The sequence below is a fragment of the Mucilaginibacter sp. P2_D11 genome (assembly GCF_056404435.1).
This window is the reverse complement of record NZ_JBFUEA010000002.1, coordinates 171,649-286,991: the sequence shown is the minus strand read 5'-3', so window position 1 is coordinate 286,991 and position 115,343 is coordinate 171,649. Positions and strand designations below refer to the sequence as shown.

100 protein-coding genes and 2 tRNA genes (2 of these 102 only partly in view) are annotated in these 115,343 nt (G+C 46.6%); 59 read left to right on the top strand and 43 right to left on the bottom strand.

Annotation, left to right across the window (positions count from 1 at the left end; all coding sequences use genetic code 11):
• Nucleotides 1-593 carry the 3' portion of a hypothetical protein gene (locus AC1DXC_RS04215; RefSeq protein ID WP_477457887.1) on the top strand. The gene continues 316 nt to the left of window position 1, outside the view, so only the last 593 of its 909 coding nucleotides appear in the window; its start codon lies beyond the left edge, outside the window; its stop codon occupies nt 591-593.
• A 77-nt stretch (nt 594-670) separates the two neighbouring features.
• Here AC1DXC_RS04215 and AC1DXC_RS04210 read toward each other — a convergent pair whose 3' ends face one another.
• Together AC1DXC_RS04210 and AC1DXC_RS04205 are read right to left on the bottom strand one after the other, a co-directional pair.
• Nucleotides 671-871 (bottom strand): hypothetical protein, encoded by a 201-nt coding sequence (locus tag AC1DXC_RS04210; RefSeq protein ID WP_477457886.1) that lies wholly within the window; start codon nt 869-871, stop codon nt 671-673.
• A gap of 89 nt (nt 872-960) precedes the next feature.
• Entirely contained in the window at nt 961-1,362 is a 402-nt protein-coding gene (locus AC1DXC_RS04205; protein ID WP_477457885.1) for a hypothetical protein, read from the bottom strand.
• A 120-nt stretch (nt 1,363-1,482) separates the two neighbouring features.
• Between AC1DXC_RS04205 and AC1DXC_RS04200 the strand changes: the two genes are divergently transcribed.
• Both AC1DXC_RS04200 and AC1DXC_RS04195 read left to right on the top strand, forming a co-directional pair.
• Nucleotides 1,483-1,923, top strand: coding sequence for a YybH family protein (locus AC1DXC_RS04200; RefSeq protein WP_477457884.1), 441 nt, complete (start codon nt 1,483-1,485; stop codon nt 1,921-1,923).
• A gap of 21 nt (nt 1,924-1,944) precedes the next feature.
• Nucleotides 1,945-2,331, top strand: coding sequence for a VOC family protein (locus AC1DXC_RS04195; protein ID WP_477457883.1), 387 nt, complete (start codon nt 1,945-1,947; stop codon nt 2,329-2,331).
• 108 nt (nt 2,332-2,439) lie between these two features.
• Here the strand turns inward: AC1DXC_RS04195 and AC1DXC_RS04190 are convergent, their stop codons facing one another.
• Nucleotides 2,440-3,051, bottom strand: coding sequence for a SixA phosphatase family protein (locus tag AC1DXC_RS04190; RefSeq protein ID WP_477457882.1), 612 nt, complete (start codon nt 3,049-3,051; stop codon nt 2,440-2,442).
• Between the two features lie 46 nt (nt 3,052-3,097).
• Between AC1DXC_RS04190 and AC1DXC_RS04185 the strand changes: the two genes are divergently transcribed.
• The 3 genes from AC1DXC_RS04185 (at nt 3,098) to AC1DXC_RS04175 (ending at nt 8,146) form a co-directional block, all read left to right on the top strand.
• Nucleotides 3,098-4,087 carry a YihY/virulence factor BrkB family protein gene (locus tag AC1DXC_RS04185; protein WP_477457881.1) on the top strand — a complete coding sequence of 330 codons (990 nt, stop codon included), beginning with the start codon at nt 3,098-3,100 and terminating at the stop codon, nt 4,085-4,087.
• A gap of 205 nt (nt 4,088-4,292) precedes the next feature.
• Nucleotides 4,293-5,453 carry a PDZ domain-containing protein gene (locus AC1DXC_RS04180; RefSeq protein ID WP_477457880.1) on the top strand — a complete coding sequence of 387 codons (1,161 nt, stop codon included), beginning with the start codon at nt 4,293-4,295 and terminating at the stop codon, nt 5,451-5,453.
• Between the two features lie 95 nt (nt 5,454-5,548).
• Entirely contained in the window at nt 5,549-8,146 is a 2,598-nt protein-coding gene (locus tag AC1DXC_RS04175; RefSeq protein ID WP_477457879.1) for a zinc-dependent metalloprotease, read from the top strand.
• A 92-nt stretch (nt 8,147-8,238) separates the two neighbouring features.
• On the opposite strand, the gene AC1DXC_RS04170 is transcribed toward AC1DXC_RS04175, so the two are convergent.
• The gene (locus tag AC1DXC_RS04170; protein WP_477457878.1) at nt 8,239-8,511 is read right to left on the bottom strand and encodes a hypothetical protein; all 273 of its coding nucleotides are present in this window, start codon (nt 8,509-8,511) and stop codon (nt 8,239-8,241) included.
• 204 nt (nt 8,512-8,715) lie between these two features.
• On the opposite strand from AC1DXC_RS04170, the gene AC1DXC_RS04165 reads away from it, so the two are divergent.
• Entirely contained in the window at nt 8,716-9,633 is a 918-nt protein-coding gene (locus tag AC1DXC_RS04165) for a hypothetical protein (protein ID WP_477457877.1), read from the top strand.
• A 213-nt stretch (nt 9,634-9,846) separates the two neighbouring features.
• Entirely contained in the window at nt 9,847-12,804 is a 2,958-nt protein-coding gene (locus AC1DXC_RS04160; protein WP_477457876.1) for an outer membrane beta-barrel protein, read from the top strand.
• 72 nt (nt 12,805-12,876) lie between these two features.
• Here the strand turns inward: AC1DXC_RS04160 and AC1DXC_RS04155 are convergent, their stop codons facing one another.
• Nucleotides 12,877-13,251: a response regulator gene (locus tag AC1DXC_RS04155; protein ID WP_477457875.1), complete on the bottom strand. Its 375-nt coding sequence runs from the start codon at nt 13,249-13,251 to the stop codon at nt 12,877-12,879.
• A gap of 644 nt (nt 13,252-13,895) precedes the next feature.
• Between AC1DXC_RS04155 and AC1DXC_RS04150 the strand changes: the two genes are divergently transcribed.
• Complete coding sequence (locus AC1DXC_RS04150) at nt 13,896-14,087, top strand: cold-shock protein (protein WP_477457874.1); 192 nt, start codon at nt 13,896-13,898, stop codon at nt 14,085-14,087.
• A gap of 183 nt (nt 14,088-14,270) precedes the next feature.
• Here the strand turns inward: AC1DXC_RS04150 and AC1DXC_RS04145 are convergent, their stop codons facing one another.
• Both AC1DXC_RS04145 and AC1DXC_RS04140 read right to left on the bottom strand, forming a co-directional pair.
• Nucleotides 14,271-14,624 carry a hypothetical protein gene (locus tag AC1DXC_RS04145; RefSeq protein WP_477457873.1) on the bottom strand — a complete coding sequence of 118 codons (354 nt, stop codon included), beginning with the start codon at nt 14,622-14,624 and terminating at the stop codon, nt 14,271-14,273.
• Between the two features lie 104 nt (nt 14,625-14,728).
• Entirely contained in the window at nt 14,729-16,270 is a 1,542-nt protein-coding gene (locus AC1DXC_RS04140; protein ID WP_477457872.1) for a YifB family Mg chelatase-like AAA ATPase, read from the bottom strand.
• Nucleotides 16,271-16,485: 215 nt separating this feature from the next.
• On the opposite strand from AC1DXC_RS04140, the gene AC1DXC_RS04135 reads away from it, so the two are divergent.
• Both AC1DXC_RS04135 and AC1DXC_RS04130 read left to right on the top strand, forming a co-directional pair.
• Entirely contained in the window at nt 16,486-17,262 is a 777-nt protein-coding gene (locus AC1DXC_RS04135; protein ID WP_477457871.1) for a LuxR C-terminal-related transcriptional regulator, read from the top strand.
• 286 nt (nt 17,263-17,548) lie between these two features.
• A complete protein-coding gene (locus AC1DXC_RS04130) occupies nt 17,549-18,307 on the top strand; it encodes a class I SAM-dependent methyltransferase (RefSeq protein ID WP_477457870.1) in 759 nt (252 codons plus the stop codon).
• A 139-nt stretch (nt 18,308-18,446) separates the two neighbouring features.
• Here AC1DXC_RS04130 and AC1DXC_RS04125 read toward each other — a convergent pair whose 3' ends face one another.
• On the bottom strand, nt 18,447-19,490 hold the full coding sequence (locus AC1DXC_RS04125) for an acyltransferase family protein (protein ID WP_477457869.1): 1,044 nt from the start codon (nt 19,488-19,490) through the stop codon (nt 18,447-18,449).
• Nucleotides 19,491-19,953: 463 nt separating this feature from the next.
• Between AC1DXC_RS04125 and AC1DXC_RS04120 the strand changes: the two genes are divergently transcribed.
• The gene (locus AC1DXC_RS04120) at nt 19,954-21,558 is read left to right on the top strand and encodes a Na+/H+ antiporter (RefSeq protein ID WP_477457868.1); all 1,605 of its coding nucleotides are present in this window, start codon (nt 19,954-19,956) and stop codon (nt 21,556-21,558) included.
• A gap of 14 nt (nt 21,559-21,572) precedes the next feature.
• Here the strand turns inward: AC1DXC_RS04120 and AC1DXC_RS04115 are convergent, their stop codons facing one another.
• Nucleotides 21,573-21,968 (bottom strand): ACT domain-containing protein, encoded by a 396-nt coding sequence (locus AC1DXC_RS04115; protein ID WP_477457867.1) that lies wholly within the window; start codon nt 21,966-21,968, stop codon nt 21,573-21,575.
• 1 nt (nt 21,969) lies between these two features.
• Entirely contained in the window at nt 21,970-23,709 is a 1,740-nt protein-coding gene (locus AC1DXC_RS04110; RefSeq protein ID WP_477457866.1) for a glycoside hydrolase family 13 protein, read from the bottom strand.
• A 213-nt stretch (nt 23,710-23,922) separates the two neighbouring features.
• On the opposite strand from AC1DXC_RS04110, the gene AC1DXC_RS04105 reads away from it, so the two are divergent.
• Both AC1DXC_RS04105 and AC1DXC_RS04100 read left to right on the top strand, forming a co-directional pair.
• Nucleotides 23,923-25,281, top strand: coding sequence for an MFS transporter (locus AC1DXC_RS04105; protein WP_477457865.1), 1,359 nt, complete (start codon nt 23,923-23,925; stop codon nt 25,279-25,281).
• Between the two features lie 27 nt (nt 25,282-25,308).
• Nucleotides 25,309-27,258, top strand: coding sequence for an amylosucrase (locus AC1DXC_RS04100; RefSeq protein ID WP_477457864.1), 1,950 nt, complete (start codon nt 25,309-25,311; stop codon nt 27,256-27,258).
• 135 nt (nt 27,259-27,393) lie between these two features.
• On the opposite strand, the gene AC1DXC_RS04095 is transcribed toward AC1DXC_RS04100, so the two are convergent.
• Together AC1DXC_RS04095 and AC1DXC_RS04090 are read right to left on the bottom strand one after the other, a co-directional pair.
• Nucleotides 27,394-29,508, bottom strand: coding sequence for a family 10 glycosylhydrolase (locus AC1DXC_RS04095; protein ID WP_477457863.1), 2,115 nt, complete (start codon nt 29,506-29,508; stop codon nt 27,394-27,396).
• 8 nt (nt 29,509-29,516) lie between these two features.
• Nucleotides 29,517-30,326 carry a tRNA pseudouridine synthase A gene (locus AC1DXC_RS04090; RefSeq protein WP_477457862.1) on the bottom strand — a complete coding sequence of 270 codons (810 nt, stop codon included), beginning with the start codon at nt 30,324-30,326 and terminating at the stop codon, nt 29,517-29,519.
• A 122-nt stretch (nt 30,327-30,448) separates the two neighbouring features.
• On the opposite strand from AC1DXC_RS04090, the gene AC1DXC_RS04085 reads away from it, so the two are divergent.
• Nucleotides 30,449-31,132 carry a GNAT family N-acetyltransferase gene (locus AC1DXC_RS04085; protein WP_477457861.1) on the top strand — a complete coding sequence of 228 codons (684 nt, stop codon included), beginning with the start codon at nt 30,449-30,451 and terminating at the stop codon, nt 31,130-31,132.
• 16 nt (nt 31,133-31,148) lie between these two features.
• On the opposite strand, the gene AC1DXC_RS04080 is transcribed toward AC1DXC_RS04085, so the two are convergent.
• Complete coding sequence (locus tag AC1DXC_RS04080; RefSeq protein ID WP_477457860.1) at nt 31,149-31,436, bottom strand: hypothetical protein; 288 nt, start codon at nt 31,434-31,436, stop codon at nt 31,149-31,151.
• A 79-nt stretch (nt 31,437-31,515) separates the two neighbouring features.
• Nucleotides 31,516-32,289: an exodeoxyribonuclease III gene (gene xth / locus AC1DXC_RS04075; protein ID WP_477457859.1), complete on the bottom strand. Its 774-nt coding sequence runs from the start codon at nt 32,287-32,289 to the stop codon at nt 31,516-31,518.
• Nucleotides 32,290-32,432: 143 nt separating this feature from the next.
• On the opposite strand from xth, the gene AC1DXC_RS04070 reads away from it, so the two are divergent.
• The gene (locus AC1DXC_RS04070) at nt 32,433-34,370 is read left to right on the top strand and encodes a tetratricopeptide repeat-containing sensor histidine kinase (RefSeq protein ID WP_477457858.1); all 1,938 of its coding nucleotides are present in this window, start codon (nt 32,433-32,435) and stop codon (nt 34,368-34,370) included.
• A gap of 72 nt (nt 34,371-34,442) precedes the next feature.
• Here AC1DXC_RS04070 and AC1DXC_RS04065 read toward each other — a convergent pair whose 3' ends face one another.
• On the bottom strand, nt 34,443-34,589 hold the full coding sequence (locus AC1DXC_RS04065) for a hypothetical protein (RefSeq protein ID WP_477457857.1): 147 nt from the start codon (nt 34,587-34,589) through the stop codon (nt 34,443-34,445).
• Nucleotides 34,590-34,839: 250 nt separating this feature from the next.
• Here AC1DXC_RS04065 and AC1DXC_RS04060 point away from each other — a divergent pair, with 250 nt between their 5' ends.
• Entirely contained in the window at nt 34,840-35,568 is a 729-nt protein-coding gene (locus AC1DXC_RS04060) for a hypothetical protein (RefSeq protein ID WP_477457856.1), read from the top strand.
• Nucleotides 35,569-35,623: 55 nt separating this feature from the next.
• Here AC1DXC_RS04060 and AC1DXC_RS04055 read toward each other — a convergent pair whose 3' ends face one another.
• The gene (locus tag AC1DXC_RS04055) at nt 35,624-36,331 is read right to left on the bottom strand and encodes a 2OG-Fe(II) oxygenase (protein ID WP_477457855.1); all 708 of its coding nucleotides are present in this window, start codon (nt 36,329-36,331) and stop codon (nt 35,624-35,626) included.
• Here AC1DXC_RS04055 and AC1DXC_RS04050 point away from each other — a divergent pair.
• The 5 genes from AC1DXC_RS04050 to AC1DXC_RS04030 all read left to right on the top strand — a co-directional run bounded on the left by AC1DXC_RS04050 (nt 36,323) and on the right by AC1DXC_RS04030 (nt 42,939).
• Complete coding sequence (locus tag AC1DXC_RS04050) at nt 36,323-38,281, top strand: beta-galactosidase trimerization domain-containing protein (RefSeq protein WP_477457854.1); 1,959 nt, start codon at nt 36,323-36,325, stop codon at nt 38,279-38,281. The genes AC1DXC_RS04055 and AC1DXC_RS04050 overlap by 9 nt on opposite strands.
• 30 nt (nt 38,282-38,311) lie before the next feature.
• Entirely contained in the window at nt 38,312-39,586 is a 1,275-nt protein-coding gene (locus tag AC1DXC_RS04045) for a DUF3472 domain-containing protein (protein WP_477457853.1), read from the top strand.
• Nucleotides 39,587-39,805: 219 nt separating this feature from the next.
• Nucleotides 39,806-40,186: a hypothetical protein gene (locus AC1DXC_RS04040; protein WP_477457852.1), complete on the top strand. Its 381-nt coding sequence runs from the start codon at nt 39,806-39,808 to the stop codon at nt 40,184-40,186.
• 198 nt (nt 40,187-40,384) lie between these two features.
• Nucleotides 40,385-40,747 (top strand): BlaI/MecI/CopY family transcriptional regulator, encoded by a 363-nt coding sequence (locus AC1DXC_RS04035; protein WP_477457851.1) that lies wholly within the window; start codon nt 40,385-40,387, stop codon nt 40,745-40,747.
• A complete protein-coding gene (locus tag AC1DXC_RS04030; RefSeq protein WP_477457850.1) occupies nt 40,744-42,939 on the top strand; it encodes a M56 family metallopeptidase in 2,196 nt (731 codons plus the stop codon). The genes AC1DXC_RS04035 and AC1DXC_RS04030 overlap by 4 nt, the downstream gene beginning before the upstream one ends.
• Nucleotides 42,940-43,012: 73 nt before the next feature.
• On the opposite strand, the gene AC1DXC_RS04025 is transcribed toward AC1DXC_RS04030, so the two are convergent.
• The 3 genes from AC1DXC_RS04025 to AC1DXC_RS04015 all read right to left on the bottom strand — a co-directional run bounded on the left by AC1DXC_RS04025 (nt 43,013) and on the right by AC1DXC_RS04015 (nt 45,237).
• Nucleotides 43,013-43,378: a response regulator gene (locus AC1DXC_RS04025; RefSeq protein ID WP_477457849.1), complete on the bottom strand. Its 366-nt coding sequence runs from the start codon at nt 43,376-43,378 to the stop codon at nt 43,013-43,015.
• 152 nt (nt 43,379-43,530) lie between these two features.
• The gene (locus AC1DXC_RS04020) at nt 43,531-44,472 is read right to left on the bottom strand and encodes a hypothetical protein (RefSeq protein ID WP_477457848.1); all 942 of its coding nucleotides are present in this window, start codon (nt 44,470-44,472) and stop codon (nt 43,531-43,533) included.
• A 78-nt stretch (nt 44,473-44,550) separates the two neighbouring features.
• A complete protein-coding gene (locus tag AC1DXC_RS04015; protein WP_477457847.1) occupies nt 44,551-45,237 on the bottom strand; it encodes a hypothetical protein in 687 nt (228 codons plus the stop codon).
• 215 nt (nt 45,238-45,452) lie between these two features.
• Here AC1DXC_RS04015 and AC1DXC_RS04010 point away from each other — a divergent pair, with 215 nt between their 5' ends.
• Complete coding sequence (locus AC1DXC_RS04010) at nt 45,453-46,523, top strand: ligase-associated DNA damage response exonuclease (RefSeq protein ID WP_477457846.1); 1,071 nt, start codon at nt 45,453-45,455, stop codon at nt 46,521-46,523.
• Nucleotides 46,520-48,142 carry an ATP-dependent DNA ligase gene (locus AC1DXC_RS04005; RefSeq protein ID WP_477457845.1) on the top strand — a complete coding sequence of 541 codons (1,623 nt, stop codon included), beginning with the start codon at nt 46,520-46,522 and terminating at the stop codon, nt 48,140-48,142. Before AC1DXC_RS04010 ends, AC1DXC_RS04005 begins: the two co-directional genes overlap by 4 nt.
• Nucleotides 48,143-48,331: 189 nt before the next feature.
• On the opposite strand, the gene AC1DXC_RS04000 is transcribed toward AC1DXC_RS04005, so the two are convergent.
• Together AC1DXC_RS04000 and mqnB are read right to left on the bottom strand one after the other, a co-directional pair.
• Nucleotides 48,332-49,240 carry a menaquinone biosynthesis family protein gene (locus AC1DXC_RS04000; RefSeq protein ID WP_477457844.1) on the bottom strand — a complete coding sequence of 303 codons (909 nt, stop codon included), beginning with the start codon at nt 49,238-49,240 and terminating at the stop codon, nt 48,332-48,334.
• A gap of 46 nt (nt 49,241-49,286) precedes the next feature.
• Nucleotides 49,287-49,985, bottom strand: coding sequence for a futalosine hydrolase (mqnB, locus tag AC1DXC_RS03995; protein WP_477457843.1), 699 nt, complete (start codon nt 49,983-49,985; stop codon nt 49,287-49,289).
• Between the two features lie 80 nt (nt 49,986-50,065).
• On the opposite strand from mqnB, the gene AC1DXC_RS03990 reads away from it, so the two are divergent.
• From AC1DXC_RS03990 to AC1DXC_RS03975, 4 genes are all read left to right on the top strand, one after another.
• A complete protein-coding gene (locus tag AC1DXC_RS03990) occupies nt 50,066-50,482 on the top strand; it encodes a 6-pyruvoyl trahydropterin synthase family protein (protein ID WP_477458014.1) in 417 nt (138 codons plus the stop codon).
• A 9-nt stretch (nt 50,483-50,491) separates the two neighbouring features.
• Nucleotides 50,492-51,130 (top strand): GTP cyclohydrolase I FolE, encoded by a 639-nt coding sequence (gene folE, locus AC1DXC_RS03985; protein ID WP_477457842.1) that lies wholly within the window; start codon nt 50,492-50,494, stop codon nt 51,128-51,130.
• 94 nt (nt 51,131-51,224) lie between these two features.
• Nucleotides 51,225-52,103 (top strand): ACP S-malonyltransferase, encoded by an 879-nt coding sequence (gene fabD, locus AC1DXC_RS03980; RefSeq protein WP_477457841.1) that lies wholly within the window; start codon nt 51,225-51,227, stop codon nt 52,101-52,103.
• A gap of 68 nt (nt 52,104-52,171) precedes the next feature.
• The gene (locus AC1DXC_RS03975) at nt 52,172-55,918 is read left to right on the top strand and encodes a sensor histidine kinase (protein ID WP_477457840.1); all 3,747 of its coding nucleotides are present in this window, start codon (nt 52,172-52,174) and stop codon (nt 55,916-55,918) included.
• Between the two features lie 125 nt (nt 55,919-56,043).
• Here the strand turns inward: AC1DXC_RS03975 and AC1DXC_RS03970 are convergent, their stop codons facing one another.
• Nucleotides 56,044-58,278, bottom strand: a complete 2,235-nt coding sequence (locus AC1DXC_RS03970; RefSeq protein ID WP_477457839.1) for a tetratricopeptide repeat-containing sensor histidine kinase — start codon at nt 58,276-58,278, stop codon at nt 56,044-56,046.
• Between the two features lie 102 nt (nt 58,279-58,380).
• On the bottom strand, nt 58,381-59,874 hold the full coding sequence (locus tag AC1DXC_RS03965) for a M28 family metallopeptidase (RefSeq protein WP_477457838.1): 1,494 nt from the start codon (nt 59,872-59,874) through the stop codon (nt 58,381-58,383).
• Between the two features lie 203 nt (nt 59,875-60,077).
• Between AC1DXC_RS03965 and AC1DXC_RS03960 the strand changes: the two genes are divergently transcribed.
• The 3 genes from AC1DXC_RS03960 to AC1DXC_RS03950 all read left to right on the top strand — a co-directional run bounded on the left by AC1DXC_RS03960 (nt 60,078) and on the right by AC1DXC_RS03950 (nt 62,671).
• Nucleotides 60,078-60,938, top strand: a complete 861-nt coding sequence (locus AC1DXC_RS03960; protein WP_477457837.1) for an OmpA/MotB family protein — start codon at nt 60,078-60,080, stop codon at nt 60,936-60,938.
• Between the two features lie 137 nt (nt 60,939-61,075).
• Nucleotides 61,076-62,185, top strand: a complete 1,110-nt coding sequence (locus tag AC1DXC_RS03955) for an alpha/beta hydrolase (RefSeq protein ID WP_477457836.1) — start codon at nt 61,076-61,078, stop codon at nt 62,183-62,185.
• A gap of 30 nt (nt 62,186-62,215) precedes the next feature.
• Nucleotides 62,216-62,671 carry a hypothetical protein gene (locus tag AC1DXC_RS03950; protein ID WP_477457835.1) on the top strand — a complete coding sequence of 152 codons (456 nt, stop codon included), beginning with the start codon at nt 62,216-62,218 and terminating at the stop codon, nt 62,669-62,671.
• Between the two features lie 280 nt (nt 62,672-62,951).
• On the opposite strand, the gene AC1DXC_RS03945 is transcribed toward AC1DXC_RS03950, so the two are convergent.
• The 3 genes from AC1DXC_RS03945 to AC1DXC_RS03935 all read right to left on the bottom strand — a co-directional run bounded on the left by AC1DXC_RS03945 (nt 62,952) and on the right by AC1DXC_RS03935 (nt 68,710).
• A complete protein-coding gene (locus AC1DXC_RS03945; RefSeq protein ID WP_477457834.1) occupies nt 62,952-64,031 on the bottom strand; it encodes a phosphatidylinositol-specific phospholipase C1-like protein in 1,080 nt (359 codons plus the stop codon).
• Between the two features lie 66 nt (nt 64,032-64,097).
• On the bottom strand, nt 64,098-65,684 hold the full coding sequence (locus AC1DXC_RS03940; RefSeq protein WP_477457833.1) for a RagB/SusD family nutrient uptake outer membrane protein: 1,587 nt from the start codon (nt 65,682-65,684) through the stop codon (nt 64,098-64,100).
• 23 nt (nt 65,685-65,707) lie between these two features.
• The gene (locus AC1DXC_RS03935) at nt 65,708-68,710 is read right to left on the bottom strand and encodes a SusC/RagA family TonB-linked outer membrane protein (protein WP_477457832.1); all 3,003 of its coding nucleotides are present in this window, start codon (nt 68,708-68,710) and stop codon (nt 65,708-65,710) included.
• Nucleotides 68,711-69,004: 294 nt separating this feature from the next.
• On the opposite strand from AC1DXC_RS03935, the gene AC1DXC_RS03930 reads away from it, so the two are divergent.
• Nucleotides 69,005-70,234: a CehA/McbA family metallohydrolase gene (locus AC1DXC_RS03930; RefSeq protein WP_477457831.1), complete on the top strand. Its 1,230-nt coding sequence runs from the start codon at nt 69,005-69,007 to the stop codon at nt 70,232-70,234.
• Between the two features lie 642 nt (nt 70,235-70,876).
• Here AC1DXC_RS03930 and AC1DXC_RS03925 read toward each other — a convergent pair.
• Nucleotides 70,877-70,950, bottom strand: a tRNA-Pro gene (locus AC1DXC_RS03925).
• A 142-nt stretch (nt 70,951-71,092) separates the two neighbouring features.
• Between AC1DXC_RS03925 and AC1DXC_RS03920 the strand changes: the two genes are divergently transcribed.
• The 5 genes from AC1DXC_RS03920 to AC1DXC_RS03900 all read left to right on the top strand — a co-directional run bounded on the left by AC1DXC_RS03920 (nt 71,093) and on the right by AC1DXC_RS03900 (nt 76,323).
• Entirely contained in the window at nt 71,093-71,503 is a 411-nt protein-coding gene (locus tag AC1DXC_RS03920; protein ID WP_477457830.1) for a hypothetical protein, read from the top strand.
• A 90-nt stretch (nt 71,504-71,593) separates the two neighbouring features.
• A complete protein-coding gene (locus AC1DXC_RS03915; RefSeq protein ID WP_477457829.1) occupies nt 71,594-74,914 on the top strand; it encodes a DUF4175 family protein in 3,321 nt (1,106 codons plus the stop codon).
• 1 nt (nt 74,915) lies between these two features.
• Nucleotides 74,916-75,338 carry an ATP-binding protein gene (locus tag AC1DXC_RS03910; RefSeq protein ID WP_477457828.1) on the top strand — a complete coding sequence of 141 codons (423 nt, stop codon included), beginning with the start codon at nt 74,916-74,918 and terminating at the stop codon, nt 75,336-75,338.
• Complete coding sequence (gene ybeY / locus AC1DXC_RS03905; RefSeq protein WP_477457827.1) at nt 75,338-75,763, top strand: rRNA maturation RNase YbeY; 426 nt, start codon at nt 75,338-75,340, stop codon at nt 75,761-75,763. Before AC1DXC_RS03910 ends, ybeY begins: the two co-directional genes overlap by 1 nt.
• 44 nt (nt 75,764-75,807) lie before the next feature.
• Complete coding sequence (locus AC1DXC_RS03900) at nt 75,808-76,323, top strand: glutathione peroxidase (RefSeq protein WP_477457826.1); 516 nt, start codon at nt 75,808-75,810, stop codon at nt 76,321-76,323.
• A 111-nt stretch (nt 76,324-76,434) separates the two neighbouring features.
• Here the strand turns inward: AC1DXC_RS03900 and AC1DXC_RS03895 are convergent, their stop codons facing one another.
• Genes AC1DXC_RS03895 through AC1DXC_RS03885 form a run of 3 tightly spaced genes read right to left on the bottom strand, consistent with a single transcriptional unit; the run spans nt 76,435 to nt 78,768 of the window.
• On the bottom strand, nt 76,435-77,211 hold the full coding sequence (locus AC1DXC_RS03895; protein ID WP_477457825.1) for an MlaD family protein: 777 nt from the start codon (nt 77,209-77,211) through the stop codon (nt 76,435-76,437).
• On the bottom strand, nt 77,208-77,990 hold the full coding sequence (locus AC1DXC_RS03890; RefSeq protein WP_477457824.1) for an ABC transporter ATP-binding protein: 783 nt from the start codon (nt 77,988-77,990) through the stop codon (nt 77,208-77,210). The genes AC1DXC_RS03895 and AC1DXC_RS03890 overlap by 4 nt, the downstream gene beginning before the upstream one ends.
• A gap of 1 nt (nt 77,991) precedes the next feature.
• The gene (locus tag AC1DXC_RS03885) at nt 77,992-78,768 is read right to left on the bottom strand and encodes an MlaE family ABC transporter permease (RefSeq protein ID WP_477457823.1); all 777 of its coding nucleotides are present in this window, start codon (nt 78,766-78,768) and stop codon (nt 77,992-77,994) included.
• A 580-nt stretch (nt 78,769-79,348) separates the two neighbouring features.
• On the opposite strand from AC1DXC_RS03885, the gene AC1DXC_RS03880 reads away from it, so the two are divergent.
• From AC1DXC_RS03880 to AC1DXC_RS03860, 5 genes are all read left to right on the top strand, one after another.
• Nucleotides 79,349-80,002, top strand: coding sequence for an NAD(P)H-binding protein (locus AC1DXC_RS03880; protein ID WP_477457822.1), 654 nt, complete (start codon nt 79,349-79,351; stop codon nt 80,000-80,002).
• A complete protein-coding gene (locus AC1DXC_RS03875; RefSeq protein WP_477457821.1) occupies nt 80,002-81,867 on the top strand; it encodes an ABC-F family ATP-binding cassette domain-containing protein in 1,866 nt (621 codons plus the stop codon). The genes AC1DXC_RS03880 and AC1DXC_RS03875 overlap by 1 nt, the downstream gene beginning before the upstream one ends.
• Nucleotides 81,867-82,148: a CBU_0592 family membrane protein gene (locus tag AC1DXC_RS03870; protein WP_477457820.1), complete on the top strand. Its 282-nt coding sequence runs from the start codon at nt 81,867-81,869 to the stop codon at nt 82,146-82,148. Before AC1DXC_RS03875 ends, AC1DXC_RS03870 begins: the two co-directional genes overlap by 1 nt.
• Before the next feature lie 62 nt (nt 82,149-82,210).
• On the top strand, nt 82,211-84,073 hold the full coding sequence (mnmG, locus tag AC1DXC_RS03865) for a tRNA uridine-5-carboxymethylaminomethyl(34) synthesis enzyme MnmG (RefSeq protein WP_477457819.1): 1,863 nt from the start codon (nt 82,211-82,213) through the stop codon (nt 84,071-84,073).
• A 115-nt stretch (nt 84,074-84,188) separates the two neighbouring features.
• Nucleotides 84,189-85,835 (top strand): Ig-like domain-containing domain, encoded by a 1,647-nt coding sequence (locus AC1DXC_RS03860; RefSeq protein ID WP_477457818.1) that lies wholly within the window; start codon nt 84,189-84,191, stop codon nt 85,833-85,835.
• On the opposite strand, the gene AC1DXC_RS03855 is transcribed toward AC1DXC_RS03860, so the two are convergent.
• Nucleotides 85,825-86,337: a gamma carbonic anhydrase family protein gene (locus AC1DXC_RS03855; protein WP_477457817.1), complete on the bottom strand. Its 513-nt coding sequence runs from the start codon at nt 86,335-86,337 to the stop codon at nt 85,825-85,827. The two genes, AC1DXC_RS03860 and AC1DXC_RS03855, sit on opposite strands and share 11 nt — an antisense overlap.
• Before the next feature lie 71 nt (nt 86,338-86,408).
• Between AC1DXC_RS03855 and AC1DXC_RS03850 the strand changes: the two genes are divergently transcribed.
• Nucleotides 86,409-86,481, top strand: a tRNA-Gly gene (locus AC1DXC_RS03850).
• A 4-nt stretch (nt 86,482-86,485) separates the two neighbouring features.
• Here the strand turns inward: AC1DXC_RS03850 and AC1DXC_RS03845 are convergent.
• Together AC1DXC_RS03845 and nadB are read right to left on the bottom strand one after the other, a co-directional pair.
• Nucleotides 86,486-87,025: a hypothetical protein gene (locus tag AC1DXC_RS03845; protein WP_477457816.1), complete on the bottom strand. Its 540-nt coding sequence runs from the start codon at nt 87,023-87,025 to the stop codon at nt 86,486-86,488.
• Between the two features lies 1 nt (nt 87,026).
• A complete protein-coding gene (gene nadB / locus AC1DXC_RS03840) occupies nt 87,027-88,619 on the bottom strand; it encodes an L-aspartate oxidase (protein ID WP_477457815.1) in 1,593 nt (530 codons plus the stop codon).
• A 407-nt stretch (nt 88,620-89,026) separates the two neighbouring features.
• On the opposite strand from nadB, the gene nadA reads away from it, so the two are divergent.
• Nucleotides 89,027-90,019 carry a quinolinate synthase NadA gene (gene nadA / locus AC1DXC_RS03835; RefSeq protein ID WP_477457814.1) on the top strand — a complete coding sequence of 331 codons (993 nt, stop codon included), beginning with the start codon at nt 89,027-89,029 and terminating at the stop codon, nt 90,017-90,019.
• A 123-nt stretch (nt 90,020-90,142) separates the two neighbouring features.
• On the opposite strand, the gene AC1DXC_RS03830 is transcribed toward nadA, so the two are convergent.
• Nucleotides 90,143-91,582: a DNA/RNA non-specific endonuclease gene (locus AC1DXC_RS03830; RefSeq protein WP_477457813.1), complete on the bottom strand. Its 1,440-nt coding sequence runs from the start codon at nt 91,580-91,582 to the stop codon at nt 90,143-90,145.
• 234 nt (nt 91,583-91,816) lie between these two features.
• Between AC1DXC_RS03830 and thiL the strand changes: the two genes are divergently transcribed.
• Nucleotides 91,817-92,863 carry a thiamine-phosphate kinase gene (thiL, locus tag AC1DXC_RS03825; protein WP_477457812.1) on the top strand — a complete coding sequence of 349 codons (1,047 nt, stop codon included), beginning with the start codon at nt 91,817-91,819 and terminating at the stop codon, nt 92,861-92,863.
• Between the two features lie 156 nt (nt 92,864-93,019).
• Here thiL and AC1DXC_RS03820 read toward each other — a convergent pair whose 3' ends face one another.
• The 4 genes from AC1DXC_RS03820 to AC1DXC_RS03805 form a co-directional block, all read right to left on the bottom strand.
• The gene (locus tag AC1DXC_RS03820) at nt 93,020-93,322 is read right to left on the bottom strand and encodes a GIY-YIG nuclease family protein (protein ID WP_477457811.1); all 303 of its coding nucleotides are present in this window, start codon (nt 93,320-93,322) and stop codon (nt 93,020-93,022) included.
• A gap of 99 nt (nt 93,323-93,421) precedes the next feature.
• Nucleotides 93,422-94,789, bottom strand: coding sequence for a DNA recombination protein RmuC (locus AC1DXC_RS03815; RefSeq protein WP_477457810.1), 1,368 nt, complete (start codon nt 94,787-94,789; stop codon nt 93,422-93,424).
• Between the two features lie 72 nt (nt 94,790-94,861).
• The gene (locus AC1DXC_RS03810; RefSeq protein ID WP_477457809.1) at nt 94,862-96,052 is read right to left on the bottom strand and encodes a tetratricopeptide repeat protein; all 1,191 of its coding nucleotides are present in this window, start codon (nt 96,050-96,052) and stop codon (nt 94,862-94,864) included.
• A 60-nt stretch (nt 96,053-96,112) separates the two neighbouring features.
• Nucleotides 96,113-96,364, bottom strand: coding sequence for a hypothetical protein (locus AC1DXC_RS03805; protein ID WP_477457808.1), 252 nt, complete (start codon nt 96,362-96,364; stop codon nt 96,113-96,115).
• Between the two features lie 70 nt (nt 96,365-96,434).
• On the opposite strand from AC1DXC_RS03805, the gene AC1DXC_RS03800 reads away from it, so the two are divergent.
• Entirely contained in the window at nt 96,435-96,815 is a 381-nt protein-coding gene (locus AC1DXC_RS03800; protein ID WP_477457807.1) for a hypothetical protein, read from the top strand.
• Between the two features lie 56 nt (nt 96,816-96,871).
• Here AC1DXC_RS03800 and AC1DXC_RS03795 read toward each other — a convergent pair whose 3' ends face one another.
• The 4 genes from AC1DXC_RS03795 to AC1DXC_RS03780 all read right to left on the bottom strand — a co-directional run bounded on the left by AC1DXC_RS03795 (nt 96,872) and on the right by AC1DXC_RS03780 (nt 101,308).
• Nucleotides 96,872-98,158 carry a tetratricopeptide repeat protein gene (locus AC1DXC_RS03795; protein ID WP_477457806.1) on the bottom strand — a complete coding sequence of 429 codons (1,287 nt, stop codon included), beginning with the start codon at nt 98,156-98,158 and terminating at the stop codon, nt 96,872-96,874.
• Between the two features lie 73 nt (nt 98,159-98,231).
• Entirely contained in the window at nt 98,232-98,711 is a 480-nt protein-coding gene (locus tag AC1DXC_RS03790; RefSeq protein WP_477457805.1) for a gliding motility lipoprotein GldH, read from the bottom strand.
• Nucleotides 98,712-100,163 carry a regulatory iron-sulfur-containing complex subunit RicT gene (ricT, locus tag AC1DXC_RS03785; RefSeq protein WP_477457804.1) on the bottom strand — a complete coding sequence of 484 codons (1,452 nt, stop codon included), beginning with the start codon at nt 100,161-100,163 and terminating at the stop codon, nt 98,712-98,714. It abuts the gene before it with no gap.
• 2 nt (nt 100,164-100,165) lie between these two features.
• The gene (locus tag AC1DXC_RS03780) at nt 100,166-101,308 is read right to left on the bottom strand and encodes a DNA polymerase III subunit (protein ID WP_477457803.1); all 1,143 of its coding nucleotides are present in this window, start codon (nt 101,306-101,308) and stop codon (nt 100,166-100,168) included.
• Between the two features lie 153 nt (nt 101,309-101,461).
• Here AC1DXC_RS03780 and ruvX point away from each other — a divergent pair, with 153 nt between their 5' ends.
• From ruvX to AC1DXC_RS03735, 9 genes are all read left to right on the top strand, one after another.
• Nucleotides 101,462-101,872, top strand: a complete 411-nt coding sequence (gene ruvX, locus AC1DXC_RS03775) for a Holliday junction resolvase RuvX (RefSeq protein WP_477457802.1) — start codon at nt 101,462-101,464, stop codon at nt 101,870-101,872.
• 136 nt (nt 101,873-102,008) lie between these two features.
• On the top strand, nt 102,009-103,349 hold the full coding sequence (locus AC1DXC_RS03770; protein ID WP_477457801.1) for an alpha/beta fold hydrolase: 1,341 nt from the start codon (nt 102,009-102,011) through the stop codon (nt 103,347-103,349).
• A 70-nt stretch (nt 103,350-103,419) separates the two neighbouring features.
• The gene (locus AC1DXC_RS03765; protein WP_477457800.1) at nt 103,420-103,797 is read left to right on the top strand and encodes a GxxExxY protein; all 378 of its coding nucleotides are present in this window, start codon (nt 103,420-103,422) and stop codon (nt 103,795-103,797) included.
• Nucleotides 103,798-103,953: 156 nt separating this feature from the next.
• Nucleotides 103,954-104,592, top strand: a complete 639-nt coding sequence (locus AC1DXC_RS03760; RefSeq protein ID WP_477457799.1) for an O-methyltransferase — start codon at nt 103,954-103,956, stop codon at nt 104,590-104,592.
• A gap of 2 nt (nt 104,593-104,594) precedes the next feature.
• The gene (locus AC1DXC_RS03755; protein ID WP_477457798.1) at nt 104,595-105,152 is read left to right on the top strand and encodes a glucosaminidase domain-containing protein; all 558 of its coding nucleotides are present in this window, start codon (nt 104,595-104,597) and stop codon (nt 105,150-105,152) included.
• 44 nt (nt 105,153-105,196) lie between these two features.
• Nucleotides 105,197-106,027 carry a glucosaminidase domain-containing protein gene (locus AC1DXC_RS03750; protein WP_477457797.1) on the top strand — a complete coding sequence of 277 codons (831 nt, stop codon included), beginning with the start codon at nt 105,197-105,199 and terminating at the stop codon, nt 106,025-106,027.
• A 65-nt stretch (nt 106,028-106,092) separates the two neighbouring features.
• Nucleotides 106,093-106,845 (top strand): hypothetical protein, encoded by a 753-nt coding sequence (locus tag AC1DXC_RS03745; RefSeq protein WP_477457796.1) that lies wholly within the window; start codon nt 106,093-106,095, stop codon nt 106,843-106,845.
• Nucleotides 106,842-107,168 carry a hypothetical protein gene (locus tag AC1DXC_RS03740; RefSeq protein ID WP_477457795.1) on the top strand — a complete coding sequence of 109 codons (327 nt, stop codon included), beginning with the start codon at nt 106,842-106,844 and terminating at the stop codon, nt 107,166-107,168. Before AC1DXC_RS03745 ends, AC1DXC_RS03740 begins: the two co-directional genes overlap by 4 nt.
• Before the next feature lie 60 nt (nt 107,169-107,228).
• On the top strand, nt 107,229-108,245 hold the full coding sequence (locus tag AC1DXC_RS03735; protein WP_477457794.1) for a DUF3078 domain-containing protein: 1,017 nt from the start codon (nt 107,229-107,231) through the stop codon (nt 108,243-108,245).
• Between the two features lie 45 nt (nt 108,246-108,290).
• Here AC1DXC_RS03735 and AC1DXC_RS03730 read toward each other — a convergent pair whose 3' ends face one another.
• Nucleotides 108,291-110,753: a DUF5916 domain-containing protein gene (locus AC1DXC_RS03730; protein ID WP_477457793.1), complete on the bottom strand. Its 2,463-nt coding sequence runs from the start codon at nt 110,751-110,753 to the stop codon at nt 108,291-108,293.
• Nucleotides 110,754-110,982: 229 nt separating this feature from the next.
• Here AC1DXC_RS03730 and AC1DXC_RS03725 point away from each other — a divergent pair, with 229 nt between their 5' ends.
• From AC1DXC_RS03725 to ffh, 4 genes are all read left to right on the top strand, one after another.
• Nucleotides 110,983-112,155, top strand: a complete 1,173-nt coding sequence (locus AC1DXC_RS03725) for a helix-turn-helix domain-containing protein (RefSeq protein WP_477457792.1) — start codon at nt 110,983-110,985, stop codon at nt 112,153-112,155.
• Between the two features lie 80 nt (nt 112,156-112,235).
• A complete protein-coding gene (locus AC1DXC_RS03720; protein WP_477457791.1) occupies nt 112,236-113,012 on the top strand; it encodes a C10 family peptidase in 777 nt (258 codons plus the stop codon).
• Between the two features lie 64 nt (nt 113,013-113,076).
• Nucleotides 113,077-114,246 (top strand): hypothetical protein, encoded by a 1,170-nt coding sequence (locus AC1DXC_RS03715; RefSeq protein WP_477457790.1) that lies wholly within the window; start codon nt 113,077-113,079, stop codon nt 114,244-114,246.
• 71 nt (nt 114,247-114,317) lie between these two features.
• Nucleotides 114,318-115,343 carry the 5' portion of a signal recognition particle protein gene (gene ffh, locus AC1DXC_RS03710; protein ID WP_477457789.1) on the top strand. Its footprint extends 303 nt past the window's final position, so the window shows 1,026 of its 1,329 coding nt (coding positions 1-1,026); the start codon lies at nt 114,318-114,320; the stop codon falls past the right edge of the window.

Sequence of the window (115,343 nt, the reverse complement as noted above, 5' to 3'; positions counted from 1 at the left end):
AGCTTGGCCGTGCACAGGAAGACGTGAAACAACTGCGTTATTTTGTGGCCAAATATACCGCCGAAAACGAGGAGCTTAAGAAAGAAAACACCAACCTTACTGTAGAACGAGATACATTGAAGACCAACCTGGCGACAGTCAGCGGCAAGGCAGCCGACCTGGAAAAGAAAAACCAGGAGCTGGATTCGCGGGTGAAGGAAGCGTCGGCCCTGAAGATTGGCGCAGCCGAGGTAATTGCGTATAAGATAAAGAACAGCGGCAAAGAGGTTGAAGAGAAGAAAGCCAAAAACGTACAGAAGATAAAGATAAGCTTTACCATTGCCGGTAATACAGTAGCCGAAAAAGGCCTGCACGATATTTACGTACGTGTTATAGACCCTACCGGAAACCTCATTACCCCGGCAGATAGCGGCACATTTACCGCTGATGCGCAGGATTTGCAATACACCTACAAAACCGCCATCGATTTTAAGGACGATGGCAGCACTTACCCTATCGATTGGCTGTACTCGCCGTTCCAAAAGGGTACTTACACGGTAATTTTATATGCCGATGGATTCACCATGGGCAAAGCATCGTTCACGCTGAAATAGGCTGGCATGCTCCAAAATATTGAAGAGGCTGTATCAACATCATGATACAGCCTCTTTTTTTGGGGACAGTTTTTGCCCTAGTATAGCACATCTTTTTCGCTGGCTTGTTGGCCCGCGTCCTTTTTATCAACCATTTCTATCGATACTTCGGTATCGATAAAATCTTCCTGCCTTTTTGAAGGAATAGGTGCCGCACCCACAATTCCGATACCCGTTAACGCCAATACGAGGAACAGCGCGAGGCTTATAAGCCTCAACAATCTCTTAAAACTTTTCATGCCGAAAATAATGCCATGGCCGGGCCATGCCGTGTAACAATTAAACTATACTAAAGGGGTAATGAGGGCGGAATACGCCATGCGAAGTTTTAGCCGTTACAGGCCGAAAGCGATAGGTGCCTCACAGGATAGGCAAACGTGTGTTTAAGAGCGGAAAACAGTGTACTTAAAAGCGCGTATCTGGCGGCAAATGCATTAGCCAAGATATGTTGGGAAATGTTTTTTGGCTTCGCGATAACCGCGGCCTCCAGCGGGTTATTGTGGATGCAAAGCAACGCCCGTTTGTAATGGATGGCGGCTTTAACATTAGCCTGCACAGCCGCCGCCAGCCCCGAAGTTGCCATTGTGCAATTAACGGCCGGACGACTAACATAGCCCGATATACAAAAGAAGCTCACCAGCAAAGCGGCAACAAGCATAGCTGCTTTAAGCCTCGCCTTTAAATGATATACTATGCTGCTTTGGTAAAACACAGCGTAAATATAGCACATGGTTTTAACAATCGGCGTGTTTGCCGCATTTACCCCCTAAGGTTGGCACAATAACGCTTTATTTATCAATTAATTGGCCGCACTTTTGTTAGATAAGCCGCGAAACCAAACTTGTTAATTATGAGCGGCATAACAGATACCCTTACAGCCGATGCGGAGATAAGGGAATTGATAGACGATAAAATTATAGCGGTTTACAACCGCGACGAAAAGGCGCTGTTGGCCAAATACGCACCCGGCGTAATAACTTTCGATATTGGGGCGCCTTTGCAAAATGAAAGCGGGATAGAAGCGCGCCTGGAAAAATGGTTTTCCGGGTATATGGGTCACATCAATCAGGAAGTTGCCGATGTGGAAGTAGCAGCAAACGGCGATATAGCTTACAGCCATTGCCTTATGCGTACCTGGGGCACAAGCGTAGAGGGCCGCGAGCTTGATATGTGGTACCGCGTAACTTCCTGCTACAAAAAGCTGGATGGCGATTGGCGCATTACCCACGAGCATCTTTCCGAACCGATAGATATGGAAAATGGCAAAGCGCTGTTTACCCTAAAACCATAATAACCAATTAAATAAAACACCATGTTAAAAGACTCAAAGGCGTTCAGCGGATTTTCGGTAAACGATGTAGACGCGGCAAAGCATTTTTATGGCGAAGTGCTGGGCCTGCAGGTTGATAAGAACGATGAGATGGGCGGATTGCTTACCATACATATAGCGGGTTCCAGCAATATCATCGCCTACCCCAAACCCAACCATGTGCCGGCTACGTTCACCATCCTAAACTTCCCGGTTAAAGACATTACGGCTACGGTAAAAGAACTAAAAGCACGCGGCGTGGTATTTGAAAGTTACGACAGCGAATACCTCAAAACCGACGAGGACAACATTTCGCGCGGCAATGGCGGGCCAAGCATAGCCTGGTTTAAAGATCCCGCAGGTAATTTCCTTTCGGTGATAGAAGAATAATCCGCCTTCGGATAAATTAATGGGGTGCATTGTTCAGCCCTCTGGTTACCAGGTCAAAGCGCTGTTTGCCAGAGGCCGGTCTGCCTTATCCCGAACGCAGGGCCAAAATTAATAGTGTGACGCCGGGCTGATGAATTGCTGCGCCGGGCGGTTATCCTCCTTGTACTTCTGCGGCAGGTCTGATTTGTGGTGTAGCGTGCCGTAGTATGATATCTCCAGCTCGCGCTCGCCCGAATCATTGATAGTGAGTTTGAAAATCATATCGTAATCATCTTCATCCAGTGCATCAAAGGGCATTTCGCTGCCAAATGCATCCAGCAGGGGCATCAGGGTATTAGAGTGCCCGATTATAAGTACGTTACTGCCACTGAAGTTTTTAAGTATGGTTGCAGCAAATGCTTTAAGGCTATCGCCATAAACCCGGGGTGGCACATGGGCCTGTGTAGCCAACGGGGTGGCGGTTTCGGCGGTGCGTTTATATTTGGTAACGTATATGGCTTTTATTTTTTCGCGCTTCAGGAATTTGGTAAGCGATACCGCGCGTTTTTGCCCGTCTAAAGTAAGGCCTGGATTATCGGGGTTCAGCGCGGTAGCAGGCTCTTTTTCTGCATGGCGCACCAGCCATATGGTAGTTTTTTGCGCAAATGCATTATAATTGCTAAGTAAAAAGCAAACAAACAGTACTCTTAAGGCTTTAGTTCTTAGCGATGCGTTTTTCATAGCGTAGATATGAGTTATAAGTAAAGGTATTTACAAATATATTGATATGAGGTTTTTAGATAAAGAATATTTAAAACACATCTGGAAAGTGCTGGTAGCCACATTCAGCGCTTTCGGCAGCGATAACGGCTTAAAACTAAGTGCATCGCTCGCCTACTATACCGTATTTTCGTTGGCGCCGCTGCTTATCCTCATCATATCATTAGCGGGCCTGGTTTTTGGGCACGATGCCGCCACCAACAGGCTTTATCCCGAAATTAAGCACTACGTAGGCGCATCTGCCGCCCTGCAGATACAGGATACCCTTAAAAACCTGGAGTTGAGCGGCAAAACAGGCGTGGCGGTAATAATAGGCACTTTAACCCTGCTCATTGGCGCGAGCAGTATCTTTTTAGAGATACAAGATTCGCTGAATATGATATGGCGGGTAAAGGCTAAGCCCAAAAAAGGCTGGGTAAAAATGCTGCAAAACCGTTTCCTCTCGTTCTCGCTCATCGTAAGCCTTGGGTTTTTGCTGATGGCATCGCTGGTAATCAACTTTTTGATGGATGCATTGAAAACGCAGATTACCAAATTTTTGCCCAGCATTACCAAACTGCTCATAGGCGGCATAAATCTGGGCATTACGCTCGTCGTTATCTCCGTGCTGTTCGGCATCATCTTTAAATTTTTGCCCGATGTAAAGATAAAATGGAAAGATGTGCGCTCCGGGGCATTCTTCACCGCTATATTATTTATGTTGGGCCAGTATATCATCAGCCTCTACATACAATACACGGCGCAGGGTTCGGCATACGGCGCCGCAGGTTCGCTCATTGTAATATTGGTTTGGATATATTATACGGCCGCTATTTTATACATCGGTGCCGAGTTTACCCAGGTGTACGCAGAAGCTATAGGCAGCCATATAGAGCCTGCCGATTACGCCGTACATGTGCAGCAAACCGAAGTAGAACGCACCGTGAAGCAATTACCCGCCCAAAATCCCGAGATAAAGGGCAATCTTGTTACATCAGCCACAGAGAAAAAAACTTAAAGCTTCATTTGTAGCCAAAGCGGCACTCATTTATGCACGGGATTAAGCCATACTTAGCTATTTACTACAAGGGCATTGTACATTAAATAAATAATGCTGTACATTTAGCTTCCAATTATAGGGTTCCTTGTCAGTAGCTAAATACATATTACAAAAAAGAACATTCTGGCTCACTGCGTTCATCTGCTGCTGTTACGTCTCGTCTATGGCACAATCCTTTTCGGTAGATAGCGGCCGCAGGAACGTATCCATCCCCTTCAGGGTTATCCGCAATATGGTGGTCATCAAAATGCGCATCAACGATAAAGGGCCTTACAACTTTATTTTGGATACCGGCGTAGGGTTGATGATCATGACCGACCCGACGATGATAGATTCGATAAAACTCGACTACCGGCGAACCCTAAAGATAACCGGCCTTGGCACCGATGGCGATTACGAAGCCATCATTACACCGCCTTTAAAACTCGACATCCCGGGGCTTTACAGCACCGGCATATCGGCGGCTATCTTGAAAAAAGATTATTTCAACCTCTCCAGCTACGTGGGCCTGCCTATACGCGGCCTGCTTGGCTGGGATTTTTTTAACAACCTGGCCGTGAAGGTTAATTTTTCTGATAGCACCTTAACCGTTTGCCGGCCTGCTGATTTGAAGGGCGTTAAAAAAAGCCAGCGCATACCCATCACCATCGAAGAAAAAAAACCCTATTTGGAAACCATAGTGGTTATGCCCGACGGGCGCCGGGTAAAGAACAAACTGGTGATAGACCTTGGCGCCGGCCACCCCCTATCGTTGGAGAACCTGCAAAAAACCAAGGGCATCCCCCCCAAATTTATCAAAGCCAACCTGGGCGTTGCGATTAATGGCCCCATAGATGGCGTTATAAGCCGCATAAAAGAAATTGAGCTGGGCAAATACAAAATAAAGGACGTAATTACCTCCTTTCCAGACACTACTGCTGATAACCGCCAGTACGCCATACAGCGCGATGGTAATATGGGCATTGGCATCCTGAAAAAATTCAACATCGTATTCGATTACAGCAATGGCTTTCTGTACCTAAAGCCCAACGAAACCTACAGCATCCCCTTTGAGCACGATATGAGCGGGATAGAGTATTTTTCTACGGGCGATAATCTGGATCACCTAATCATCAGTAGGGTAGAGCCGGGCTCGCCGGCAGATGAGATAGGGCTGGAGAAAAACGACGAGATCGTATCCATCAACTTTAAGCCGGTATCAAAAATGGGTACCGAAGAGGTAGATAACCTGCTAAAATCTAAAACCGACCGTAGCATACTACTCGAAGTTTATCACGATAAACGCTACGACAGAGTAATACTCACCCTAAGGCGAAGGATATAAGCCCCTTTGTAACAAGCCCGTTGCCCTATTGGCAATATTGCATAATATTTCATATTTTGGGCTTCGCTTTTTACTACTTAATTATTAAAAAAATCATGAATAAACCTTTACGGGCAGGCACCTACCTGCGCGTGGCCATTGTTGCCCTCGCCCTTGCCGCAGGCTCTTGCGCTACCAAAAAAAACGCCGCATCTACGGTAACCCTTAAAACCACAACTACGCCCGGCGGCACCACCACCACTACGGCAACCGTGGCCCCGCCAAAGAAAGAAGGCATCAAAAAATTCAGCGACCTGGTAGGCAAGGCAAAAGCCGATACCGGCCTTTTTACTACTTACAAGGTAGACGGAAAATATTACTTCGAGGTGCCCGATAGCCTGCTTAGCCGCGAAATGCTGATTGTAACCCGTTTCGTAAAAACCCCAACAGGCTTAAAATCATTCGGCCAACAATATGGTGGCGAAGAAGTGAACGAACAGGTTTGGAAATGGGAACGCCACGATAAGCAAATCTTCGTGCGTGTGCCCAGTTACTCGGTAAGAGCCGATAGCACCAGCGATATGTACCAATCGGTAAAAAACTCTAACCTTGATGCTGTGCTGGCTTCATTCGATATCAAGGCATATAATAAAGACACTACAGGCGTGCTGATAGATGTAACCGACATGTACAACGGCGACCTTGCGGCCATAAGCCTGCCCGATAATATCAAAAAACTGTATAAAGTAAGTGCGCTTGATAACACCCGCTCTTATATCGATACCATCAAAAGCTTCCCTATAAACGTAGAGGTACGCACGCTGAAAACCTTTCGCGCGGCCGAATCGCCTACCGATAACACCAATGGTGCGCTCACTTTTGAGTTGAACACTTCTATGCTGTTGCTGCCTAAAGTACCAATGAAAGCCCGTTTGATGGATGCGCGCGTTGGTTATTTTGGCCAATCGCAAACAGATTACGGTACTGGTGCCCAAAGGTCTGAAGTTACTGCGTATATACACCGCTGGAGGCTGGAACCTAAAGACGAAGCCGCTTATGCCCGCGGCGTACTGGTAGAGCCCAAGAAACAGATTGTTTATTACATAGACCCTGCCACCCCAAAAAAATGGGTACCCTACCTTATTGCCGGAATTAACGATTGGAACAAAGCCTTTGAAGCAGCCGGCTTTAAGAACGCCATTGTTGGCAAAGTTGCCCCTACCTTTAAAGAAGACCCGGAGTTTAGCACCGAAGATGCACGTTACAGTGTGCTGCGCTACTTTGCCTCTGATGTGCAAAATGCTTATGGCCCGCATATCTCCGATCCGCGCAGTGGCGAGATATTGGAGAGCCACGTAGGCTGGTATCACAACGTAATGAGCCTACTGCGCAACTGGTTCCTGATACAAACCGCAGCAGTAAACCCTAATGTGCGCAACCCGCAATTTACCGATGAACAAATGGGCGAATTAATACGCTTCGTATCATCGCACGAAATTGGGCACACCCTCGGCCTGCCGCACAACTTCGGCAGCAGCTATGCTTACAAGGTAGATTCATTGCGCTCTAAAACCTTTACCGCTACGCACGGCACGGCACCATCTATTATGGATTATGCCCGCTTCAACTACATAGCGCAACCCGGCGACGGTGTAACCCACCTGTACCCACAAATTGGCGAATACGACCTTTGGGCCATTAAATGGGGCTACAGCTACTTCGGCGGCGGCAAAACACCAAAACAGGAGAAAGAACTGTTGGATGTGTGGACTACGAAAAACGCCGGAAACCCGCTTTACTATTACGGCCGCCAGGGCACTTCTATAGACCCGCGCCTGCAAAACGAAGACCTGGGCGATAACGCCATGAAAGCAAGTATGTACGGTATTGCCAACCTGAAAAGGATATTGCCTAACCTGGAGAAATGGACCTATCAAAAAGGCGAGGATTTTGACGATGTGCAAACCCTTTACAACGAGGTAATAGGCCAGTATAACCGTTACATAGGCCATGTAACCATGAACGTTGGCGGCATGAATGAAAACTTCAAAACTTATGACCAAACAGGCCCGGTTTATGGTTTCGTGAGCAAAAGCCTGCAACGCGATGCCGTTGCTTTCCTTAACCAGCAGGTATTTAAAACGCCTACATGGCTCATCAACAATGCCGAATTGAGCAAATTTGATAACGGTGTGGTGATTGGCCGCATAAAAGCAGTGCAGGTAAATGCACTGGGTAATTTGCTCAACCCGTCGCGCCTGGCCCGTATGTTCGATAACGAAACGAAGAGCGGCGCATTGGCTTACACGGTTAGCGATTTGCTTACCGACCTGCGTCCCGGCATATTCCCTGCGGCTAAGCCCGACCAGTTCCAGCGCAACCTGCAGCGCGGATATGTAGATAATCTGAAAATGTTCTTAAATGTGGATGCCAGCCAAACTTTCCCCGGCTTTACATCGGCACAATTGGCAAGCTATGGCATTACGCCAATAAACATTGCTCTTTCAGATATTCGCCCAATGGTTAGGGCCGAATTGGCTAAGATAAGTGCTAGCCTCCCTAAGGGCGGCGATGCCTTGACAACGGCACACTACGCCGATTTGCGCCTGCGCATAAAAGAAGCGTTGTATCCAACAAAACCGGTTATCAACGTGGTTGGCGGTACCGTGAGCCGTTTTACTAACGACAGCAGCGATACGCAAATAGAATATTAAGATTAGATACCCCGGCCCATTATGGCCCAACAGTTATAAGCCCCTGCTATTTTTAGCGGGGGCTTATGTTTTTTACGATGCGGGCAAATGGATTATTTAAGCTGGCTGATATTTTCGAAGAAAGCGGTTTGCAGGTCGAGCAGCGAACGCACGCTCATGCTTTCGCCATACATATCAAAGCAAAGGAACTTCGCTTTAGAAATATCGCCCTCTTTGGCTTTTTCGAAAAAGTTGAACGTTTCGAAAAAGTAATGATTGGTGGTTTCCTTGTTTTTAAAATTGGTTTGCGACGCATTTAGCCTGAAGCCAATAGCATCCATCCACGCATGTACCCTTGCGTGGAGCGACTTAGTGATGTTATCCATAGGTTAAAGATTTATAATCTTTAACGAAAACGCACGAACAAAGGTTTTATGTTATAGCGAAACTCTTTTTAACATACGTTAACAATTGATGTGCATATGGCGGCATTTGGCGCTGGTGTAACGACATAAGAAAAATTATTTCTTTCTACGTCTCTTGAAACTTATTAACATCCCGCCCGTACAAAGATTACCAGTGTAAACGATATGAGAACAAAATATACTCTTTTTGCCATTTCGGTAATTTGCTTAACCAGCTTTGGGGCTTGTAAAAAAACCATTACCCCCGGCCCCGCCGGGGCAGATGGACAAACCGGAGCCACAGGCGCAACGGGTGCCACAGGCGCAACAGGGGCATCGGGCCCGCAAGGCCCCCAGGGTGCCACAGGCGCAAATGGGACTAACGGCGCAACAGGAGCTACAGGGGCAACAGGCCCCGCCGGGGCAACAGGCGCAACAGGCCCCGCCGGCCCAACAGGGGCTACGGGTGCTACAGGCCCGGCAGGGGCAACAGGTGCTACGGGCCCAGCCGGGCCCGCCGGCCCTACCGGGGCAACAGGTGCCACCGGCGCAACCGGGCCCGCGGGGGCAACAGGCGCAACAGGGCAAACCGGAGCTACGGGCGCAACAGGTGCACAAGGCCCGGCCGGTCCGCAAGGAGCAACTGGCGCTACGGGTGCCACAGGTGCACAAGGCCCGGCCGGGGCTACAGGAGCAACGGGTGCTACTGGTGCAACAGGGGCCGCCGGTGCCGATGGCAGTGCCAACGTTAGCAGCGTGCTGCTTACTAATAAAAGCGTAGTGCTTACCGGCTTTACGCAATTCAGCATACCGCAGATTACGCAGGATATAGTAGATAAAGGCGTGGTGCTGATGTTCTTCAGGATAACCGGCAGCAACAGCGGCTTTTTTGCCATGCCCTATGCCGAAGCTGGCCAAACGCTGGCGCTTTCTTCATATGGCGTAGGCTACGTAAGCGTAAAATCAAACTTTACAGCAAGCGGGTTAGATTTCAGGGTTGTAATTATGGCGGGTAGTTCGCTTACTACGCTGGGTACCACACATCCGGGCTTAAATCTCAGGAACTACAGCCAGGTGGCTGCTGCCCTGCACTTGTCTAATTAATATACAGGCTGCTATACAATTTTATACATCTTATTATCTTAGGCTCCGCTTTAACGGGGCCTTTGTTTTTATGCGTGTAACAATCCTATTATTTACCCCCTTACCCGTGTAACAATACTATGATTATTAAATATTTAATATCAATTAAGTGAACATTTGCACAATATATGCGTGGTAAACGCAATACATCAATGCAGGCCTACTAAATACGTTATGAAATACATCTATATACTACTCACTATCCTAACCTTTACCGGGCTTAATGCCAATGCCCAGGGTGGTCGCCAGATAAGCGGCACCATCATCGACTCTACCAAGCTTACCCTGCCGGGCAGCAGCGTGAGGATATCATCGGAACTTGGCGATAGCCTTGCCAGCACTACCGATGTGAATGGTAAATTCCTGTTCAACGGCATAAAGGGCACAAAAATCACGCTTACTATTTCGTCTATCGGTTATCAGGGCATCATTAAACATTATACCCTACCGGCCGGCGATAAAGCCATCGTTTTCGACCCCATCATCCTGAAATCGGAAACCCGCCAATTAGGAGTAGTAACCATTGTGGGCGTTAACCCCGTGGTATTTAAGGAAGATACCGTACAATACAGCGTATCGGCTTATAAAGTGCGCGAAAATGCCCCCATTGAAGATGTGCTGAAGAAGATACCCGGTATAGACGTAGCCAAAGACGGTACCGTTACCGCACAAGGCAAGCAAGTGACCAAAGTACGTGTAAACGGCAAGGATTTCTTCGGCGGCGATGTGTTAAGCGCTACCAGGAATTTGCCTGCTGATGTGATAGACAATGTACAAATAGTAGATGATTACGGCGACCAGGCTAATCTTACCGGCGTAAAAACCGGCGAGCCAACCAAAGTGCTCAACTTCACCATCCGTAAGGATAAGAATTACGGCTACTTTGGCCAGGCTACCGCAGGTGATGGCTCTGATGCCTTACCGAAGAATCCCGGCGTTACTAACGATAACCGTTATTTAGGCTTGCTCAACTTTTTCAAATTCAAGGGTGATCAGCAGGTATCTGTATTAGGGAGCATCAACAATACCAACGTAAACACGTTCAGCTTTGGCTCGGCAACCGGCGGTGCGGCAGGCGGTGGCGGTTTTGGCGGCGGCGGTGGCGGCGGCCGTGGCAATGCCTTAAGGGGCGGCAACAGCTCTACCACAAATGCCAACGGTATTACCAACGCGCATTCTATCGGCCTTAACTTTAGGGATCAGTGGGGTAAAAACCTCTCTGTATATGGAAGCTACAGCTTTAACGACAATACGGTGTTTACTAACTCAACAAATATTCAAACTAACACGTCGGTCAATACGATAAACCGAAGCAATAGCCAGAGCACGGAGACTAACAACCCGGTTAACCATCGTTTCAACTTCAATCTGGAATGGAAACCAGACACTGTAAACTACTTAAAGCTAACGCCAACGTTCTCATATGCCGGCAACGACGTTACTAGTTTGGATATCGTAAACTCTAACCGTAATGGGCAGGTAACTCAATCATACACTTCTAACTCTATCAGCAACTCTTCATCACCAAATTACGGCATCACCGGTTTGTACAACCACAGGTTTAGCCACAAAGGCCGCAACCTTAGCATCGGGTTCAATGCATCTACCAATAAAAATAACCAGTACGATAATCCTATTTACGATTATGCCCCCGGTTCTTTACGCAACGCGCCCGAAAACCAGGTAATTTATACCGATAGCCGCACCAATAACTACGGCGCAAACCTATCGTACCAGGAGCCGCTAGGCAAGCACTCGTTTTTAGAGGGCAATTATGCTTATAATCATACCTACACCACCAGTGATAAAGAAACCGATACTTTATACACCGCCAATGCCTACCACAATTACCCGCTTTGGAGCAATAACTATAACTATACTTTTACTACAAACCGCTTTGGTTTAAACTATAGGGTAGTAGAGGCTAAATACAATTATGTAATTGGTATTGGCGGGCAACCATCTACCCTGGAAGGCTTCAATGTAAAAACCAGCCAGTCTACCAGAATCACCAATTTCAATGTGATACCTACCGCGCGTTTCGTTTATAATTTCTCGCGGAGCCAGAATCTAAGTTTCCAATATAACGGCACGAGCAATCAGCCGGCGTTTAACCAGTTGCAGCCCGTATTAGATTTCTCCAACGCATCGTACCCGGTGCAGGGTAACCCCAATCTAAACGCCGAGTTCAACAACAGCTTGCAATTGCGCTACGGCAACTTCAGCTTCCAAACGGGCAATATCTTCTTTGCGAATGTTGGCTATACGAAAACGGATAACAAAATCGTGAACGTGAATATCTCGTATCCGCGCAGCTTTACGGCAGCGGCCTTGGCAGCCGACCCAACCCTGAAGAACTTTGCAGGCGCAAACCTTATACAATACCAAAACGCAAGCGGGTACTACCAGGTAAACGGCGGTTTGGTTTACTCCAAGCCATGGTCAGAACGTAAGTACACCATCATATTCAACACCAACGTTGGTTATACCAATAACATCGGTTTCGCCGGTTCGGTAGATTCTAACAACGTAGCAACGCCTATCGACAAAAACATCGCCAAAACGTTTACCCTATCGCCGGGCTGGCGTTTCAGGGTGAATATTACGGATGTTATAGATGCGGAACTGAACTCCAGTTACGCTATCAACAAAACCGATAACTCGTTGAATACGCCCGCGTTCAACCAGAACACCAATATCCGCACCCTTAACCTGGGCGCAAGCGGAAAGAATTATTTCTGGAAAGACTGGACGCTGAGCTACGATTACACCAAAACATTAAACTATGGTTACGACCCAACACTACAGATTAAAAACCCCAACATTTTAAATGCATACGTAGAACGCCGTTTCCTGAAAGACCATCGGGGTACCCTGCGTTTTGCAGCCTACGATTTATTTAACGAGAACACCGGTTTTTCATCGGTAACTACCGGCAGCACCGTTACCCAAACCAACGTAAATAAACTTGGGCGTTACTTCCTGTTATCGTTTACGTTGAGGCTTCAGAAATTCTCGGGCAAGGCCCCATCCGGGGATCCCGGCCGTGGCGGCAGACAGGGCGGCGGTTTCGGTGGCCCTGGTGGTGGTGGCCCTGGTGGTGGCGGACCGGGCGGCGGCGGACCAATGTAACGGAATATACACAAAACAAAAGAAGCCATCCCTTTATCAACGGATGGCTTCTTTTGTTTATACGGGAGTTTTTTATTGATGCACCAGCACGGTGTTGATAACGCGTTCCAGCTCTTCTAAATCGAAGGGTTTGGCCAGGTAGGTTTCGGCACCGGCGTGGCCGGCAAGTAATTGTATATCGCTGTTTGCCGAAAAATAAACCACGGGGATATTCTTCAGCGACTCCTCCTTCTTTAAGGTTTGGGTAGCAACGATGCCTCCGGCATCAGGTATCCAGTTATCCATCAGTATCACATCGGGCATAATGGCTGCTACTTTTTCAGTGATATTATTGCAATCGGTAAACGTGTGTACGTCCCAACCCTGCTCAACTAAAATATAGTTGCAGATAGATAGGATATCTTCATCGTCGTCGAAAATAATGATTTTCTTAAGCTGTTTGTTCATCGGGGAAGCGGGTTCGTGAAGCTATGCATTACTTTCAAAAAAAACAAATAATTTAATTACAACCAAAATGCCCGCGGCTGTAATTAATGGAGGGGCAATGCGCCGTTTTCGCCGGGGAGTTTGTCCAACTTTTCTTTTATAGAAATTTTGGCCGAAGTTGTAAAGCAATGCGGCTACAAAACCGCTAAAACACCTTCAAAAATCTGCGTTTTTCTGCGTTTTTTCTTCAAAAAAGGGGCTGTTTTAGGGCAAATAGCGGGAGGTTTTATAAGCGCAAAAACAGCTTATTAGCCAAAAGAACGTAAAAATTTTTCCAGCTTTTTCCAGCTTTTGCGCGAATTTTTGCTATGAGTTTCCAGAAAATTCCAAGGCTGTTGGCGCTTGGAAAGGCGGCTAATAGCGGGGCCTTCGCTCCCGCCTATCGGCAGGCTACCTCTCACAACCCCTCGCCGGACTGTGTGTTTTCCACTGCATTCCCAACGGCGCCTTGCAAGCAAGTAAGGCGCGGGGCTGCCGGACGCATGGCCTTCATTGCATATACGCCATCTCTGCGGAAATTAAACATCCGTTAAATAATTTTACCGATTAGAAAATCCACCGGTAATTATGCTTACCTTGTGAACTTATTTATAATAAACAATATAATGCAACAAGGAACAGTAAAATTTTTTAATGAAACAAAAGGATTCGGATTTATTACACCAAGCAACGGTGGAAGCGAAATTTTTGTTCATGCGTCAGGTTTGATTGACAACATCAGCGAGAATAGCGTTGTTAGTTTTGACGTACAAGAAGGCCGTAAAGGCCCTAACGCAGTAAATGTTAAAGTAGCTTAATACACTATACATCAAATTATTGTGAAACACTCTCCTTAACCGGAGGGTGTTTTTTTTTGACCCGTTTTGCCGGGCTTGTCGCTGTCATAATCGGCGGTGATAACATCTGAAAAAATGACACCGCGACTGAAATTTTTTCCGCATGGGCGTATTGTAGTTGTATGTTATTGAGTGGAATAATTATCAAAATCTTTGAGGATCTATCGTAAATTCAATTTCCTTTTTCGTTTTGTGCTTTATTAATTTGTACACATAGGACCCTCTTACTTTTATAACCGAGTCGCCCACCTCTATCTGGTGATCTGTATAATAACCAGCATCAATAGAATAACTTACGTTATGAATTTGAATTGTGGGAAATTGCTTAATATCATAATCAATGCGTTCTACTTGCCCGGAAAATTCAACATCAAGGTACTTCCTATCCTGCTTTCGGGAATCAATTGCCCAATAAATTAATGTAGAAATAGTAATTACCGCGAAAGCGGTCGATACAGCGATAATTTGTTTTGGATTATTTGAATAATTATTTTTCATCGAAATATATCTGGAAATAACTGTGTTACAGCTAGCCCTAATTGTTTAGGAGTAACCGTTCAGCCTATTGTCATTGTTATCACCTGCCACGAAGCTCTCACCACCTACCCGGCCCACCCCTCCCTATCCAAACTCCTGAAATGTATTGCTTCGGCCAGGTGCTCCAGCAGTATTTCTTCGCTGCCGGCAAGGTCGGCAATGGTACGCGATACCTTGAGGATGCGGTCGTACGCGCGGGCGGAGAGGCCCAGTTTCTCCATTGCCTTTTTCAAAAGCGTTTGGCCGGCCTGGCTTATTTTGCAAATGTCGCGTACCATTTGGGGACTCATTTGGGCGTTGGCGTGCAGGTCTGGCTTGCTGCCGAAGCGTTCTATCTGCAGTTCGCGGGCTTTTATTACACGGTCGCGAATGTGTTCGCTTTTCTCGGCAAGGCGGTCTGATGATAGTTCGGTAAAGTTTACGGGGGTAACTTCTACGTGCAGGTCGATACGATCCAGTAAGGGGCCGGATATTTTGCTGAGGTATTTCTGCACCGTGCCGGGCGGACAGATGCATTCCTTTTCGGGGTGGTTGTAATAGCCGCAGGGGCAGGGGTTCATGCTGGCAATGAGCATAAAACTGCTGGGGTAATCAACCGTAAATTTGGCGCGCGATATGGTAACGCGGCGCTCTTCCAGCGGCTGGCGCATCACCTCAAGCGCGGAGCGTTTAAACTCGGGTAACTCATCCAAAAATAAAACGCCGTTGTGCGCCAGCGAAATTTCGCCGGGCTGCGGGTTGCTGCCACCACCTACCAGGGCCACATCGCTAATGGTATGGTGCGGCGAGCGGAAGGGGCGGGTAGTCACCAGCGCATCCGCAGTGGATAACTTACCGGCTACGGAATGTATCTTGGTGGTCTCCAACGACTCATGCAAACTCAACGGCGGCAATATAGAGGGCAGCCTGCGGGCCAGCATGGTTTTGCCTGCCCCAGGCGGACCAATCAGTATCACGTTGTGCCCGCCTGCGGCGGCTATTTCCAAAGCGCGTTTGATGTTTTCCTGTCCTCGCACTTCGCTAAAGTCGCTATCGTAATTGGTGAGGCTATCGTAAAACTCCTCGCGGGTGTTTACCACTTCGCGTTCCAGCGTGCCGGTGCCGTTGAAGAAATCGGCCACCTGTTTGATGCTTTCTACGCCGTAAACTTCCAAATCGTTTACGATGGCCGCCTCGCGGGCGTTTTGCTTGGGGAGGATAAAGCCTTTATATTTTTCTTTACGGGCCTGTATAGCTATAGGCAGCGAACCTTTGATGGGCTGCAGGCTGCCATCTAACGAAAGCTCGCCCATGATGAGGTATTTGTCGAGCTCTTCGGCCTCTATCTGGCCCGATGCCGCCATGATGGCCGTTGCTATCGTGAGATCGTACGCCGAGCCTTCCTTGCGTATGTCAGCCGGGGCCATGTTTACTACTATGCGCTGCCTTGGCATACGGAAACCATTGGTTTGCAGCGCGGTCTCTACCCGTTGCATGGCCTCGCGAACAGCATTATCGGGCAGGCCAACCACAAAATAAGCCAGTTTGCCCCCACTTATATTCACTTCCACTGTTATGGTGATGGCCTCTATGCCAAAAACTGCGCTGCCAAAGGTTTTAACTAACACTATAGATAAGGTTTTGTATAGCGAAAGATAGAAAAAAAAATTAAAACCTAAGGGCTTACTAAAACAACGGTATTGCCCTGTTCCGCAAAAAGCCAGCGCGGCACAGGCATTTGCAGTATGTTTCAATACATTGTTAGTTTATCCGCCTATATCAATATATTATTCATAAAATATCGATACATTGAAAACGATTTTTTTTGCAGAAAATACAACCAATGGAAAAAACCAACCCCGATATTTATAACAGCGCCAAAAAAATATGGAGCGCCGCCATCAAAAGCGATGCTATACATGTAGAGGGCCTGAAAGTACAGATTGAATTCCACAAGCGGCTGCTGAACGTTTTCCAGGCAGGCCGCCATTACTATATGGTATTTAATATTTACCATATGGAGCTGGAGTTCATCAGCCCCGAAATAACCGATGCGCTGGGCTACGCGCCCGAGGAGGTGAACGCTATGTTTTTTTTGGATAATATACACCCGGACGATAAGCCCTGGTTCCTGAGTTTCGAAAACCGCTCTACCGAATTCCTTACCGCCCTGCCCCTGGACAAACGGGGTAGCTACAAATATCAGCACGATTATCGTATAATGAACAAGCATGGCAAATACGTGCGCCTTCTGCACCAGATACTGCCCATAGAGTTCGACGAGGATAACTTTTACCGTAGCCTGGTGATGCATACGGATATCTCGCACATAAAGCCCGCAGGAAAGCCCTGTTTCTCTATTATTGGGCTGGATGGCGAACCATCTTATTACAACCTGCAGGACACAGAGGCATTGGTGCGGTCTGACAGCATCTTCACCCCGCGCGAACGCGAAATCTTAAGATGCATAGTAGCCGGCTGCAGCAGCAAGGATATCGCTGCCCAATTATACATCAGCATCCATACAGTAAACGCGCACCGCAAGAATATTCTTAATAAGGCCGGCGTTAAAACCCCTATCGAACTGATGCGCAAAATGATACGCGAGGGTTGGGTATAATATTAATAGGATTAAGTATTTAGTTCGCATTTCATTATTTTGTTATTCATGGGCTTTGCTTCAGTCATTCTTATGATTAGCTTATCAAAAATAGAGTTCAAGAATCCTCTCCTGTTAAACACATAGCCAATGTTCATCCTACGCAATTTTTTACACCAGTTTATAATACAGCCTCGTCTAAACACCTGGCTTAAGCTAGCCTACTGATGTCGAGGGCCCCAATATCGAAACTCCCCTTTCCTCCTTCTCCCAAAAATCCCTATCTTTCCCCTAAAAAATTTACAGGATGCTTGAGCAGGTTAAACAGCAGCAGAACGCTTACGAAGAAATTTACGCGCCGGAGCAGCGTTCGGAGTTCGATTTCCATATCACTACCGACCCGCTTACCCGCTACCTGCGCGATCGCCGGCTGCTGAAGGCACTGGCCGTGCTGGAGCAAAACAACCCCAATATACGCCAATGGAGCGTGCTGCTTACCTGCGGCGGCGTTGGCGGCGAAGGGCTGTTCTTCAAAAAGAACGGCTTCGGCAACGTTACCGTGAGCGATATCTCAGAGAATTCGCTCAAGATATGCAACGAGTTCGACGCATCTATTCCCACGATTGTGCTGAATGGCGAAAACCTGGATGTGCCCGATGCCTCATACGACCTGGTGGTTGTGCAGGATGGCTTGCACCATCTGCCCCGCCCTGTAACTGGTTTTACCGAGATGCTTAGGGTAGCCCGCAAAGCCGTCATCGTAATAGAACCGTACGACAGCCTGATAGGCAACCTGCTGGGTACCGAATGGGAAGTGCAGGGCGATGCCACCAACTACGTTTACCGCTGGGACACAAACAGCTTCACCCAGGCTATCAAAAGCTACCTGCTCAAAAACTACAAGCAAATCAAAGTACTGCGGTTTTGGGATCACGGGCTCATGGTATCTAAACTGGTAGGCAAGCTGCCTAAGGGTATGCAGCTCCCTGTGGCCAAACTCATCTACGGTTTGTTTGCGCCTTTCAATTGGATGGGAAATATGTTTGTTGGGGTGGTGACGAAGTAAAACCAATAACGTCATGTTGAACAGGTTTCAACACCCCATCATAAAAGTCGCCATTATGCTAAGCCGCATTGCATGCCGAATACCCGCCGTGTGGGGTACCGAAATAAATTCGGCATGACGGCATATTTAAAAACCACTTTTACTCCACCGCGTGTATCGTGCGTTCCTTACGCTTGATGAAGGGCTTTTCGATGAACATCCAGGATAGCGTTGCCATAATTACCGTACCCGCTATAAGGTACGCCAGGTTAAAATACGGCACCAGTTTCAACTCTACTATTACGGTAATGATCATGCCATGGTAAATGTATATGCCGTAGGAGATATCGTTTTTGCGCAACAGCTTATTGGCCAGGTTGGGCAGCGTATAGGCCATAGAAAGCAGGGTAAACGCCAGGAAGATGTACTGTATCACCGTAAAATAGGCGGCATCTATCCTGTCGAAAAAGAACATGCTGAAGGCCACATAAGGTACTATCCAGTATAAGGCCTTCCCGTAAATAAACTTCGAGCTATAAATACGCAGTCGCTGAAAAACAACACCCAGCAAAAACAGGTAAAAATGCGGCACGAAGGTATAACGGATAAGCTTAGTCAGCTTATCGTCAAGGTGTATGGGGTTGTAAGCCAGCAAGATGTTGTAGGAAAGCGTTAGGCCCACAAATACTATAAACAACCCATTAAACCAGGTATTTAGTTTACCCTTAGGGACCAACAAATAGCAAACAGGCATCATGATGTAAAACTGCAGTTCGATGGGGATAGTCCACAAGCTGCCGTTGTACGAGCCGAAGCCGTAGTTGGCCAAAAAGTTAGGGGTATAGATAAAGCCCAACAGTTGCGCGGGCAACCAGGCCAAGGTTTGCTTGTTGAGGAAATTTACGCCGGTTATAGTGAATACAATCAGCGTCAGTATTATGCAGCCCCACAAGCCGGGATAGATACGCAATGCCCGGTTGCGGATATAGTTTTTGATAGAGTTATTGCGCTCGTATGATGCCGATATCAAATACCCGCTGATGACGAAGAAAACCGGCACGCCGGGGAACAAGTACAGTATTTTTGTAGCCGTATGCCCCAGGTGAAGGTGAAGGTGCTGGTAATAATGGTCGAATATCACTTCGGTTGCCGCGAGCAGCCTCAGCAGGTCGAAATTATTCAGTTTGAATTCCTTTATTTCCATCGCCGAAATATATAGAATTTAAATGAGGAGGCTATGGTATAAATCTACTTTGCCTTGTACGTTGTGCGATTGGGATTTGCAGTACCAGGGGATCGAATTTGAGCCAAGACTTGTGCGATTCCCCTCTCAAGAGTAATAGCCCATAAAAAGGCAGAATCACCAAACGTTCCTATGGAACGGAAAAACCGACATTTTTAGTCCTACCAACCAGGCGTTCCTATGGAACGAAACTTCACTTCTCATCCCATCGGGATGTTTGGTTGGTAGAAAAAAGCGATAATCCCATTACGTTCCATCGGAACGTTTGATTAATAGTCAGCCTGTCAATTCATGGGCTATTACCCTCTAGAGAGTGGAATTAAAATCTAAAGGCGATTTCACGATTTGTCAAACAGCTTGTTTTATTTTGAGGGATTAATGAATTAACTTACGGCCTGTTAAACAATAATAGCTTCACCGCAGTATGCAAGAAATCTTACTCCTTTGTTTAAGCCTCGTTCTCAGCGTATCTTTTCTGGTGGTATTGGCCAAGAAATTACGGGTTGCGTATCCTATATTTTTGGTGATTGCCGGTTTAGCCATCAGCTTTATACCCGGCATACCCGAGATCCATATAAACCCCGAGTTGGTTTTCATGATCATACTGCCGCCTGTTTTATACGATGGCGCACAAAACACGTCCTGGAAATCGCTGTGGAAATGGCGGCGCATCATCATTGTGCTGGCGCTTGGCTTCGTGTTGCTTACCGCCGGTGCCGTGGCTTGGGTAAGCGTGTTCTTAATCCCCGGTTTTACTTTAGCACAGGGCTTTTTACTAGGCGCCATCATCTCCCCACCCGATGCCGCAGCGGCAACATCAGTATTGCAGTTTACCAAATTACCCAAAGGCATGGTATCTATACTGGAGGGCGAAAGCCTGTTGAACGATGCCTCGAGTTTGGTTATCTTCCGCTTTGCGCTGGTGGCCATCATCAGCAGTAGTTTTACCTGGTACAACGCCGCGGGCGGTTTTGTGCTGGTAACTATTTCGGGCCTGGCCATAGGCTTGCTTTTAGGCTTTGTGTTTTATGCCATTTACCGCTGGCTACCTACGAATAGCAACCTCGATATTGCTTTCTCTATAGTGCTGCCTTACATTATTTACCTGGCGGCAGAAAGCGTGCACTCCTCGGGCGTACTGGCGGTGGTAAGCGGCGGGCTTTTCATATCTTACAAAAATCATTATGTGCTTAGCCATAGCAGCCGTTTGAAATCAAACGCGGTGTGGCCGTCGGTTGTGTTTATTTTAAATGCAGTGGTGTTTTTCCTGATAGGGCTTCAATTGCCGGGCATCATCAAGGGCATACAGGCCGTTTCGCTCGGCGAGGCCTTCCGTATTGCGTTTATCATAACCGCTGTTGTGGTGGTAGTGCGCATGATAGCGGCCCAGCTTTCTTCGCTGTTTACCGTATTCATCAGCAAATACATTACCGTAGCGCAGAGCAAGCCGGGCTGGCGCAACCCGCTGGTATTGGGGTGGACGGGTATGCGCGGCGTAGTTTCGCTGGCTTCGGCACTCTCTATCCCCCTTATGCTGCACGGGCAGGCTTTCCCTAACCGTAATTTAATTCTGTTCATCACCTTTATAGTAATCATCGTAACATTGGTGGTACAAGGCTTTACGCTGCCATTTGTTATTAAATGGATAAAACCCGACGGCGTGGGCAATGAAAAACCCGACGAGCAGCAGTTTTTGGAGATAGAATTGCAATTGCATACCGTAGCTGCCGAAAAACTATTATCAGCCTACGCAGCCGACCTCGACGGCAACCACATCCTTAGGAATAAACTCGAGCTTTTTAAATTCAAGATGGAGCTTTACGGCAGCGTTGCTGATGATGAAGAAAAACGCTCTGGTGCCAACGCCATGACGCAGCGTTTTAAGGAAGTGATGATGGAGGTGATAGAGCACGAACGTTGCAGGCTGCACAGTTTCCGCAAGGACGATGGTTACGACGACGATGTGATACGCATCATAGAAAACCGGTTGGACCTGGAGGAAGAACGCCTGCAGGAAGAAAGCGAATAAAATGCCCGTTGCATTTAGCTATCCTGCAAGCCCCGCAGTACATCCATCGCCTTGGCGGCATCGGCGTATTCTACAAAAATATGGTCGTGGTAATACCCCGCTATTACATTGCAACTGATGCCCTCTTTAGCCAAGGCATTGGAGAAGGCCGCCGTTAAGCCCACCGCCTGCAGCGACGAATACACCGTGAGCGTTATCCAGGCACCTATAAACGGATAGGCAAGCCCCAGCCTGTCGGCAGTTTTGCGGGTAACGATGATAGTTATGGCCTCTTCTTCCCTAAATAGGCAGATGACATCTTTCAGATCAAGCCCCTCAACGGTAGAAACGCTGCAAAAAACATACTGCCCGCCGTGGAATTCGGGCGTTATATTCTTCAGCAAGGCTTGTATATCGGTAATGCCACTCATGTTATTTCAATTCGTAAACTACTGCTTCGTATGGTTGTAATGTGCCTGCTGCCGATGCCTTAGTATAGTTACTCAATAAAACAGAAGCCTTGCTTAAATCCGGCTCGATATGATATACAGATGGGGCGGCCCTAAAGTTCAGCAGCACCAATAATTTTTTTCCATCCATTTCGCGGGTGTAGGCATACACATCGGGGTTATCGGCATCAAGCAGGGTGTATTTGCCGTAAACCAGCACCTTATTATCCTTACGCAGCTTCACCGCCTTGCGGAAGTAGTTCAACGTGCTATTAGGGTCTTTATCCTGCGCAGCGGCGTTGATGGTTTTGTAGTTGGGGTTGGCGTTTATCCACGGCGTGCCGGTGCTGAAACCGCCGTTGGCCTTGTTGTTCCATTGGAACGGCGTGCGCCCGTTATCCCGGCTTTCGAAACCGATGCGCTTGAGGTAGGCGGGCAAATCGGCACCGATGCTTTTTTGCCGCTGGTATTCGTTAAGGGTCTGTACATCGCGGTAATCTTCTATCCGGGTAAAGCCGGCGTTGGTCATGCCCAGTTCATCACCGTTATAATAGTATGGCGTGCCGCGCATGGTCATCAAAAAGGTCATCAGCATTTTTGCAGATACCTCCCGGTATTGCGGACTATCGTTACCGAAGCGGCTCACCAGTCGCGCCTGGTCATGATTGGCCAGGAAGATAGAAAGCCAGCCATTGACTGCGAAAGCGCTATCCCATTTGGTAAAAATCTGTTTAAACTTTAGCACGCTGTAGCCATCGGGCTTTGCCAGATCCACCACGTCGAAAGCGTAGGCCATGTTCAGCTCGTGGCGGTTGGCATCCACCAGGTTATGCCCGTCTTCAAAAGTACTGCCGCTGCCCTCGGCTACGCTCATTACATCGTATTTGCTCAGCACCTCGCGGTCCATCTCTTGCAGGTAGCCGTGCAGGTTGCCCTGCATGGCATAATATTGTACAAAGTTTTTCTCGAAACCCTTCGGGAACATGGGCCAGGTAGTATCCTTGGCCGCAAATTGGAACGCATCCAAACGAAAACCGTCTATACCCTTATCGGCCCAAAACTTCATGATCCCATACACTTCCTGCCGCAGCTTGGGGTTCTCCCAGTTCAACTCGGGCTGCTTACGCGAGAAATAGTGCAGGTAATAAGCATTGGTAAGCGTATCGTATTTCCAGGCATCGTGGTTAACATCAAACAAACTGTAGCGGTAGGGCGGTTTGCCATTCTCGGCGTTCCACCAGTGATAGTATTCGCGGTAAGGGCTGGTGCGCGAGCTGCGGCTTTGCTTAAACCATTCGTGTTCGTCGCTACTATGGTTCACTACCAGGTCCATCACCAACTTTAGCCCGCGTTGGTGCATACCTTTAAGCAGTGCATCAAAATCGGCCATGGTGCCAAAATCTTTCATAATGTTGCGGTAGTCGCTCACATCGTAGCCGTTATCATCATTGGGCGAACTGTAGATAGGGTTCAGCCATATCACATCCACCCCAAGGCTTTTGATATAATCCAGTTTGGAGATTATGCCTTTCAGGTCGCCAATGCCGTCACCGTCGCTATCCATAAAACTGCGGGGGTAAATTTGGTAAACTACCGCTTCTTTCCACCATTTTTTGGCGAGGGCATCGTTGCTGCTCACAACATTCTGGGCGCGGGTAGTGTTGCCGGCAAACAGTATCCATAGGGCTAAAAACCCTGCTGTTTTTAAAATAGAAAGCTTCATACGCTCGGTTAAATTGGTAAAATGCGCGTTGTTCGGGAACGCAAAAAAGGCTTTTGCCGCGGCGGTTAAATGTAGCTAATTATTAACAGCCAAATATTAATTGATAGGATAAAAAAATGTTTTTGCTGCGAATAAATTTCATGCATTAAAAGCTAATCGTATATTGTTCGGCGCTTGCGCCCAACCAATTAAACACTAACCGCACCCCTTATTATGGCATTTTTTAAACCCAGGCTTAGTTTCTGGCAAATCATCAACATGAATGTTGGGTTCTTCGGCATCCAATATAGTTTTGGCTTGCAGCAAAGCGCCATTAACCCCCTTTATACTTTTCTACACGCCAACCCCGAGCAATTGCCGCTCCTTAACCTGGCCGGGCCGATGACGGGCCTGCTGATACAGCCCGTCATAGGTGCCCTGAGCGATAAAACCTGGAGCCCGCGTTTCGGCAGGCGCAAGCCCTTCTTTCTGATTGGGGCCATATTCTGCAGCCTGTGTTTGTTCGCTTTCCCATTCAGTAAATCATTGTGGATGGCCGCCGGTTTGCTGTGGATACTGGATGCCGCCAACAATACCGCCATGGAGCCATACCGCGCATTTATAGCCGATAAGCTACCCGAGAAGCAGCGCGCCATGGGTTTCCTCACTCAAAGCTTTTTCACCGGCCTGGGCATTACGCTGGCCAACCTGTCGCTAGGGTTTTTTAAAAGCATTATTACGGGGGAAACCACTACTGATGATGGCCGCTCGGGCATACCATATTGGGTATTCGGGTCGTTTTTCGTGGGAGCGGTTTGTTCCATTGTATCGGTGATATGGTCGGTATTGACTACGCCGGAAATCCCTCCGACCGAGGAAGAGTTGCGCGAATTAAAAGCCCGCAAGCGCGGTGCGCTGGAACCTATCAAAGAAATTTTTGCCGCTATAAAAGATATGCCATCGGTAATGTGGAAACTGGCGCTGGTGTACCTGTTCCAGTGGTATGCCATGTTCTGCTACTGGCAGTTCGTAGCGCTCAGCATCGCCAAATCGGTGTTCCATACCACGTCCGATGGCAATAAAGAGTTATTTGAGCAGGCTGTGGTTTTAACGGGCCAGGTAAATGGCTTTTATAACATCGTAACCTTCTGCTCGGCCTTCGGGCTGGTTTGGCTGGCACGCAAGTTCAGCGCCAAGTATGTACATATTACCTGTTTGGCCATGGCGGGCATAGCGTTACTGCTGTTTGTGCACATTACCGATAGGGCCCTTTTATTTGCGCCGATGGTTGGCTTTGGCGTTGCCTGGGCCAGCATGATGGGTGTGCCTTATATTATGGTCGTCGGCAGCATACCCAAAGAACGCTACGGCGTGTATATGGGCATTATAAATATGATGATTGTTGTGCCCATGATATTGCAAACCCTTAGCTTTGGGTATATTTACAAGCACCTGCTTGGCGATGACCCCGCAAACGCCATCACCTTTGCCGGCGTACTGCTGCTGCTGGCGGCACTAGCCACAACCCGCATCAAAAAAGATGTGGCGAGCGATACCGACGAGGTAGCGAAACCGGTAGGCGGCGGGCATTAATTATGTTTTACATATAAAAACTCAATCGTGTACAATCCGCATTTACATACGCTCATAAACGCATCGGCACAAAAAAGCAAGCTCGATATAGCGGGCGCAGATAACGCTTTTTACGTGCGCCTACTCACCAGTGCAGAAACTATGTACCAGCTTTATAGCGAGCTATACAGCAAACATCCGGCTGGTGAACCCTTATTTGAGGCGATGATAGATGCGGTGATCAACGCCCATATTTCGCGCTCGGCCGAACTTAAAAGAAAAGACGAGGAAAAGGCCGCCCTGGGCGATTGGCACCTGAGTAACGACATCACCGGCATGAGCCTGTATGTAGACAGATTTTGCGGCACCCTTAAAAACCTGGGCAACAAGCTGGACCACTTTGAAAAACTGGGCGTAAACTTTTTGCACCTGCTGCCTATATTCGAGAGCCCCGCAGGCGAAAGCGACGGGGGCTATGCCGTATCTGATTTCCGCAAGGTGGATAAACGTTTCGGCAGCACCAAAGACCTTGCAGGCCTGCAGCAGAAGATGATAGCTGCCGATATGTACCTGATGCTGGATATTGTACTGAACCATACCTCGCACCGGCACGAGTGGGCCGAAAAAGCCAAACAGGGCGATGCCAAATACCAGGATTATTTTTACATGTACGATGCAGATAGCCCCATCCCTGCGGCTTTTGATCTGCACATGCCAGAGATATTCCCCGAGAGCTCGCCCGGCAATTTCACCTTCGTGCCCGAGTGCAATAAATGGGTGATGACGGTTTTTCACAGCTACCAGTGGGACTTGAATTACACAAACCCCGCTGTGTTTGTTGATATGCTGGATAATGTATTATACTACGCCAATTTAGGCGTAGATATTTTGCGGATAGATGCCCCGATATTCCTCTGGAAACAAATTGGCACCATTTGCCAAAACCTGCCCGAAACGCATACCATTTTACGCCTGATAAAACAATGTGTGCTGGCCGCTACACCCGGAATGGCTTTATTGGCCGAGGCTATCGCCGCGCCACGCGACATCATGAAATATTTTGGCAGTGGCCTGTTTAAAGGCAAGGAATGCGATTTTGCCTACAACGCTACCCAAATGGCGCTGCAATGGGATATGCTGGCAACCGGCAACACCCGTGTTATGCTGGGCGCCCAGCACGATATTGCGCAGAAACCTTACGGCGCTACCTGGATAACCTACACGCGTTGCCACGACGATATAGGGTTGGCGTATGACGATAGCATTATCAGCGCCGCCGGTTTTGAACCACGCGAGCATCGTAAGTTTTTGTGGGAGTATTACTCGGGCAAATACCCCGGCAGCCCGGCAACCGGCGAATTATTCTCCGTTAATCCTAAAACGGGCGATGCCCGGATAAGCGGCTCGCTGGCATCTATGTGCGGCCTGGAGAAGGCATTAAAAGAAAAAGACAAACCGGGCATAGATACTGCCATAGATAAAATATTGCTGATGCAGGCGCACAGTTTCTTTTTAGGCGGCGTGCCAATGCTGTTTTATGGCGACGAACTGGGTTACACCAACGATTATTCCTATCTGGACGACCCCGGAAAAAGCTACGATAACCGCTGGATGCACCGGCCGGTTATCAATTGGAAGAAGAACAAACTGATTGATAAAGCAGGCACTCCCGAGCAAAGAATATTCGCGGCGACGCAAAAGCTCATTGGCATCCGCCGGAAGCTGCCGGTAGTGTCCGACCACTCGAACCTAGGGTGGCTGACGCCTTATAATATCCATGTGGCGGGTTATCTGCGCCAGCAGGGGGATAAGCAATTGTTTTGCGTATTCAATTTCAGCGGGGAGGAGGCCTTTTTAACCTGGTATGCCTTTAAAGAGCACAGCAATTCCCTCATTACCTTATACGACCACTGGACCGGGATGGAATTTGCAGTTGGCAGTAACGAGGAGTATCTGATTATAAAACCTTATGGCTTTCATTTGCTGGAGGTGGTGTAAATATATTACCCCGCCGTCATCCTGAATTTATTTCAGGACCCCACAGGACGAGTGGGCGGCGTGCAGAGCGGCTCAGAATAGTGGCTACCTTTATGATGGGGTGTTGAAATAAATTCAACATGACGGCCTGTTTTTTTACCTGTTTATCAGCACCGCCCCATAATCACCCAGGCTTTTTACCGTAAAGCTTACCGCCCCATTTTGGTAAGTGAATTTTATAGGCTGATGCGTAGCCAGCAACACCACTTCTTTCGGCTTAAAATCGCAGCGGATCTTGAAGGTTATGCCATATACGGGCAGCGGTTCAAAATAACTTGCCCCGCTAAAACCGGTGAGGTTAATGAGGTGCAATATCAGGCCGTCGTTTTTATCGCCATTGGCCTGTGCATCGTTCTTGCCGTACCGTTGTAATATAACCTCTACCTTTTCGGGCGCGTTGGTGATGATGTCCTCCGTGGCTTGCGGAAACACATAGTCCAGCACATCCAAAAATATATTCTTGTGTTCCTGGTAGCCGTTTTGGTAGTATAGGCGGCCGATGTTGAAAGGCAGTACTACGGCCTTGCCTTTGCCTGATTTTTTCAAGGCCATTGCGTATTGGCCGGTTGGCGTGTGCCCGCCTATAATTTCGGGCGGGCCGGGGCGGCCTTTGCTTAGTATAGGCAGGCAATGGCTATCCGCGCCGGCGAAGTCGTATTGGGCCAGGTTGAATTTAAGCATCAGCATACGCTGAAGTTTCAGTCTTTTAAAGATAAGGGCATTATCTGGCTGTAGGTAATTGCCGCTGCCATCGTATTCTTTGGTAAGCACCTTCGCGCCGAAAATATCCAGAAGGGCCTGCGGGTTATCGCTCAGGGCGGTGTTGGTGGCTATGAGGTTAGTGCCGCCGGCCAATGCATCCTTTAATACCTGTATCGCTGCTGCAGTAAGGCCTGTGGTTTCGGGCAGGATGATTGTGCCATACTTTTTTAGGATACCGGCCTGATTTTCCATCTGCTCGCTCACGATGATATCGAAGGGGATATGCGCCTCTTTCAGCATCAGTTGTATGCCGCGATATTCCTGCATGGGTAGGCCGCCAGGCCATAGTCCCGGCGAAATAAGGGCCACTTTTGCTGTGGATGCATAGTTGCCGAAGTACGCCTCATGCTCTTTATGGAAAGCGTATATTTTGCTGATAACGCCATAATTCCGCTCGTCCTCATAGCCGCGCATATCGCCCATCATGCTTAGGTCCAGGCCCGAGCCGTTGGCGATATTCTCGTACAGGCGTATGGCAACCTCGGCAGGCTCCACGGCATTATAGCGCGACTGGAACCCTATTTGCTGTATGCTGGCGTTGCTGATGACATGCGTGGGGAAAGAGTGCATAGCGTTGTTCACATTATCGGATGCGGTATAGGGCCAGTAAGGCAAGCTACTGTTCGCCTGCGATTCGTGGCGGATTATATCCACGTAATTATCAGTATAGGTGCAAATGGCCACATCCTTGTTTTTCGCCTTAACCAAATCGTATAAGCGTTTAGACCAATCATCGCCGGTGTATTTCTTAAACTTTAGGTACTTGATGTATGCCGGATCGGTGGGGTTTTCTTCTGTGGGCAGGGTTAGTCCGTGGCTGTAGTCGAAGAAGCGTTTCTTATCTGCTTCGTTTTGGTCTATGCCCAGGTATTTGCCTTCGTAGGCGTTGTTTACCTGGTAGCCGGGCATGTTCAGGAAGATGCCGTCGATGGGGTACATATCCATCACCTCGCCAATAATCTTAAAGGCCCCTTGCTGCACATAAGGCGCATTGATAGAAACCGCGTACATATTGGTGTTGATGATGCGCTCGCCCTTTGGCGATATGTAGCACCAATCGGGGTGGGCCTTGTATATGCTTTCGTGCACCCGGCTAAAATCGAACCTGACGATAACTTTGATGCCATGCTGGTGGCATTTGCTGATGACATCGCCCAGCATATTGGCTTTCATGTAGGGGTTGGTGTATTGCAGCTTGAGCTTTGTAGGATAAAAAGCCATTATGCCGCCTGCGTTGATGATGAGCGTATTGGCAGAGAAATGCACAAGGTCGGCCACCAATGAATCGGGGTTGAGCGTAGCGGCCTCATAATCGGGCAGGTTGGTTTGTATCACCCGCAGGTTATTCCGTTTCCACCAAAACTTTTCATTAGCAGCATCCGGTTTTTTTTGAGCACTTACCTGCAGGCAGTACAAAAGGCACAATAGGATATAGGCTAATTTCTTCATTAGATAGTTTAACTATTGGTTACCCATCCGTTTGCGCCACCGGAAAGCATTTGGGTAAAATCGCTGCGTGTGGCGGCATCCAGGTAAGGGTACCTTATTTTACTAAGATACAATCCCTGCGGATAGGCCGGTTTTATCAATTGCGGTAATTGCGGGTTAATGAGGTGCGCCTCAAATTCGTCTACACTTAATTTGCCGGTGCCAACCTCTATCAGTTTGCCGGTGATGATGCGCACCATCCGCCCTAAAAAACGATTGGCCGAGATATGGAAGCGCAGTTTATCGCCCGTGCTATCGGTATAAATCTTTGCTTCGCTGATATTGCAGATGGTATGCCCGTTCCTGTCTGGCATTTTGCAAAAAGCATGATAATCGGTGTAATTCAGCAATAAACCGGCGGCGCGCTGCATGCTGTCAATGTCCCAGTCCGCTACTAAATACATCGAACTGAATGCGCTGAGGAAAGGGTCTTTATAGGTATGGATAAAGTAATCGTAGCTGCGCTCAACGGCATCAAAACGGGCATGGGGTAGGCCTTCCATCGGTATGATATCAAAAACCGAAATATCATCCGGCAGGATATTATTCATCCGAAAAAGCAGGTCGAAATCCCAGGCCGTCTCCACATCTAAATGGAAAAAGAACTGGCTGGCATGCACTTGTGCATCGGTACGACCGCAGCCGGTAATGAAAGTGGGCTTTTTAAAAACCAGGCTAAGGCAATCCTCCAAAACCTGCTGCACGCTCATGCCATCCGGGTGTTTTTGCCAGCCGTGGTAATTGGTGCCGAGGTAACCGATATGAAAGAAGTAGCGCAAGGTTCGATGTATAGATGGCTAAAATAAACATTTGCCCTTGTTATTGCTGGTTTTACATTTTGCATACAAAGCATATTGCCGATTTTTGTACTATTGAAGGCACCCAAAAGCATCTGTATAAAATGCAGCACGTATTAGATAATCCCGCCTGGAACGCCCTAGTATCGGGCAATAGCAACCTGGCGAACGGCACGGCAGAGATAAAATATTTCAGCCCCGAGGTATCGCCCTTCGTGGGTTTCAGGGAAAATACTGCCCAAAGCTTCGCCCAACTATACGATATGGCGCCTGCAGCCAGGCCGTTCGGGTTTATTTCACCGGTGGAAGCGGATATCCCGGCGCCCTGGCAGCAAATGGTATATATCGAATGCCTGCAGATGGTGCACGATGGCCGCGATACGGATTATCCGCCGGTTGCGCTCACGCCATTAACCAAAGAGCATGTGCCCCTGATGCTGGCCTTAACCAGGCTTACCAACCCCGGCCCTTTTGCCGAACGCACCATCGAATTCGGGCATTACCATGGCGTATTGGATGATGATAAGCTTGTAGCCATGGCCGGCCAGCGCATGCATGTTTTTAATTATGCCGAGGTGAGCGCCGTTTGTACCCATCCCGATTATTTAGGGCGGGGCTATGCTAAACAGGTGCTGCAGTTTCAGATACAACGCATCCGCGCAGCGGGCGAGATACCTTTTCTGCACGTGCGCAGCGATAATGCACGCGCCATAAGCGTGTACGAAAGCCTGGGCTTTGCCACGCGAAAAACCATACATTTTTATATCATCAAAAAAGAACAGGCTTAATGCGGAGGATTGGATATTACTTCGCCCGACTTCTTCCGCTTTCGATATAGCCCTTTATTTCTTCCACGTCGTGTTTGCTAAAACCGTGTGCCTCGACTTTGTTACCACTGTGGTAAAAGCGTATGGTAGAGAAACCAATCATGGGCGTATCTATCTCAACTGCCGAAATGCTTTCATAGGCAATTGTAGTGGTATCGCCGCTGAACAGGCCGGGTATCTTAACCGTAACGCCGTTTTCTTCAATGTAAATTTCGGCGGGGAAAATCTTATTGCCTTCTGAGAGGCGTGATGCTATGTATTTCATATGGGATGTGGCCGTGTGTTTTAATACATAGCATAAAACGCGCCGGGCCCTGTATTGTTACAACCTTTTAACAGGTAATTTATTCTGCCAGCTCAATCCATACCGGGCAATGGTCACTGGTTTTTTCCCAGCCGCGTACGTGAAGGTCAACAGCGGCAGCTTTCAGCCTTCCCTCCACCTGCGGACTGAGCAAAAAGTGGTCAATCCTCAACCCGGCATTACGGCCATATGCGTTGCGGAAATAATCGAAAAAAGTATAAATAACCTCCGTAGGGTAAAGCTTGCGGAGGGCATCCGTCCAGCCCTGCTCTACCAACGTTTTAAAGGCCAGCCGCGTTTCCGGCCTGAACAAGGCATCCTCCACCCATCGCTCGGGCTTATACACGTCCAGTTCGGTCGGCATCACATTGTAATCGCCGGTTAGCACCACGGGCAGGCCCGATGCCAGCAGCTCGGCAGCGTGTATCTTCAACCGCTCGAACCAGCCAAGCTTATAATCGAATTTGGGGCCGGGTGCCGGGTTGCCGTTGGGCAAGTACAGGCAAGCGATAACCACGCCATTCACCAGCGCTTCTATGTAGCGGCTTTGGCTATCTTCCTCATCGCCGGGGAGGCCCTTGCGGCGTTCCTGTATATCCATGCCACGTGCCAGTATGGCCACGCCGTTCCAGCTTTTCTGACCATGCCATATCGCGTTGTAGCCGGCATCATTAATAGCCTGCAATGGGAAGTTCTCCTGCGGGGCCTTTAGTTCCTGCAAGCAGGCCACGTCGGGCTGTTCCTCGTTAAGCCAGCGCAGCAGCACGGGCAGGCGACCATTTACGCCGTTAACATTGTAGGTGGCTATTTTCATATAGGCAAGGGTATGGTTGGTATGGTAGCACCAAAGCTATCGAATCATATTTACACATAAAAATTACTGGCTTTAAGCAGCATTAATTATTCTTGTTTTGTTTTTTATTCGCATATTAGTACTGCCGATTCCCCCTAATCACTATGGGCAAAAACTATCTGATACCCGTTTGCATTGTGCTGCTTTCTATCTCGCTTTATGCGGAAGGGCAAACACCGGCTGCTGCGCTTTTAGCGCAATTAAAGAATGCCAGAGCCAAAACCGGTTTTTCAAGAGATACTAATAGCGTAGTGCTATTGAACACCCTGGCCGAAAAGTATTTCTACAATAACCCCGATAGTGCCCTGTTGTTGGCCAAAGAGGCCCTTAAATTATCCAAATCGCAACAATTCGATAAAGGCGCAGCAACTGCGCAGAACAACATAGCGCGGGCCTATTATATCCAGGGCTCGTACTTCCCCTCGCTTACCGCATCAGACGAGGCCATGGCCATCAGCCAGAAAATAGGCTACAAAAAAGGCATAGGCGCATCGTACAACAACAAGGGCCTTATTTACCTGGCACAGGATAGGATGTACGATGCCATATCCGAGTTCGAGAAATCATTGTCTTTCGGCGAAATGTTGAAAGACAGCACGCGCATAGCCAGCAATAATTTCAATATCGGCTCGTGTTATGACGAGATAAAACAATTCGATAAGGCTTTCGTCCACTTAAAAAAAAGCATGGCGATTGCCGAAAAGGTAAAGGACTGGCACATCATCCAGATGATTCTCAACCGCATGGGCGAAACCTATTACCACTCGGGTAACTATCCCCAGGCATTGAAGTATTATAAGCTGGCCCTCAACTATAAACCCTATCAGGACAATTGGGAAAAAGGCTTTGCCTACTCGGGCCAGGGGCAAACTTATTATGCCATGGGCCGCTATCAGGAAGCTGTTACCCATACCGAAAAAGGCCTGGCCCTTTCGCTTAGTCTTAAAGCCGGGTGGGATATACAGCGGGCCTACAACATACTGGCCAAAAGCTACGCCGCAACCGGCGATTATAAGAATGCTTACACCAGCGAAGTAAACGCTAAGCGGTATGCCGATAGTTTGTTTACCGAGGCAAAAGAGAAAGAGATAAACTACCGCCACCTGCAGGAAAAGAAGGCCGAGAACTTAAAACTGGTAAAAGAGAATCAGATAAGCAAGCAATCTATAAACCTTAACCGCCTGCTTATTGCGATGGTGTCGTTATTTTCGCTGTCGCTGGTAATCATACTGTTCGTTATCGTGCGGAGCAGCAAGCATAAATCGGCGTTGAACAAAGAGCTGCTGGCCGGCAACACCGCCATAGCCCTGCAAAAAGAGGAAATAATCAGGCAGCGCGAGGCATTGGTGGCCATTAACCAAACCAAAGATCAGGTGTTCTCGGTAATAGGACACGACCTGCGCAGCCCTTTCGCATCGATATTGCAGGCGCTGGAGCTGATTCGCTACGGCGACCTGGATGAAGAAGAACAGCATGCTGTTTTCGAAGATTTTTACAAACAGGTAACCTTGGTTACCGGCATGATCAACAACTTGCTTGTTTGGGCCAACAGCCAGCAAATGGGCGGAAAGCTCAACCTGGAAGAAATTGATCTGGTTGCCATGGTGAACGAAGTTTTATCGGTATTCGGATTCTTCTCTAAAAACAAGAGCCAGCAGGTTTTACACACCGCCAATGGCCCCATCCGCATACAGGCCGACCCGAGCCATGTGCGCATCATCCTGCAAAACGTGGTTGGTAACGCTATAAAATTTACGCCGCAGAACGGTATCATCGAGGTTTTTTATACTGAAACGCCGGGCATGCACGCCGTACACATTAAAGATAATGGCGTGGGCATGTCTGCCGAAAAACTGGATAAGCTTTTTAAAGTAACAGGTAAGGCCATATCTGAACAAGGTACCGATAAAGAGGCGGGTACCGGCCTTGGGCTGATGTTGATAAAGCAATTTACAGAAGAAAACGGCGGCCACATGGAAGTGAATAGTCAGCCAAACCAGGGCTCCGAATTTATTATCTACTTCAAGGCATATCTGGCTTAGGCATGCAAAAGCCTCTGCCCGGTTGGGCAAAGGCTTTGCTATATATAGAATTGTGTGTAAGCTTGTTTGGGCTTAGGCAGCCAGTAATTGTTTGATGAACGACAGGTTCTTTTTGCGTTGCTGCTCTGCTTTGTATTTAGCCAGGTCGGCGTCTATGATTCTTTTTAATTCAATATCGAATGCTTTTAACAGGATGGTGGTTTGTACTGAAGTTTTCATATCGGTAGTGTTTTATTTACTTACTTATAATAATAACGATGCCAAATTTACGCGAAGCCTACCCTTCGTTTAAAGAAGCTTAAAAAGATATCAATAGGATATTTTTGCGTATAGTAAACTATACAGTCTTTCGGTGCGAGCGATAAAAAAGCTATACAAAACTGTGCTGTTTCCGCGAGATAGAATTATTGTAATACGGTGTAGCGTTTTTCTGCTGCGAGGCGTATAGATAGCTAAACACCAACACCTCATGAAAAATCTGTTTATCCTTTTATTGATTGCGCTCTCGTTTTCGGCCTGCAAAAAAGAGGCGGCCACAAAAGGGCCCTTGATAACCGTGGACCCGATACCGCCAAGGCTGATTTCAAGCGACACGTTGCGGACAGGCGGGCAATGGGGACTCAACATTGGTGAAGCCCCATCCACGGTGTATTCTAAGTTTCAGGCTATTATTGCCGATAGGCGGATAGATTACCTGGCTATAGTGGGCAACGTTTTTACCAACCTGGAAAGCCTGGAAAATAAGATACCTTTATACCGCACCGTTTACCTCGATGAAACCGTAGGCACCGGCACAGGTATCCAACTATATTTTACCGATAATAAGCTGAATAGCATATTTACCAACGATGGCGTGAAGCTGAAGAAGTGGCCTCTCGTCAATGATGCGTCTTCTTCGGTCGCAGTTGGTGATGCCATAGATGGCATCTACGCTAAATTAGTGAAGATTAAACAACAGGGAGCCTACACCAAAAAGTTCGAGCGCATTTCTATCTTCGATAAAGATATCACCAAAGTTTACGACCCCTTGATGAGCGCGGCGCCGCAATGGTACTTTATCTCGGTAACGGATGATACACATTACACTATGGTAACGCTAAACTTTAGCGCAGGGAAGCTGGCTTCCATTTATGCTACAGCCTACGAATTCACCCCATCAAATGTGCCTGCGGGCGGCGACCCAACGTTACAGTATTAATCCGCCTGATTGATGGTTATGAAAAGGGAATAGCGCTAATTATGCGCTTATATTTTCAATTCACTTTTAGCCAGCCGGTAATGCTCATGCGGGCTTTATTGGTCAGCATTACCTCGTGCGCCATTTCGGTGCTTTTAAAAAACACGCTTTTACCGTTGGTAGGAGGGATAAATTGTTCGTGGTGGGCATGATGGATGCATAACTCGCCGCCGTCTGCCAGTACCCAATCGGTATTCAGGTACATAATCATGGAATAGGCGCGGGTTCCGTTTTGCTGAAACTGGTCGATATGTTTTTTGTAGAATGCCCCTTCCTCGTACAAGGTATAATGGAACTCATACCCGGTAATGCCCGTGTAGCAGGTGCGGTTAAGGTATTCTACGAATTTGTCCATCAGATCGAAAAAGGAATTTTCGTGGGGGTCGTTATGCTCGCGGCCCAACCAGTAGATACTATCGCCTCTAACGAGTTTGTTGTGAACCACCAGCGTTTCGTTCCCGGTGCCTGCGGCCAGCAAAAGGTTATTCCTAAATAAACCGATAAGGTTATCCTTTAAATGGCCGGAAAGCGCGGTGCTTAAAAAGTTTTCTGATATCCCTACGTGTGTATCCAGGTACGTGTCGATAAAATCGCTGAAGGTTTGTTCCAATTGGGTGCACCGCATAGCGCGGTCCTGCATTTTGGTGAAGGTAGGTTTAATTAGTGGTATGCCCTGCATTTCAAACCATTCCCCGCCAATCAGGTTAATTAGGTTATGCAGCATACTAAAAAGGAAGAGGCCCCCCCGCTTATGATAGGTGCCGAGGTTTTTATTGAGCCCGGGCAAACGGCAGAAGAAATTGATGTATGGTTCATGCGGTTGAAAGAAGCCGGTATGGCGGTTACCCGCATACGCCTGTTTGAAACCTATATGCATAAACCTGATGGCAGCTGGGATTTTACTTTGTTTGATGCCGCTTACCTCGCCGCCGAAAAGTACGGCATTAAAATATACGGCAACCTGTTCCCGGCTACTGCCTTTACGGATCTGGGGGGATTGAAGTTCCCGAAGGATGAGGACCATCTGGTGGCTATTGCGCGGTACATCGAAAATATAGTCCCGCACTTCATGCAGTTCAAATCCTGTTATGGTTGGGTGCCGGTAAACGAACCTGGCGTAGGGCATTTCCCGCAGGAACAATTTGCAACGGATAAATACCAGGAATGGAAAGCCGCGCAGGCGCATCCGGACTATAACAGCAATGGGCACGACCATTTCGATTTTGCCGATGAGCGTTTCCATCTGTACTACAATACCTGGTTTTTAAAATGGCTTACCGATGAAATACACCAATACCATCCCGGCAGCATTATCCACGTAAACAATCACGCGATATTTAAGAACGTAGCGGAGTACGATTTCCCCGCCTGGCGCAATTTCCTGACCAGCCTGGGCGGCTCGGCGCATGCCAGCTGGCACTTTGGGTATTTTAACCGCGCGCAATATGCCATGGCAGTATCTGCTAATTGCGAGATACTACGCTCTGGCGCAGGCGATATCCCCTGGTTTATGACCGAGCTTCAGGGCGGCAATAATACCTACAGCGGTTTCCTGGCGCTTTGTCCAACCGCCGAAGAAATAAGTCAGTGGCTTTGGGTTGCTATCAGCGCCGAAAGCAAGGGGGCCATATTTTGGTGCCTTAACCCCCGCTCGTCGGGCATAGAAGCAGGCGAATGGGCCATGCTGAATTACCTGAACGAACCCAGCGACAGGTTGCTGGCGGCAACGGAAGTTATTGATGTAGTGAATGCCAATTTAGACCTATTTGAAAATGCAAAAACGGTGGAGTCCGGCATTAATATTTTGTACACCCGCGAATCGCTCTGGGTAGAAAAGAAACTACAAACCGGCGGCAAAAGTTACGAGGGGCGCGATGAAGGCGGAGTGATGAAATCGGCGCTAGCCTACTTCGAGGCGTTGAGCGAGGCCGGCATCCAGGCAAATTTTAAGGAAATAAGCGAGTTTGATTTTTCGAAGGAAGATTTTACCGGCATTGCGATAATCCTTGCGCACCAAATATCCATCCCGCATAAATACTGGCCCCAGCTTGCCGCTTTCGTGCAAAAAGGGGGCAAATTGATTGCGGATGGACTCGCAGCATATTACGATGAAAACGCGGTTGCTACCACGCGTCTGGGTTCGCCATTGCGAACTGTTTTCGGTGCCGATATATTGGAGTACAAAGCTATCGATGATATAGAAGACATTATTGTTGACGGAGTTTTGCTCCCCGCATTCCAGTGGGTAGGATTGCTACGCCCAACAACGGGCGAGGCAGTAGCTGAAAAGGGCAACGATATTTGGGCGGTGCAGAACAATTATGGCAAGGGACAGGCCTGGTGGATACCCACGCTGATTGGTTTAGGCAGCCGGGTATTGGAAGATTATACCGGACTTAGCCAGTTCCTGAAAGAGGCGCTCGACTATCCATCGATGAATATCCCCTTCCTGTTCGAATCTCCGCAGAATGGCATGCTGATGAAAACCATGCAGAATGGAAAAGACACCATTACCATCATCGTCAACAAGTCCTCCGTACGCAAAGAGTTTAACCTGCTGATGCAGGCCGCCTCGCCCGAGCCCATGGTGCTGTTTGCCAATAAGGGCGGCAAAACCGGCGGTAACCATATCAGTATTGATACAGAGGAAACGATGGTTATCAAATGGGAATAGTTTTAATTTAGCACTTTGCTTTACATCGATATGAAAAAATTATTGCTCCTGATTGCCTGCTTTGTAAGCACAATGGCGTTTGCCGATGCTCCTAAAGTCATCATCCCGCTTGGCGGCAATGCCTGGGTTAACGGCAGCGCGCTAATAACCGATGACGGCCTGATGCAATGGACCAGCCCAAAATCAACTGCCGGTATTTACTTTAGGGTGCCCTCCGCGCAACATCTCGATTTATCGTTGCGGCTGCGCGTACCTGTCGGGAAAAGCAAAATCAGCATTACTATTGGCAAAACGGTTTTTACAAAAGAATTCAGCAATGCTGGTTTTGATACCATCGCCATCGGCAAGGTGGATATTTTGCAAGCGGGTTACGTAAAAGTCGGCCTTAAAGGATTAAACAAAACAGGGGGTGTTTACGCCATCGTATCAGATTTGATTGTGCAAGGCGCAAAGGATGCAGATAAGTTTACATACGTAAAAATCGGATCCTCTTACCACTTCGGCAGGCGCGGGCCATCCGTGCATCTGCGGTACGATATCCCCTCGGACATCAAAAAAGAAGTGAAATGGTTTTATAACGAGATAAGCGTGCCCGCAAAAATGGATGTGGTTGGCTCCTACTTTATGGCCGATGGCTTTAGCGGCGGGTACTTCGGCATGCAGGTAAATTCGCCTACCGAGCGCCGGGTGCTGTTCTCGGTATGGAGTCCTTTTACTACCGACGACCCAAAAACCATCCCTGATAGCCTGAAAGTAATACTGCTTAAAAAAGGTGCCAACGTACATGGCGGCGACTTTGGAGATGAGGGCTCGGGCGGGCAAAGCTATCTGCTGTACCCATGGCAGGCCGGCAAAACGTATGCCTTCCTGCTGCGTGCTGAACCGGATAAGGCCACCAGGAGTACAACCTATACCGCCTGGTTTAAGGATGTTGCTGCGGGCAAATGGCTGTTGGTAGCCAGTTTCAGCAGGCCGCAAACCAAAACGTATTTAACCGGCTTGTACTCCTTTGTAGAAAACTTTGAACCCGATAGCGGCGACCAGGTACGCCTGGCTAATTTTAAAAATCAATGGCTGGGCGATAGCAACAACCAATGGCACGAGGTAACCGGCGCACTTTACACCGGCGATGCCACCGCAAACGCCAACTACCGTAAAGATTATGCAGGCGGCATCGACGGCAATATGTTCTTTCTGAAGAACGGCGGTTTTTTTGATGAACTGGTGCCTCTGAAAACGCTGTTTAAACGGGCCGCAAACGGTGCACCGCCGGTGATTGATTTGAGCGCGCTGCCTAAAGAATAAAAAGGCGGAACAAGATTAACTTGGTGTATCATCAATAAGCAAATTATAGCGTTCTTTTGCGTTTATGCCTACACAATAAAATTATTATACGGCATAAGTTGCCTTTTCCAAAATTTAATTTTAAATTGCATAACAAAACAAACAGCAATACGTTAAACTATTTGTAAACAAAGCCGTCAAACAAGCGGTATGTATCTATTAACTTAAACAGCACACATTATGCAAAAAGCCTATCAATCCATTTATGTAGCGTTTTACAGGTGGAACTTCAAAAACTTCGGGCAGGGTACAAGCATCCCTCAATTCAAATCGATGTTCAACGTAAGCTTTTTGCTGGTGGTATTCCTTACCAATGCACTGCTGCTTACTAAGCTGATGATAAAAGGGCATCTGATCAACATTGGCCTGGGTGCCTGCGTTGCTATCGTAACCGGCGCGGTTTTCTTTTTGCTGGTTAATCACCTTATCCTTTTAAACAATCGCTGGTTCAAAAAAGTAAATGTGCAAATGGCGCATGTAAGCACCCGCCGCAACGTAAACATCTGCTCGGCTGCTTTATTATTAAACGTGTTTATCGCCTGCGGATTGAGCTTTATTTAAACCTCCCCTAATTTTTCAATATACAAAGCCGCAATGTCTTGCGGCTTTTTTTGTGCCTTTATTTTTGTGACAAAAAAAAATCATGAAATTTTATTTATCTAATTATCAGCCAATTAAAATAGATTTCATCAATAATCCTAATTGATTAGTTGCAATACTAATTGATTAGTATTAGCTTGCGTTATAATTATTAGAATAATGATAAAACTGGCTAAACGCGAAGAACAAATTATGCAGGCCTTCTGGAGCCTGGGCAAAGCTTATATCAAAGAAATCATCCCCGAACTGCCCGACCCTAAGCCACATTATAATTCGGTTGCAACCATGGTGAAGATTTTAGAGGAGAAGGGTTTCCTGGACCATGAAACCGTTGGCAACATCTACAATTACTACCCAAAAATTTCGCGCGAGGAGTACCAGAAGCACGCCATGAAAGATATCGTGAGCCAGTACTTCAATAACTCGTACCCCAGCATGCTGGCCTTTTTTGCCAAAGAAGAAAAGATATCCGAAACCGAACTGGACGAACTCGTAAACCTCATTAAATCCAACAAGAAATGATACCTTATGTATTACATGTAGCCCTGCTGCTGGCCATTTGCCTGTTGTTTTACAAGCTGCTGCTGCAAAAGGAAACTTATTACAGCCTAAACCGCGCCGTACTTATCGGTTGCCTGGCCATGGCATTTCTGTTACCGCTGGTAAAAGTGCCGCAACAATGGGCATTGCGCGATAGCCCGCAGCAGCCAGCAGCCAAGCCCAGCATCCCGGTAGTAGCCTTGCACCTGCCGCAAGTTGCGCCAACAACAAGCTATAAGCCGCAGCCACAAAACGCAGTCGTAAAGGCTGAGGCGGTTGCAGAACCGCAAGCGCCATTGATGCAGCGCATCATCAAATGGGCGGTTTACCTTTACTGGTTCGGCGTGGCGGCATTCGGCGCGAATTTACTGTTACAGCTATGCGTGCTGGCCTACCAGGCTTACCGCAAGCCGGTTATACAGGATGGCGCTTTCCGCATCGTAGAGCTGGATGACGATAAAGCGCCCTGTAGTTTCGGCAACAGCATCTACATCAACCCAGCTAAGTATGAACCCGAAACGTTTAATCAGATACTGCTGCACGAGAAAGTGCACATTAAACAACGCCACAGCGTAGACTTGCTCTTAACCGAACTGGTGCTGGCCTTCCAGTGGTTCAACCCCTTTGCCTGGTTGTACCGCAAAGAAGTAGAAAGCAACCTGGAGTACCTGGCCGATAACGAAGTGCTGCACGATGCAACCGTAGAGCGCAGCGATTACCAAATGAACCTGCTAAAGGTGTCGGTTCCCAACATGTCTCTAAGAATTACAACCAACTATAATCAATCACTCTTAAAAAAACGAATTGTTATGATGAACGCAAAAAAATCTAACATACATACCGCCTGGAAATACCTGTTCCTGGTGCCCATGATGGCCTTTTTGGTATGTGCATTAAATGAGCCCGCCGCCTCCAGCGTAAAACTTGACGTAAACACCATGGCTGTTAAGGATACCAGGCCCAGCGCCAGCGACGAAGGCAACTGGAAAGCAACCATCACTGGTAACAAGCTGGAACTTAAACTATACGAAGGCGACGAGGACCACAACCACATGAGCAACTCCAACTTTTTGGTAAGCGAATTTACCGCCCTGCCAATAGGCCAGGAGGGTGCTTTTAAGCTGGTGCGCGAGGCGGGCGTAATGCAGTTTACCGGCCGTTTCGACGGCGGTAAAGGCTCGGGCAAATACAAGTTTACCCGCGATGCTGCATACTTCACGTTCCTGCAAAACGAGGGAATCTCAGGCGTCGGTCACGATGATGAGATGGCATTCTTCTTCCTCAACATTAAAAAGAACTACGTTACCATGTTGAAGAACAATGGTTACAAAACCTCATCCAAAGATGATGTGATAGCCTGTTCGGCACTTGGGGTTGATGAACCGTACATCCGTTCGATGAAACAAAACGGCTACCCCAACATTACTCTGCAGCAGCTGATAACCGGCCGCGCCCTGGGCATCAATGGCGCATTTATTGCCGATATACACAAAGCCGGCTACCCAAAAGTAGATTGGGATAAGCTGGTGAGCTTTAAAGCACAAGGCATCGATGGCAAATACATCAGCAAGTTTAAAGCCGCCAACAAAAAGCCGGGCGTGGTTAGGGCAGATGCATCATCTGATGATATGATTGCCTTTAAAGCATTGAATGTGGACGATGCCTACATCAACGCCCTTAAAAAAGAAGGGTACACCAACCTGCAGGCAGGCAAGCTAACCAGCATGAAAGCCGTTGGCGTTGATGCTGCCTATATCCACGGCTTTAAGGCTGCTGGGTATAACAATATATCGGCAGATAACCTGATATCACTAAAATCCCTTGGCATCACCCCGGAATTTATGGCGAGTTTTAAAGCAGCAGGTTATAAGCAACTATCGGTAGATCAGGCCTCCTCTTTGAAAGCACTCGGCATTACCCCCGAATATTTGAACGGTTTTAAAGATGCGGGCTACGGCAACATCAGCGTGGATAACGCCAGCGGCTTAAAGGCCCTGGGCATAACGCCGGAATATCTTAAAGGGTTCAAGGATATCGGCTTCAAAATATCACTTGACGATGCCACGGCCCTAAAGGCCATGGGCATTACGCCGGAGTACATTACACAGATGAAAGAGAAGGGCTTCAAATCCGACGATATCAATAAATACATTACGCTAAAGGCTGCGTTCTAAGCAGATAAGCAAAAAAAGGACGCCCCGAGGAATAATTCCTCGGGGCGTTTCGCTTTAATAGGGGTCGTTTGTTTTAGGCTGCCAGCTGGTGTTCTACCTTATCCAACAGTGCATCCATATCAAATGGCTTGCTCAAAATATCGTTTGGCGGCCCGTCTTGCTGCAGGGTTAGGGCTATATCATCGTTGCTGGAACATATAATTACCGGTAAATCCTTGGTATCCTTATTAAGTTTAATGGTTCGGCATATATCGCGGCCATCGGCATCAGGCATGCTGATGTCCATAATCACCAGATCGGGATGGGTGGCATTTATTTTTTTTACGGTCCCCGCTCCCTGGTTCAGGGTAATTACATCATAGCCATTGCTGGTCAGTATATAGCTCATTACTTCGGTAATCAGCACATTGTCGTCAACTATCAATATCTTTTTGTTCATGGCTATGTATTTCAGTTAGTTATACAAAGGCCATGCCGTTTATTAACCTTGGCTTAAATTACTTAGTCACGGATAAAACTAGGAGGCAGTTTTTCTTCGGTCAGCTACAGAAAAGGGTCTTATGCTAACTAACGACCGATAAAAACCGTGGTTTAAAACGTAATGCTAAGGCCTGTGGTAAATAGAAAGTACACCCCGTTTTGTTGCGTATTGTTCACATAGTTCACCTGTTTTACCGGCTTTATAAAATAAGGGGTAAAATTCAGTTGTACTTTGCCAACGGTGTAAGCAACCGGCAGTGAGCCTGATAGCGCAAGCAGGTTATACGATGCAACCTCGCGCTGGTGCTCTTCTGTCACGGTTTCGTTTATTATAGTTTGCTTGGGCTGCTGCGGAAACAAAATATTGATGGGTGTTGGCGATGTGGGATTATCCACAGAACGTTGCACTACCGAATTGGTATAATATGTTTCGCTGAAGCGTTGCGTGCCTGCGTAAAGCGTTAAGGTGGGCGTTACCTTCAGCCCCCCGGTTTGGGCTTTTCCGGTTTTTAGTACGGTAATTTCCTTGGATAGCTCGGCATTGTTCACGATATCATTCTTGTCGTTCTTGCCTAAACGATAGCTGACGCCCAGGGTAAGCTTGGCGATATTGCCTGGGTTAAAATATAGCTGGCCATCCAGCGTAGCGTTGAACGATGAAAGGATTATGGGGCTGGCATCGCTAATAAAATATTTGGTTGCCGAAACCGAGCCGCCGTAGTACCTCGCTTTATCGAAAGCGAAAACATAGCCGGGGGTTACGCTAAGCCCGCCATCACCATTACCTTGGCCACCCACATCAAAGTAACCAATGGCGCTTATAAAAAACCCTTGTTTAGATACGATGGTAAAAGTAGGCAGTAGCAGGGGTACGCTGGTTTCATCGCGACGGCCGGCGTAGGTAAGGTTGGATATATATTGCAAACCGGCGTTGAAAAAAATCGGCTTTACGGTTTGCGTGCTGCTAATGGTATCTTTTTTTACCTGTTGCGCCATTGCGGCGATAGTGCTTGTTACGAGTAGGATGGTGCTGATAAGCCGGCGGTTTTTCATGATAAGTAATGGCTTGAAAAATGCTTGTATAATCAAAAAGGCCTTAGCGGCCTTTTTGATTTGGGTTTCAATATGATATTATTGCTTAACGGCTTTTACGGTTGTTTTACCGGTACCGGCAGCAGAAACGCTTACCTTCTTTTTGCCAACGGTTGCGTTGGTAGTAGATGAGCTTGTGCTGTTACCTGTAGCCTTTATGCTTTTTGCCGATACGTTTGAGCTGGCCGAGCCATTAACGGTGCTTGAACTGGTCGCGCTGATGTTTGCATTGTCTACGCGATTGCCGGCCGCGGTGAGCGCATTGCCCGTTGAAGTAAGGGCGGCATCTTTTTTAGCATTGGCGCTTGCAGCAACAGCCGAGCCTGTGTTGGCTACGTTTGTGGCAGCATCGGCAGTTTGGGTAGTGACGCCCTGTGTGCCGGCAACCGTTGCGCTGCCGTTTGCGGCAACATTGCTGGTATTTAAAGCCGCGTTGCTTGTTGCGTTTACGCTTGAATTTACGCCCGCGTTAACCGCGCTTGCCTTGGCGGCATTGGCAGCAGCCTGCGTAGCTGCATTCTGAGCAGTGGCCTGCACCTGCTGGGTAACGCCTGCGGTTGTGTTTACGGCTTTTTGCGCTATGGTGGCAGCGCTTACTGTAGGGGTGGTAGCCTGCGCAACAATTTTGGTTGCAGTAGTTGCTCCAATGTTAACTTGTGCCTTAGCTGCGGTGTTTGCAATAAACAGCGCTGCTGCAAATAAAACTGGTTTTACTAAATTTTTCATGTTGGTATATTTAAGTAACAGAATAATTGGATAGAGATGCCCTATCAGCAAAGATTTGGCAAATGCTGTACCAAGCGGTAAAATGGCTTTAGGAGCAGCATCTGCCCCGTGCAAAAAAACGTACTGTGTTCAGAAAAGCATACAGTTTCTGTTTGGAGACGGCGTGGATTTTGAGCAATTAAAACTAAATTGGCAAGCAAGAGGTTATTATTGATATGCCGGGAAAACCACTGCTCGAATTTACGGATAAGGGTATTTATTGCGCCACGGGCGATTTCTACATCGACCCATGGAAGCCTGTAAACGATGCCGTGATAACCCATGCCCATGCAGACCATGCTTACTTTGGGCATAAAAACTATTTGGCGCATCACCTCTCGCGCGAGGTGATGCTGTACCGGCTGGGCGATATCAACCTCCGCACAATAGAATACGGCGAAAAGGTAAGCAAGCACGGCGTACAGATATCGCTGCACCCGGCCGGGCATGTCATCGGCTCGGCGCAGATAAGGGTAGAATACAAAGGCGAAGTTTGGGTGGTAAGCGGCGACTATAAAACCGAAGACGATGGCATCTCCAGCCCATTCGAACCCGTTAAATGCCATCACTTTATATCAGAATGCACCTTTGGCATGCCGGTTTACACCTGGAAACCGCAGTCGCAGATATTTGCCGATGTAAACAACTGGTGGCAAAGCAACCTGCAAAACGGTCTGGCTACGGTAATAGTAGGCTATTCCTTAGGCAAGGCACAGCGCATCCTCCAAAACCTCGATTTGAGCATCGGCAAAGCTTATACCCACGGCGTTATCGAAAACACCAACGAGGCATTGAGACGCAATGGCGTAATATTGAACCCAACCGAACGGATAACATTCGACTCCCCGAAAGAGGAAGTGCGCAAGGGCATCATCCTGGCACCGCCATCGTCGGTAGGCACGCCCTGGATGCGCAAATTCGCGCCATATAGTTTTGGCTATTGCAGCGGTTGGATGGCTATCCGCGGCGCAAAACGCCGCCGCGCCGCCGACAGGGGAATTGTACTGTCCGACCATGCCGACTGGAACGGCCTCATCAGCGCCATCGATGCCACAGGCTGCGAAAGTGTTTACCTCACACACGGTTATACGGCATCGTTCAGCCGGTATCTTAATGAGATAGGTTTCGATGCGCACGAGGTGCATACTTTATATGGCGGCGAGGAAGAAGACGCAACCATAACCGAAGGAGAAGAGAAAAAAGAAACAACGCCGGCGGGCGATGTGGAACAGGAGAAAACTGCATGAAAGCCTTCGCACAACTCTTCCTCTCTTTAGATGAAACCAATAAAACCAACGAGAAGGTAAAGGTTTTGAAGGACTATTTTAGCAATGTCCCCGATACCGATAAGATGCACATGCTGGCACTCTTCACGGGCAGGCGGCCCAGGCGCCAGATAAATTCTACGTTGGTGCGTACCTGGGCCATGGAGGCATCCAATATCCCGGTATGGCTTTTTGAAGAGAGCTACCAAGTGGTGGGCGATCTGGCCGAAACCATGAGCCTGCTGATGCCCGAAAGCCAAAACAGCAGCAGCAAAACCCTTACCGAGTGGATAGCCGAAATAAACGCCCTCGCCGATAAAACCGAAGGCGAGAAAAAGCTTTGGCTGATGGAATCATGGGCCATGCTGGATAGCCAGGAGCGTTTCGTATTCAACAAGCTGCTTACCGGTAGCTTTAGAGTGGGCGTATCGCAAAGTTTGGTGATAAAGGCGCTGGCGGATATTACGGGAATCGAGGCCCCGGCCCTCACGCATCGTATTATGGGCAACTGGATGCCCGATGATTATACCTACGCGCAGTTAATAGAAGAGCAAAGCGCCGCCGACAACATCTCCCGTCCGTACCCGTTCTTTTTGGCCTACCCCATACAGGAAACCTCCGAAAAACGAAAATCTGCCGAAGAAGTTGGTGCGCTATTAGGTTCCGCCGAAGATTGGCAAGCGGAATGGAAATGGGACGGCATACGCGCGCAGATGATTAAACGCAATGGCGAGATCTTTATCTGGAGCCGTGGCGAGGATTTGGCTACGGAGAAGTTCCCCGAGCTGCATCCCTTTCTAAATGCCCTGCCCGATGGTACCGTGCTGGATGGCGAGATACTTAGCTTTCAAAATGGTCAGCCCCTCCCGTTCAGCATACTACAAACGCGCATAGGACGCAAAAACCTCAGCAAGAAGATATTAGCCGACGGCCCGGTGGCAGTTATTGCGTACGATTGCCTGGAATATGAAGGGAAAGACATCCGCACCCTGACGCAGGCTGAACGCAGAATCATATTAGAAAAACTGCAGCAGGAAACTTCACACCCCGAAATTTTTCGCCTGTCATCATTAATTGAATTTGGCAGTTGGGAAGAACTGGAAACCACGCGGGAGCAATCGCGCGCCATGATAGCAGAGGGTATTATGCTGAAGCGAAAAAGTGCTACCTACCAGGTGGGCCGCAAGCGTGGCGATTGGTGGAAATGGAAGATAGACCCTTTATCTGTTGATGCCGTAATGATATACGCCCAAAAAGGTCACGGCCGCCGCGCCGACTTGTACACCGATTATACCTTTGCCGTTTGGGATGGCGATAAGCTGGTGCCCTTTGCCAAAGCCTACAGTGGCCTTACCGATGCAGAGATAAACAAAGTAGATTATTTTGTAAAGCGCAACACGCTCGAAAAATTCGGCCCGGTGCGTACGGTGAAACCCGAGTTGGTTTTCGAGATAGGCTTCGAGGGGATAAACAAATCAAGCCGCCACAAATCGGGCATCGCTTTGCGCTTCCCGCGTATATTGCGCTGGCGGCACGATAAACCGAAGGAAGAAGCGGATACGATTGAGAGTTTAAAGGCCTTGCTGCCGGGCGAGGGGTAATCTTTTACCGTGCATATGCCAGCAGAATGTTCCCCGGGGAATATTCTCACACCGTTAATCTTGCAAAAAGGGTTTACAAAAGGTTTACAGAAACCGGAAAAGAAACACATTAATCATTTGACAATCAGATGTTAAAAAAAACAACCGGGTTAGCACTTTTTGCGGATAATATTACCCTTTCTAAGAAGTTTAAGGGTTCAAAAATAAATTCTCGCTGATAGAAGGGATAATGCCTTTCTCCAGCGCGGTGTCAAACAACAGTTTAACCGCTTTTTTGCCTTCCTCGCCCAAATCGACAGAGAACTTATTTACGTACAAGTCGATATGCTTGTACATTACCTCTTCGCTCATTTCCTGCGCGTGCGAGCGGATGTATTCCAGCCCCGATTTTGGGTTATCAAAGGCAAACTCCACCGAGCGTTTCAGCACCCGGTTTATCTTATGCTGCACATCCAGGGGCAAACTGCGATTGGCTACTATGCCACCCAGAGGGATGGCGCAGCCGGTACGTTTTTCCCAATAGTCGCCCAGGTCGATAACTTTGTGCAAGCCTTTATCCTGATATGTAAAGCGGTTTTCGTGGATGATGAGGCCCACATCTACCCTTCCATCTAAAACGGCATTTTCGATATCGGAAAAAACCAACTCTTGTTTATTAGTCGCGCCCGGAAAGGCAAGGCTCAAGAGAAAGTTAGCAGTAGTGTATTTCCCGGGGATGCCAATCACCGGATGCCGGATGCCGGATTCCGGATGTCGGATTTCATTTTTTTCCAATTCCGAAATCGAAATTCCGGAAGCCGAAATCAATAACGGCCCCACGCCGAAACCCAGCGCACTCCCCGCATCCAGCAAAATATACCTATCTGCCGCGTAGGCAAAGGCGTGGTAGCTCAGCTTGGTAATATCCAGCTCGCCGCGAAAGGCTTTTTGATTAAGGGTTTCCACATCATCGTAAAACGCCTCAAATTCCAGCCCTTCGGTATCAATCTTATGATGGATAAGCGCATCGAAAATAAAAGTATCATTCGGGCACGGCGAAAAGCCAAGTGTAAGTTTGCCCCCTAATCCACTGAAGGGGGAATCTTTTAAAGTGGTCATTTATTTACTATAATTATTTCTACTCCCCCTTCAGGGGGCTGGGGGGCTATGCTTTTAGTGTATTCAGCAAATCGATAGCAAAGGTATCCAGATTTTTTACAGCGAGGCCTATGCGCCAGTTGTCGCGGTTACGTTTTTCCACGTAATTTGACACTGCCCTGATCTGTACGCACGGCACCCCGGCCTGCCTACAGGCATAAAAAAAGGCCGCACCTTCCATGCTTTCTAATTGCGGGTTCAGGCGCTGCACAACTTTCGCTATCGATTCGTCCTCGCCATGCACAGTATTCACCGTAATAGAGCGTACCTGTTTAAGATTTTTGTACTTGCCGGCCGCTTTGGTGCCTTTAAAGATATTAGCAATAGTTTCCGATGCCTTAAAGCTGCTTTCTCCCAATCCCATCAGGCTGATGGGCAAAAAGGCATCGGCATCCTCGGCGCCCAGTTCGGCCAGGCTATCGTCTATCACTTCTACTACTTCGCCCAGCTCTATGCCACGATCGAAACTACCGGCTACGCCCAGGTTAATGGCCAGGTCGTATTGGTTTGTAGCCAGTTCTTTACCCAGGGCAAAGGCGGTAGCAACCATACCTACGCCCGTGATTAGCAGCGAATTGGTTACGCCTTCGGGGGCGTTGGCCGTCTTGAAAATATTCTTCTTTTCCGAATCGGATATACGGAACCCAAAGTCCAGGATAAACCCGCCAACTTCCATCCCCGTTGCCGCTACAAACAATATCCGCATAAATCCAATTATATTTATGGGCACTAAGATAAACAACTCGGCTATTTTTGTTTTGTATATTTGCACCATTAATTGCTATGATGATACATATTACGCGCAAAGAACACTTTAACGCAGCACACCGCATGTACCGCGAGGAGTGGAGCGCAGAAAAAAACGCTGAAGTGTTTGGCAAATGCGCCAACCCCAACTGGCACGGCCACAATTACAACCTGTTTGTAACCGTTAAAGGCGAAATTACCCACGCCACTGGTTACCTAATAGACCTTAAGGAGCTTAAGGAAATCATTAACGAGCATGTGATAGAAAAGCTGGACCATAAAAACCTCAACTTGGATGTGGATTTTATGAAAGGCAAAATGGCATCAACCGAGTTGCTTACTATCGAGATATTCAACCAGCTTAAAGGCCCTATCGAGGCTTATCCGGGTGTGTTCCTGCATTCGGTACGATTATTTGAAACCGACAACAACTCTGCCGAGTATTTTGGCGGCTAAGCCCGAACTATGAATAACGATACCCATATCCCCGATAGGGAAGACGATATCAGCGGTTACCAAAAGATAGACCGCTACAACCCCGGGCTAATTGAAAGCTTATCGGCCAATTACCTGCAAGTTTTGAAGCATGTTGGCGAAAACCCGGCGCGCGAAGGGCTTTTGAAAACACCCGAACGCATGGCAAAAGCTATGCTGTACCTTACCCATGGCTACGACCTTAACGCAACAGAGATTTTGAACTCAGCCATGTTCAAGGAAGATTACAGCCAGATGGTTATCGTGAAAGACATTGAGGTGTACTCCATGTGCGAGCATCACATGCTACCCTTCTTCGGCAAGGCGCATATTGCCTATATACCCAATGGCTACGTAGTTGGCTTAAGTAAAATACCTCGTGTAGTTGATGCCTTCGCCCGCCGCCTGCAGGTGCAGGAACGTTTGACTAACGAGATACGCGATTGCATACAGCAAACCCTTAACCCAATTGGCGTGGGCGTGGTGATAGAGTGCCGCCACCTGTGCATGAGCATGCGCGGCGTACAAAAGCAAAACTCGGTAACCACCACATCGGCGTTTACCGGCGAGTTTTTAAAAGAGAAAACCAGGACAGAGTTCCTGAATTTGATTAGTTCGAAACTGAGTTAGTTCATTTGTTCAAGGTTCATTAGTCATTGGTGCAGAGTCGCCACTTATTCTACTAATAAACCAATGAACGAGTTGAACCAATAAACCAAACCAAATGAAAGCATACATTTTCCCTGGGCAGGGTGCCCAGTTCCCAGGCATGGGTAAAGACCTTTACGAGCAAAGCGAACAGGCAAAAGAGCTTTTCGAGCAAGCCAACGGCATTTTGGGTTTCCGCATTACCGATGTAATGTTCGATGGTACCGAGGAGGACCTGAAGCAAACCAACGTAACCCAGCCTGCTATATTCCTGCACTCGGTTATATTGGCAAAAATAATGGCCGGTTTTGAGCCGGAGATGGTTGCCGGGCATTCGCTTGGCGAATTCTCCAGCCTGGTGGCATCAGGGGCTTTATCTTTTGAGGATGGGCTTCGCCTGGTTGCAGCACGCGCAAACGCCATGCAAAAAGCCTGCGAAATACAGCCCGGTACCATGGCCGCTGTTTTAGCACTGGATGATTTTACCGTTGAGGATATATGCCACCAGGTGAGCGAGGTGGTGGTACCCGCCAATTACAACTGCCCCGGGCAGTTGGTAATATCGGGCAGCATAGCCGGCATTGATGCCGCTTGCGAAAAAATGCTGGCCGCCGGCGCTAAACGCGCCCTGAAACTAAACGTGGGCGGCGCTTTCCACTCCCCGTTGATGGAAGCTGCGAGGGTTGAGCTACAGGATGCCATCCTGCAAACCCAATTCAACACACCGGTTTGCCCGGTGTACCAAAATATTGATGCCAAGCCGCATACCGATGTGGAAGAAATAAAGAAAAACCTGATAGCGCAGTTAACAGGCCCTGTACGCTGGACGCAGACCGTAGAACAGATGCTACGCAATGGCGCCACCTCCTTTACCGAAGTTGGCCCGGGCAAAGTGCTGCAAGGCCTGGTAAAAAAGGTGAACAAGGAAGTACCTACTGCCGCAGCTGTATTATAAAAGTTAAAGCAAAACTTATTGCGCTGTAATTAGTTCTGCTTATAACGATTAAATAGCTTTAACAACAATTGACTACCGCCGGAAAAATACGTGCTCTGCTGGCGCTTTTGTTCGCCAGCTTATTAATTACAGCAATAATTGTTGAGAACGCCTATTCGCCTGAAAAAAATCTGGAACAATCGGCGCAGGTGCTGGAAGGCAACCTGCACCGGCAGGAACGGTACGTTTACGATCTGCTGAATGATAAGGAGGGTTTTAAGCAAATCAAAAGCTTCGCTATAAATCATTCGGCCGGGCTTAGCTTCATAAATAACTATACCAACAATAAAAATATTTTGCTTGTTACCGCACGTAACGGCAATATCGATTTTTGGAGCGGGGTTACAGTAATTCCTCAAAACCCCGCCCGCTTTAAAGATGGCACCTCCTTTATACGCACCAATAACGGATATTATGAGGTAATCAAAAAATCCGAAGGGCTGTTCTCGGCCCTCTTTTTCATCCCGGTGAAAAATGCCTACCGGTTTCAGAATAAATACCTGCAAAATATCTTTTCCAAAGAACTCACTACCGATACCAATATCGACATTGCCGACTTTGCCGATAAAGGCATCTACGCCATCCATGATGCAAAGGGGGCTTATCTTTTTTCGGTAAAACTTACCGGCGGGCAGCAAAACAGCCGTTTGCTTTACTTCGAGCTAACGATGTGGACACTCGCCATGCTTAGCCTCTTTGTGCTTATCCATGTATTGGTAACCTACCTGTCCAACCGGGGGCTGGTTTACCTCTCGCTGCTTGCGCTGGCTATTTTTATCGTGGCCTTCCGCTTTGCCAACCTACATTACGGCTGGCCAGGCTTTACGCAGCCGCTAATGCTTTTTAACCCGCAGCTTTACGGCGCAAACTATCTGTACCCCTCCCTTGGCGATTTTTGTCTCAACATACTCGCCATTTGCTGGTTTGTGGCCTATCTGTACACGCTGCGCCATAAGCTGCTCAAAAAAACGCCCGGCAAAGCTTTCGGCTACCTGGTGTTCGTCTTATGCTTTGGTGCATTGATGGGCATGGCTGCCTACCTCCTGAATTTGTTTTACGGACTGGTCCTTTATTCAAAAATTAGTTTCGATGTAAACAACGTGCTCAACCTATCGGTGTATAGCCTACTGGGCGTTTTGATGCTATGCTTTAGCTTTTTGATATTTGTGTTACTTGCCGAGGTTGTGCTCACCATCTGTTTTAAACTACAAATGCCGGCTATGCATCAGGGCGTGGTCTTTTTGCTGGGCATAATTGCCATTACTGTAGCGGTAAGTTGGCAAGGGGGGCTTACGGTATTCTACCTGCTTGGCGGCCTGATGGTAATTATACGGGGATACCGCTACTTTTATGTGGATCAAAGATTCACCTCCGCATCGTTCATCGTAATCGTGCTGGTATGCGCCATCATATCGGCGGTGAAGCTCAACCGGTTCGAGGAAGAGAAAGAAGCAGCAACCCGCCGTGTATTGATACAGCGCCTGGAAGTGCCCGGCGACCCCACTGCCGATGCGCTTTTTAAACAGGTAGAAAAACAAATCATCAAAGACACGGCTGTTATCCGATATTTCAAAAGCCGCGATTACTCTAATGATTATCTTGCTGCACGCCTACAGAAATTATACTTCGACAGGTATCTTTCAAAATACGAATTCACTATGCATGAGTTCGATATACAGGAAAGACCCATATCGGCCGATAAAAACTATACACTCGACGTTTTTAAAGACCTGGTACTGTACAGCTCCTTAAAAGTATCCGCCCATTTCTATCGCGAAAACGAGTCGTTTGGTTTCCAAAGCTACTTTGCTATACTGCCCATTACCGATGCCGGCACCGGCCTGGGCACCATCGTAATCGAGCTAAAAGCAAAGCCGCAACTGGTACTAGGTACTTTTCCGGGGCTGCTTGTCGATAAAACCGACAAGCCCGAGGAAGAGTTCAAAGATTACTCTTACGCTTTTTACACCGATAATATGTTGGTTGGGCAAAGCGGCAGCTACGTGTACAGCGTTGTAAACAAAGAATTTAACGGCACGCTGAAGAAATACACCATGCAAGAGAGCAATAGCCACGTGGCCAATTGGATGGATGGGCTCACGCGCTATAGCCACCTGCTTTACAAGCCGAGCAACCGTAACCTTATCGTAGTAAGCAAGGCGGAAAACCCTGTGGCATCTATTATTACGGCCCTTACCTTCTTTTTTGTGATGATACTGGCCTTCGCCAGCCTTGTGCTATTCGTGAGGTTTTTGTGGATAAAGGTGAAGATACTGAATATCAACAACAACCGCATCAACTGGAGTTTTAAGATAAACCCCGATAGGATATTGTATAAAACCCGCATACAATTCTCCATGATTTTTGCGGTAGTGATTACGCTGGTGCTGGTGGGCATAATTACCTTCGTATCCATAAGCACGCAATACCAGTCGCAGCAGGATAAAACCATCCGCGATAAAATTATGCGGATATCCGCCGTGCTGGAAAAAGGGCCGGTAGCCGGCTATATTGCCGATGTTACCGAAGCAAACAAGGCAGAATTTGATAAACTTGCCGATAGCTACGCTACCGATTTAACCCTTTACGATCTTAACGGCAGTCAGATTATTTCAACCCAGCCTAAGATATACGATTATGACCTTATTGCGCCGAGGATGAACGGCCAGGCGTACATTGCCCTTAAGGACCAGCAAAAATCCGAATTCGTGAACGAGGAACGTATATCCGGGCTTACTTATAAAGCGGCCTACGCTCCCCTGCGTAATTCGCAGCATCAAACCATTGCCTATTTGCAGCTGCCTTTTTTTGCCAACGCCGCCGATTATACCGAACGCATAGGCACATTGCTTAATGTAATGATAAATGTTTATGCATTGGTTTTTATAGCCATTGGCCTTTTTGCCGTAATTATTGCCCGCCAGATAACCGCTCCGCTCAATTTCATACAATACAACCTAAGCAAAACCATCTACGGCAAAAAGAACGAACCCATAAAATGGGCCCGTAACGACGAGATTGGCGCCCTGGTGCAGGAGTACAACAACATGATAGCCGCCCTGGAAACCAGTGCCAAAAAGCTTGCACAATCTGAAAGGGAAAACGCCTGGCGCGAAATGGCCAAGCAGGTAGCGCATGAAATCAAAAACCCGCTTACGCCGCTTAAGCTGGGCTTGCAACTGCTCGATAAATCGTGGAGGGATAAAGACCCCAAGTTCGACCAGAAATTCGAGCGTTTCAGCAACTCTTTCGTAGAGCAGATAGAGAGCCTCTCAAACATCGCATCGGAGTTTTCGGCTTTTGCCAAAATGCCCGATACACGGATTGAACGGATCAACATATTCGATATGCTTGGGCAGGCGGTTATTATTTTTAAGCAGATGGATAACGTAAGCATCAGAATGATGACGCAGGAAACCCCGTTCCACATCAGTGCCGACCGCGACCAGCTGCTGCGCTGCTTTAACAACCTGCTTAAAAACGCCATAGAAGCCACCCCGACAGGCAGGGCTTGCCTCATAGAAATAAACTTTTTGGTTACCAGCAAAAACGTGCTACTCACTATAAAAGATAACGGCAACGGCATCCCCGAGAATATGCGCGATAAGATATTCGAACCGAACTTTACAACCAAAAGCTCGGGCACCGGGCTGGGGCTGGCCTTCGTAAAAAACTCAATAGAAAATGCCAACGGCAAGGTTTGGTTCGAAACCAACATGGGCGTAGGCACCACCTTCTACTTAAATTTTCCGGCATATAGTGCCGATGAGGTGTAGAAGCGCCGGGGTACGCACAGATTAGAATACAAAATATCGAACATTGAATTTCGAATATCCAACACCGAAGTTTGCCTTACTTCATTATTCGGGATTTAGCGTTCGGGGGTCGATATTAAAAAGGATTAAGCCACCGGCTGACTTTGTACCGGCAAAGCATGTACCGGTATGGTGAACAAAAACTCGGTGCCTATTCCCGGTTGGCTGCTTACACGTATGGTGCCGCTGCATTTTTCAACCAAATCTTTACAAAACAATAAGCCCATACCCGTGCCTAACTCGTTGTTGGTGCCGCTTTTGCTATCTACCTTGCTTTTGAATAGTCGGTCGGCCTGTTCGGGCAACATACCCACCCCTGTATCTTTTACGCTTACGGTAACCATGCCGTCTTTACCCGTTGCCGCGCGTACTTCTATGGTATCGCCCTTGCCCGTAAATTTAATGGCATTGGTTATAAGGTTGCGGATAACGATGCGGATAGAGTTAGGGTCGGCCGCAGCGATAAGGCCCGGCGGCACATGGTTGGTAAGGGCAACGCCTTTCTGTATAGCGGAATCGTTGTGGCTGTCTACCTCGTAACGCACCACATCCGTTACCGAAAACGTGGTTACCGAAGTTACGAAACTCTCCATTTGGCTATTTATCCAAAAAAGCAGCGTATCCAAAAAATCGGAGGTGTACTCCAGTTTTTTTAGCACGCTGGGTATCATATCTAGCATTTCCTGGTGGGTGATGGTATTGTCCTGCAACAAATCGAACATCCCCCTCAGCGTGCTCAGCGGCGCGCGCAGATCATGCGCCAATATCGATATCAGCCGGTCTTTCAGCTTATTCAGGTCGTTCAGCTTATAGGTTTGCTCATCAAGGCTCACCTTTTGCTGCAGAACCTCGGTATTCTTCTCTGCTAGTTTGGCATTGATTTTTTGCTGCGCCCGCTTTTGGCGATAATAATTCAGCAGGATGATTACCATTGCCAAAATAATTACCCCAAAGATGATGTTGAGCGAGCGCTGGCCGGATATTTTTTGTTGGTACAACAAAGTCTGCTCGCGCTGCTGTTCCTGCAACTGATGCTCTTTGGTGGCAAACTCCAGTTCATAGTTAAAAGAGGTAAGCTTCTGTATGCTTTCGTTTGCCTTAAGCGTAGCCTTTAAATCGTTGTACAGGTTAAGATAGGCGTAGGCCTCGTTAAACTTGCCAAGGCCGGCCAGGGTTTTGCTCAATTGCAACGCGGCATTTGCCCTTACCTGCAGGTTGCCCAGTTTTATGGCCAAAGCCTGCCCCGCCATAGCGTGCTGATAAGCATCGGCATACTTTTTTTGCAAGTTATACGCGGTAGACAAGCCTATTAGGGCATAAGCCTGGTTAAAAACGTATTTATACTTGCTGGATATCTGTAGTGCGGTATCCAGGTACCGAATGGCTTTGGCATCCTGGTTTTGGTTGGCATAGCAAAGGCCCAGGTCGGTATAAAGAGAGCATAGGCCGTCAATATCCTCCTGGCTTTTGGCCACGGTCAATGATTTGGTGAGGTAGCCTATGGCTTTTGCATACTCGTGCTGGGCAAGCAGTACTTCGCCTATGTTTTCATTAACGGTGGCAATAGCCTGATAGTTTTTTGTGCCGTTGAAAAGGCTCAGCGCTTTTTGGTAATAATCAAGCGCCCTGGGGTACACCTCCATGTTTTGCAGTACCAGTCCAATATCGTTATACAACTCGGCCGATGGGCCATCGTAATGGTTCTTTACGGCTATAAAAAGGCCTTTATAATAAAAATCAAGCGCTTTTGAAAGGTCACCCTGGCTATAGTACACCACTCCGATATTCTTTAAATTATCGGCAAGCGCTTTTTCGTCGTTTATGGTGGTGTTTATCTTAAGCGCCTGGTTAAGATAAACCAGGGCCTGTTTATAATCGGCAAGCAGGGTGTACATGCGAGCCAATGAGACATAGCTGGCACTTAGCCCCTTATAATTCTTTAGCCGTTTAAATATGGCTATGGCTTCGTCAAAATCCTGCTGCGCCATTTCAGACCGCCCTTTGAAATAGTTTACGTGGCCCGTTTGCAGCAGCCCGTTTGCAATACCCTGGTCGTACTTTATTTTTCGGGATAGTTCTACGCCTTTTTTTCCGTAATAGAAGGCGCTATCGGGGTTCGATTGGAAATAATCGGCGGCGAGTTTGTTTATCCGGTTTATCGTAACGGTATCTGCCGACTGCTGTGCCGTAAGCTGTTTGCTGATAAGGTTCTTGATGCTATCTACCCGGCGGCTGGCTACACCGGCAAGCAGGGAGGCGTGTGCAAGGCAAAACAAAAGGGTTGCGCCAAGCTTAGCCGGGCGAATAAGTTTTAGGGGCATGCGTTATGTTGACCAGTTATACTTGCTTATACGGAAACCGCAGTTAAAAAAGTTTCCGATAAGATAAGCATAAAAATACAATATCTGCATAGGCAAAAATTACTATTTATTGGCCAGGTTCCAAAGCGTCATAAAAGCAAGCTGGGTTTGCTTGGTAAGCAGGGAATAGTTTATTTTATCGGGCGTATCGGTGGGCTTATGATAATCTGTGCTGAAGCCGCAGTCGATGCGCACAAACGGTACGCCTTTTTCGTAAAAGGGGTATTGATCGGATCCTGTTAAGCGCCTCATCATATATTGTGGGCTTTCGTAGTACGTATCAAGTGTTACCTTCACCGATGAATCGTTGGCGGCGTACAAAGCCTCCCTTAGCCCCCTGTTCAGGGTGTCTTTTACCAATATATAGGCATAGTTTAGGCTGTCTGCGCTTTTATTGCGTAGGTGCAGGGTATCAACCCTGCCAAACATATCAATGTTAAGTACCGCGTAGGTTTTGGCCATTGGGTAAACAGGGTGCCTTACGTACCAGGCCGAACCCAGCAAGCCACGCTCCTCGCCGGTGAAAGATGCAAAAACAATCGTACGCTTTGGCCTCATGCCTTTTTTAATGGCGCGGTTCATCATAGCGGCAACCTCCATTACGGCTACCGTACCGCTCGCATTATCCACCGACCCGTAATAGATGTCCTTTCCGTTCACCCCATCATGATCGTGGTGGGCCGAAATTACGATGCAAGCCAGCGAGGTATCGGTACCCTTTATAATGCCTATAACATTGGGGGCTTGTGTTTCTTTAAAGGCAACGTCAACACGTACCGTCAGCTTGCATTTAATGTCGAAATATTGCTTCTCTCCGGCACCCTGCACTATGGCATCGTCATTAACGGTCAAATTATTCGCGGCTAGCATCTCGCGTAGTCGACCGGTGGTTACGTTTATTTCGGGCAGTGGTAACGGCGGCGTGGCCGGGCCGGCCTGTGGCTGTACATATTGTGGCAAAAACCTGCGGCCCTTTTGCCTGTCAATTATTTGATAAAAAAACGGGCCGCTCCACGCTACCATCAGCGCGCCCCTTTTTTTCAATACATTCTCCATGCTGTCTATCCCCTTGGCAATAAATGCCCTGATCAGTTTGGTGTTAAAGAATACCGCCTTCTCCCTCACGTCCATTACAGATAAATCGCGATAGAAATCTTCCACGCTGTTTTGCCCGGCGTATATAACGGGTACGTCCTTCAAGTCGGTGGGTCCGTCGCCCGCGTACATCAGCCAGCCGTCCAGGTAATCGTACCGGGCGTTGTTTATGCCTAAGGTTGCGCTTTGCGTTTTTAGCACCGCTGTAATCGATTGATAATACGATTTGCCTTTGCCGTAAGGCGCGGCTATGCCGTTTGCTTTAAAAGAAGCCGCTACGAATTCAGAAGCCAGCGTATCGCCGTGGCTGCCCATCAGCCTGCCTTGCAACGGAGCACTGGCCAGGTAGTACAGGTTTTTTTTAAGGCGGGCGGTTGAGCACGTGTTAGCTATGCTTTGAATAGTTTTTTGCTGCGCCATGCAGGCGGTGCCAAAAAAACAGAGGAAAAGGAATAAGCGCATTTAAGGGGGCGTAGGTACGGTGTTTGATAATCAGTAAGATGCGCGTAAATGTATAAAAACATTTTTATTTTTTAATGTGCGTCAGTGGCTATGATGTTCGTCATGTTTTTTTATGAACGCGCATGCTTATTTAGCGGTGTCGAAACTTTTATGTATAAACGGTGTTATAATACCCATTCAACTCTTATTTTAAATGCAGATATATGAAAATCAGATTATTAATACCGGCACTGCTTGTATTGGCAGTAATGGCACAAAGTTGCGTTAGCTCAAAACAATATAAACAACTGCAAAGCAACTACAACCAGCTTGATAGCAGCAATCGCGATTTGAAAACCAAATACCTTACAAGCGAGCAGAACCTGGCTGTACGCACAGGCCGAGTGGTAAGCCTGGAAGACCAGCTGGCCAACGAACGGGCCAACGCCAAGCAATTGCAGGCCGCTTTAGATAAATGCTTAACATCGGGCAGCCAGGGTAACGTAAACATCTCTAAACTGGTTGATGAGATAAACTCCTCTAACCGCTACATACAGCAACTGGTGAACGCTAAGAACAAAAGCGACTCGCTTAACCTGGTCCTTACAAACAACCTCACCCGCTCGCTCAGCCAGGCCGAAGCGCAAGGTGTAGACGTGCAGGTGTTGAAAGGCGTGGTTTACATATCCCTGTCTGATAATATGCTCTACAAATCGGGCAGTTACGAAATTTCTGATCAGGCCGGTGCCACATTAAGCAAAATTGCCAAAATCATTAAAGACTACAGCACGTACGATGTGTTGATAGAGGGCAATACCGATAACGTGCCAATCTCGCAGAAGAATATCCGCAACAACTGGGATTTGAGCGCGCTACGTGCATCATCGGTAGTGCAGGCTCTGCAAAACACCTACCAGGTAGATCCCAAGCGCTTAACCGCTGGTGGCCGTGGCGAGTATAACCCGGTGGCCGATAACACAACCGACTCGGGTAAACTTAAGAACAGGCGCACCCAAATTATCATTACCCCTAAGCTGGATCAGTTTATGGAGCTGATAAATAAAGCACCTGACAAACAGCAATAACCGATAAAATCGTGTTAAATAAAAAAGGCGAGCCTCCATTGGGTTCGCCTTTTTTTATGCCGAAAGGTTAATTCACGATATTGGTGCGCAAATCTTAACTTTAAGCCACCAATGTAAAATCCGTTAAATAACCCTAAATGAAACCAGTTAAAATTATTGATCGCATCATCCTGATGGGCATGTTGCTTTGCACCATTTGGGCTATTACGCCGGCGATGGCGCAAGTACCCATCCGCGACCCGCATACAGCTGGTTATGTATCGGCTACAGAACTACCGGATGGCACCATCCCTTCGCCCGGCGCAAACGGAAACTTTATTATTGGCCCCACGCATAATCCGGCACCGCAATCGATACTGCAGGCCAATGTACCGCAGGGCACAGTATACCGGTTTACGATAGACTCTAAGGATAGCAAAACTTATCCCGGCATTGCCCGCGAACCAAACACATTCGGCACGCCAGACCCGACAAACCCGGCCCGGCTAATTGTTACAACGAGCCATCCGGCTCCTTATACCCGCCAGGTAGCGGTGTATGTCCCCAAACAATATGTTGCGGGTACTGCTGCGCCGCTTATTATTGGTGCCGATGGGCCCGACAATTTGCTTTTTACCGTATTAGATAACCTGATTGCCGAAGGCAGGGTGCCGGCCATGATTGCCATTTCTATCGGCAACGGCAGCGGCGACGCCCAGGGCAGCCAAAGGGGCCTGGAGTATGATACGATGAACGGCCTTTATGCAGAGTTTGTTGAAAATGAAATTCTCCCTTTGGTGGAAAGCAAGTACCAGGTAAAACTAAGCAAAGACCCAGACGCGCGTGCTACCATGGGCGGCAGTTCAGGGGCATCTTGCGCGTTGATTATGGCCTGGTACCACCCGGAATTATACCACCGCGTGCTCAGCTATTCGGGTACGTTTATAAATCAGCAATGGCCCTACAACCCCAAAACGCCGCAAGGCGCCTGGGGATTCCATACAACGCTGATCCCAAAAAGCCGCCCCAAACCCTTACGGATATGGATGGAAGTAGGCGACCGGGATTTGTATAACCCCAACATCATGCGCGACGATATGCACGATTGGGTACTTGCAAACGAAAAGATGGCAATAGCCCTCGCCGCCAAGGGTTATCAATACCAATTTGTTTTTGCCCGCAACGCCGGACATGTTGACCATAAAGTGAAAATGCAAACGCTTCCTGAGGCGCTGGAGTGGCTTTGGAAGGATTATGTGAAGAAATAAATTGCAGCGCTTATACACGAATTATTTCCGATGGATCAAAGATTAAAAAAACTTAATATCAAGCTTCCTATTTACTGGGTAGATATTTCGCCAGATAACCCTGATGGCCCTCCAACTTTTATTGATAATACCCTTGACGATCCCGGCGTATTGCAAATTTCGACAGTAGAGTATGTATCCGGCGAGATCCCCAATCCAAGCTTAACAGACCTGGTCTATTTCTCTAAGAATATGGGGTTAAAAAATAATTTTGGTGCTTTACAACATGAGGTGTCCGGCAATTGCTCATACGGCATTTTTGGATGTGCTCAGTTTTCAAGTTCAGATTTTCCCCACATCTCTGTTTGGCATATATCCGACGGGAAGAATTTTATCATTGCTACGTTTATATGTTCCACCTATCCTGCTCAAAAGCAAGTAAATGATGTAAAGGCTGTTTTAACGTCGATTAAAAGAAAATCATTTTTGGCATTATTGTTTGGTTAAATAACGGCTTATTAACCAACATATTTGCATCGAAAGTTCTCGCAATTAAAAAGCGCTCAGGCTTACACCTAAAGGTTTCTAACTTAATCGTCGGGATGAGAAGATTCGAACTTCCGACCTCCAGCACCTCACGCCTTTAAGTGGCTATTTTCATTCACTAAAACCGCATTTTATAGCTAAAATCGCCATCTTCTGTTTTTTTGATTACGTGTTTTTAGGTTGTTTTTGACAAAAATGTTAGACCTAAAAGTTTCTTGACTTTTGTTAAAAGGGTAAATAATTATTTACCCGATTTGAATAACGGATTTAATCTAAAATACTCACCGCCTGCAAAAGCAACGGTATAATCGGATTTAAAATGTTCGCTTTTTTTATAATAATCTGTAGAGATAATTTGCGCACCAGATTGCATGGCCGCGTTAAAGCTGCTTTTATCATTAGCACGCGCTTCCTGGGTATCGCTATCTGCACGTGTGCGGATAATGTAGCCTTTTTTAACCAGCGCGGTAATTTGCAGCATTTGTTTTTTAGAATCGTTCATCACATGGATGGCCGCTTCCGGCGTTCCGGGTTCGGAGTTGGTAAAAAGAACCCTGCCCTTAAGTGAAGGATGGCCGCTGATATACTCGCTAAGCTTTGGCTCTGTTTCATCCAGCAAGAAAATGAATTTCCCTTTGGCTTGCTTCAGCGTAGGCCAGTTTTGATGTAATACAGCCTCTTCGAGGGTTTTATATTTGCCTCTAACATTGTCTGGTGTTAATACGTGACTTAAGCCCAGGTTGTCGGCAATTTCTTTATCCAGTTTATCGTAAATGGCCGATGTGAATTTGTCGGGGACGGTAAATCCGGGGCGTTTCATTACCTCATCTTTTGCGTTCATAGTAATGAAGATGGGGTGATGATTTGGATGCGCTTCCGACCATTTTTTTAACTCTTGCAGGCACCCTTTAAACGTAGGGCAATTGCTCCGGTAATCGATATCCTGTATGTGGAAAACCTTAAAACCGGGCTGTTTCATCAGCCCTTCTGTATCGTAAGCGGGTTGGCCTGGTGCCCAGTCCAACCCTTTGGGGTGGGCGTATTTTCCACCTAAGGTATCCGCGTAAACATCTATCTCTAAATCTAAAAGGCCTAAATTCAGTTGTTCGGTAAGGCTTATGTGGCTGTAATCTATTTTACTCATAGATACAGAATCTGCCCGTTGTAGTATCTTAAACAGTTTTGGGTCGATAGCTCTTTTATAACTATTGTGCGAGCCGATAACCTGTATGTGGTTGATGGGTACATTATCGCCGGGATCTGTATTTACACCAGGCAAAGCCAAAAGCGAAATAATTAATAAGCCGAATGTGAGTTTCATGACGGTTAGTATTAAAAACAGCCCCGGCTCAATAGCCGGGGCTGCAATATTTTATTTGTTTAATTATTAATAGCCAGGGTTTTGAACCAGCTTAGGGTTAAGTTTAATTTCCTGCGCAGGTATAGGGTAAAGCCTGCGGTTAACATCCTTGTTCATGGTAAGCACATCGTTTGGCAATGGATACTCCGTTTCAAACAGACCAAAACGGATCAGGTCGTTACGGCGCCATCCCTCCCAAGAAAACTCGCGTGCGCGCTCATCCAGTAAACCAGGCAGATCGATACCAGCAACGGCCGGCGCGCCGGCGCGGGCACGGATCTTGTTTACCAATACATCCGGCGTTTGCAATTCGCCGTTAACAGTAGTAGCTGCAGCTCCGCGTAAAATGGCTTCGGCTTTCATCATCATTACATCGGCTAAACGGAAAACAGGCACGTCGTTTCCGTTTAAACGAGTCGCTTGTATAATGCTTGGGTCGGGATAATATTTTAAAGAACGAACGCCTTCCGACTGGCTGGCGATGGTGTTACCCAAATCCATAGGCTTGCCGGGTACCAAAGTCAGTTTTGGCTCAATGTAAATTTGAGTAGTTGTACCTGGGTAATATACAGGTTGTGTTGTAAAGCCACCGCTACCGTCAGGTGCAAACTGCGGGCCGGCCAGCCATGTTTTTGCACGTACATCACCGGGTAAGTTAAAGCGGTTGTAAAACTCGGGCGTGGTGCTCATGGCTATACTCAGGCCTACATTAAAGCCGTAAGCATTCACCAGGTAATAAAAGAAACCAAAACGGGTGAACTGGTTACCCGGTATTTGCTGATCATAAGGGATGGCGAATATCGTCTCTTTTATCTGCGGACCATTGTTCGGCAAAAATACGTCGCGAAATTTGGCATCAAGGCTATAGTTGCTGTTCTTTAAAACGCTATCGGCCATGGCAACTGCCTGGGTATATTTTGCAGTACCTGTATATACCTGCGCATTTAGATACATTTTCTCCAATAGGGCAAACACCATGGCTTTAGTTGGGCGGCCATAATAAAGTGTTGCGTTTGCATCTGTTTTTGCAGGCAATTGCTGTAAAACGCTTTGCAGTTCGCTTTCAATATATTCAAAAGCTTTTGCACGGGTTTGCGTGGCTGGTTGTGTAGCCACCGGAAACTCGGTTATCAGCGGTATGTTACCATAAAGGTCCATCATAAAGTAGTTGTAAAGGGCACGCATTGCTCTTACTTCTGCAATGGTAGCTGCCTTTTTTGCTTCAGACGATGGCGAAGCATTTACCAGGCTGATGATACGGTTACAAGTATTTACACCGCCAAAACCCCATTGCCAAATGGTAATAACATTGGGGTGATCAAATGTCCAGCTGTGGTAGTGCAGCTGGCGGTATTGGCCGCCATCGTCAAAGTTACCATCGCGGGCCGGTAAAATAGCTTCATCGGTAGAAAGCTCCTGCATGCGCCAGTAGGGTACAGCATAGTTGGAGGATAGGTTGGAGTAAATAGTACCCAGCAAGGCGTTATAATCCGCATCGGTAACCGGGAAGTTTGATTTAACGTACTGCGACTCTACCGGCACATCTAATTTGGTGCAGGAGTAGGTGCCGGCAAGTACTGCAATACCGGCAAATAATATAAATATCTTTTTCATCTGTATTTATGGGATATGGTTGTTTAAAATGAAGCGGTTATGCCAACACTAAACGTGCGGGTTTTGGGATAAAAATCTTTATTATCGATGCCCGGAGTTAAGCCGCCGATATTGATCTCCGGATCAACGCCGCGGTATTTGGTTATCACAAAAATGTTATTGCCGGATAGGTACAGGCGGATGTTCTTGATGGCTTTTACATTCGGCCTGATGGTATAGCCTAACGTGGCGTTGTCTAAACGCAGATAAGAGCCACTTTCCAGGAAACGATCCGAAACGAGGTAACCATTAATATCTTTAAACGATTCGCCCAGTGTAAACCGCGGGATATTCTGGAATTTAGAATCGGCAGGGTTGTTTAATGATGCAAGCGTAGCATTTAATATTTGGTTGCCGTAAACACCGCGTACCAGGAAGTTGAAATCGAAATTTTTATAGTTGAAACTGTTGCTCCACCCATATATCAATTTTGGTTGCGCATTGCCGGTGATACGCTGATCTGTTGTTAGCGGCTGTGCAGCAGTGGTACTGCCATCTGCTTTTTGATAAGTACTTACGCCATTTTCGTTTTTGCCTAAATAATGCCATAAGTAATAAGTACCAATGGCATAACCCGGCTGAATAACCTGGCTATAGTTACCAGATTGGCCTTTACCGCCTAATTGAGCAGAGTATATGTTATTTACAGCAAACTGGGTGTTTGACAAACTCTCTACTACGTTTTTATTATGCGATACGTTGAACGATGTGCGCCAGGTAAAGCTTTGCGATTTTACAGGTATAGCGTTTAAAACTACCTCGATACCGCTGTTTTTTATTTTGCCAACGTTAGCCGTTAGCAAAGGGTAGAAGTATTGGGTAGTAGATACCTGATAGGTATAGATCAAGTCGGAGGTTTTTTTGATATAATAATCTACTGAACCGGTGATTCGGTTGTTTAATAAACCAAAATCTAAACCGATGTTGGTAGTGGCGGTGCTTTCCCATTTCAAGTCGGGGTTGTCGTTACGTACCGGGCCGATAGGGTTGGTGATAACGCCATTATTCAGGAATTTACCACCGCCCGGAGGGATACCATATATCAGTTGTGCTGTAAATGCATCAAAACCTAAGCTGTTACCCGATACACCATAACCCGCACGTAGCTTCAGATCGCTGATAACTGGTGCTTTCTCCATGAACTTTTCGCTGATGATCCTCCAGCCTACAGAAACTGCAGGGAAGTACCCATGGCGCTGGTTGATACCGAATGCCGATGAACCATCTTCCCTTAGGGATGCCTGTAACAAGTATTTATTATCATACTGGTATTGGGCACGGCCGTAGTAGGATATCAACCGTAACGTAGAGATGTAGTTGGGATCGAACTTGATTTGAGACAGGTTGCTTGGGTTGGAAAGGAACAGGTTATTAAAAGTTAAATTATCGTTAGAGAAACCTTGCGTTTGCACGCCAAAGCCATCATTGGTGCGGTCTTGCTGGTAAGAGTAGCCACCCAATAATTTAACCGAATGCAAGCCGAATTCCCTATCGTAGTTTAAGTAAGCTTCTACTACATCACTGGTGTTTTTGTAAGCGGTACGGTTAGCAACACCACCCAAACCTACCGCCAGGCCCGATTTGCTATTGTAGTAAGTGTTTACGTTGTTTTGATCTTTCTGGGTAGAACCATTTAAGGTAAACTTCAAGCCTTTTAATATATCCACCGATGCAAAACCATTTACAAGGGTTTTATTATTATCGGTTTTGATGAAGTTATTATCAATTAACGATAGCGGGTTTAATGTACCGCTGCCTGTACGGGCAAAGTTTTCCTTATAGCTGCCGTCGGGGTTAAAGGGGCTTACCGTTGGAAGGTAAAATAAAATCCCCGGCAGTACCTGGCTCTGATAAATATCGTTGCTTTTTGTTGCGCTATTGGTGAGGGTTATGCCCAGTTTTAGCCTGTCGTTAAAAAAGCGCTGGTTTATGTAGCCTTTAAAAATGGTACGCTGCAGGTCGGTGTTTTTTAAAATACCTTTATTTTCAAAATAGTTAACGCTTGCGCCATACTCTGCGTTATTGCCCGCGCCACTGTAAGAAAGGTTGTGATTTTGCGAGTAACTTGTTCTCTCGGCCAGTTTTTGCCAGTTGGTGTTAGAGCCGTCATCATCTAATGGTTTGGCTAAAGGGGTCACACCATTATCGGCTAAATATTTGCGCAATTCGTCGGCAGTTAAAACATCAATGTTTTTTGATATTTTCTCTACGGCACCGTAGGCGCTGTACGTTAGCCTTGTTTGGCCAGCCCTTGCTTTACGCGTAGTAACAATAATTACCCCGTTTGCAGCACGCGAACCATAAATAGCGGTTGATGATGCATCTTTTAATACATCTATGCTTTCAATATCAGCAGGTGCCAGCAGGTCTATAGAAGCACCCGGTACGCCGTCAATCACATAAAATGGCTGCTGTGCCGCACCCTCGCGTAAGGTAGATGGGCCACGTAAAATTGTGGCGGGTTGTTTGTTTGGGTCGCCGCTTTTGGTAATGTTTAAACCGGCAACTTTACCCTGTAATAACTCTGCGGGCGTAGTTAAAACGCCGGCGTTAAAGTCTTCTGCTTTAACAGAGGTGATGGCGCCGGTTACGTCTCTCTTGCTCGATGTACCGTAGCCAATAACAACAACATCCTTTAGTTGCTTCGCATCAGGCAATAAAGTAACGTTAAGGGTGTTATCCGCACCAACTTTTACCTCTTTTGGCTGGTAGCCAATGTAACTGAATTTTAAAGAAACGATATTGCCCGAAACCGTCAAGGCATAGCTGCCGTTTACATCCGTCATGACGCCGGTATTAGTGCCTGCTATAACTACCGAAACGCCGGGGAGCGGCTGGTTTTTTTCATCGGTAACGTTACCTTTTACGGTACGCGCGGTTTGTGATAACGCCGGCGATACGCTGAATATAATAGCGCAAAGCAGCAGTACCCATTGCCTCGAATGATAGCTTGTACCATTAAAAAAGCGCTGGTAAATTTGTTTCATAAATAAAATGATAATGGGGATGCAGGACTTCTATTAAATTAAATGCAAAGTAAAAGATACTTTATTATCAAAATATCAACCACTCGTTAGTATATTGATATCATTTGCAATTCACGGCTTGTTAAATTCCCAAAAAGCCACGCGCGCTTAACACACCGTTAATAAAAAATTAACGGTGAATGCAGAATATACCTCCGTATTTATAATAACACTTTGATAAAAATTACTTTACATCATTTTTGTAGTATTGCCAGCTAATGTCACACAGGCGTTTATAAGCTTATTGGCTATATCATGTTTAAAAACAACTTTACAAAAACCCCTATTCGGCGTACGCTCTTTTATATAATCCTGTTTGTTGCCGGTCTTTTTATTTGCAACCCTGTATCGGCACAGTCACCCGGCAAAAATCCCTGGGCTATTAAAGACGTTGGTACCCTGCCCCCTATCAGCAGCCTTACGAAAGGTATTTGGCTAAAAGGCGAACTTCATATACACTCCAGCCACAGTAAAGAATCTTCCAATAATTCAGTTGAAAAGATCTTAGCGTTCGCACAATCTGTTGGAATGGGCTTTATTTGTATTACTGATCATGATAACCATGTGGATGGCGATGTTGCGCATAACACCTGGACCGATCCGGAATTTAAATCAGATTCTGTGCTGTTATTATATGGTGCAGAATTGACAACCACCCGCGGACATGCCAATGTATTTTCGGCAAAACCCTATAATCATCAGTTGCTTTACAACGTGCGCGACCAACGGGACACCGTAATAGGCAGGATAAAAAGACAACTTGACATTCACCTATCTGCTAATCATCCAAGCGGGAAAGACAATTTTGGATACTCGTACGATTTGGTTAACTCCATAGAGGTGTGGAACTCGGTAGTTTGGAGCAAAAACGCCAACGCCATCATGATTTGGGACGATATGCTATCCTCGGGCCGTAAGCTTACCGGCAGGGGCGGAAGCGACGCGCATCACGGGACCCCGGATTCGCCCGACAAAACAACAGCCAATAGCGGCCAGAGAAACGCCAATTATGTAGGCACCCCAACAACATGGGTTTTTGCTAAAGAGCGCAGCTCGCAGGCGGTGATAGATGCGCTTACAAACGGCCGTGTTTCTATCAGTTCAAACCCGTATGCCCCCCGCGTTGAATTTTACGCTGATATTAACGATGACGGAAAAATGGATATGATGATGGGCGATAATGCTAAAGCGACGGGCAAGCCGGTTACGTTTCGTGTTCAGCTTACCGGGGCGCACATTCCAGAAGGTACGTTTACCATCACCGTAATTAAGGATGGCGGCAAATTCGGCACTTTTGAAACCAGCGGAAAAATACCGATGATACAGTTTACAGATACCCCAAAAATACTTGGGCGCACTTATTACCGCGTAACGGTGGAAGGCCCGGGCACGCCTTATCCCCAGGTTCCGGGAGCGATGACCGTAAATGGCAATATGGTAGGATTATCAAACCCAATATACTTCAATTTCGATCCGAATTTTTAAAGTGTAACGTGTAAAAACCTATGCCTTAAGGTGAATCTGCCTCGCAGCCTCCTCATCCTTTCTATACAGAATAGTTGATAGCACTTAAGAAGCGACTTATTTAAGGGAAAGTTCTCATACTCCGTTTTTTTTTAATAAAAAATGATGATACGTGTCATCCTGATCTTGAAAATCCGCTCCAATTTCATCGACGGTAGTGATAGGGTTTCTATTTTCAGGCAGGATTCGTATGTGTAAATATTGAAGATCTATTTATGGAATGCGTAATATAAGATCCCGGTAAGAAGTTTGTTGGTTAAAAAGCATTGCCTGGCACTGATAATATCACCCCCTTTTACGCCCCGTTCGCAGGAGTTGCTGGTAATATTTTTTTATCAATAGCATCCCCAGCCCCTTATCCTGGTTGGTTACTAAAAAAAGCCGGACATGCTTTGTTTCAATTAAGCACTCTTTAACCCATAAGAGATGACTTGCATAGGGAATTTCGGCGCTGTCCCCCATCCCCTTCCGAGCTTCAGGACGATTATGTAATTTTCTTTAGCAATAAAAAAACGTACTAAAACACACGGAAACTGTTAGACCTATGTTAAACCCAATAAAAAAGGACTCAGATTTTTCAATCATAAGTCCTTAACTTTCAAGTCGGGATGAGAAGATTCGAACTTCCGACCTCCAGCACCCCATGCTGGCGCGATACCGGGCTACGCTACATCCCGAACTTTTTAAAACATTTGCTGTGTTGCCGATGGCTTATCAGCTTCCCGAACAAATGGATTGCAAATATAAGAATGTGTTTAAATTTGCCAATACATTCTGTTCATCATATTTCGTTATCTTTAAATAATCGTTACCTGTTCCATGGCATCAACTAAGTTTATCCGCTTTGCTTTCGCGGCCTTAATGGCCTTACCGCTGTTCATCTTTTCCTGCAATGATACGCCCACCATCCACAAATTGTGGAAGTACAAAAAGACCGAAGCACTGAAACCCGCAGCAAAAGACACCACCATGCATCGCGATAGCATAGACCCGGGCTCTTTCGACCTGCGCAACAGCACCGTCCTGGTAAATACAATAACTCGCCCCGAGCCGAAGAGTTTTACCGTGCCCTATCAGATAGAAGACAGCCTGATCGTAGTAAACCCGGATACCCGCATGCGGCATACGTTCAAGATAGCGAGCCTATCGGAAACCGAGCTAACGCTGATCCCGCAAAACGAGCGTGGTGGTGCTGTTGCCCTTATATTTGAGGCTGCCGAAGAGGAATAAAATGCCTGATTGTAATAAAAACGGCGCAGTGTATTAAAATAAGCCTTATTTTCGTTTATCCTGCATAAGTGTAGCTTAGCCACATTGTATATGACCCCCAACGAGAATTACGGTGTGCTGATTGATAAGATCGACACATTTATACGTAAATACCATTATAACAACCTGCTGCGCGGGCTGATATTTTTGGGCGCGGGTTTGTTTTCGGCTTATGTGGTTATTGCCCTGGGCGAATATTTCGGCAACTTCAGCAGTACGCTACGCACCATCCTTTTCTACTTTTTTATTGTACTCAACTTGTCACTGGCCTGTTGGCTGGTGCTGCCGCCCTTACTGGCCCGCCTGCAATTGGGCAAAACGCTTACGCACCAGCAAGCTGCGGAAATTATAGGCAAGCATTTCAACGATGTAAACGATAAGCTGCTGAACACCCTGCAGCTAAAGAAACAGGCCCTGGAAAACGCCGAACACCGCGACCTGATAGAAGCCAGCATCAACCAAAAGATAGAAACGCTGAAGCCGGTTAGCTTTCCATCTGCCGTAAACATCCGCGAGAACAATAAGTACCTTAAGTACATAATCCCGCCGGCGGCCATTATCTGCATCCTCGCTTTCGCGGCACCATCTATACTTACAGAAAGTACCCGGAGGCTCATCCGCCATAACGAATATTTTGCGCCGGTTGCCCCATTCCAGTTCGAGGTGATGAACAAGAGCCTCTTGGCCATACAAGGCGAAGATTTTAAGCTGGAACTAAAGCTATCCGGCGATAAACTCCCTGCCGATGTTTATATAGAAACGGCCAGCAACACTTTTAAGCTGGATAAAGAGAACATCAGCCGTTTTCACTACCTGTTCAGCAATTTACAGCAGAGCACCTCTTTCCGCTTATCGGGTAATGGCTTTAAATCGGCCCTTTATAACATAACGGTAAGCCTTAAACCTGTTTTGCTACATTTTGATGCGGAACTGAGCTACCCGGCATACTTGCACAAAAAGAACGAGACCATCCCCAACGCCGGCGACCTTACATTGCCCGCAGGCACGGTGGTAAACTGGGCTTTCCATACGCAAAACGCAACGCAGCTGCTTTTCAGGCTTAATAACGCTGCCTTTAACATCTCTCAATCGGCCCCCGGACTGTTCCAGCATCGCGAACGCATACTCAAAAACACCACGTATGCTGTAAGCCCCCTTAACAATACGGTTACACGCAGCGATTCGGCCGGTTATCGAATCAGCGTAGTTGCCGATGAAGCACCCGCGATAGAGGTACAGGAAAAACCCGACAGCGTCAGCCTGAAAGCCTTCTACTTCAACGGGAAGATACAGGATGACCACGGGTTTTCTTCGCTTACGTTCCATTATAAAATCGGCGAAAAGGGCGCAGAAAAATCGTTCACGAAAACGGTTAAAGCAGATTTATCTGCAACACAAAGCGGCTTTTTCCATTTCTGGGATTTGAAAAGCACCGGCATAAAACCCGGCGATCAGGTTACCTATTATTTCGAAGTGGCAGATAACGACGGCGTTAATGGCCCAAAAACAACCCGCTCGCCCGAACACGTTTTATCAGTGCCCGATGCTGCCGCGTTGGCAGAGCAATTGGATGCCGGCTCGCAGGCCCTGAAAGACAAAATGGCATCGGCAGCCAAATTGGCCATGCAGATAGAGAAAGACGCACAGAAACTGAACCAGGCTCTACTGGATAAAAACACCCTGAGCTTCGACGATAAAAAGCAGGTGGAGCAATTACTGCAAAAACGCAAGGATCTGGAAGAGTTGCTGAAAGATATACAAGCCGACAACAAAAAGAACCTGTATAACCGCAAAGAGGGCCTCAAGCAAACTAACGAGCTGCTGGAAAAGCAAAGGCAAATCGAAGACTTGTTCAACAACGTGCTCGACGATAAAACCCGTGATATGCTGGAGAAGCTGCAGCAACTGCTTAACGAGGACCAAAAAGACTCTACCCGCGACGAGCTTGGCAAAATGCAGCAGGACAATAAATCGCTAAAGAAAGAGCTCGACCGCATGCTGGATCTTTATAAAAAGCTCGATTTTGAACAGAAACTCAACACAGTGATAAACCAATTGGAGGATCTATCTAAGGAACAGCAGGGATTGGCAGATAAAGCACAGGATGAGAGCCTGATACAAACCAACCTGCAAAAACAGGATAAACTTAACCAGCAGTTCCAGCAGATAAAAAAGGCGCTTGACGATTTGCAGAAAACCAACGATGCCAACGGTAAAAAGGAAAACTTCGATAACCCGGAGGAAGAGAAAAAATCGATAGACGAGCAAATGGGCCAGGGCAGCGAAAACCTTAAAAAGAATAACCGCAAGCAAGCCGCCAAAGCACAGCAATCTGCAGCGCAGCAGATGAAAGATTTAGCCAAAAAAATGCAGCAGGAAGAGGAGGAAGGCGAGGACAGCCAAAGCGCTGTGGATGCCCGGCAACTGCGCGAGTTGCTTAAATCGTTGGTGAACAGCTCATTCGGGCAGGAAAAACTGATGCAGCAATTCCGCGGCATGAGCCCGACCGACCCTAACTACACCAAGCTTGCGCAAAGCCAAAAAGACATCAGAGATAACCTGAAAACTGCCGAGGATAGTCTGTATGCCATAAGCCGCCGGGTACCGCAGATACAGTCGACTGTGAATAAGGAGGTTACAGCCATTAACTCCATGATAGATCAGGCACTGGAAAAGCTGGGCGACCGCCGCACCGCCGAAGCCATACGAAGCCAGCAATTCGCCATGACATCTATGAACAACCTGGCACTGTTGCTAAGCGAGGCATTAGATCAACTACAAAAGCAGATGAACAAGGGCGGCAAGGGCAAAAGCGGGCAACCATCGTTATCGCAGCTAAGCAAAATGCAGCAGCAGCTTAACCAAAACATGCAAAAAGCCCGCGACCAAATGCAGCAGCAGGGCCAGCAACAAGGTAAAAAAGGGCAGGGACAAGGCCAGGGAATGAGCGAGCAACTGGCCCGCATGGCCCGCGAGCAGCAGTTCATAAGGCAAAGCCTGCAGCAGCTAAACCAGCAAAATAATAAGGATGTTAGCGGTAAACCGGGCAATTTGGATAAAATTGCAAAAGAAATGGAACAAACTGAGATTGATCTCGTAAACAGGAAAATTACCGATGAAGCACTAAAGCGGCAACAACAGATACAAACCCGCCTGCTGGAGGCCGACAAAGCCGAACAGCAACGCGATCAGGACCCAAAAAGGGAGGCCCGTGCCGCTACCGACATGCCCCCCGGATACATAAAAGCTCTGCAAGATTACGAGCGGATAAAAACAAAGCAAACAGAGCAGCTGAAAACTGTTCCATCGGCACTAAATTTGTATTACAGGCAAAAAATAAAACTATACTTTGATCAACTTAATGCTAAATGACATGGAGCAGCCAAACGTTCAGGCGGGGCAATTATATACATTGCAGCTTCCATCTAAGTACGAAAGCATAACGCAGCTGGAGGCTTTGATAGAGGAAATTGCTGATAAATACCGCGTTAGCGACGATACCTTTGCCAACATGATGACCTGTTTAAACGAGGCTGTGGTGAACGCTATTGTACACGGCAACAAGCTCGACGAAAGCAAGACCGTTATAGTAAATGCCGATGTAGAACCCAAACGCGTAATATGGACAGTTACCGACCGGGGAAACGGGTTTGATTATAACACCCTGGCGGACCCAACAGCGCCTGACAGGCTTGAAGAGCTTACAGGCCGAGGCGTATTCATCCTGAAACATCTTGCCGATCAATGCATATTCAACGCCAAAGGCAACGAGGTGGAACTACACTTTAAAATATAATGCCTGCCATAAATTTCTTTGAAGAGGGCATCAGCTATAAGCTAAAAAACAAAACCGCTGTACGTAAATGGATTACCGAAACCGTTGTGGCAGAGGGCTATAAGCTTGATGAGCTTACCTATATTTTCTGCACAGACGAGTACCTGCTACAGATAAACCAGCAATATCTTGATCATGATACCTACACCGATATTATCACCTTCGATAACTCCGAAGAGGATGGCGTAATAGTCGGAGACATTTTTATTTCGATAGAACGGATAAAGGAAAACGCCACCAAATTTTCGGTAACTGAAGCACGGGAACTGCACCGGGTAATGATACACGGAGCCCTGCATTTATTGGGCTACAAGGATAAATCTGCCGCCGACAAGAAAAAAATGACATTAAAAGAAGACCAATATTTGGGTACACGCAGCTTTTAATGCTACTTTTACCTGTAAATTAGTCATATCCAATTTTTTAACCAATGAAAACACTTGCATTAATACTTACGCTGATGTTCGTAACGTCGGCTCCCTCATCTGTTTATGATTTCAAACTGAAAACCATCGACGGGAAAAAATTCTCGCTGGCTAAGTACAAAGGCAAAAAGGTGCTTATCGTAAACACCGCCTCAAAATGTGGTTATACTAAACAATATGCTGATTTACAGAAACTTGCCGATCAGTACAAAGACAAACTGGTAGTAGTAGGTTTCCCTGCGAACAACTTTGGCGGGCAGGAACCAGGCACCAACCAGGATATCAAGGCTTTTTGCCACGATAACTTCGCGGTTACTTTCCCTATGAGCGGCAAGGTGAGCGTTTTAGGTTTGGATATCGACCCATTGTTCCAATACCTGACAACCGCCGATAACCCCGATTTTAAAGGCGATATCAAGTGGAACTTCGAGAAATTTTTGATTGACGAGAACGGCAAGCTGATACACCGCTACCGCTCTGCTGTAACCCCGTTAGACCCACAGATTACCAGCGCTTTATAATACTCAACGCTGTATTTATAAACGAAAAGAGGGGCAAATTGCCCCTCTTTTCGTTTAGGCAGAAATCCGGGAAAATCTTTAAAAATCCGAGGATTTCTTAAAAAACCGGTGTTAATTCTGCTTTGCCCCGGCTTTTTTCTTCGCGTCTAAAAGATCTTCTTTGGCCTTGCGAATCGAGTCTTGTTTTGCCTTGGCGGCCTTCTCTTTTTTCTTGAAGAAACCCCTCAGCAGGAAGTTATGCTGTGCAGCCTTAAGGTCTTCGTTGAGGGTGGCAGTGGTGGCGTGAACACCTTTCATGGTGGTTTGGGCCTGGCGCACGGTGCCCTCCAGATCGCGGGCTATTTTATCGTTGTTCAGCAGGCGGCCAATGCTGCCCTTGCCGTTGTTTACTTTTGCTACTATATCCGCCAGGTTGCTGGTGAGTACTTCGGCGTTATCGGCTACCCGGACCAGTTTGTTGAAAACCCTGTCAACATCCATCGGGTTTACCGAGGCCAGCTCATTACCTTCGCCAACTTCTTCGGTGCTGTTTACGCCGCCGGGGGCAATCACTACCAGTTTATCGCCCATCAGCCCGTCGCTACCGATGCTCATCCTGGAGTCTTTTTTGATGAATTTCTTTACCGATTTATTCAGGCTAAGGTCAACCCTTACCGAGCTATCCGTAACGATGTTGATGCTCTCTACTACACCTACATTGATGCCGGCAAAACGCACGTTATTGCCTACGGTAAGGCCGTTTACGTTCTTAAACGTGCCATATACACTGAACGTAGAGTTGAACAGGCTTTTTTGATTGCCGATGAAGAATACTGCCAACAGCAGTATCACGAAGCCTATTATGGTGAATACGCCTATCTTTATTTTTTGTGATGATGTGGTTCTCATGTTGTTTCGTTAAAAAATGACCTTACCAGTTCGTCGTCCGAGTTATGCAGCTCGTCGAACGTGCCCTCGGCTATATATTCGCCATCGTTCATGATCACCAAGCGGTCGCCGGTTATTTTGGCGCATTCCATATCGTGGGTAATGATGATTGACGTCGTTTTGTATTTCTGTTGCATGTTGAGTATCAGCTCGCTTATCTCGCGCGAGGTGATGGGGTCTAAGCCGGTGGTAGGCTCGTCATAAAGCATTATTTCGGGCTTTACGATCATGGTACGCGCCAGACCTACGCGCTTGCGCATGCCGCCGGAGAGGTCTGATGGCATTTTATCAATCGCGTCGAGCAATCCTACGCCATCCAGCACCTCTTCTATCCGTTGGTCTATCTCTGCCTTGTCCTTCATTTTTAAAACCCTTGTAAGCGGGAATTCGAGGTTTTCGCGCACGGTCATCGAATCGTACAAAGCCCCGCTTTGGAACAGGAAACCTACCCGGGTACGTAGTTTTTTTAACTGTCGTTCGCTCATTTTGGCAACTTCATCGCCAAATACCTTTACTGTGCCTTCATCAGGATTTAGAAGCCCCACGAGGCACTGTATGGTTACCGATTTTCCCTGCCCCGATTTGCCCAGCACTACCACGTTCTCGCCCCGTTTTACCCGCAGGCTTAAATCGCTCAGTACCACATTATCGCCGAATGATTTGGAAATGTGCGCGATATCTACCACCACCTCGTCGGGGTTGTGCTTTGGTGCGTTGTTGCTTTGTATCTGCTCTGCCATGTTACCTGTAAAATAAAATACTGGTGATCTGTACGGCAATGGCATCTATCACGAATATCCACAGCGAGGCCGTAACCACAGCCGAATTGGCGGCCAGGCCAACGCTTTCGGTGCCTTTATTGGAGTGGAAACCTTTATAACAGCCTACAAAACCTATCGCGAAGCCAAAAAACACGGTTTTTACCATGGCGGGTAAAAAGTCGATGAATTCCAGGGAGGAGATACATTTATGGAAATAAAGCGAAAAGCTGATATCGTCTGTAAAGTTTAAGGCGAGAAACCCGCCAAATAAACCTATCACATCGCCCATCAGGGTCAGGATCGGCACCATAATACTGGTGGCCAGTATGCGGGTAACCACCAGGTACTGCATGGGGTTGGCGCCCGATACCTCCATGGCGTCTATCTGCTCGGTAACTTTCATACTGCCCAGCTCGGCACCAATACTGGATGCGATTTTACCCGCACAGATAATGGCGGTAATTACAGGCCCCATTTCGCGGATGAAGGATACAGCAAGCGTTTTCGGCAACATGCTTTCGGCACCCATATCAACCATAGAGGGTCGCAACTGCAGTATGAGCACCAGGCCCATGATAAATGAAGTGAGGCCCACCAGCATGAACGATTTGTAGCCAATTTCGTAGCATTGGCGCACAAATTCCTCCCACTCAAAGCCCCCCGTGAAAATATTGCGGACGAAACGGCTGAAGAAAACGCCCTGTTCGCCAACGCTTTCCATCCATTTTTTGTATCCTGTTAATGCCTGTCCTTCCATAAAATCCTAACTGCTTGCCAGTTATAAACAATCTGTTTGGTAAAAGTTTGCATAGCCGGTTGATTTAATTAGAAGTTAAAAGAAAGCAATGTCGGGGGCAAATTGGTATTATAAATGGTTAGATGGATAACGCATGGTGAGTGGATTTGTTTAGGGGGCCTAAACAGGGGATGTGTTTATCATAAATAATTGATTATTAAGTATATATGATAGCATTAAAAAAAGAGGTCATGTTGAATCTATTTCAATACCCCATCATAAAAGTAGCCAGTATGCTAAACGGTCATCCATGTCGCATACCTGTCCTGTGGGGTCCTGAAACAAGTTCAGGATGACGTTTGTGGTTATTCCGAACACCGAATGTTTAACCTATTAAATTATCTGAACTCGAATTTGGGGGAATTTTAAGAATTCATAGAATAAACTCCTTCATTCTGCACATTCATAAAATTCCTTTAAATTCGAGTTCAGACAAAAAAGCTTATTTCTCACAGTAGCCCCCATCTTTACACGCTAAAAACATACCCTTTATATCCACTATTTTATTTATGCTTATTTTTGCGGTTTAAACTGGCCATCAATGGGATATAAGGCAATTATAGTGGGCGCAAGCGGGCTTATAGGCAGTAAATTGCTTACCGAGCTGCTTAACCATGCCGAATACGACGAAGTATTGGTACTGGTGCGCAAAGAGTTACCTGTTCAACATAAAAAACTGGTGCAATTGGTGATTGACTTCAACGAGTTGCCTAAATACGCCGCATCGATAACCGGGCACGCTGTTTTCAGCTGCCTGGGTACCACCAAAGCCAATACGCCTGATGTAGCCCAGTACCGGAAAATAGACCACGATTATCCGCTGGAGATTGCCCGCATGGCAAAGGCAAACGGGATAAAACAGTTTCACGTGGTTTCGGCTATTGGTGCCAACGCTCAATCATCAACCTTTTACTTAAAACTAAAAGGCGAGCTGGAAGAGAGCCTTAAAACCATCGGCATAGAATGCCTGCATATCTACCAACCCTCCATGCTATATGGCGGCAGGGAAGAAAAGCGTGCCTTCGAGAAAGTTCTTATCGGGATTTTTAAGGTGGTCGATTATCTGCTCATCGGCAGCCTCAGGAAATACCGCAGCATTGATGGTGCCGCCGTTGCACATGCCATGTACAAAAATTCGCTGGCAGGCAAGCCGGGCACACATACCTACACATTCGATAACATAATAAACGCTTAGTGAGTACATACATTTCGGCCGAGAATTTGGGCCATTCTTTTCATGATAACTGGTTATTCAAAAACCTTACCATCGGCATCAACCGCGGGCGCAGAGTTGCGTTGGTGGGTGTAAACGGTGCGGGTAAAACTACCTTATTAAAAATACTATCCGGTTCGCTTAAACCTACCGAAGGTAAAGTGGCGCAAGCACGCGACTTAAACGTAGGCTACCTGGAGCAGGACCCTTTCTTCAAGAACGCCGTTACCATCAGCGATTACATCTTCCATTCAGATAATATCCAGCAGCAGCTTATCCGCCGCTACGAGGAGTTGTTAGAGAACGACCCGGATAACATGAAGGAGATGGATAAGATAATGGAGGAGATGAGCGAGATTGATGCATGGGATTACGAGTACAAAATAAAAACCATTTTGGGCCGCCTGGATATCCACCACCTCAATCAGCATATCAGCACACTATCAGGCGGGCAGAAGAAACGTTTGGCACTGGCCAGACTGCTCATAGAAGACCCGGAAATATACATTTTAGATGAGCCTACCAATCACCTGGATATCGACACGATAGAATGGCTGGAGAAACTGCTTACCGAGGGCAGCAAAACCATACTGATGGTTACGCACGACAGGTACTTTTTAGATAACGTGTGCAACGAGATATTAGAGATAGACAAAGGCAAAATAATCCCCTACTTTGGTAACTACGGTTACTATTTGGAGAAGAAGGCCGAACGCGAAGCATCCGACGAAGCATCCTTCCAGAAGAACTCCAATCTTTTAAGAAAGGAATTGGAGTGGATGCGCCGCCAGCCTAAGGCAAGGGGCACCAAATCAAAATCGCGCATCGACGCGTTTTACGATTTGGAGGACAAAACCAAGAATAACGGACCAAAGCAAAACGTTGAACTGACCGTGAAGATTGCGCGCCAGGGTAACAAGATAATGGAGATGCACCATGTTACCAAAGGTTTCAATGGCAACACATACGTGCAGGATTTTAGTTACGTATTTAAAAAAGGCGATCGCATTGGTTTAGCAGGAAAGAACGGCAGCGGAAAATCAACCCTGTTGAACATGATCACCGGCGGCCTGCAACCGGATAAAGGCGAAATAATAAAAGGCGAAACAACGGTATTAGGCTACTTTAACCAGGCCGGGCTTTCCTTTAAGGAAGATGAGCGCGTAATAGACATCGTAAAGAATGTTGCCGAGTTTATCACCATGGCCGATGGTAAGATGATATCTGCTTCGGCATTGCTCACGCTGTTCCTCTTCCCCCCTGCCAAACAATACGGCATGGTATCCAAGTTGAGCGGTGGCGAAAAGAAAAGGCTACACCTGATGAGCATCCTGATAAGGAACCCCAACTTCCTGATACTGGATGAGCCAACCAACGATTTAGATATAGATACGCTGAACGTATTGGAAGAGTTTTTGACCACCTACCCCGGCATCCTCATGATCGTATCGCACGACAGGTACCTGTTAGATAAGATGGCCGAACAGCTGTTTATTATGGAAGGCAACGGGCAGGTAAGGATATATAATGGCAACTATTCTTCGTTCCGTATAGAGCAGGAGGAGGCTAAACAAAGTAATAAAAAACCTGCCGCTATTGCACCTGTACAAGTAGAAGCACCTAAGAAAGCCAAGCTAAGTTTTAAGGAAGAAAAGGAATACGAGGGTTTAGAAAAAGAGATAAGCGATATTGAAAATAAGCTAAAGGAAACTACCGAAGAGTTAAATACCATCAATGTCGACGCTAAGAAATTACAGCAATTAACAGATAAGATTGCTTATTTAAACAAGCAATTGGATGCGAAAAGTATGCGTTGGATTGAACTATCAGAACTAAAAGAAGCGTAATGGATTTATCCAACTTTATGGTACAAGTGAAGCTGTCCGATATCATCGCTTCCACAGGAGTAATTATATTATTAGCAGCGTTCCTGCTGAATTTATATAAGAAACTACCCTCGCATAGTAGATGGTATAGCGGGATGAACTTCATTGGAGCAGGCTTATGCGGGCTATCCTCGTACATGATCAGCTTCTACCCTTTTGTGGTTTTAGAGAGCATTTGGGCACTTTTTGCCCTTTATTCGTTCATTGTTCCACGTGGAACATCGATTAACGAAGTAAAATAACGTTCCACGTGGAACGTTTTGATTAATGATAAACATTGTTCCACGTGGAACATGGAGGTTATATGTTTAAGAAATATAATGTAATTGTAGTTGGTGCCGGACATGCAGGCTGTGAAGCTGCTGCTGCTGCTGCCAACCTTGGTTCGTCGGTTTTGCTGATAACCATGAACATGGGAACCATTGCACAAATGAGTTGTAACCCCGCTATGGGCGGTGTTGCCAAGGGACAAATTGTCCGGGAGATAGATGCTTTAGGCGGATATTCGGGTATCATAACTGATAAAACTTCCCTCCAATTTAGGATGCTCAACCTAAGCAAAGGCCCTGCCATGTGGAGCCCAAGGGCGCAAAGTGATCGTGCACGTTTCGCTGAAGAATGGCGAATTGCTTTAGAGAAGACACCCAATGTTGACTTTTGGCAGGATACCGTTACCTCACTTTTGGTGAAAGGGAATACCATCGCAGGGGTTAAAACATCTATCGGAGTTGAGATAGAAGCCGACGCTGTCGTGCTTACCAATGGTACATTTTTGAACGGCGTTATCCATATTGGAGAGAAGAAATTCGGTGGCGGCCGTTCGGGTGAGAAGGCTGCGACAGGTTTAACCGAGCAATTAATCACCCTCGGCTTTGACTCCGGTAGGATGAAAACAGGTACCCCTCCCCGCGTAGATGGACGCAGTTTAAACTATTCGTTGATGGAAGAACAATGGGGCGATGAAGAACGTGGCCGCTTTTCTTACACCGATGTAAAGCTTGCCACCGACCAACGTTGCTGCTGGATAACCTACACCAACCCCGAAGTGCATGAGACTTTGAAAGAAGGCTTCGAACGTTCGCCCATGTTTACCGGCAGGATTAAAGGTTTAGGTCCGCGTTACTGTCCATCTATAGAAGATAAGATTAACCGTTTTGCGGAGCGAGACCGCCACCAAATATTCGTAGAACCGGAAGGCTGGAACACCTGCGAGATATATGTAAACGGTTTCTCAACCTCCCTACCCGAGGATGTACAATACAAAGCATTAACTAAAATACCCGGCTTCGAAACGGCTAAAATGTTCCGTCCGGGTTATGCCATCGAGTACGATTACTTCCCACCTACCCAGTTGGGCCTGACTTTAGAGACCAAATTGATCAGCAACCTGTACTTCGCAGGCCAGATAAACGGCACTACCGGTTACGAAGAAGCGGCATCGCAGGGCTTTATTGCAGGCATCAACGCACATCAAAAAATAAACGACAAGCACGAACTGATACTGAAAAGGTCGGAATCGTACATCGGCGTTTTGATAGACGACCTGGTAACTAAAGGTACCGAAGAGCCTTACCGCATGTTTACTTCCCGGGCGGAGCATCGTTTGCTGCTGCGCCAGGATAATGCTGATATACGCCTTAGCCCAATGGGCCACGACCTGGGCCTGATAAGCGATGAGCGCCTGGATAAGGTAAACGCCAAAATTAAAAACTCCGATGAGCTGGTTGCTTTTACCCGCAGCAAGAGCATCGACCCTACTGCTGTAAATAACCTGCTGGAGCAAGTGGGTACCAGCCCGATAAACCAAAGCGTCAAATTATTCACGCTGCTTACACGGCCACAAATCGGTTTCAAAGAACTGAACAACATCGACCCTACTCTGCAGGATAAACTCTCGGCCCTCGATAAAGAAACTATCGAGCAGGCTGAAATAAAAATCAAATACGAGAGTTACTTTATCAAGGAAATGGAAATCGTAGAAAAGATGAAGAAAATGGAAGACCGGGAGATCAATCCGGAATTCGATTACAGCCAACTGGTTTCACTTTCTAAAGAAGCGCGCGAAAAATTGAAACGCATAAAACCGCGCACTTTGGGCCAGGCATCGCGCATTTCGGGTGTTTCACCGTCGGATGTGTCGGTTTTGATGGTTCACGTGTCGAGGTAGATTATAATTATCTGTAAATCAATTAATTATAAAATATCGTTTATATCGAATTATTTTAAATTTTTAATATCAGGGTTCATCAAAATATAAAAGTGGCTTATAGGGCAAAAAAAGTATGTTAAATCAAAAACCGATTTTTTCAAACCGATTTTTCTTCATTTTACTGCCGATTTTGGCGCTTTGGGGCTGCGCGGCGCAGCAAAAACCGCAAGGAGGTCCACGCGACCTTACCCCGCCAAAAATATTGCTGGCAACGCCCGAAAATCAAACCCGAAATTTTAAGGCCAAACAAATCCAGATAGATTTTGACGAGTACTTCCGCCTGACCAACCAATACCAGGAAATCAGCATTACGCCTTTCATGGAAAAGCAGCCGGAGTACAAAATCAGTAAAAAAAGTTTGGTGATAGATTTTAAAGATTCACTTTTAAAAAACACTACTTACGTCATCAACTTTGGCAAAGCCGTTGCCGATGTAAACGAGGGTAACGTGCTTAAGAATTTCACCTACGTTTTTTCGACCGGCAGCCATATCGATTCGCTCAGCCTTTCGGGCAACGTCATCAACTCTACTACGGGCCTAAAAGAAAAAGATGCATTGGTTTTCCTTTTTCCGGTTAGCCAGGATTCCCTCCTCTTCGGCAAAAAGAAACCGACGATATTTACCACCACGGATACTGCGGGTAATTTCTCGCTCAACAACCTCCGCGAAGACACCTATCGCCTGTACGCCATGAAGCAACCCAGCCCGGACAAGGTTTTTAAACCCGAGGCCGACCTGATTGGTTTTTCCACAAAATCGATAGTTGTAGATAAAGACAGTTCTAACATCGTCCTCAAATTATTCAAACAGGTACCCGACAATTTCCGGGTCGCCGAAAAGCATTTTATGCCGGATGGCAAGTACTCGATGGTATTCAATAAGCCTTTAGAAAAGCCATCCTTAAAAATATTATACCCTCCTGCGTTGGATAAAGAAAAAATAGCAGAGTTTTCAAAAACCAAGGATACCGCCATAGTGTACATGCGAAACATGGCTTTCGACTCGGTGAGTATTGCCATACTGGATAATAACAAACCTGTAGATACAGTTTACCAGCTTAAAAGCAAAAATGAAAAGTTCGAGCGCAATCTGTTATTTTCATTTGGCACCAACCGGGATAATAAATTGAAGCCGGGCACTGATTTATCACTCATAGCCAACTTCCCGTTGGAAAGTTATGACCTGGCCAATATTGCTTTGCTGGAAGATTCTGTAGCAGTAAACAACTTTACCCTGCAGAAGGATACCACCAACCTGAGGCGATACACCATGAAATACCGTTGGCGCGCAAATTCAAAATATCAACTCAACCTTCTGGAGGGCGCTTTTACCGATATATATGGCGACAAGAGCAAACGCAGCGGAAAACCATTTACCATAGACAAGCCGGAAAACTACAGCCAACTGACCTTAAAAGTGAGCGTACCTGCCGACACCGGTAAAATGTATATCGTAGAATTATTGGACGATATAAAAACGGTAGTGCGAAGGGATATCGTCACCAAAAACACATCGCTTTTATATAAGAATTTCTTTACCTCTAAATACACCGTAAGGGTGGTGTACGATGCCAATAAGAACGGACATTGGGACAGCGGTAACGTGAAACGCCGGGCGCAGCCGGAGGTAATATGGGTAAGCCCTAAGGAAATAGTGCTGCGTGCAAACTGGGAGGCAGAAGAGCCATTAGATATCCCAAAGGAACAAACTAATCCATAAACCAGCCGGAATACATGATATAGTTTTGCGGCAGTTTATCTAACAAAGCCCTTTGCCCATCGGTGAGGGGCTTTATTTTTTTAGCGGGCACTCCGGCATATAAATAACCCGATTCGCAAACGGTGTTCTCCAACACTACAGAACCTGCCGCTATGATGACATATTCCTCCACCACGGCATCATCCATTACAATTGCGCCCATGCCTATCAAAACGTTATTACGCAGCGTACAGCCGTGTACAATGGCGTGATGGCCTATAGATACGTTATCGCCAATGTTTGTAGGTGCTTTCAAATACGTAGCATGTATGCAGGCACCATCCTGTATATTGGTGTTATTACCTATTTTGATGTAATGCACATCGCCACGGATAACCGCATTGAACCAAACGGAGCAATTATCACCCATTACCACGTCGCCAACAATGGTCGCATTTTCGGCAATGAAGCAATCGGCACCCCACATCGGGCTTTTATCTTTTACTGGGAGTATTAAAGGCATAATGTTTAATGGGTGAATTTTGAATGAGTCAATGAGTGAATGAAAAAATTGTTATGTTTGCCAATAATTAAGCGGGAATAGCTCAGTCGGTAGAGCGTCAGTTTCCCAAACTGAAGGCCGCGGGTTCGAATCCCGTTTTCCGCTCTCTTTAATTAGTTCCTAAACTAATTTTATCTATAGCCTCACGCGCTTCAGCAGGATATTTACTATACTTTGATTTTATTTCCACAAGCTCCTCATCTGAACATTGCTTAAATTTCTCATAATAAAACCTGACCATTTTATCATGTTGCGCGCTTTGCTCTGCCTCGGAGCCCCTCCATAATCGCTTGAATACTTCTCCAATTACATTAAAGTTGATGATGATATAGATCAATAAAAAGAAAGATACTATAGGGCTAATTCCCATAAACTTTGCCGCACTGTACGTATATGTTGTATCGGCATCCGTAAACGAGTATGAATAATTTAGTATGCCAAAAAGCGGGATAAATAAAATAACCAACAAGCCTATTTGGACCTTAGGTAAATTGTACTGCTTTAGTACAGGGCTAACAGTTAAGACCAACAACGCAAAATTTTCATTGATCATAAAAAACTGTTCGGCTATCTGCCAAATAACAAACACGATAAACAACAGGCAAAAAAAGCCAAATAATATCCAATTAGCTGACGCACTCCTTCTCATACTAAAAAACCGTATCTTCCAGTATATCCGCATGCTCAGGATAATCTGTAGTATAATGCAATCCCCTGCTTTCGTGCCTGGCCATGGCCGATTTTACTACCAGGTAACTAACCTGTATTAAATTACGCAGCTCGCAAAGCTTTACCGATACCTTAGTTTGTTTGTAAAAATCCTCTGTTTCTTCATAAAGCAAACGCAATCTGCGCATTGCACGCTCCAACCTAAAGTCCGACCGGACGATACCTACGTAGTCATTCATCAGCTTCTGCATCTCGCGGATGTTGTGCGTAACCAGGATATCTTCGTTGGATAGTTTTACACCATGCTCATTCCAATCCGGGATACCTTCCGGAATCGCAAATTCGGTAAAAGCAACTACTGCGTCAGTATAAATACGATGCGCAAAAACCAATGCTTCTAATAAGGAATTAGAAGCTAACCGGTTAGCGCCATGTAAGCCGGTTGAAGAGCATTCGCCGCAAGCGTACAACTGGCGGATTGAAGACCGCCCGCTATGATCTACCAATACACCACCGCACATATAGTGGCAGGCAGGTGCAACGGGTATCATATCGCGTGTCATATCTATCCCCATCTCCAAACATTTCGCGTAGATATTGGGGAAGTGCTCTAATATATCTTTTTTCTTTTTGTGGGTGATATCGAGGTAAACAAAATCCTCGCCCGATTTCTTTATCTCGGCATCAATGGCACGGGCAACAATATCGCGTGGAGCAAGCGACTTGCGTTCATCATACTCCTGCATAAATTCTTCGCCATTGGTACGCCGCAAAACACCGCCCATGCCGCGTACCGCCTCAGAAATAAGGAAGGATGGATACTCGCCCGGGTTATATAAAGCAGTGGGATGGAACTGAATAAACTCCATATTCCTAACCTTTCCTTTAGCACGATAAACCATGGCAACACCATCACCGGTAGCTATAGTGGGATTGGTAGTTACAGAATAAATATGCCCTGCACCGCCGGAAGCCATCACCGTAACTTTAGACAGTATCTTCTCAACATTATTGGTTTCTGTATTGAAGGCATAAATTCCGTAACACTCTATATTATCAGATGATTTCTTAACCAGCTCGCCTAAATGGTGTTGGGTTATTAAATCCACCGCAAAATAATGCGTCAATATCTCTATGTTGGGCTCGCGATGTATTTCTTCTAATAAGGACCGTTCTATCTCGAAACCCGTAATATCCTTATAATGTAATACCCTAAATTCGGAATGGCCCCCCTCTTTTGCCAGGTCGTAATTACCTTCATTCGTCCGGTCGAAATTGGTGCCATAGGCGATAATTTCGTTTATCCGTTCGGGGCCCTCTTTCACTACGGCCTCAACAACTTCCTTATCGCAGAGGCCATCGCCGGCTATAAGGGTATCGTTTATATGCTTTTCGAAAGAATCTTCTTTTTTATCCACAACCACCGCTACGCCACCCTGGGCATACTTAGTGTTGCTTTCATCTTCATTGGCTTTTGTAACTATCAGTACCTTACCATGCTTTGCAGCCTTTAGTGCAAAACTTAATCCGGCAATGCCCGAACCTACTACCAGGAAATCCACAGTTCTGGTCATGCTATATCTATATATTGTGTAAAATTAGTACTAATGTTAATAAGCGGTATAAAACGTGTTAAATTTGTGTAAGTAAAAAATTAGAAATAACCCGGATAGTTGATAACCCTGTTTTTTATGAAATTTTACGATACTTTTGAGCGATTTGTGAGCAGCTTTCACAATGATACTAACATTTTATACAGCAAGTAAATATTAACATTTAAGTTTTTAGATTAATATTTGATTGTCACAGAAAGCTAAAAATCAGTAAAATAAAAAATAAAAACACGTTGATAAATGTTAGTAAAAGTTTAGAAATAACTTTTTTACTAAATCGTATCACAATTTCTTAACAATACTAACACCTTAATAACAATAGGTTTTCTTTATATATAAAAAGAACTTATTATTAATTGATTTGTGGAATGGATACCTTCGAAGAAATAAAAATGAATGGTTTTGCCGACGAATACATCGACCCGTCGCTCGACCTGTTTGCCGAAATAGAGAAACTAAAAAAGGAAAAGAATGCTGTTGTGCTGGCCCATTATTACCAGGAAGGAGATATACAGGATATTGCCGATTATATTGGCGATAGTCTTGGCCTTTCGCAACAGGCTGCTAAAACCGATGCTGATATTATCGTTTTTGCCGGTGTGCATTTCATGGCCGAAACAGCTAAGATCCTTTCTCCAAACAAGAAGGTTCTGCTACCGGATCTGAAGGCAGGATGCTCTTTGGCCGACAGCTGCCCACCGCACCTGTTCAAAAAGTTCAAAGAGAATTATCCCGATCACCTGGTGATTACCTACGTGAACTGTACAGCTGAACTGAAGGCCATGAGCGATATTGTTTGTACCAGCAGCAACGCGGTACAAATTGTGGAAAGCCTGCCGAAGGACCAGAAGATAATCTTCGGTCCGGATAAAAACCTTGGGGCATGGGTAGCTAAAAAGACAGGCAGGGATCTGGTGTTATGGAATGGTGCCTGTATGGTACACGAGATTTTCAGCAGGGAAAAAATCACCAAACTGAAAGAGCGCCACCCAAATGCAAAGATACTGGCCCATCCCGAATGCGAGGAAGTGATTCTGCAAATGGCGGATTATATAGGAAGCACCACAGGGATACTGAAATATGCCACCAATAGCCCCGAAACGGAGTTTATTGTGGCCACAGAGGCAGGGATTATACACCAGATGGAAAAAGAGAACCCATCTAAAAAATTTTTTCCGGCTCCGCCGAATAATACCTGCGCCTGCAACGATTGCCCGCATATGAAGCGTAACACGCTGGAAAAGCTATACCTGTGCATGAAGAATGAAATGCCCGAGATAGAAGTGCCCGCCCACATCATCGAGAAGGCAGTTAAACCAATCGAGCGGATGCTGGAGATTTCGGCGAGATTAGGGCTTTAAACCAAAACGTCATTGCGAGGAACGAAGCAATCTCCCGGTATGAAGAGCAGCTATGCAAGGCCGCTTAGCCAACGTAGAGATTGCTTCGTTCCTCGCAATGACGCGGGGGGTAGTGTAATCCTACTATAGATTATCCTTCTTCGTCTCCACCACATCTTGTATGGCTTGTGGCAAAGTACTTAGCAAATTATAGCCGGTAGCCTTTTCTATATCCCGCACGGTTACGCGGTATTGCTTCCAGTCGCTGTTGATAGTATTGATATTGGGTGTATTTACCGCAATAACGCGTGTTGCTGCGGAAACCCTGCTCACGTCACCATCGCCGATAGGCACTATAACCGCAATCTTCCACACATTGGCCGGTACGGTAATATGCCCGTTATTGATGGTAGTAGCGCTTCCACTTTTGCCTGTGCCGCCGGTACCGTAAGCTCCCATGATAATATACACCTCGTTGCCCGCAACCACTTGCGCGCGCAGGTAATTCTCCAAATTGGCCCAGGTTTGCTGGTTGTTATTTGGTGCCTGGGGTATCATGTTAGTCATTAAAAAAGTAGCCGAGTTGGCGTTAGCCGAACTGGTCCTGTCGGCCGACGGGCAGTTATGCCCCCTATCGAACCCCGAATTTTGGTAACTATTACTTTCCACATGATAAAAACTGGCGTCGAGCCCGCTAAAACCTGCAAAATTATCCAGCCTTGGCGATGCGTTGGTAATGTTACTCGCATCCAGATGCCAGCTTACCCAGTTTGGCGTACCCCGTGTGCTGCTGTAAGATTCTACGTAGTACTTCTGGTCTATCAGGTAATCGTTCAGCATTACTACCGTAGGTTGTGCGCCCGATGGGTTGCCGAAGAGCAGGTTGCTGTTATCGCCGCTTTCAGCTTGGGCATCGGTACCCGCAGTTACGCCGCGTTCGGTTGCCGGCGGACTGGTAGTAGTAGTGGTATCTGCACCGCCTGTATCGGTACTGCCGCCAACGATGATGCCGGCATCGCCAATGCCCTTGAAGGTAATGTTATCGATATTGGTGCGTGTAGTGGCTGTACCCACTTTCTTGATCTGGAAACGTACCTTTTTGGTAGTTTCTACCTTGAACGAATCGGTAACCAGGCTGGTGTGGTTTTCAACGATATCAGCACCCAACTGTGTAAAAGTTTTACCGCTATCTACCGACATAAGCAATTGCCAGGTTTGGTCGGCATCGGTGCCATATTTGCCGTGGGTTATGTTGATTTGTTGTATGCCGCTTATATCAAATTTCATGGTGATATCGCCGGCCCGTAGGCGAACAGATTTTGTGCCGTCTTTAAGGTCGGCTGCTAAGTTGCCAACAAGGGCATCGTTAAAGCTCCATATGCCGGTGCTCAATTGTACGTCGGCAATGGCGTAAGCGGTTTTGGTACCGGTTTCGAAACCTTCGGTAATGACGTAAGGCTTAGGCACTACCACCTCTACTGGTGGAGCGGGGTCTACGGTAATACCGCCCCTGTAATCCTTGGCGCAACCGGCTAATAGCAATAGCCCAAAACTTAGATAAATTAGTAACTTTCTGTTTTTCATGTATATATTATTATATAAGCAAAACTATGTCTTGTAAATTAACTTAACATTAAATTGTTTGATGTATGATAAATATTACAATAGAGGCGGAGACTAAGCGGAATGATTTTTTATTGGTAATTTTGTAGTTTGGGATTGCACCGATTTAAATGATTGCACCGATTTTTAATTAGTGTAGAAGCAGGCGTCGGTGTAATCTGTGAAATCAATATTAAATCGGTGTAATCATAGTATATGTTTGAGAACCAGGAACGTACGCATTTAGAAGAATTAGGCGAGTTTGGCCTGATAAGCCATCTTACGAAAAATATAAAGCTTACCCAAAAAAGCACTATCAAAGGCGTTGGCGACGATGCCGCCGTGCTGGATTATCCGGGCAAAAAAGTGCTGGTATCTACCGATATGCTTTTAGAGGGTATCCATTTCGATTTGGCTTACACACCCTTGAAGCACCTGGGCTATAAAGCTATACAGGTAAACCTGAGCGATATTTACGCTATGAATGGTACGGCCAGCCAGGTTACGGTATCGATAGGCATGAGTAGTAAGTTTCCGTTGGAAGCTATTGAAGAATTATACGAAGGTATTTACCTGGCCTGCGATAATTATAATGTGGATTTAATTGGCGGCGACACCACCGCATCAAAGCAGGGCCTGGTAATCAGTGTAACCGTTTTGGGTTATGCCGATGAAAAGGATATCGTGTATCGCAACACCGCCGAAGAAGGCGACCTGATATGCGTGTCGGGCGATTTAGGCGGTGCATATACCGGCCTGCAATTGCTGGAACGCGAGAAATTGGTTTACATAGAAAACCCCAATATTCAGCCGGACCTGGAAGGCAAGGATTACATCGTAGAGCGCCAGCTGAAACCAGAGGCGCGCAAGGATATCATCGATTTGTTGAAAGAATTGGAGGTAAAGCCAACGGCGATGATTGACGTAAGTGATGGTTTAGCTTCGGAGATATTGCACATCTGCAAACAAAGCAACAAAGGCTGTAACCTATATGAAGAAAAAATCCCCATCGACCCGATGACTTACGAAACCGCCCGCGAGTTTGGCCTGGACCCAACAGTTTGCGCACTAAGCGGCGGCGAAGATTACGAACTCCTTTTCACCGTAAAACAGGCAGATTATGATAAGATAAAACACAAGATGGATTTCAGCATCATTGGCTATATTACCGAGCCGAATGCGGGTTGTAACTTGATTACTAAAAGCGGCAATGTACTCCCGCTGAAAGCGCAGGGATGGAACGCGTTTAAAGCAAGCGAGTAATAAGATAAAACTAATTTGTAATTGCGAGCGCAGCGCGGCAACCTCATAGGACATTGAACATAGCAGAGCTAATTTGCATATCCGCTTGTCCTATGAGATTGCCCCGTCGTGCATAACCCAGACAGCTCCTCGCAATGACTAGGTATTTTAACTTTGTTAGTCATACCAACCCTCACTCAAATCTTTCCAATCAGGATTCATAGAAACGATTAACGCGATTTTCTTTTTTCGCGAACCAGCTTTCAATTGTTTTTCTCTCGCTATAGCATCATTTACCCACTGAAATTCTTCAAAATATACCAGCTTGCTACATTGATAGTGGGCTGTGAAACCCGGATTGACTTTTTCTTTATGTTGAAGAACCCTATCTCTTAAATCATTCGTCATTCCTGTATAAAGCACGTTATTGGAGTGATTGGTAACGATGTAAATGTAGTAGTCACGTAATTTAATTTTCATGCCCTGAAATTTTAAAATATGCATCCATGCATAGCGGGCAGGCTGAGGTTGCCGCGCTGCGCTCGCAATGACATAGTGGTGAAACGCACGTGGTTAAATCTACTCCTCCCCAATATATTTCCCATCAATCTGCTTATTGGCCTTTGCCCCTAATTTTTTAATCTTCTCCGCCGTAACCGTTAAATTGCCCCGGCCATCAACCAATTTGTTGAGGGCCTTATCGTAGCTATCCTGGCTTTGTTTAATGTTTTTGCCGATGCCTTCCATATCGCCTACAAAGCCCACGAATTTATCGTACATCTCGCCGCTAAGGCGGGCTATCTCCAATACATTTCGGTTTTGGCGCTCCTGTTTCCAAATGCTGGCGATGGTGCGGAGGGTGGCTAGTAAAGTGCTCGGGCTTACGATTACTACCCGCTTATCCCAGGCATCAGCAAACAAATCAGCATCCAGTTGCACGGCAAAACTGAAGGAGGATTCTATCGGCACAAAAAGCAAAACAAAATCGGGAGAATTTACCTGGTACAGGTCGTGATAGTTTTTGCCGGAGAGGCCATGCACATGCCCGCGGATAGATTCGATGTGTGCTTTGGAAAATAAACGGCGCTCATCTTCGGTTTCGCAATTAACCAACCGCTCATAAGCAATCAGCGATACCTTAGAATCGATTATTAAATGTTTTTCATCCGGGAGGTCTATTATCACATCCGGCTGCAGCCTGTTGCCATCTGCGTGGTTCAGGCTGGCTTGTATGCGGTATTCGCGGTCGCGCACCAGGCCGCTACGCTCTAAAACCTTTTCCAGGATCACTTCGCCCCAGTTGCCCTGCTTTTTATTGTCGCCTTTTAGGGCTTTGGTAAGGTTGGCTGCTTCGGTACTGATGAGTTTGTTAAGGTCAATCAGTTTAGAAATTTCGCCACGTAAAACGTGCCGCTCCGCGGCTTCGGTGCTGTAAACCTTATCTACTTTTGCCTCGAAGGCTTTTATATTTTCTTTAAGCGGGTTGAGTATGGTATCGATGCTCAGTCGGTTCACATCCGTAAACTCCCGCGACTTTTCTTTTAAAAGCTTTTCGGCAATGTTCTCGAACTCCTTTTGGAAATGGCTGCGGGTTTGTTCGATATCGACTTTTTGCTCGGCCAGTTTTTCTTGCTCAGCTTTTAACGATGCACGCATAGAGGCTAAATTTTCATTAGCTTCTGTTAGTTGTGCAGCAGAATAAAAAAGTTGGTCAGCTAGTTTAGCTTTATCTGCATCGAGGCGTTGAACAATGTTTTCTTTTTCGGCAATTGCGCCGGCAACGCGCTGCTCTGCAACCGCCATGGAAATTTTTAATCCCTCGTTCTCTGTTTTTAGCGAAGCATGCTCATCAACAGAAATATACGAGCCCTGCCCTTTCCTGATAAAGAAAAACGCTAACGAAACAATAAACAATACCCCGGCAACACCTAAAACTATTATATCCATTTTGATAAAAAAATTAGCAAAACGAATGTAGTAAATTATAGATTACTAAAGAAAGATAAAAGCAAGGGACTGCTATCTGCAAAAATGCAGGGCGTTTTCGGTAGCTGCTTTATTACCCAGCATCATGGCTTTTTTAAAGTCGGGGCAGGCGGCGGCATCGTTCTTAAGCAGGTGATTGATGAAGCCACGGTTATTATAAGCATCGCCGTTTTTCGGGTTGAGGCTAATTACGCGGCTATAATCATTGATGGCACCCGGGTAATCCTTTAAGTTACGTTTGCAGAATGCGCGGAAAAAGTAAGCTTCAGCATTATTAGGATTAAGCTCCAGGCTTTTATTATAATCTGCCAGCGCATTTTTAAAGTTAGCCGTTTTCAGATAATCGTTGGCGCGGTTGAGGTAAGCCTTGCCGTCGGTTTCGTTATACTTTAGGAAGACCGTGTAATCTGCAATGGCGCTGGCGTATTTACCCAAATTATCAAAAGCAATTGCCCGGTTATAGTAAGCGAGTACATTTTTGGCGTTTAAAAGGATGGCCTGGTTATAATCGGCTACGGCACCGGCATTATCTTTACTGTTTAGTTTTGCATTGCCGCTGCTAAAATAAAGGTCGGCATCAATAGGGCCGATTTTTATGGCCATGGCATAGTCCGCAACGGCTCCTTTTAAATCGCCAATATCCGCTTTTGCCTGTGCCCTGTTTACGTAAGCATCAAAGTTCTTAGGGTCGATGGCAATGGCAGCACTATAATCTGCAATGGCTCCTTTATTATCGCCGGCCTGCTGTTTTATTTGCCCAAGTTCAATATGTGCGTTTTTATAATTGGCATCCAAAGCCAGTGCTTTATCAAAATCGGCCTTGGCAGGGTTGTTTAAACTTAAGTTGGCCAGCCCGCGGTTATAGTAAGCTACAGCGGTGGGTTTTATGGATATAGCTTGGTCATAATCGGCTATCGCACCATCGTAATTTGCTACTACATCTTTTAGGCGGCCCCTGTCTACATAGGCCCTATCGAAATTAATTTTAAGGCTTACAGCTTTGTTAAGGTCAATTAATGCGCCGTTAAAATCCTTAAGCGTTATTTTGGCATGGCCGCGTTCGTAATAATAATCGGCTTCGTTTGGGTAATCGGCAATTTCTTTGGTGTAAAAATCAAGGGCTTTTACGGCTTCTACGCTATCTGCCGCAGTTGTTTTAAGCGTTGCTTTTTGGGCCGAGGCTAGTAATGGTGCGATAAACAGTAAGGCGAATAGTTTTTTCATGCGATATGGTAACAGGAGCGCCTAAAATACCATTTTTATCAGCCTTCCCGGCGTAAAATTTTACGGTTTTGGTCTCAGCGTATCTTTTGGTGCATTGGCAGTACCACCACCATTTCCGCTGGTATCTTTGCCGCCGGCTTCTGTTGGGCTAACCGCATAGCCTGCGCTATCTGCCGGGCCGGAATTACCGATATGCTTTTGGCCCGAATCTGCCTGTGCCCCGCCGGTTTGCCCTATGTTGCCTTTGCAGGCTGTAAAGAAGAGTAGCGCGGCGGCCAGCATAATTACCAAATAAGAAATGACCTGCTTCATGGCGATAGTTTGTGTTCTTAAACAACAATTGGCATATTTACATGTTTTATAAAACCAAAATATACCTACCATGAAATACGCAATCATCCTATTGGCCCTTTTGGGCTGCATTTCAATAAGCTCTTGTTCTAAAAAAGGGGCTGCCGGGCCGGTACCGCACAATATAAAAGTAACGGTTACTGCAACGGCAGCCTTCACCGTTACGTTATCTGCAATAAAAGCCGACGAGACGGTAAGTTCGGCGATCGATACTAAATCTGTAACTACAGGTAGTTATGAATTCACTACCGGCCTGGTGGCTGGCGGCGTGTTGCACGTGGAAATACAGAACTCGGGCACGGGAAATACGGTTTCGTACATTATTACCGACAACAGTACAACCGTAGCGCAAGAATCGGGTAAAGAATTGGGCTCTTTTAGTAAAATAAGCACCGATTACACGGTAAACTAATATCATGAAACAAAAAATCCTCTCGCTTTGAGAGGATTTTTTGTTTTATAATTGCCTTACTTGCAATATTTAGTGAGGTATTCTTCGGCGTCTTTATCACCAAGTTCCAGGCCTTTCTTCCAGTCGATACAGGCTGATGCATCATCTTTAAGCATATGCTCTGCGTATGCGCGATTGGTGAAATAGGTACCATCTTTAGGCTCCAGTTCGATGGCTTTGGAATAATCTAATATCGCTCCTTTGTAATCCTGCAACGAACGTTTGGCCACCCCGCGGTTGTTGTAAGCGTTGGTGTATTTAGGATCTAGTTTTATGGCCTGGTTGTAATCGATGATGGAATTGGCAAAATCATCGAGGTTCAACTTGTTGTTGCCGCGTTTAAAGAAACCATCAGGATCGGTAGGTTCCAGTGCGATGTATTTATCGAAATCCTCCACCGCATCGGCATAATTGCTTTGCGATTCGTGCGCAAGGCCCCTGTTATAAAATGAATTGGCATATTTGGGATCGATGGCAAGGGCTTTGTTGGCATCGTCAATGGCCCCGTCGAAATCCTCGCTTTTGTATTTGGCTATACCACGGTTATTATAGGCATCTAAAAATGTTGGGTCTAATTGTATAGCCCTGTTATAATCTTCTATAGCGGCGGCATAATCCTGCATGTACCGTTTGGCATCACCACGGCTGTAGTAGATATCGCCGTTCTTTGGATCGAGTTGGGCCGCTTTGTCGAATGATTCGATGGCGCCTTTGTAATCTTCCATCAGGTTTTTGGTGAGGCCGGTGTTGAAGTGCGGGCGATAATCTTTAGGATCCAGCTCTATCACTTTATTGAAAAGTTCTATAGCGCCCTTATAATCTTCGAGCCGTTTTTTGCAGATACCCATCTCGTTGTAGAAATCGGGGTCGGTTGGGTCTATGGCTGATCCTTTGCTAAAGTAATCCAGCGCGGTTTTATAATCCTTCTGAATGCGCTTTACCATACCAATGTTGTACAAAGCAGCAGAGCTGTTTGGCTTCAGCAAGAGATAGGCATTATAATCTTTAAGCGCGCCGGCATAATCCTCAAGCGACTGCTTGGTGCGGCCCCTATCCAGCAAGGCTTCTTTATATTTGGGGTTTATCAACAGGGCCTTGTTAAGGTCGGCCAGGGCAAGCTTGTATTTATCCAGGTTAAGGTAGGCGCTGCCTCGTTTGTAGTACGCTACCGAATCGTTGGGTTTTTGGGCGATGATTTTGGTATAATATTTTACCGTGCCTGCATTTTTGATGCTATCGGCATTGGGTGCTTGCGCCTTTGCTAAGATAGGCAGCAGCAGGATGATGAACAGAAGCTTTTTCATGGCTTAATTAATAAGGTTTAAGCCACTAAGATAATTTTTTGCTTTGATTGGTAGATTAAAAACCAATAAAAAATTATCTCGCTTTTTCCACCTTCAGGCCCACGTCGCTTACCTCGTGTAGGGGGTTATCGCGCATGTTTTGCTCTAATTCGAAATGGTACACCCCGGGTGCCGGGAATTTATACGCCGTGCGCAATGGCATTTGATAGCTGTACAAGTTGCCGCTGCCGCTGCCCAGCCACTCGCCATCGGGGTTGGCCAGGGTAAACTCGTAGCGCAGTTTGCTGAGCTTTTTATCGGGAGATGTTTGGTAAAACAAGGCGTAGATGTTAGAATAACGATAGCCGCCCCCAACCCTTAAATTGAGATAAAGGTTATAAGGCACACTGGCATCATCAATGTTCACGTCGTATTTTATCCGGTTACTATACGACCAATTGTGGTTATCTATTTCGGTGCTGGTATCTATAACCGTACCCGCATCTTTGCAACCCTGGGCCGCTAAAATTAGGGCAAAGCATCCTGCCAGCAACAAACTATGCTTCAGTTTCATTTATTCCGGCCTTGCTGGTGGTGGGTTATTGGGGTTACGGTTTGGGCCACGGCGGTTGTTATTGCGCCTGTTGGCGTTATTGCCTTGCGGGCGGTTCCCGTCTTGTGGTTTTTCGCCGTCGGGCCTTGGGCCAGCCTGTGCGCCGCCTTCTCGTTTTGGGCCATTGTTTTGCTGGCGGTTGCCATCGGGCCGCCTGCCGCCATCGGGCCTTGGGCCGGCTTGTGCACCGCCTTCTCGTTGAGGTGCATTTGGCTGACGGTTGCCGCCGTCGGGCCTTGCGCCGGCTTGCTGGGCCTGTCCTTCCGGACGGGGGCCTTTGCCGCGGCTTTTATTTTTGTTCTTGTTTTTATTGTTATTGCGGCGCTCATCCAGGCGGGTAAGGCTATCCTGGCCAACCACATTTTCGTAATCGAGCACTTTTACCGGTATCAATTCTACTTGTACGGCCTCGGTAAGGTCGGCAGGCAAAACGCCATCGCGGTTCATTTGTTGTATTTCTTTTACGCGGGTAATCGGCAGCGGCACCCACGATTCTTCGCGCGGGAAAGCAAACCACATTATTTTTTTAAAGATATCCGTCTTCTGCAAACGGGCGTCGCCTTTTTCGGTCCTAAGCGTGTTTACGTTATCGGGGATGTGCTTAAGCGCATCCATGTAAGTATCCAGCTCGTAATTGAGACAGCACTTCAGTTTGCCGCATTGGCCAGCAAGCTTAAGGGTGTTTAAGGATAAATTTTGGTAGCGCGCAGCAGATGTAGATACGGTTTTAAAATCGGTTAACCAGGTACTGCAGCAAAGTTCACGACCACAACTGCCTATACCGCCAAGGCGGCTTGCTTCCTGGCGCATACCTATCTGGCGCATCTCTATACGTATGCGGAAACTCTCGGCCATTTTCTTGATCAACTCGCGAAAATCTACGCGGCCTTCGGCCGTATAATAAAAGGTGGCTTTGGTTTTATCGCCCTGGTAATCCACATCGCTTATCTTCATGCTCAGCTTTAGCTCCAAAGCCAGCGTGCGCGCTTTGTGCATGGTTTCCCACTCCATATCCTTGGCCAGCTTCCATTTATCAACATCGGCAGGGGTAGCACGCCGGTAGATTTTTTTGGTAACATCGGCCTCTTTTACGTGGCGCTTGGTCATTTGCATGCGCACCAGTTCGCCGGTGATGCTTACGTGGCCAATATCGTAGCCGCCGGTGGTGGTTTCAACCGCTACCAGTTCGCCCGCTTCCAGGTAAATATTATCGTGGTTATGATAGAACTCCTTTCGCGAGCCTTTGAATTTTATTTCAACTATGCTGAAAGGCTTATAATTGGTTGGCATATCCATGTGGGAAAGCCAATCGTGTACATCCAGTTTGCTGCAACCGTTAGTAAGGCAACTGCCGTTACTTTTGCAGCCCGCAGGTGAGCAACCGCCCCCTGTTGAGCAACTTCCGCATCCCATAATTAATTCGGTATATAATGATTCCCCGGAGGGACGATTTTTAAATTTAGTACTTTTATAATCTGCAAAGATACATCTAAAAACAAGATCTTAGGGTTAGCATTGCGTTCTATATGATAGTGAGCCTTTTCCAGCTCGGTAATAATGGTTTCGGCCTGGGCAATATTCATTACGCCGGCCATTTTGCGCGCTGTTTCCAGCTCCTGCGACGGTAAATGTACCATTCTTTCGGCACCTGCCGATATCAAACAACATTCGCGGATGAAATTGATGCCATACCGGATGAAATTCTTTTGGTTTTCGCGCCCCATTTTAGATGCCTGGTCGGTAAACGCAAGCACCTCTAACCCTTTGTTGCCAAAGCATAAGCGCAGCCACTGCACAAACATCACATGGTAGCCTTTAGCATCCTGTTGCAGCATGCTTAGGGCTTCGGTCATATTGCCGTTGCTTAAGTAAGCAATTTCCGAAGCGGCGGTTTCGGTCTGATTATGCTGTGCGATGAGGTGGCTTTTTATATCATCAAAATTTAAGCAGGGTATTTTGATGAGCTGCGTGCGCGAGAGGATGGTGTTCAGTATCTGATCCTGGTTTTGGGCCACCAGCAAAAACAGCGTGTTGGGCTGCGGTTCTTCAATCACTTTCAGCAGTGCGTTGCCTTGTTTATCCAGGTACTCGGGTAGCCACAGTATTAAAACTTTGTAAACCGACTCAAACGGTTTAAAGCTGAGTTTTTTGATAATTTGATGGCATTCGAGAATGTTGATGTTAGCTTGTTTGTTGCCCGAATCTAAATATCCCCGCCAGGTATCCAGGCTGAGGTATGGGTTTTCGGTGAACGCCGTGCGCCATTGGTCTATAAAATCTATCGACGATTCTTTTGGCGTGCCGAAGGTTGGGTAGGAGAAATGCAGATCGGGGTGCATCAGTTTTTGATACTTGCGGCAACTGGAGCACATCCCGCAGGAATCATCGGGCTGTTTATCCTCGCAACTTAAGTATTGGGCGTAAGCAACAGCAAGCGCCAGGCTGCCGCTACCTTCGGGGCCCAAAAACAGCTGAGCATGGCTTACCCTGTTCTCATTTACAGAGGTAATCAAACGGTGCTTTATAGCACCCTGCCCGGTAATTTGCTTAAACTGCATTGGTGCAAATTAGCGAATAGATTTTAGATGTACGATTTTAGATTTTAGATTTTGACGAGTTTGCGACACCCACGCAAAATAATCCGCACATTTGTAGGCATATATCAAAGCCATGCTTCAATCTAAAATCGTACATCTAAAATCTAAAATCCGATGAGAATCATGGCTTTCGATTATGGCACCAAGCGCATCGGCATTGCCGTTACCGACCCGATGCAGATCATAGCCACCGGGCTGGATACTATACATCCGCTTAAGATTATCGATTACCTTAAAAAGTACCTGCAAACCGAACCAGTGGAACGCTTCATCGTAGGCGAACCCAAACAGATGGATAATACACCCTCGCAATCAGCACCCCATGTAAAAGGTTTTGTTAACCTTCTGAAGAAAACCTTCCCCGAAATACCGGTAGAAATGCTGGACGAGCGTTTCACCTCCAAAATGGCATCGGCTGTTATAGCCCAAAGCGGTATGGGCAAAAAAGCAAGGCAGAACAAGGAATTGGTGGATACGATATCGGCCGTGATACTTTTACAATCCTGGATGGGGAAGAGTTACTGATCCAATCATTTTCTCCAGGCGGAGAAATGATAAAGCCCCCTATTAACAACAATCAAAAGCCCTCCCGTTAAAATCTGTTAATTGTTTTTTGCCTTTCAATTATTAAATTACCTTAGGCGAAACAACACACCGCCTTATGCTAAAAACAGTTATTATCGCTGCCGCCGTATTATTTGTTAATCAAACTTTCGCGCAAACGCCCGCCGCAGTATCCGATACTACTTACAACTTAGGGTTTGAAAATGTGATTGCGGGCAACACCATGCCTAATAAATGGCGGCCCTTTTTTCCGCTAAAGGGGTATAAAGCAGAGGTGAGCACGGCCGAGAAACACAGCGGAAACAGGTCTTTATATATGGAACAGACAGAGGCCGGTGGGCCGGGAGCTTTTGCAAGTATTGTAGAAGATATCCCGGCGAAGTTTAAGGGCAAGGAGGTTGAGTTTAAAGTCTGGATGAAATTTGCCGACGTTGATGGCGCAGTTGCCTTGGTGATAAGGATCGATAACGTGCAACCGACTATGGTAGAGTTTAAAACATTGCAGGGACAAAATATAAGGGGAACAAAAGATTGGGCGCAATACACCATAAAAGCAGATATCCCTATAGATGCGCAAGTGATACACGTAGCGACCGTATTGAACGGCGCAGGTAAGCTTTGGATAGATGATGCGCAAGTGCTGATTGACGGAGTAGACATTAGCCAGGCAAAAACAAACCCCGATTTTGACCCTAACCGCCCTCCATATGGCAACAATGCGAAGGCATCGGGCAGAGTGAAACTTAAAGACGCCACATTATATTACGAAACATATGGTGCCGGCGAACCTTTACTGTTGCTGCACGGCAACAGCCAGAGTATCTATGCATTCAATTTCCAGATCCCTACGCTTGCTAAGAAATACAAAATAATTGCTGTTGATACCCGCGGCCAGGGTAAAAGCACCGACGAAACTACCGGTGCCTTAAGTTATGACCTGTTTGCGGATGACATGAAGCAACTGCTTGATTCGTTGCACATCAAGAAGACCAACATCCTGGGCTGGAGCGATGGCGGGAACACCGGCTTAATTATGGCTGCAAAATACCCGGCCTATGTAAAAAAACTGGCCACTATGGGTGCAAACTTATTCCCTACGAATGAAGCATTGCCCGATACCGTGTTGAACCAGGTAAAACAGGGCATTGCCGCTTTCCAAAAACGGAGCGACGCCAAATCTAAAATGGAGGTTCGGCTTTTTACCATGTTATTAAATGAGCCGCATCTTACATTTGATGATATGAAAAAGGTTAAAGCTCCGGTGCTGATAATGGCCGGTGAGCACGACCTTATAATAGAAAAACATACCCGTGCTATAGCGGCAGCCATCCCAAAATCTACCCTGGTGATATTTAAAGGCGCCACACATTATGCACAGGTAGAACCCGGCACGATAAAATTGTTTAATGATACGGTGTTGGGTTTCTTCGGCAAGTAGTTATTTTCTGAACCATGATTCGCTTGATTAGAGGATTTCTTGATTTGTTAAGAAACATTAAATTGCTTGGATGAAACACAAAGAACTTACCGAGAAAATTATTGGCTGCGCGATGCGGGTACACAGCATTCTGGGTAATGGATTTCAAGAAGTGATTTATCAAAAGGCATTGGCTATTGAACTCTCCAAAGCTAACTTGGCATACGCGCGAGAAATGGAGATGATTATTTACTATGATGGGATAGAGATAGGAACCCGCCGCGTAGATTTCTTTGTAGAGGGTGTAATTATGGTTGAGTTAAAGGCTTTGATTGCTTTGGAAGATGTGCATTTAGCCCAGGCCATGAATTATCTGGAAGCATACAAAATGGAAATAGGACTGCTGATAAATTTTGGCTCGAAGAGCTTGCAGTTTAAAAGGGTGCATAATAACAAGCTTATTGTCTGAACCATGATTTACTTGATTAACAGATGGCTTGATTTTTTTCCTCGCCTCCCACGGATAGCTGCCCACTTTGCATCCTTAAATCCTCTAATCAAGTGAATCGTGGTTCAGAAAAAGGGCGCGAATCTTGGTCAAAAATAATTTCCCTATTTTTGCCGCATGGAAATCCTCCCGCAAGACCTTCAGGATTATTTAGATGCCCACCTCGACCCCGAGGCTCCCGAACTACAGGCCATCAACCGCGAAACATACCTTAAAGTGCTTAAACCGCATATGCTAAGCGGCCATTACCAGGGCAGGCTACTGAGCATGCTGAGTAAAATGGTGCAGCCAAAACTGATTTTGGAGATAGGCACTTTTACCGGATATTCTGCCATTTGCTTGAGCGAAGGGCTTGTTGAGGGCGGCATTTTGCACACCATAGAAGTTAACCGCGAATACGAGGAAATGCTTGTTTCACATTTTAAATCAACAAATGTTGACAAAAAAATAAAGCTGCATTTTGGGGCCGCAGAAGCCGTTATTGCTGATTTAGAGGAAAATAACTTCGATTTGGTTTTTATTGATGCGGATAAACGAAATAATTTTACTTATTTTGAACTTGTATTGCACAAAGTAAGGCCCGGTGGGTTAATAATAATTGATAATGTTTTGTGGAAAGGCAAGGTATATGGCAACGAAAAAGACGCCGATACTGTAGGCATCCGCAAGCTAAATGAACTGATAGCTTTAAATACGGATGTGGAGAAACTAATCCTCCCCGTCCGCGATGGACTACTGATCATCAGAAAAAAATAATTATGAAGAAACTCTTTACTGCTACACTACTGTTAGTATGCGCGTTAATTGCAACCACAGCAACCGTTTCAGCACAAACAGCTCCACAATCATACATCGATAAGTTCAAAGATAATGCCGTACGCATTATGCACGAGACGGGCGTACCCGCCAGTATCATTTTAGGCGTGGCCATGCACGAATCTGCCAGCGGCAAGAGCAATATCGCCCAAAGCCTCAACAACCAGTTTGGCGTAAAAGGCGGAGGCACTGTAGTTTATTACAAACACAACAAAAAAGTACGCACATCATATAAACGTTATGATTCGGTTATGGATTCTTTCCAGGATTTTGCCCGCATCATGACCGAGCGCAAGCAATTTAGCCACCTGGCCGATAAGCTTACCCAATACGATTACGCAGGTTGGGCGCGCGGCATACAACGCAGTGGCTACTGCAGCAGCCGCACCTGGGCATCGCAAGTGATGGCCATCATCAAAAAATATAAGCTGAACGACCTCGACGAAAAACCCGTAGACACAAATATGCCTGCGCAACTTGCGGACAATAGCCAAAAATAATTTACTTTCGTTTTAGCCGTTCTATCGGCTAAGGTTATTGCTGCATGCGGAAATTTTACATCCTTTTCATCCTCGCTATTCTTTTCAATTCGTGCTCTGCGCATAAAAGCGCCATCAGCAATAGCAAAGCGCGAAAGAACAACCGGGCTATCCAAAAACGTAACCAGGCGGCCATCGCATCGCATCGCAATATGTCGTCCCTGGAGTATATCGATCGCTTTAAGGCCATCGCCATACAAGAGATGAACGCCTACGGCATACCCGCCAGCATAACGCTGGCGCAGGGTTTGTTCGAATCGGGCGCGGGCAACAGCGATTTAGCCGTAGCAGCCAACAACCACTTCGGCATTAAATGTGGCAGCACCTGGACAGGGCCAAGCTACTATAAAGACGACGACCAAACCAACGATTGTTTCCGCGTGTACGACAACCCGGAAGACAGCTACCGCGACCACTCCGAGTTTTTGAAGAAGAAGAATTACGCAAGGCTTTTCGAACTGGATAAGGACGATTACACCGGCTGGGCGTATGGCCTAAAAAAAGCCGGCTATGCCACTAACCCCAGGTACCCCCAGTTGCTGATAAACCTAATCGTAAAATACAACCTGGACCAGTACGACCGCCCCGAAGGCGGCGTTGCAAAAATAAAACGCGAGGACCGCGTGCTCACCGAGATAAACAACGACATTGGCAGCGCCCAGCCAGATACGATTGCCAAGACATCACCCGATGATAAAATCTATACCGTAAAACAGGGCGATACACTATACAACATCTCCAAACGTTTTGGTATCACCGTTGACGAATTAAAAGCACTCAACAACCTGGTCGATAATAACCTGAAGATTGGCCAAAAACTTGTTGTGATAAAATAGCGTGTTAAAATTTGTTAATAAAACGTGCGGCTTCGCTGTAAACGCGTAGCTTTATGGTTCCTACAATGAAACTATGGCTCTCCATCCTGTTTTGCATATTTTTTATGCAGGCTTTTGCACAGCAAAAGCAGGTAACGGGTATCGTATTCGATAAAACAAGCAGCGTGCGTATTGCCCGGGTAAACGTGCGTAACAACAATACCGGCGAGTCTATTTACAACACCATCAAGGGAGAGTTTACCATAAAAGCCAGCATTGGCGATGTGCTTATCTTCAGTAAATCCGACCATTTTGCCGATACCCTTACCGTAAAAAACTATTTGCCACTGGCCGTTTATATGCGCCCAACAGCCATACAACTGCAAGAGGTAACCATACGCGACAACGTGCTTAACCCGCAACGGCGGTATCTGGCCACAAAAAGCGATTACAGCAAGATATACGGCCCATCCAGCAACCCGGATCTGCTTTCGTTAGGACAAGGCGGCGTTGGCTTCAGCATAGATGCGCTTTATAACCTGTTCAGCAGTAGCGGCCGCAACGCCGAGCACCTGAAAGAAATTATCGACCGCGACTACCGCCAATCGGTAATCGACTTCCGCTTCAATAAATCGTACGTGGGGGGTATTACCTTTTTAAAAGACCCCGAGCTTACCGATTTTATGCTGAAATACCGCCCCAGCTACAATATGGTAACCACGGCAAGCGAGTACGACTTTGTTGCCTATGTACGCAGCAGCTACAAACGCTACCGCAGAAACCCCAGGGCATTCGAGTTGGCGCCCCTGCCAAAAATGTTTATCGATACTGCTAAATGAAGGGTTGGCTTATTGTTGCCTCCTGGCTAAATGTTAACGCCATGGCGCTGTTCCCTGTTATTTTGCTCCGCCATGACGCCATGCGTAACGATGCTGTTTTGCTTAACCAGGAACGGATTCACTTACGCCAGCAGATAGAACTATTGGTACTGCCCTTTTATGTATTGTACCTGCTGAATTATCTGGTAAATCTTGTTCGCTACCGCAATCATCAGAAGGCGTATATGAGCATTTCTTTCGAACGGGAGGCCTACAAAATGGAGGCAGATTTAGCCTATTTAAACCGCCGGAAATATTGTAACTGGCTGGTTTTTTTTCGATAGCGAACACATTAGTTACAGTTTTTGCGTTGAAATAACAGATTTTTGCTTTTTCTTTGCGTTATGTTGAAAACCGGCTTTAGCTTCTTTTTCCTACTGTCCCTGTCAATTGCGTTGAGTGCCAACGCCCAAACAACCGATACCGTGAAACGGGACACCGTAAAAATAGACACCAATTTATTGAACAGATACCGCATTACGCCGCGACCCAATTCAATACCGGTGCCAACCAGGCCCATACAGATACAGCAAGAGCTGATCCCCGTAACCATGCTTGATTATAAAGTGAGCTACTGGCGCAGGTTTATTACCCTTGGCGTAAACTTTAACCAGGCGGCCTTCAGCAACAACTACAGCGCGGGTGGGGTTACTGCCATTGCTTTGGGTACTAATTTAATATTCCGTACCGAGTATAATAAGGCTCCTTTTAGCTACGCTACCGAATTAAATCTGCTCTACGGCAAATCTAAAAACAAGGGCCAGGGTGCGCGCAAAACAAACGACCGTATCTTTTTGGATAATAAGGTGGCCACGCAGATGTCTGCGCATTGGTTCTTCTTTGGGTCGTTAAGCTTCGAATCGCAGTTTGATAAAGGTTTCCAGTACGATGCAGCAGGCGTAAACCCGCCGGTGTTGATATCTAACCTGATGTCGCCGGGGTATTTAACAGAGTCGATCGGTTTTGAATATAAGCCGGCTAAGTATTTTGATTTACGTTTAGGTACAGGCACGGCCCGCCAAACCTTCGTTTTAGATACTACTATATACCACAATAACCCGGGCAACTACGGCGTTACGCCCGGCAAAACCATTCATACGGATATCGCGTTCCAGATGGTGGCCATTTTTGATAAAGACATTGCCAAGAATATGCACCTCAACGCCCGTTACGATATGTTTGTACCCTACGGCAAGCCGCTCGATTATGTTAGGCACAGATTGGATGCCGTGCTTGCCGCAAAGGTAAACCGCCTCATCAACGTATCTATAAACGGAACGCTGCTCTTCGATAAGAATACTTCGAGCGATATACAAGGCACCGAAGGCCTGTCATTGGGGATATTGTACAGGTTCCCGTAACGGAACCAAACCGGCCATCAGCCGGTTTTTCTGTTTATGGAAGATTTACCCTTTTGTATGATGTTTTCTTAAACTTTGGAAATCCACATAGTACAATATCTTCAACGAGAAGTTGTTGTTTTTTAGCGCGCTAAAAGTATCGTTCAGGTTTTCGAAATAGTCTCTGTCTACCCTGCTCGAGCTGGTTACCGTAGAGTTTTTCCAGGATAAGCTGAGTTCGCTACCGGGAGTAAACTGCCATACATAAATCATGTCGATATTCCAGAGGTTGAGATTCTGGTTAATGTCATGATTGAAATCATTTGATATTGGGGCGGTCAGGTAACCGTCTTTGTTTACGCCGAAGAAATCCTTATAGTTCACCTTGCTCCAATAGTGCCTCAACCGAAGGTTAAGTCCCATAGTGCCGCTGAAGGTGTATTTAAGGCTAAAGATGTTTTCAACGGTGTGCACATCGCGCAGGGCAAATATTGGTTGCGGCCTTGCCTGGTTATCAAACGTGGCGAAACCGGTATAATTGATGCGCGGGCTGATGGTTACATCTTCGCCGAAAGAGAATTTATTGCTTAGCCGCAGATTAAAAAACAGCTCCAGATCGTTGCCATGGCCGTGGAAGCCATTATTCACCCATTGGTCTGAGTACCAAAAGCCACCCGAGAACATCTTTGATCTGTTGGTAGACAGGTTCCAGTTCAAAACAAAGTTTTCGGGTCTTTTAAACACCTGGTCTTCAACATGGGCTTCGTAAAAATCGTTCCCCTCTACCCGATAATGGGCATTAATATTCACCTGCCACAGGTTCTTAAAGGAGCCAAATCCGCCAAAATTCTGGTTAAAATACTGAAAGTAGGACGGAGTTACCATACGCGAGTAGTAGGTATTAGTCCACACGCCGTATTGGGTAAATAAGTGCTTGGGCTTGTAGTTAGTATATTGCAGGTTGAGGTTGTGGTCTAAAAAGTTGGGGTTTTGCAGGTAGCTAAGATCGTTTTGTTGATAGTTTTTGCTTACCAGGTCCTCACCAATATTCCACGTAAAGTTACCGGACGATTTGCCCCCAAAAACCTCGTAGCTGTAGCCGGTATTGGTTTCCTGTCCGCCACCATATTGGTTACTCAACATGGCGAAACCCTGCAAATTGTAGGTGTTCTTTTTGTTATTGAGGTTATATACAAAGCCTCCAACATCGGCCGATTGGTTTTTATCAAAACGGGTTACGTTGGTGTTGATGAACGTAATGGCCGAGTTGTTCTTAAGGTTCTGATCGAGTACGATGATGTTGTAGTTTACCACCGGGCTGGTTTGCACTCTGCGTCGGTTGCCCTGCCCGTCTTCGATGGTTGCGTAGGCACTGTTGGTGATAGCGTTAAACACCCCGATGCCCAACCCCTTTGCCGTACGCCCCGAAAACTTAAAGGCGTTAAGCAGTTTGGTTTCGGTAGGGTTGCTTATCACCTCTTCGCCGGGCGCGAGGTTGTTGTAAGCCGCTCCATAGTTGATAGGCGTACCCCCAACGCGCCGCGAATAGAACAGGTTGCCCTTGTTGAATAGCTCGGTACCCTCGGTAAAAAAGGGACGGTTCTCATTATATTTTACCTCGAATGGCGTAAGGTTAAGGACCTTATTATCTGACTGTACCTGTCCAAAATCGGGTATCAGCGTTAAATCGAGCGTGAAGGCATCGTTAATGCCGTATTTAACATCCATGCCGCCATTCACCGAAGCCTTGGTATTGGGCACACCGGCGGTGTTGTAGGGGTAATGGTTTACATAGGTAGAAAAATAGGGATAGAAAGCCAGGCGTACGGGCGGATCTAATTTCTCTAAGCCGGTTAATACACCTTCCTGGTTAATAAAGCCGTTCATTTTGGGGTCAATCTCGTTCCACCATAATTGTTGCTGGATGCGTTGGCGTTTGCGAATGAGGTTCATCCCCCAGGTTTGTATATCCTTTTTGGCAAAACGTAAAGCAGAATAAGGGATGCGCATCTCGGCGGTCCAGCCGTGATCGTTTAGCTGTACTTTGCTGGTCCAAACAGCGTTCCAGTTGGGGTCCTCGTTGTTGCCATTGGGGTTCGGGGCGTATTTGGCATCAAACTGGCTATTGGCCGATGTAACGAAGAAGCCGCTACCGTTGATACCGTCCTGGTAGGTATCGAAAATTACGCCTATAAAATCGGCGTTGCCCACATTATCGCGCGTGGCTATTTCTTTGGCTACTTTGTCGCCACTGGTTTCGTACATACGGGCACCAATGTAGATCGCGTTATTATCGTAAATTATTTTTACTTCGGTGCGTTCTTCGGGCTTTTCGTGCGTGCCGGCATTAGGCTGCAGTTCCACAAAATCGGTTGCTATGGGTACGTTTTGCCAGGCTTTATCATCAAGCAAGCCATCCAGTTTTGGCGGCATTTCCGTTTTTGTGGCCACAAGGGTTTTCTTTGCCTTTTGCGAGAAAGCTGTTAAAGTTATTGCAGAAAGGGATATGGCGAGTACAAGTGCCTTCATAATTGGGGAGCTAATAGTTCCTATAAGATGTGCGAAGTTTGCCAAACGTTACAATATCAACTGTTAAATATTGGTTAAGAGATGTTAAATAGTTGGCTATATGTTAAATAAGCCACAAAAAAACATGCTCCTCAGATGGATAAACGCAAAATATGGCCTTGTTTTGCACTTTTAGGGGGCGTTTGATGCCACAGATAATGCGTATTTTTACGCCTCCTCACCCATAAAAATGAACTTTAAATGGTTTGACGTAATTGTGTTGTTCGGCATTCTGCAGGGCATTGTCTCCTCGGTATTGCTGCTACGGGTTAAAAACAGCAACACAGCCACGAGGCTTTTAGCGGCAATGCTATTAGTATTTAGTCTGCTCAGTTTTAAAATCATACTCCACACCCTCGGGCTTTGGGACGAGCCCCTGCTACGCTATTTTCCATTAGCTATCGATCTGCTTATCCAGCCCTTGCTGTATCTGTATGTGGTAGCGCTTGTCGGGCCCAAATTCAAGCTCCGGGGCAGGCAACTGTTGCATCTCATGCCCCCGATGTTGCTTATGCTGCACGCCATAGCGGTTTATATAGCGGCGCTACCGGTAAGCGGACTAAGTGCTAAAGACGCCATGGCCGGGCGATTATATTTTAACCAGGTTAAATCGGTAGAAGATGTGCTGTCGGTTATCAGCGGCATTTTTTATGGGTTGCTGAGTTTTAGGCTGGTGCAGCGTTACCGGGGCTGGCTGTATAAAAACATATCTGGCACCGCTTACCCAACATTTACCTGGCTGAAGAATGTGTTGCTGCTTACCGGCATATTGGGTGCCGGGCTAATGGCCAACATCCTGCTCGACCAGGTTTTTCATTTCAACAAGCGCCATTTTTTGCATTGGGAAGTGTTTTATGTTTACCTATCGGGGCTCATCTATTATATCGCCATTAAATCGTACCAGCAAAAGGATGGGTTACTTGCAGCCATGCCAGGCGAAGAAAAGGCCGGTTTAGCGGAAGCGCCGAAATTTAAATACACCGATGCCGAACTTGCCGCAGCAAAGGAAATGATAAGGTTTGCACTCGAAAAGGAAAAGATATTTTTAAATAATGAGCTCACATTAGATGTGCTGGCCTCTTATATAAAAAGCTCCCCGTCTTTAGTTTCCGAAGCCATCAATAAAGGGTTTGGTATACCTTTCCGGTCGTTAATAAACCAATACCGCGTGGAAGAGGTAAAGCAAAAGTTGGCCGATAAAAAACTCAGTCACCTATCTATCCTTGGCATTGCGCTAGAAAGCGGCTTTAATTCCGAAGCCAGCTTTTACCGGATATTCAAAGCAGCAACGGGAGAGTCGCCGAAGAGCTATCTCGTTAAAACAAAAATACACGCCCCACCGACAGCTCCTCTACTTTCTTAATCTGCTTTATTTGCTCTCATTACCTGTTTTGAGAGGACGTAGAATCCGGTTTGCCCTTGATTTGCCTAAAAACAAAGAACATGAAAAAGGCAATCAAGATTATTTTAGTATCGCTGGCTATATTATGTACCGGCTATGTATTCGCCGCAACCGCGCTTATCCCGGTTACAGATACGGTTCCCCAAGCCGATAGCGTATTCATAAAAACCCACTGGCAGCAAATGGGCGGCTTTGAAAGTTGTACGCCGGATAAAATGCGGTTGGGCTGCTGGAGCACCGCCCTGGCACAGATTATGTGTTTTCACCGCCTGAAACCGTTTGGCCACGTAGCGTACATCTCCAGCAAGGGTTACCGGATAAACGAAGATATCGATAGCGCGGCCATCAGCATAGATAAACTGGCAAGCCGGATAGATAACAGTACTGGCAAAGAGCAGGTGGCAGAGCTGGCGAGGTATAACTACTACGCCGCGTTGGCCATCCAAAAAGATTTCGGCACCGATAATTACATGCACAAGCTTGCCCCCGCAAGCCTTTTAGAGCAGCATTATAAAGTAAAAGTAAGCCGGTATATATCCTGGCAGCATTTGCTCCCCTATACTGCCGGCAAGCAAGAGCGCATTATTATGAACGAAATCAGCAACAAACGCCCCGTGTTCCTGCATTTTGCCAACCTTAAAAATTTCGGGCATTCGGTTGTGATTGATGGTTACCGGAATACGGACGGGGCATTTATGGTCCACCTTAATCAGGGGCAGGGCGGGCCGCAGGATGGCTGGTATAACTACGATAAGGATATACTGAAAAAAGACGACCGCAAGCTGCGTGTTATATACACATTTGAGCCTTTGAAATAATAAAGACAGGGAAGTGGGCGATTTGTAATGAATTAAGTACTTTAACAGCACCCATTTCATCGCAATGAATTTTAAACTATCGGCCTTTACTACCTGCTTGCTTTTAGCGTTCACCACTTCGACCAGCTTTGCGCAAGATACAGGCCTAATCATACCCAATAATGTTAAGTTGCCGCAAGACACCCTTACCAAACAATTGATAAGCGCGTTAAACGGCTTCCTCGCCAAAAAAGAAAAACCGAATAAGGACAACCCCTTCGTGCTAAAAGAAGAGCTTTTGGCAACATCGGCCTTGCTGGATGAAATGAAAGGGATAGAGCAAAATGTAACACTCAAAGCGGCGGGTTTCTATAGGCCATACCTCACCAATGTTGTGAAACAGGGTGAAGGCCGCTATGCTGTACAGTTCTCCTATATCGGTGTGGCCGGCGATACACCGCTAACAAGGGCAAGCTTTAAAGTACTGGCTAAACAAGTAGACGGACGGTTTTACTTTTATTCGCCGCTCAGGCAAAACACAAGTTCCTGGAAAGTTAAAAGCCATGGCGTAGTATCTTTTCACTATAGGGACACCCTGTCATCCACCGACGCGAAGGAGTTTATAAGGATGGTAGCACTTTACAATAAAAAGCTCAACACCAAAAAACCGGTCGTGCTTTATTATTGTGCGGATTTTTTAGAAGTACAACAGCTACTAGGTATAGAATACATGGCAGACAACGCCGGCATGGTAAGCAACCAGTTAGGCGCGGATGAAAACAACACCGACCTTATCATCAATGGCTGGAGCTCGGTAAAAAACCGGTTCGATCCCCACGACCTGTTTCACGACAGGCTGCGCACCGTGATGAGCAGCGATATCATCAACCGGCCAGTAGATGAGGGCTGCGCGTACCTTTATGGCGGTAGCTGGGGCAAAAGCTGGCCCGAGGTTTCGGCAATGTTTAATACTTACGTAAAAGATAACCCCAACGCCGATTGGCTGCAATTATACCAGGACGGGAAAAACTACTATAATGATGGCGGCAAGATTTTCAAGATATCCTACATGATCAACGCGCTTATCGTACAAAAACTTGAAAAGGAAAAGGGTTTTGAAGCAGTGATGGAATTGTTGGGCTGCGGTAAAAGAGAAGCCGGCGACGCAAATTATTTTAAAGTCCTGGAAAAACTTACCGGCATAAACAAAGCCAATTTTAATAGCGAGGTTTCGAAATTGATAAAGGGGAGCTGATTTTCATTTTAGTAGAACGGGTTTCTGCTTCAAAATCATACCTTTGTATCCTCAAAAATTAGGATTGTATAATGTTTGAAAATTTATCAGATAAGCTCGATAGGGCGTTTAAAGTACTAAAAGGACAAGGCTCGATTACGGAAATAAACGTAGCCGAAACCATGAAAGAGATACGTAAGGCCCTTTTAGATGCCGACGTTAACTATAAAACCGCCAAAGCATTTACCGATGATGTGCGCACCAAGGCCATAGGCGCAAACGTGCTTACCTCTATTTCGCCGGGGCAATTGCTTACCAAGCTCATGAACGATGAGCTTACCGAGCTGATGGGCGGCACCACTGCCGAACTGGAGCTTAAAGCATCGCCTACCATCATCCTGATTGCCGGGTTGAACGGTGCGGGTAAAACCACCTTTACCGGCAAGCTGGCCAACTACCTTAAAACACAAAAGAACAAAAAGCCCTTACTGGTTGCCGATGATATTTACCGCCCTGCGGCGATAGACCAATTGCAGGTATTAGGCCAGCAGATAGGCGTACCTGTTTATGCTAACCGCGAATCGAAAGACCCGGTTGCTATTGCATTAGAAGGTATAGCCCAGGCCAAGCGCGACGGTAACAACGTGGTGATAATAGATACCGCCGGCCGTTTAGCTATAGACGAGGCCATGATGCAGGAGATAGAGCGCGTAAAAGCCGCCACTAAACCGCAGGAAATACTGTTCGTAGTAGATAGCATGACCGGCCAGGATGCCGTGAATACCGCTAAGGTATTCAACGACAGGCTCGACTTTACCGGCGTTGTGCTTACCAAGCTTGATGGTGATACCCGAGGTGGTGCGGCGTTGTCTATCAAATCGGTTGTAAACAAGCCAATAAAATTCATAGGTACGGGCGAAAAGATGGAAGCACTGGATGTTTTCCACCCGGATCGTATGGCATCGCGTATACTGGGCATGGGCGACGTGGTATCCTTAGTGGAGCGCGCGCAGCAGCAGTTCGACGAGAAGGAAGCTGCCGAGCTGCAAAAGAAGATACGCAAGAACAAGTTCGACTTTAACGACTTTTACAGCCAGATACAGCAGATCAAGAAAATG

Excerpts from the sequence above, each read along its gene's own strand:
- AC1DXC_RS03810 (WP_477457809.1), bottom strand. The coding sequence starts at position 96,052 with ATGAAAAAACTATTCGCCTTACTGTTTATCGCACCATTACTAGCCTCG.
- AC1DXC_RS03720 (WP_477457791.1), top strand. The coding sequence starts at position 112,236 with ATGAAAAAGGCAATCAAGATTATTTTAGTATCGCTGGCTATATTATGT.
- folE (WP_477457842.1), top strand. The coding sequence starts at position 50,492 with ATGAATAACGATACCCATATCCCCGATAGGGAAGACGATATCAGCGGT.
- AC1DXC_RS04210 (WP_477457886.1), bottom strand. The coding sequence starts at position 871 with ATGAAAAGTTTTAAGAGATTGTTGAGGCTTATAAGCCTCGCGCTGTTC.
- ruvX (WP_477457802.1), top strand. The coding sequence starts at position 101,462 with ATGAGAATCATGGCTTTCGATTATGGCACCAAGCGCATCGGCATTGCC.
- AC1DXC_RS04175 (WP_477457879.1), top strand. The coding sequence starts at position 5,549 with ATGAATAAACCTTTACGGGCAGGCACCTACCTGCGCGTGGCCATTGTT.
- AC1DXC_RS03740 (WP_477457795.1), top strand. The coding sequence starts at position 106,842 with ATGAAGGGTTGGCTTATTGTTGCCTCCTGGCTAAATGTTAACGCCATG.
- AC1DXC_RS04055 (WP_477457855.1), bottom strand. The coding sequence starts at position 36,331 with ATGCTGCATAACCTAATTAACCTGATTGGCGGGGAATGGTTTGAAATG.
- AC1DXC_RS03830 (WP_477457813.1), bottom strand. The coding sequence starts at position 91,582 with ATGAAAAACAGAAAGTTACTAATTTATCTAAGTTTTGGGCTATTGCTA.
- AC1DXC_RS03855 (WP_477457817.1), bottom strand. The coding sequence starts at position 86,337 with ATGCCTTTAATACTCCCAGTAAAAGATAAAAGCCCGATGTGGGGTGCC.
- AC1DXC_RS04105 (WP_477457865.1), top strand. The coding sequence starts at position 23,923 with ATGGCATTTTTTAAACCCAGGCTTAGTTTCTGGCAAATCATCAACATG.
- AC1DXC_RS04010 (WP_477457846.1), top strand. The coding sequence starts at position 45,453 with ATGCCGGGAAAACCACTGCTCGAATTTACGGATAAGGGTATTTATTGC.
- AC1DXC_RS04030 (WP_477457850.1), top strand. The coding sequence starts at position 40,744 with ATGATACCTTATGTATTACATGTAGCCCTGCTGCTGGCCATTTGCCTG.
- AC1DXC_RS03745 (WP_477457796.1), top strand. The coding sequence starts at position 106,093 with ATGAAACTATGGCTCTCCATCCTGTTTTGCATATTTTTTATGCAGGCT.
- AC1DXC_RS04015 (WP_477457847.1), bottom strand. The coding sequence starts at position 45,237 with ATGAAAAATTTAGTAAAACCAGTTTTATTTGCAGCAGCGCTGTTTATT.
- AC1DXC_RS03795 (WP_477457806.1), bottom strand. The coding sequence starts at position 98,158 with ATGAAAAAGCTTCTGTTCATCATCCTGCTGCTGCCTATCTTAGCAAAG.
- AC1DXC_RS04110 (WP_477457866.1), bottom strand. The coding sequence starts at position 23,709 with ATGAAGCTTTCTATTTTAAAAACAGCAGGGTTTTTAGCCCTATGGATA.
- AC1DXC_RS03780 (WP_477457803.1), bottom strand. The coding sequence starts at position 101,308 with ATGCAGTTTAAGCAAATTACCGGGCAGGGTGCTATAAAGCACCGTTTG.
- AC1DXC_RS03880 (WP_477457822.1), top strand. The coding sequence starts at position 79,349 with ATGGGATATAAGGCAATTATAGTGGGCGCAAGCGGGCTTATAGGCAGT.
- ricT (WP_477457804.1), bottom strand. The coding sequence starts at position 100,163 with ATGGGATGCGGAAGTTGCTCAACAGGGGGCGGTTGCTCACCTGCGGGC.
- mnmG (WP_477457819.1), top strand. The coding sequence starts at position 82,211 with ATGTTTAAGAAATATAATGTAATTGTAGTTGGTGCCGGACATGCAGGC.
- AC1DXC_RS03955 (WP_477457836.1), top strand. The coding sequence starts at position 61,076 with ATGAAACCAGTTAAAATTATTGATCGCATCATCCTGATGGGCATGTTG.
- AC1DXC_RS03735 (WP_477457794.1), top strand. The coding sequence starts at position 107,229 with ATGTTGAAAACCGGCTTTAGCTTCTTTTTCCTACTGTCCCTGTCAATT.
- AC1DXC_RS04180 (WP_477457880.1), top strand. The coding sequence starts at position 4,293 with ATGGCACAATCCTTTTCGGTAGATAGCGGCCGCAGGAACGTATCCATC.
- AC1DXC_RS03930 (WP_477457831.1), top strand. The coding sequence starts at position 69,005 with ATGTTTAAAAACAACTTTACAAAAACCCCTATTCGGCGTACGCTCTTT.
- AC1DXC_RS04150 (WP_477457874.1), top strand. The coding sequence starts at position 13,896 with ATGCAACAAGGAACAGTAAAATTTTTTAATGAAACAAAAGGATTCGGA.
- AC1DXC_RS03915 (WP_477457829.1), top strand. The coding sequence starts at position 71,594 with ATGACCCCCAACGAGAATTACGGTGTGCTGATTGATAAGATCGACACA.
- xth (WP_477457859.1), bottom strand. The coding sequence starts at position 32,289 with ATGAAAATAGCCACCTACAATGTTAACGGCGTAAATGGTCGCCTGCCC.
- AC1DXC_RS03765 (WP_477457800.1), top strand. The coding sequence starts at position 103,420 with ATGAAACACAAAGAACTTACCGAGAAAATTATTGGCTGCGCGATGCGG.
- AC1DXC_RS03900 (WP_477457826.1), top strand. The coding sequence starts at position 75,808 with ATGAAAACACTTGCATTAATACTTACGCTGATGTTCGTAACGTCGGCT.
- AC1DXC_RS03935 (WP_477457832.1), bottom strand. The coding sequence starts at position 68,710 with ATGAAACAAATTTACCAGCGCTTTTTTAATGGTACAAGCTATCATTCG.
- AC1DXC_RS03910 (WP_477457828.1), top strand. The coding sequence starts at position 74,916 with ATGGAGCAGCCAAACGTTCAGGCGGGGCAATTATATACATTGCAGCTT.
- AC1DXC_RS04185 (WP_477457881.1), top strand. The coding sequence starts at position 3,098 with ATGAGGTTTTTAGATAAAGAATATTTAAAACACATCTGGAAAGTGCTG.
- AC1DXC_RS04135 (WP_477457871.1), top strand. The coding sequence starts at position 16,486 with ATGGAAAAAACCAACCCCGATATTTATAACAGCGCCAAAAAAATATGG.
- AC1DXC_RS03950 (WP_477457835.1), top strand. The coding sequence starts at position 62,216 with ATGGATCAAAGATTAAAAAAACTTAATATCAAGCTTCCTATTTACTGG.
- AC1DXC_RS03750 (WP_477457797.1), top strand. The coding sequence starts at position 105,197 with ATGCGGAAATTTTACATCCTTTTCATCCTCGCTATTCTTTTCAATTCG.
- AC1DXC_RS03725 (WP_477457792.1), top strand. The coding sequence starts at position 110,983 with ATGAACTTTAAATGGTTTGACGTAATTGTGTTGTTCGGCATTCTGCAG.
- AC1DXC_RS03895 (WP_477457825.1), bottom strand. The coding sequence starts at position 77,211 with ATGAGAACCACATCATCACAAAAAATAAAGATAGGCGTATTCACCATA.
- AC1DXC_RS03815 (WP_477457810.1), bottom strand. The coding sequence starts at position 94,789 with ATGGATATAATAGTTTTAGGTGTTGCCGGGGTATTGTTTATTGTTTCG.
- AC1DXC_RS04160 (WP_477457876.1), top strand. The coding sequence starts at position 9,847 with ATGAAATACATCTATATACTACTCACTATCCTAACCTTTACCGGGCTT.
- AC1DXC_RS03805 (WP_477457808.1), bottom strand. The coding sequence starts at position 96,364 with ATGAAGCAGGTCATTTCTTATTTGGTAATTATGCTGGCCGCCGCGCTA.
- thiL (WP_477457812.1), top strand. The coding sequence starts at position 91,817 with ATGTTTGAGAACCAGGAACGTACGCATTTAGAAGAATTAGGCGAGTTT.
- AC1DXC_RS03890 (WP_477457824.1), bottom strand. The coding sequence starts at position 77,990 with ATGGCAGAGCAGATACAAAGCAACAACGCACCAAAGCACAACCCCGAC.
- AC1DXC_RS04045 (WP_477457853.1), top strand. The coding sequence starts at position 38,312 with ATGAAAAAATTATTGCTCCTGATTGCCTGCTTTGTAAGCACAATGGCG.
- AC1DXC_RS03760 (WP_477457799.1), top strand. The coding sequence starts at position 103,954 with ATGGAAATCCTCCCGCAAGACCTTCAGGATTATTTAGATGCCCACCTC.
- AC1DXC_RS03845 (WP_477457816.1), bottom strand. The coding sequence starts at position 87,025 with ATGAGAAGGAGTGCGTCAGCTAATTGGATATTATTTGGCTTTTTTTGC.
- AC1DXC_RS03870 (WP_477457820.1), top strand. The coding sequence starts at position 81,867 with ATGGATTTATCCAACTTTATGGTACAAGTGAAGCTGTCCGATATCATC.
- AC1DXC_RS04085 (WP_477457861.1), top strand. The coding sequence starts at position 30,449 with ATGCAGCACGTATTAGATAATCCCGCCTGGAACGCCCTAGTATCGGGC.
- AC1DXC_RS04115 (WP_477457867.1), bottom strand. The coding sequence starts at position 21,968 with ATGAGTGGCATTACCGATATACAAGCCTTGCTGAAGAATATAACGCCC.
- AC1DXC_RS03790 (WP_477457805.1), bottom strand. The coding sequence starts at position 98,711 with ATGAAACTGAAGCATAGTTTGTTGCTGGCAGGATGCTTTGCCCTAATT.
- fabD (WP_477457841.1), top strand. The coding sequence starts at position 51,225 with ATGAAAGCATACATTTTCCCTGGGCAGGGTGCCCAGTTCCCAGGCATG.
- AC1DXC_RS04025 (WP_477457849.1), bottom strand. The coding sequence starts at position 43,378 with ATGAACAAAAAGATATTGATAGTTGACGACAATGTGCTGATTACCGAA.
- AC1DXC_RS04060 (WP_477457856.1), top strand. The coding sequence starts at position 34,840 with ATGAAAAATCTGTTTATCCTTTTATTGATTGCGCTCTCGTTTTCGGCC.
- AC1DXC_RS04205 (WP_477457885.1), bottom strand. The coding sequence starts at position 1,362 with ATGTGCTATATTTACGCTGTGTTTTACCAAAGCAGCATAGTATATCAT.
- AC1DXC_RS04080 (WP_477457860.1), bottom strand. The coding sequence starts at position 31,436 with ATGAAATACATAGCATCACGCCTCTCAGAAGGCAATAAGATTTTCCCC.
- AC1DXC_RS03990 (WP_477458014.1), top strand. The coding sequence starts at position 50,066 with ATGATACATATTACGCGCAAAGAACACTTTAACGCAGCACACCGCATG.
- AC1DXC_RS04120 (WP_477457868.1), top strand. The coding sequence starts at position 19,954 with ATGCAAGAAATCTTACTCCTTTGTTTAAGCCTCGTTCTCAGCGTATCT.
- AC1DXC_RS04125 (WP_477457869.1), bottom strand. The coding sequence starts at position 19,490 with ATGGAAATAAAGGAATTCAAACTGAATAATTTCGACCTGCTGAGGCTG.
- AC1DXC_RS03860 (WP_477457818.1), top strand. The coding sequence starts at position 84,189 with ATGTTAAATCAAAAACCGATTTTTTCAAACCGATTTTTCTTCATTTTA.
- AC1DXC_RS04050 (WP_477457854.1), top strand. The coding sequence starts at position 36,323 with ATGCAGCATACTAAAAAGGAAGAGGCCCCCCCGCTTATGATAGGTGCC.
- AC1DXC_RS04020 (WP_477457848.1), bottom strand. The coding sequence starts at position 44,472 with ATGAAAAACCGCCGGCTTATCAGCACCATCCTACTCGTAACAAGCACT.
- AC1DXC_RS04145 (WP_477457873.1), bottom strand. The coding sequence starts at position 14,624 with ATGAAAAATAATTATTCAAATAATCCAAAACAAATTATCGCTGTATCG.
- AC1DXC_RS03940 (WP_477457833.1), bottom strand. The coding sequence starts at position 65,684 with ATGAAAAAGATATTTATATTATTTGCCGGTATTGCAGTACTTGCCGGC.
- AC1DXC_RS04040 (WP_477457852.1), top strand. The coding sequence starts at position 39,806 with ATGCAAAAAGCCTATCAATCCATTTATGTAGCGTTTTACAGGTGGAAC.
- AC1DXC_RS04000 (WP_477457844.1), bottom strand. The coding sequence starts at position 49,240 with ATGACCACTTTAAAAGATTCCCCCTTCAGTGGATTAGGGGGCAAACTT.
- AC1DXC_RS03770 (WP_477457801.1), top strand. The coding sequence starts at position 102,009 with ATGCTAAAAACAGTTATTATCGCTGCCGCCGTATTATTTGTTAATCAA.
- AC1DXC_RS03945 (WP_477457834.1), bottom strand. The coding sequence starts at position 64,031 with ATGAAACTCACATTCGGCTTATTAATTATTTCGCTTTTGGCTTTGCCT.
- AC1DXC_RS03820 (WP_477457811.1), bottom strand. The coding sequence starts at position 93,322 with ATGAAAATTAAATTACGTGACTACTACATTTACATCGTTACCAATCAC.
- nadA (WP_477457814.1), top strand. The coding sequence starts at position 89,027 with ATGGATACCTTCGAAGAAATAAAAATGAATGGTTTTGCCGACGAATAC.
- ybeY (WP_477457827.1), top strand. The coding sequence starts at position 75,338 with ATGCCTGCCATAAATTTCTTTGAAGAGGGCATCAGCTATAAGCTAAAA.
- AC1DXC_RS04065 (WP_477457857.1), bottom strand. The coding sequence starts at position 34,589 with ATGAAAACTTCAGTACAAACCACCATCCTGTTAAAAGCATTCGATATT.
- AC1DXC_RS03970 (WP_477457839.1), bottom strand. The coding sequence starts at position 58,278 with ATGCCCCTAAAACTTATTCGCCCGGCTAAGCTTGGCGCAACCCTTTTG.
- AC1DXC_RS03920 (WP_477457830.1), top strand. The coding sequence starts at position 71,093 with ATGGCATCAACTAAGTTTATCCGCTTTGCTTTCGCGGCCTTAATGGCC.
- AC1DXC_RS04095 (WP_477457863.1), bottom strand. The coding sequence starts at position 29,508 with ATGAAGAAATTAGCCTATATCCTATTGTGCCTTTTGTACTGCCTGCAG.
- AC1DXC_RS04165 (WP_477457877.1), top strand. The coding sequence starts at position 8,716 with ATGAGAACAAAATATACTCTTTTTGCCATTTCGGTAATTTGCTTAACC.
- AC1DXC_RS04200 (WP_477457884.1), top strand. The coding sequence starts at position 1,483 with ATGAGCGGCATAACAGATACCCTTACAGCCGATGCGGAGATAAGGGAA.
- AC1DXC_RS03730 (WP_477457793.1), bottom strand. The coding sequence starts at position 110,753 with ATGAAGGCACTTGTACTCGCCATATCCCTTTCTGCAATAACTTTAACA.
- AC1DXC_RS03800 (WP_477457807.1), top strand. The coding sequence starts at position 96,435 with ATGAAATACGCAATCATCCTATTGGCCCTTTTGGGCTGCATTTCAATA.
- AC1DXC_RS04005 (WP_477457845.1), top strand. The coding sequence starts at position 46,520 with ATGAAAGCCTTCGCACAACTCTTCCTCTCTTTAGATGAAACCAATAAA.
- AC1DXC_RS03755 (WP_477457798.1), top strand. The coding sequence starts at position 104,595 with ATGAAGAAACTCTTTACTGCTACACTACTGTTAGTATGCGCGTTAATT.
- AC1DXC_RS03965 (WP_477457838.1), bottom strand. The coding sequence starts at position 59,874 with ATGCGCTTATTCCTTTTCCTCTGTTTTTTTGGCACCGCCTGCATGGCG.
- mqnB (WP_477457843.1), bottom strand. The coding sequence starts at position 49,985 with ATGCGGATATTGTTTGTAGCGGCAACGGGGATGGAAGTTGGCGGGTTT.
- AC1DXC_RS04070 (WP_477457858.1), top strand. The coding sequence starts at position 32,433 with ATGGGCAAAAACTATCTGATACCCGTTTGCATTGTGCTGCTTTCTATC.
- AC1DXC_RS03885 (WP_477457823.1), bottom strand. The coding sequence starts at position 78,768 with ATGGAAGGACAGGCATTAACAGGATACAAAAAATGGATGGAAAGCGTT.
- AC1DXC_RS04190 (WP_477457882.1), bottom strand. The coding sequence starts at position 3,051 with ATGAAAAACGCATCGCTAAGAACTAAAGCCTTAAGAGTACTGTTTGTT.
- nadB (WP_477457815.1), bottom strand. The coding sequence starts at position 88,619 with ATGACCAGAACTGTGGATTTCCTGGTAGTAGGTTCGGGCATTGCCGGA.
- AC1DXC_RS04130 (WP_477457870.1), top strand. The coding sequence starts at position 17,549 with ATGCTTGAGCAGGTTAAACAGCAGCAGAACGCTTACGAAGAAATTTAC.
- AC1DXC_RS04195 (WP_477457883.1), top strand. The coding sequence starts at position 1,945 with ATGTTAAAAGACTCAAAGGCGTTCAGCGGATTTTCGGTAAACGATGTA.
- AC1DXC_RS04170 (WP_477457878.1), bottom strand. The coding sequence starts at position 8,511 with ATGGATAACATCACTAAGTCGCTCCACGCAAGGGTACATGCGTGGATG.
- AC1DXC_RS04155 (WP_477457875.1), bottom strand. The coding sequence starts at position 13,251 with ATGAACAAACAGCTTAAGAAAATCATTATTTTCGACGACGATGAAGAT.
- AC1DXC_RS04035 (WP_477457851.1), top strand. The coding sequence starts at position 40,385 with ATGATAAAACTGGCTAAACGCGAAGAACAAATTATGCAGGCCTTCTGG.
- AC1DXC_RS03715 (WP_477457790.1), top strand. The coding sequence starts at position 113,077 with ATGAATTTTAAACTATCGGCCTTTACTACCTGCTTGCTTTTAGCGTTC.
- AC1DXC_RS03960 (WP_477457837.1), top strand. The coding sequence starts at position 60,078 with ATGAAAATCAGATTATTAATACCGGCACTGCTTGTATTGGCAGTAATG.